Annotated in this window: 95 protein-coding genes and 1 tRNA gene (1 of these 96 only partly in view); 54 read left to right on the top strand and 42 right to left on the bottom strand. The window is 51.7% G+C overall.

Annotation, left to right across the window (positions count from 1 at the left end; genetic code table 11):
* Nucleotides 1–47: 47 nt before the first annotated feature.
* The 5 genes from J3P34_RS16255 to J3P34_RS16235 all read right to left on the bottom strand — a co-directional run bounded on the left by J3P34_RS16255 (nucleotide 48) and on the right by J3P34_RS16235 (nucleotide 4,863).
* Entirely contained in the window at nucleotides 48–518 is a 471-nt protein-coding gene (locus tag J3P34_RS16255) for a hypothetical protein (protein WP_210489696.1), read from the bottom strand.
* Between the two features lie 120 nt (nucleotides 519–638).
* The gene (locus tag J3P34_RS16250) at nucleotides 639–1,106 is read right to left on the bottom strand and encodes a hypothetical protein (protein WP_210462346.1); all 468 of its coding nucleotides are present in this window, start codon (nucleotides 1,104–1,106) and stop codon (nucleotides 639–641) included.
* 432 nt (nucleotides 1,107–1,538) lie between these two features.
* Nucleotides 1,539–2,003 carry a lipocalin-like domain-containing protein gene (locus J3P34_RS16245; protein WP_210489695.1) on the bottom strand — a complete coding sequence of 155 codons (465 nt, stop codon included), beginning with the start codon at nucleotides 2,001–2,003 and terminating at the stop codon, nucleotides 1,539–1,541.
* Between the two features lie 154 nt (nucleotides 2,004–2,157).
* Entirely contained in the window at nucleotides 2,158–3,609 is a 1,452-nt protein-coding gene (locus J3P34_RS16240; RefSeq protein WP_210489694.1) for an SGNH/GDSL hydrolase family protein, read from the bottom strand.
* Between the two features lie 12 nt (nucleotides 3,610–3,621).
* Nucleotides 3,622–4,863: an OmpP1/FadL family transporter gene (locus tag J3P34_RS16235; RefSeq protein WP_210462342.1), complete on the bottom strand. Its 1,242-nt coding sequence runs from the start codon at nucleotides 4,861–4,863 to the stop codon at nucleotides 3,622–3,624.
* Nucleotides 4,864–5,279: 416 nt separating this feature from the next.
* Here J3P34_RS16235 and J3P34_RS16230 point away from each other — a divergent pair, with 416 nt between their 5' ends.
* From J3P34_RS16230 to J3P34_RS16220, 3 genes are all read left to right on the top strand, one after another.
* Nucleotides 5,280–6,173, top strand: a complete 894-nt coding sequence (locus J3P34_RS16230) for an NAD(P)/FAD-dependent oxidoreductase (RefSeq protein ID WP_210489693.1) — start codon at nucleotides 5,280–5,282, stop codon at nucleotides 6,171–6,173.
* A gap of 681 nt (nucleotides 6,174–6,854) precedes the next feature.
* Complete coding sequence (locus J3P34_RS16225; RefSeq protein ID WP_210489692.1) at nucleotides 6,855–7,649, top strand: T9SS type A sorting domain-containing protein; 795 nt, start codon at nucleotides 6,855–6,857, stop codon at nucleotides 7,647–7,649.
* Between the two features lie 350 nt (nucleotides 7,650–7,999).
* Nucleotides 8,000–9,196, top strand: a complete 1,197-nt coding sequence (locus J3P34_RS16220; RefSeq protein ID WP_210489691.1) for a T9SS type A sorting domain-containing protein — start codon at nucleotides 8,000–8,002, stop codon at nucleotides 9,194–9,196.
* Between the two features lie 85 nt (nucleotides 9,197–9,281).
* Here the strand turns inward: J3P34_RS16220 and J3P34_RS16215 are convergent, their stop codons facing one another.
* The gene (locus J3P34_RS16215; protein ID WP_210462338.1) at nucleotides 9,282–10,109 is read right to left on the bottom strand and encodes a cyanophycinase; all 828 of its coding nucleotides are present in this window, start codon (nucleotides 10,107–10,109) and stop codon (nucleotides 9,282–9,284) included.
* 220 nt (nucleotides 10,110–10,329) lie between these two features.
* Here J3P34_RS16215 and J3P34_RS16210 point away from each other — a divergent pair, with 220 nt between their 5' ends.
* The gene (locus J3P34_RS16210) at nucleotides 10,330–11,679 is read left to right on the top strand and encodes an MBL fold metallo-hydrolase (protein WP_210489689.1); all 1,350 of its coding nucleotides are present in this window, start codon (nucleotides 10,330–10,332) and stop codon (nucleotides 11,677–11,679) included.
* A 347-nt stretch (nucleotides 11,680–12,026) separates the two neighbouring features.
* On the top strand, nucleotides 12,027–12,833 hold the full coding sequence (locus J3P34_RS16205; protein ID WP_210489688.1) for a DUF481 domain-containing protein: 807 nt from the start codon (nucleotides 12,027–12,029) through the stop codon (nucleotides 12,831–12,833).
* Between the two features lie 633 nt (nucleotides 12,834–13,466).
* On the opposite strand, the gene arfB is transcribed toward J3P34_RS16205, so the two are convergent.
* The gene (arfB, locus tag J3P34_RS16200) at nucleotides 13,467–13,871 is read right to left on the bottom strand and encodes an alternative ribosome rescue aminoacyl-tRNA hydrolase ArfB (RefSeq protein WP_210489687.1); all 405 of its coding nucleotides are present in this window, start codon (nucleotides 13,869–13,871) and stop codon (nucleotides 13,467–13,469) included.
* Nucleotides 13,872–14,355: 484 nt separating this feature from the next.
* On the opposite strand from arfB, the gene J3P34_RS16195 reads away from it, so the two are divergent.
* Nucleotides 14,356–14,562 (top strand): hypothetical protein, encoded by a 207-nt coding sequence (locus J3P34_RS16195; RefSeq protein ID WP_210462331.1) that lies wholly within the window; start codon nucleotides 14,356–14,358, stop codon nucleotides 14,560–14,562.
* Between the two features lie 68 nt (nucleotides 14,563–14,630).
* Here the strand turns inward: J3P34_RS16195 and J3P34_RS16190 are convergent, their stop codons facing one another.
* A complete protein-coding gene (locus J3P34_RS16190; RefSeq protein WP_210489686.1) occupies nucleotides 14,631–15,170 on the bottom strand; it encodes a hypothetical protein in 540 nt (179 codons plus the stop codon).
* A gap of 280 nt (nucleotides 15,171–15,450) precedes the next feature.
* On the opposite strand from J3P34_RS16190, the gene J3P34_RS16185 reads away from it, so the two are divergent.
* Nucleotides 15,451–15,852, top strand: a complete 402-nt coding sequence (locus J3P34_RS16185) for a BlaI/MecI/CopY family transcriptional regulator (RefSeq protein ID WP_210462327.1) — start codon at nucleotides 15,451–15,453, stop codon at nucleotides 15,850–15,852.
* Nucleotides 15,827–17,920 (top strand): M56 family metallopeptidase, encoded by a 2,094-nt coding sequence (locus tag J3P34_RS16180; RefSeq protein WP_210489685.1) that lies wholly within the window; start codon nucleotides 15,827–15,829, stop codon nucleotides 17,918–17,920. The genes J3P34_RS16185 and J3P34_RS16180 overlap by 26 nt, the downstream gene beginning before the upstream one ends.
* Before the next feature lie 158 nt (nucleotides 17,921–18,078).
* Here the strand turns inward: J3P34_RS16180 and J3P34_RS16175 are convergent, their stop codons facing one another.
* The 3 genes from J3P34_RS16175 to J3P34_RS16165 all read right to left on the bottom strand — a co-directional run bounded on the left by J3P34_RS16175 (nucleotide 18,079) and on the right by J3P34_RS16165 (nucleotide 20,239).
* On the bottom strand, nucleotides 18,079–18,630 hold the full coding sequence (locus J3P34_RS16175; RefSeq protein ID WP_210489684.1) for a hypothetical protein: 552 nt from the start codon (nucleotides 18,628–18,630) through the stop codon (nucleotides 18,079–18,081).
* Between the two features lie 93 nt (nucleotides 18,631–18,723).
* A complete protein-coding gene (locus J3P34_RS16170) occupies nucleotides 18,724–19,296 on the bottom strand; it encodes a DUF4256 domain-containing protein (protein ID WP_428480480.1) in 573 nt (190 codons plus the stop codon).
* Between the two features lie 214 nt (nucleotides 19,297–19,510).
* Complete coding sequence (locus tag J3P34_RS16165) at nucleotides 19,511–20,239, bottom strand: DUF6966 domain-containing protein (protein ID WP_210489683.1); 729 nt, start codon at nucleotides 20,237–20,239, stop codon at nucleotides 19,511–19,513.
* A 203-nt stretch (nucleotides 20,240–20,442) separates the two neighbouring features.
* Here J3P34_RS16165 and J3P34_RS16160 point away from each other — a divergent pair, with 203 nt between their 5' ends.
* The 7 genes from J3P34_RS16160 (at nucleotide 20,443) to J3P34_RS16130 (ending at nucleotide 30,311) form a co-directional block, all read left to right on the top strand.
* Nucleotides 20,443–20,961, top strand: a complete 519-nt coding sequence (locus tag J3P34_RS16160; RefSeq protein WP_210489682.1) for a hypothetical protein — start codon at nucleotides 20,443–20,445, stop codon at nucleotides 20,959–20,961.
* Between the two features lie 205 nt (nucleotides 20,962–21,166).
* Nucleotides 21,167–22,204, top strand: coding sequence for a DUF3667 domain-containing protein (locus tag J3P34_RS16155; RefSeq protein ID WP_210489681.1), 1,038 nt, complete (start codon nucleotides 21,167–21,169; stop codon nucleotides 22,202–22,204).
* 95 nt (nucleotides 22,205–22,299) lie between these two features.
* Nucleotides 22,300–23,007, top strand: a complete 708-nt coding sequence (locus J3P34_RS16150) for a head GIN domain-containing protein (RefSeq protein ID WP_210489680.1) — start codon at nucleotides 22,300–22,302, stop codon at nucleotides 23,005–23,007.
* Between the two features lie 589 nt (nucleotides 23,008–23,596).
* On the top strand, nucleotides 23,597–26,341 hold the full coding sequence (locus J3P34_RS16145; protein WP_210489679.1) for a S8/S53 family peptidase: 2,745 nt from the start codon (nucleotides 23,597–23,599) through the stop codon (nucleotides 26,339–26,341).
* Nucleotides 26,342–26,598: 257 nt separating this feature from the next.
* On the top strand, nucleotides 26,599–28,242 hold the full coding sequence (locus J3P34_RS16140) for a TldD/PmbA family protein (protein ID WP_210489678.1): 1,644 nt from the start codon (nucleotides 26,599–26,601) through the stop codon (nucleotides 28,240–28,242).
* A 71-nt stretch (nucleotides 28,243–28,313) separates the two neighbouring features.
* The gene (locus J3P34_RS16135; protein WP_210489677.1) at nucleotides 28,314–29,630 is read left to right on the top strand and encodes a TldD/PmbA family protein; all 1,317 of its coding nucleotides are present in this window, start codon (nucleotides 28,314–28,316) and stop codon (nucleotides 29,628–29,630) included.
* A 60-nt stretch (nucleotides 29,631–29,690) separates the two neighbouring features.
* Nucleotides 29,691–30,311 carry a DUF4159 domain-containing protein gene (locus tag J3P34_RS16130; RefSeq protein ID WP_210489675.1) on the top strand — a complete coding sequence of 207 codons (621 nt, stop codon included), beginning with the start codon at nucleotides 29,691–29,693 and terminating at the stop codon, nucleotides 30,309–30,311.
* 66 nt (nucleotides 30,312–30,377) lie between these two features.
* On the opposite strand, the gene J3P34_RS16125 is transcribed toward J3P34_RS16130, so the two are convergent.
* Entirely contained in the window at nucleotides 30,378–31,091 is a 714-nt protein-coding gene (locus J3P34_RS16125) for a tetratricopeptide repeat protein (protein WP_210489674.1), read from the bottom strand.
* A gap of 297 nt (nucleotides 31,092–31,388) precedes the next feature.
* Here J3P34_RS16125 and J3P34_RS16120 point away from each other — a divergent pair, with 297 nt between their 5' ends.
* From J3P34_RS16120 to J3P34_RS16105, 4 genes are all read left to right on the top strand, one after another.
* Nucleotides 31,389–32,384 (top strand): AAA family ATPase, encoded by a 996-nt coding sequence (locus J3P34_RS16120; protein WP_210489673.1) that lies wholly within the window; start codon nucleotides 31,389–31,391, stop codon nucleotides 32,382–32,384.
* 15 nt (nucleotides 32,385–32,399) lie between these two features.
* A complete protein-coding gene (locus J3P34_RS16115; RefSeq protein WP_210489672.1) occupies nucleotides 32,400–32,951 on the top strand; it encodes a hypothetical protein in 552 nt (183 codons plus the stop codon).
* Nucleotides 32,952–33,117: 166 nt separating this feature from the next.
* Complete coding sequence (locus tag J3P34_RS16110) at nucleotides 33,118–34,002, top strand: DUF58 domain-containing protein (protein ID WP_246853754.1); 885 nt, start codon at nucleotides 33,118–33,120, stop codon at nucleotides 34,000–34,002.
* Between the two features lie 27 nt (nucleotides 34,003–34,029).
* The gene (locus tag J3P34_RS16105; protein ID WP_210489671.1) at nucleotides 34,030–34,605 is read left to right on the top strand and encodes a hypothetical protein; all 576 of its coding nucleotides are present in this window, start codon (nucleotides 34,030–34,032) and stop codon (nucleotides 34,603–34,605) included.
* Nucleotides 34,606–34,813: 208 nt separating this feature from the next.
* On the opposite strand, the gene J3P34_RS16100 is transcribed toward J3P34_RS16105, so the two are convergent.
* Nucleotides 34,814–36,883 (bottom strand): insulinase family protein, encoded by a 2,070-nt coding sequence (locus tag J3P34_RS16100; protein ID WP_210489670.1) that lies wholly within the window; start codon nucleotides 36,881–36,883, stop codon nucleotides 34,814–34,816.
* Between the two features lie 33 nt (nucleotides 36,884–36,916).
* The gene (locus tag J3P34_RS16095) at nucleotides 36,917–38,242 is read right to left on the bottom strand and encodes a M16 family metallopeptidase (protein WP_210462294.1); all 1,326 of its coding nucleotides are present in this window, start codon (nucleotides 38,240–38,242) and stop codon (nucleotides 36,917–36,919) included.
* A gap of 214 nt (nucleotides 38,243–38,456) precedes the next feature.
* Here J3P34_RS16095 and J3P34_RS16090 point away from each other — a divergent pair, with 214 nt between their 5' ends.
* The 11 genes from J3P34_RS16090 (at nucleotide 38,457) to nagA (ending at nucleotide 51,706) form a co-directional block, all read left to right on the top strand.
* A complete protein-coding gene (locus tag J3P34_RS16090) occupies nucleotides 38,457–38,894 on the top strand; it encodes a hypothetical protein (protein ID WP_210489669.1) in 438 nt (145 codons plus the stop codon).
* 525 nt (nucleotides 38,895–39,419) lie between these two features.
* The gene (locus J3P34_RS16085) at nucleotides 39,420–41,831 is read left to right on the top strand and encodes a penicillin acylase family protein (RefSeq protein WP_210489668.1); all 2,412 of its coding nucleotides are present in this window, start codon (nucleotides 39,420–39,422) and stop codon (nucleotides 41,829–41,831) included.
* 22 nt (nucleotides 41,832–41,853) lie between these two features.
* Complete coding sequence (locus J3P34_RS16080; RefSeq protein WP_210489667.1) at nucleotides 41,854–42,399, top strand: hypothetical protein; 546 nt, start codon at nucleotides 41,854–41,856, stop codon at nucleotides 42,397–42,399.
* Nucleotides 42,400–42,475: 76 nt separating this feature from the next.
* Nucleotides 42,476–42,808, top strand: coding sequence for a hypothetical protein (locus J3P34_RS16075; RefSeq protein ID WP_210489666.1), 333 nt, complete (start codon nucleotides 42,476–42,478; stop codon nucleotides 42,806–42,808).
* A gap of 89 nt (nucleotides 42,809–42,897) precedes the next feature.
* On the top strand, nucleotides 42,898–43,806 hold the full coding sequence (locus J3P34_RS16070) for a DMT family transporter (RefSeq protein ID WP_246853753.1): 909 nt from the start codon (nucleotides 42,898–42,900) through the stop codon (nucleotides 43,804–43,806).
* A gap of 215 nt (nucleotides 43,807–44,021) precedes the next feature.
* A complete protein-coding gene (locus J3P34_RS16065) occupies nucleotides 44,022–44,531 on the top strand; it encodes an RNA polymerase sigma factor (RefSeq protein WP_210489665.1) in 510 nt (169 codons plus the stop codon).
* Nucleotides 44,521–45,456, top strand: a complete 936-nt coding sequence (locus J3P34_RS16060; protein ID WP_210489663.1) for a HEAT repeat domain-containing protein — start codon at nucleotides 44,521–44,523, stop codon at nucleotides 45,454–45,456. Before J3P34_RS16065 ends, J3P34_RS16060 begins: the two co-directional genes overlap by 11 nt.
* 21 nt (nucleotides 45,457–45,477) lie before the next feature.
* On the top strand, nucleotides 45,478–46,344 hold the full coding sequence (locus J3P34_RS16055) for a DUF4097 family beta strand repeat-containing protein (protein WP_246853752.1): 867 nt from the start codon (nucleotides 45,478–45,480) through the stop codon (nucleotides 46,342–46,344).
* Nucleotides 46,345–46,376: 32 nt separating this feature from the next.
* Nucleotides 46,377–47,087 carry a DUF4097 family beta strand repeat-containing protein gene (locus J3P34_RS16050; RefSeq protein ID WP_210489662.1) on the top strand — a complete coding sequence of 237 codons (711 nt, stop codon included), beginning with the start codon at nucleotides 46,377–46,379 and terminating at the stop codon, nucleotides 47,085–47,087.
* A 723-nt stretch (nucleotides 47,088–47,810) separates the two neighbouring features.
* Nucleotides 47,811–50,246, top strand: a complete 2,436-nt coding sequence (locus tag J3P34_RS16045) for a TonB-dependent receptor (RefSeq protein ID WP_210489661.1) — start codon at nucleotides 47,811–47,813, stop codon at nucleotides 50,244–50,246.
* Nucleotides 50,247–50,554: 308 nt separating this feature from the next.
* A complete protein-coding gene (gene nagA / locus J3P34_RS16040) occupies nucleotides 50,555–51,706 on the top strand; it encodes an N-acetylglucosamine-6-phosphate deacetylase (RefSeq protein ID WP_210489660.1) in 1,152 nt (383 codons plus the stop codon).
* 67 nt (nucleotides 51,707–51,773) lie between these two features.
* On the opposite strand, the gene J3P34_RS16035 is transcribed toward nagA, so the two are convergent.
* The gene (locus tag J3P34_RS16035; RefSeq protein WP_210489659.1) at nucleotides 51,774–53,141 is read right to left on the bottom strand and encodes a T9SS type A sorting domain-containing protein; all 1,368 of its coding nucleotides are present in this window, start codon (nucleotides 53,139–53,141) and stop codon (nucleotides 51,774–51,776) included.
* Nucleotides 53,142–53,152: 11 nt separating this feature from the next.
* On the bottom strand, nucleotides 53,153–53,749 hold the full coding sequence (locus J3P34_RS16030) for an RNA polymerase sigma factor (RefSeq protein ID WP_210489658.1): 597 nt from the start codon (nucleotides 53,747–53,749) through the stop codon (nucleotides 53,153–53,155).
* Nucleotides 53,750–53,970: 221 nt separating this feature from the next.
* On the opposite strand from J3P34_RS16030, the gene J3P34_RS16025 reads away from it, so the two are divergent.
* Nucleotides 53,971–54,903, top strand: coding sequence for a 1-phosphofructokinase family hexose kinase (locus J3P34_RS16025; RefSeq protein WP_210489657.1), 933 nt, complete (start codon nucleotides 53,971–53,973; stop codon nucleotides 54,901–54,903).
* Nucleotides 54,904–55,504: 601 nt separating this feature from the next.
* On the opposite strand, the gene J3P34_RS16020 is transcribed toward J3P34_RS16025, so the two are convergent.
* The 3 genes from J3P34_RS16020 to J3P34_RS16010 all read right to left on the bottom strand — a co-directional run bounded on the left by J3P34_RS16020 (nucleotide 55,505) and on the right by J3P34_RS16010 (nucleotide 57,166).
* Complete coding sequence (locus J3P34_RS16020) at nucleotides 55,505–55,912, bottom strand: septal ring lytic transglycosylase RlpA family protein (RefSeq protein ID WP_210489656.1); 408 nt, start codon at nucleotides 55,910–55,912, stop codon at nucleotides 55,505–55,507.
* Complete coding sequence (locus tag J3P34_RS16015; RefSeq protein ID WP_210489655.1) at nucleotides 55,905–56,597, bottom strand: alpha/beta fold hydrolase; 693 nt, start codon at nucleotides 56,595–56,597, stop codon at nucleotides 55,905–55,907. Before J3P34_RS16015 ends, J3P34_RS16020 begins: the two co-directional genes overlap by 8 nt.
* Before the next feature lie 134 nt (nucleotides 56,598–56,731).
* The gene (locus J3P34_RS16010; protein WP_210489654.1) at nucleotides 56,732–57,166 is read right to left on the bottom strand and encodes a GNAT family N-acetyltransferase; all 435 of its coding nucleotides are present in this window, start codon (nucleotides 57,164–57,166) and stop codon (nucleotides 56,732–56,734) included.
* Nucleotides 57,167–57,937: 771 nt separating this feature from the next.
* Between J3P34_RS16010 and J3P34_RS16005 the strand changes: the two genes are divergently transcribed.
* Nucleotides 57,938–58,252 carry an SH3 domain-containing protein gene (locus J3P34_RS16005; RefSeq protein WP_210489653.1) on the top strand — a complete coding sequence of 105 codons (315 nt, stop codon included), beginning with the start codon at nucleotides 57,938–57,940 and terminating at the stop codon, nucleotides 58,250–58,252.
* A 107-nt stretch (nucleotides 58,253–58,359) separates the two neighbouring features.
* Here J3P34_RS16005 and J3P34_RS16000 read toward each other — a convergent pair whose 3' ends face one another.
* Complete coding sequence (locus J3P34_RS16000) at nucleotides 58,360–59,130, bottom strand: hypothetical protein (protein ID WP_210489652.1); 771 nt, start codon at nucleotides 59,128–59,130, stop codon at nucleotides 58,360–58,362.
* A gap of 160 nt (nucleotides 59,131–59,290) precedes the next feature.
* Between J3P34_RS16000 and J3P34_RS15995 the strand changes: the two genes are divergently transcribed.
* Nucleotides 59,291–59,524, top strand: coding sequence for a hypothetical protein (locus J3P34_RS15995; RefSeq protein ID WP_210462262.1), 234 nt, complete (start codon nucleotides 59,291–59,293; stop codon nucleotides 59,522–59,524).
* Between the two features lie 78 nt (nucleotides 59,525–59,602).
* Here the strand turns inward: J3P34_RS15995 and J3P34_RS15990 are convergent, their stop codons facing one another.
* Nucleotides 59,603–60,157 carry an Hsp20/alpha crystallin family protein gene (locus tag J3P34_RS15990; protein WP_246849899.1) on the bottom strand — a complete coding sequence of 185 codons (555 nt, stop codon included), beginning with the start codon at nucleotides 60,155–60,157 and terminating at the stop codon, nucleotides 59,603–59,605.
* A gap of 148 nt (nucleotides 60,158–60,305) precedes the next feature.
* Nucleotides 60,306–60,686, bottom strand: coding sequence for an Hsp20/alpha crystallin family protein (locus J3P34_RS15985; RefSeq protein ID WP_210462260.1), 381 nt, complete (start codon nucleotides 60,684–60,686; stop codon nucleotides 60,306–60,308).
* A gap of 568 nt (nucleotides 60,687–61,254) precedes the next feature.
* On the opposite strand from J3P34_RS15985, the gene J3P34_RS15980 reads away from it, so the two are divergent.
* The 4 genes from J3P34_RS15980 to J3P34_RS15965 all read left to right on the top strand — a co-directional run bounded on the left by J3P34_RS15980 (nucleotide 61,255) and on the right by J3P34_RS15965 (nucleotide 63,618).
* A complete protein-coding gene (locus J3P34_RS15980; protein ID WP_210489651.1) occupies nucleotides 61,255–61,683 on the top strand; it encodes an STAS/SEC14 domain-containing protein in 429 nt (142 codons plus the stop codon).
* Nucleotides 61,684–61,993: 310 nt separating this feature from the next.
* Nucleotides 61,994–62,410 (top strand): SpoIIAA family protein, encoded by a 417-nt coding sequence (locus tag J3P34_RS15975; RefSeq protein ID WP_210462256.1) that lies wholly within the window; start codon nucleotides 61,994–61,996, stop codon nucleotides 62,408–62,410.
* Nucleotides 62,411–62,450: 40 nt separating this feature from the next.
* Nucleotides 62,451–62,867, top strand: coding sequence for a SpoIIAA family protein (locus J3P34_RS15970; protein ID WP_210462254.1), 417 nt, complete (start codon nucleotides 62,451–62,453; stop codon nucleotides 62,865–62,867).
* Nucleotides 62,868–63,111: 244 nt separating this feature from the next.
* Complete coding sequence (locus J3P34_RS15965) at nucleotides 63,112–63,618, top strand: DUF421 domain-containing protein (protein ID WP_246849897.1); 507 nt, start codon at nucleotides 63,112–63,114, stop codon at nucleotides 63,616–63,618.
* 76 nt (nucleotides 63,619–63,694) lie between these two features.
* Here J3P34_RS15965 and J3P34_RS15960 read toward each other — a convergent pair whose 3' ends face one another.
* Entirely contained in the window at nucleotides 63,695–64,165 is a 471-nt protein-coding gene (locus tag J3P34_RS15960) for a hypothetical protein (RefSeq protein ID WP_210489650.1), read from the bottom strand.
* Between the two features lie 388 nt (nucleotides 64,166–64,553).
* On the opposite strand from J3P34_RS15960, the gene J3P34_RS15955 reads away from it, so the two are divergent.
* The 4 genes from J3P34_RS15955 to J3P34_RS15940 all read left to right on the top strand — a co-directional run bounded on the left by J3P34_RS15955 (nucleotide 64,554) and on the right by J3P34_RS15940 (nucleotide 67,814).
* Entirely contained in the window at nucleotides 64,554–65,822 is a 1,269-nt protein-coding gene (locus J3P34_RS15955; protein WP_210489649.1) for a PAS domain-containing protein, read from the top strand.
* Between the two features lie 32 nt (nucleotides 65,823–65,854).
* The gene (locus tag J3P34_RS15950; RefSeq protein WP_210462250.1) at nucleotides 65,855–66,202 is read left to right on the top strand and encodes a histidine kinase; all 348 of its coding nucleotides are present in this window, start codon (nucleotides 65,855–65,857) and stop codon (nucleotides 66,200–66,202) included.
* Between the two features lie 106 nt (nucleotides 66,203–66,308).
* The gene (locus J3P34_RS15945; RefSeq protein ID WP_210489648.1) at nucleotides 66,309–66,716 is read left to right on the top strand and encodes a SpoIIAA family protein; all 408 of its coding nucleotides are present in this window, start codon (nucleotides 66,309–66,311) and stop codon (nucleotides 66,714–66,716) included.
* Nucleotides 66,717–67,010: 294 nt separating this feature from the next.
* On the top strand, nucleotides 67,011–67,814 hold the full coding sequence (locus J3P34_RS15940; RefSeq protein ID WP_210489647.1) for a hypothetical protein: 804 nt from the start codon (nucleotides 67,011–67,013) through the stop codon (nucleotides 67,812–67,814).
* 210 nt (nucleotides 67,815–68,024) lie between these two features.
* Here J3P34_RS15940 and J3P34_RS15935 read toward each other — a convergent pair whose 3' ends face one another.
* The 4 genes from J3P34_RS15935 to J3P34_RS15920 all read right to left on the bottom strand — a co-directional run bounded on the left by J3P34_RS15935 (nucleotide 68,025) and on the right by J3P34_RS15920 (nucleotide 73,416).
* Entirely contained in the window at nucleotides 68,025–68,750 is a 726-nt protein-coding gene (locus tag J3P34_RS15935) for a hypothetical protein (RefSeq protein ID WP_210489646.1), read from the bottom strand.
* A 132-nt stretch (nucleotides 68,751–68,882) separates the two neighbouring features.
* Nucleotides 68,883–69,590 (bottom strand): hypothetical protein, encoded by a 708-nt coding sequence (locus tag J3P34_RS15930; RefSeq protein ID WP_210489645.1) that lies wholly within the window; start codon nucleotides 69,588–69,590, stop codon nucleotides 68,883–68,885.
* Nucleotides 69,591–69,887: 297 nt separating this feature from the next.
* Nucleotides 69,888–72,269 (bottom strand): ribonucleoside-diphosphate reductase subunit alpha, encoded by a 2,382-nt coding sequence (locus tag J3P34_RS15925; protein ID WP_210489644.1) that lies wholly within the window; start codon nucleotides 72,267–72,269, stop codon nucleotides 69,888–69,890.
* A gap of 187 nt (nucleotides 72,270–72,456) precedes the next feature.
* On the bottom strand, nucleotides 72,457–73,416 hold the full coding sequence (locus J3P34_RS15920) for a ribonucleoside-diphosphate reductase small subunit (RefSeq protein WP_210489643.1): 960 nt from the start codon (nucleotides 73,414–73,416) through the stop codon (nucleotides 72,457–72,459).
* A gap of 1,014 nt (nucleotides 73,417–74,430) precedes the next feature.
* On the opposite strand from J3P34_RS15920, the gene rplU reads away from it, so the two are divergent.
* Nucleotides 74,431–74,739 carry a 50S ribosomal protein L21 gene (gene rplU, locus J3P34_RS15915; RefSeq protein WP_210462237.1) on the top strand — a complete coding sequence of 103 codons (309 nt, stop codon included), beginning with the start codon at nucleotides 74,431–74,433 and terminating at the stop codon, nucleotides 74,737–74,739.
* A 70-nt stretch (nucleotides 74,740–74,809) separates the two neighbouring features.
* Entirely contained in the window at nucleotides 74,810–75,106 is a 297-nt protein-coding gene (gene rpmA / locus J3P34_RS15910) for a 50S ribosomal protein L27 (RefSeq protein ID WP_210462235.1), read from the top strand.
* A 522-nt stretch (nucleotides 75,107–75,628) separates the two neighbouring features.
* Here the strand turns inward: rpmA and J3P34_RS15905 are convergent.
* The 11 genes from J3P34_RS15905 to hemW all read right to left on the bottom strand — a co-directional run bounded on the left by J3P34_RS15905 (nucleotide 75,629) and on the right by hemW (nucleotide 85,997).
* Nucleotides 75,629–76,441: a cyclase family protein gene (locus J3P34_RS15905; RefSeq protein WP_210489642.1), complete on the bottom strand. Its 813-nt coding sequence runs from the start codon at nucleotides 76,439–76,441 to the stop codon at nucleotides 75,629–75,631.
* Nucleotides 76,442–76,504: 63 nt separating this feature from the next.
* Nucleotides 76,505–77,188: a 2'-5' RNA ligase family protein gene (locus tag J3P34_RS15900; protein WP_210489641.1), complete on the bottom strand. Its 684-nt coding sequence runs from the start codon at nucleotides 77,186–77,188 to the stop codon at nucleotides 76,505–76,507.
* 122 nt (nucleotides 77,189–77,310) lie between these two features.
* A complete protein-coding gene (locus J3P34_RS15895; protein WP_210489640.1) occupies nucleotides 77,311–78,639 on the bottom strand; it encodes a TraB/GumN family protein in 1,329 nt (442 codons plus the stop codon).
* A 132-nt stretch (nucleotides 78,640–78,771) separates the two neighbouring features.
* Nucleotides 78,772–79,635: a LytR/AlgR family response regulator transcription factor gene (locus J3P34_RS15890; RefSeq protein WP_210489639.1), complete on the bottom strand. Its 864-nt coding sequence runs from the start codon at nucleotides 79,633–79,635 to the stop codon at nucleotides 78,772–78,774.
* A gap of 95 nt (nucleotides 79,636–79,730) precedes the next feature.
* Nucleotides 79,731–80,303, bottom strand: coding sequence for a pentapeptide repeat-containing protein (locus J3P34_RS15885; RefSeq protein ID WP_210462225.1), 573 nt, complete (start codon nucleotides 80,301–80,303; stop codon nucleotides 79,731–79,733).
* Nucleotides 80,304–80,365: 62 nt separating this feature from the next.
* A complete protein-coding gene (locus J3P34_RS15880) occupies nucleotides 80,366–80,983 on the bottom strand; it encodes a hypothetical protein (protein ID WP_210462223.1) in 618 nt (205 codons plus the stop codon).
* Nucleotides 80,984–80,994: 11 nt separating this feature from the next.
* Nucleotides 80,995–82,089: an SGNH/GDSL hydrolase family protein gene (locus J3P34_RS15875; protein WP_210489638.1), complete on the bottom strand. Its 1,095-nt coding sequence runs from the start codon at nucleotides 82,087–82,089 to the stop codon at nucleotides 80,995–80,997.
* Nucleotides 82,090–82,242: 153 nt separating this feature from the next.
* Nucleotides 82,243–82,563: a hypothetical protein gene (locus J3P34_RS15870; RefSeq protein ID WP_210489637.1), complete on the bottom strand. Its 321-nt coding sequence runs from the start codon at nucleotides 82,561–82,563 to the stop codon at nucleotides 82,243–82,245.
* 138 nt (nucleotides 82,564–82,701) lie between these two features.
* Nucleotides 82,702–83,826, bottom strand: coding sequence for an MBL fold metallo-hydrolase (locus tag J3P34_RS15865; RefSeq protein ID WP_210489636.1), 1,125 nt, complete (start codon nucleotides 83,824–83,826; stop codon nucleotides 82,702–82,704).
* A gap of 175 nt (nucleotides 83,827–84,001) precedes the next feature.
* Entirely contained in the window at nucleotides 84,002–84,673 is a 672-nt protein-coding gene (locus tag J3P34_RS15860) for a hypothetical protein (RefSeq protein ID WP_210489635.1), read from the bottom strand.
* Nucleotides 84,674–84,854: 181 nt separating this feature from the next.
* Nucleotides 84,855–85,997: a radical SAM family heme chaperone HemW gene (hemW, locus tag J3P34_RS15855; protein ID WP_210489634.1), complete on the bottom strand. Its 1,143-nt coding sequence runs from the start codon at nucleotides 85,995–85,997 to the stop codon at nucleotides 84,855–84,857.
* A gap of 86 nt (nucleotides 85,998–86,083) precedes the next feature.
* Here hemW and J3P34_RS15850 point away from each other — a divergent pair, with 86 nt between their 5' ends.
* From J3P34_RS15850 to J3P34_RS15840, 3 genes are all read left to right on the top strand, one after another.
* Nucleotides 86,084–87,880, top strand: a complete 1,797-nt coding sequence (locus tag J3P34_RS15850) for a BamA/OMP85 family outer membrane protein (RefSeq protein ID WP_210489633.1) — start codon at nucleotides 86,084–86,086, stop codon at nucleotides 87,878–87,880.
* Nucleotides 87,881–87,942: 62 nt separating this feature from the next.
* A tRNA-Met gene (locus tag J3P34_RS15845) sits at nucleotides 87,943–88,015 on the top strand.
* Nucleotides 88,016–88,284: 269 nt separating this feature from the next.
* Nucleotides 88,285–89,136, top strand: coding sequence for an endonuclease/exonuclease/phosphatase family protein (locus tag J3P34_RS15840; protein ID WP_210489632.1), 852 nt, complete (start codon nucleotides 88,285–88,287; stop codon nucleotides 89,134–89,136).
* Nucleotides 89,137–89,333: 197 nt separating this feature from the next.
* Here J3P34_RS15840 and J3P34_RS15835 read toward each other — a convergent pair whose 3' ends face one another.
* A complete protein-coding gene (locus tag J3P34_RS15835; RefSeq protein ID WP_210462207.1) occupies nucleotides 89,334–89,750 on the bottom strand; it encodes an STAS/SEC14 domain-containing protein in 417 nt (138 codons plus the stop codon).
* Nucleotides 89,751–89,937: 187 nt separating this feature from the next.
* Between J3P34_RS15835 and J3P34_RS15830 the strand changes: the two genes are divergently transcribed.
* Nucleotides 89,938–90,387, top strand: coding sequence for a hypothetical protein (locus J3P34_RS15830; protein WP_210489631.1), 450 nt, complete (start codon nucleotides 89,938–89,940; stop codon nucleotides 90,385–90,387).
* Between the two features lie 30 nt (nucleotides 90,388–90,417).
* Here the strand turns inward: J3P34_RS15830 and J3P34_RS15825 are convergent, their stop codons facing one another.
* Entirely contained in the window at nucleotides 90,418–91,746 is a 1,329-nt protein-coding gene (locus J3P34_RS15825) for a M20/M25/M40 family metallo-hydrolase (protein WP_210489630.1), read from the bottom strand.
* Nucleotides 91,747–91,851: 105 nt separating this feature from the next.
* Nucleotides 91,852–93,378 (bottom strand): M20/M25/M40 family metallo-hydrolase, encoded by a 1,527-nt coding sequence (locus tag J3P34_RS15820; RefSeq protein WP_210489629.1) that lies wholly within the window; start codon nucleotides 93,376–93,378, stop codon nucleotides 91,852–91,854.
* Between the two features lie 305 nt (nucleotides 93,379–93,683).
* Here J3P34_RS15820 and J3P34_RS15815 point away from each other — a divergent pair, with 305 nt between their 5' ends.
* From J3P34_RS15815 to J3P34_RS15785, 7 genes are all read left to right on the top strand, one after another.
* Nucleotides 93,684–94,823: a threonine aldolase family protein gene (locus J3P34_RS15815; RefSeq protein WP_210489628.1), complete on the top strand. Its 1,140-nt coding sequence runs from the start codon at nucleotides 93,684–93,686 to the stop codon at nucleotides 94,821–94,823.
* Nucleotides 94,824–94,963: 140 nt separating this feature from the next.
* On the top strand, nucleotides 94,964–96,850 hold the full coding sequence (locus tag J3P34_RS15810) for a gamma-glutamyltransferase family protein (protein ID WP_210489627.1): 1,887 nt from the start codon (nucleotides 94,964–94,966) through the stop codon (nucleotides 96,848–96,850).
* A 758-nt stretch (nucleotides 96,851–97,608) separates the two neighbouring features.
* Nucleotides 97,609–104,109 (top strand): T9SS type B sorting domain-containing protein, encoded by a 6,501-nt coding sequence (locus J3P34_RS15805; RefSeq protein ID WP_210489626.1) that lies wholly within the window; start codon nucleotides 97,609–97,611, stop codon nucleotides 104,107–104,109.
* Nucleotides 104,110–104,113: 4 nt separating this feature from the next.
* Nucleotides 104,114–105,145: a PorP/SprF family type IX secretion system membrane protein gene (locus J3P34_RS15800; RefSeq protein ID WP_210489625.1), complete on the top strand. Its 1,032-nt coding sequence runs from the start codon at nucleotides 104,114–104,116 to the stop codon at nucleotides 105,143–105,145.
* Nucleotides 105,146–106,095: 950 nt separating this feature from the next.
* On the top strand, nucleotides 106,096–111,951 hold the full coding sequence (locus tag J3P34_RS15795) for an ice-binding family protein (protein ID WP_210489624.1): 5,856 nt from the start codon (nucleotides 106,096–106,098) through the stop codon (nucleotides 111,949–111,951).
* A 16-nt stretch (nucleotides 111,952–111,967) separates the two neighbouring features.
* The gene (locus J3P34_RS15790; RefSeq protein ID WP_210489623.1) at nucleotides 111,968–112,921 is read left to right on the top strand and encodes a PorP/SprF family type IX secretion system membrane protein; all 954 of its coding nucleotides are present in this window, start codon (nucleotides 111,968–111,970) and stop codon (nucleotides 112,919–112,921) included.
* A 103-nt stretch (nucleotides 112,922–113,024) separates the two neighbouring features.
* Nucleotides 113,025–115,004, top strand: a complete 1,980-nt coding sequence (locus J3P34_RS15785) for an OmpA family protein (RefSeq protein WP_345890374.1) — start codon at nucleotides 113,025–113,027, stop codon at nucleotides 115,002–115,004.
* 332 nt (nucleotides 115,005–115,336) lie between these two features.
* Here J3P34_RS15785 and J3P34_RS15780 read toward each other — a convergent pair whose 3' ends face one another.
* Nucleotides 115,337–115,343 carry the 3' end of a T9SS type A sorting domain-containing protein gene (locus tag J3P34_RS15780; RefSeq protein WP_210489622.1) on the bottom strand. 2,525 nt of this gene lie beyond the right edge of the window, so the window shows 7 of its 2,532 coding nt (coding positions 2,526–2,532); the start codon falls outside the window, past its right edge; it ends in the stop codon at nucleotides 115,337–115,339.

Genomic DNA, 115,343 nt, shown 5'->3' with positions numbered 1-115,343 from the left:
AGGGAGCTTACGGGCTCCCTTTCCTGTTTTGCAATATTCAATTTACTCTATTTTACTTTGAAGGTAATGGTTTCTTTAAAGTCTATACCTCTGGGGTCTGTTCCTTCGCCGGTTAGGGTCAGGGTGCTGCCGTTGAGTTTCACCTTAAAGTCATTGTCTTCTCCATCTGAGGCTCCATAGCTGAATGTCAATGGGTATTCCCAGTCAAGTTTGTCATCCTCCAACTGGTAATCTCCGTTTTCTTCCTCTTCACCGTCCAGGTAAATCATGTATTCTCCTTTACCGTCAAGTTTAAAGGCGATATCATCTGTACCCACGGCATTAATGAATAGATCATATACGTTCGTTGGCTCATCTTCTCCGTCAAACAGGACTTCATGGTCATCCAGAAGCCAGGTCTTCTGGGATATCTGCGCTTCAAGGGTAGGCTCCGGATCGTCTTTGTCGTCTTTGCTGCAAGAAGAGAACACCAGGGTAAATGCGGCCAGGATGGTGAGGAGGTATGACTTGTGTAACATGATGGGTAGCGGATAGATGGTTTAGATAAGAGATTAGATAAAGGATGAGGTTTGCCCATAAAAAAGCGTCACCAGGCGAACTGTGTAAGAGGTACCTGGTGACGCTTAAAGTATGGAAGATTATTGAGCCTTGAAGGTGATGTTCTCTGTCACTTTCACGCCTTGCATGGTCTCAGAGGTGGTAAGCTCAAAGGTATTGGCGTTGAGCTGCTCAATGGTGTAAGTGGCATTATCCTCTCCGTTTAACTGAGCCATTACAGAGAGCGGGAAGTTCCAGTCGATCTCATCATCGTTGACATCATAGCTGCCGTCAAACTCAGAATCGCCATCACTCTCTGTGGTAACAGAGAATTCGCCATCGCCATCAAACTTCACGAAGATGTCTCCGCCGTAGTCTTCTTCCATTACGTCATAGTCATCCTGGCCGGCGGCCTTTACAATGTGCTCAGTTACTTTCCATTCGTGCTTTTCCAGTTGGCTTACATCTACTCTTGATTTTGGCTCGTCACCGTCATCGTCTTTGCTGCAAGAAGAGAACACCAGTGTGAAAGCTGCTAAGATGGTCAGAAGATAAGATTTTTTTAACATGATAGGGAGTTGATAAAGTGAAACAAACATGATTATAGGTTAGAAATAGGGTTAGAATTCTTTCTAGCTACCGGCCTGTTCAACTCTAATTACATGCTTGCTTCTGTGTGTCTGGTGCAATTTCATGTTCTTAAAGTATAATTGCCGTTTGTAGAAATAAGACCGGGCTTCTGCAGATAACCCCTATACAGGATTTTAGAAAAAGTAGACATCCTCACCCAATCAGGATTTTTGGCGAGCGAAACCGTTGAAAGCCGACCTGAATTGGATAGTTTATTTTAGGGAAATAACTGTGAGAGTGGGGATTGTATGGCAATACCCTGGGGAAATCGCATTGTTTTCTGAAAAACGGTTTAAAAACAGAAGAGGGAGCCTGTTGCCGGGCTCCCTCTTCTGTTTTTAAGGAATATATATATTATGTACCTCTGGGGTCTACATGGTTTCCATGGTTACCGTGCCGTCAATATCAAAGCCAGAGACGTTCTGTTTGAAATCTGCGGAGAGGCTGCTAGCAGTAAGCTCTGTGATGGTCAGTTCCAGATCATTCACCGGCAGGCCAAAAGAAGCGCCTATGCCCGAAATCTGCAGCACATCTCCGTTCAAAGACCAGGTGCCTTGGGCCTCCTGCGGATCAGAATCATCACACTTGGTGGCTCCTTCGTTAACTACCAGCACGCCATTGTCCCTGAACTCAACATAGTTATCCTTCTGGCAATCTTCCAGATCGGCGTAGAAGTCTATATCACCAAACAAAGTGGAAGCCTCCAGAGCCGTTATCTGCCAGCGCTTGTCTTGCAGCATCTGCTCTTTAGAGGGTGCTTCGTCATCATCATCGCTACAGGCGGTAAAGAAAAGGGTACAGCAAAACAGGAGTAGAAGTAAAGGATAGTTTTTCATAAGCTCAGGTTTTAGATAGGGTGGTATACGAATATAAACTCTTTCGGACTGAAAACGAGGGATTTTCTAGACTAGTATAACGGGCTCACCCAGGAGGCGAATAAAAAAGGCCAGCTGGTGGGCTGGCCTTTTCCTGAAAAGTAGGTAGTTCTGGTTACGGGATAAGCACCGCCCGGAACTGGGTCACATCAATGGTAGGCACGGATGAACCGTATTTGGCATTGATGGCCTTGATCATCTCATTGGCAATAATGGCGTATCCGCGCGGCGTTGGGTGCACGCCGTCAAGCGAGAACAGGTTACCTGTGATGAACGCAGGGGAATATCCTACGCCATTCAGTGTAAAGCCGCTCTGGATAGAGTTAAAGAAGGTATACGCATCAAACACTGCTAGACTTTTAGCATTTGCCTGAGCTACAATTGCAGCATTGTAAGCGGTAGTAGCAGTAGTGATTTCGTTCTGTTCTTCCGTATCCAGTACAAAAGCGCTTGGCACCGGGTTTCTTGGGTCTAGCCCGAATGCCTTAGTGGTGTCAATCTGGAACGCGGACAAGTATCCCTGCAACTGAGCTGAAGGGTTAGAGGGGTTCTGAGAAACCGCCAATTCACGCCAGTAGCGGCCTGTAGGCTGCCCAATTAAAGGAAGGTACGCGCTAGATGTCAACGTTAGTAGAATGTTTCCACCGGAAGCATCTTTGATAGACTCTGGGGTGATAACAATACGAGCCGCAGTATTCTTAGTAAGAGCTGTTACGCCGGTTATAGGTAAACCGGCTGCTTTTGCAGCAGCCACAGCAGAGGCTAACAATGGCTTTGCGGTTGGCCCAACGGTCGTAAAGAACGGCACTGAACGCACATCCGGGATGGTGGCGACAATTCCTTCGGCGCCGTTTGCCGTCATAGCCGTGATCAATTCTGTATACAGTGACGTAAAGGTAGCAACCGGTGTAATGGACCCGGCAAAACCACCGGCAGTAGCGTAACCTAACACGTCATTGTTGCCTAACCAAGAACTGAAGAACGTGTGCTGGTTTCCGCTTACTCGCTGCAGATAAGTTGCAGGAGAGTTCTCCGGCAGAATACGTTCAAAGTAAGGGTTAAACCCAATTGGGTTGTTTAAGCCGTATCCAGCTGTTTTAATGTCTGCTAGCTTAATTCCAGGAACGCCAAAGTTCTGGATCTTATCCAGGTCAGTAAATCTGGTTAAAAGCGCAGTTTTGCCATCGGCTCCCATGCCTCTTACGGCTAGGTTGGTGGTTACCGGGGCCAGGATAGGAGCTCCGGTGGAGGAGAATCCACCTAAGCGAAGGTAACCAGAACCATTGGCTTGGGCCTGTGTGAACAGAGGCTGCACAAATTGACCGCCGCCTACAAAGCTGAACTGGTTAGCCAGAATATTTGGATAAGAGAACACCTGACCTTCCAGGTAAAGGCCGTTGTCCTGGTAACCGGCGGTAAGAGAGTTTCCTACGGATACGTACTTGCTGAAATCCAGGGGACCTTTGCTAAGGGTAATGTCCTCCTCAAACTCGGGCTCGCAACCGCTGAATAAGAAAGCGGTGGAAAGAAGAGCGGCCGCGCCTAATCTATAGAATATGTTCTTCATCTTGTCTTGAAATTAAAACTTGTAATTGATGCCAACACCCGGAATGTAGGCTACTGACTTGAAAGTACCGGCTACACCGCCAGACTTGCTTGCGTCATCGGTGCGTTCTTTCTTGTTAATGTACAGGAAGGAGGCGTCAAGGTCAACTTTATCGCTCAGGGCCAGGGTTAAACCGCCAGATACCCCTCTTGAATCAGAGTCTGGTGTCTCTGGGGTCAGGTAGCCTTCCTGTACCGGTGAGTTGTCATAGTAAGCGCCGGCTCTGACGGTGAAGATGTCAGACACCTTGTACTGGGCACCTACGCGGTAAATGAAAACGTCTTCGTAGTTGCGTGGGCTTTCAGAGAAGGTTTCTCCGCGTACCCCGGCATTGTAGTCAAAGCGCAGCGATTTGTAGGCGCTCCACTCTACGCGCTGCACATCAACGGCAAAGGTAAGGGCCTCTGTAGGTTTAAAGCCAATACCCAGGGTGATGTTGGCAGGCATAGGAAGGCTGGCGTCAAACTGAGTAGCCTGGAACTGTCCCGCCACCAACGGTGAGGTAGGTAGCATGAAGGTCACGTCGCCGTCTTTCACTTCCATCTCCACTTTAGAGCGGTAGGTAAGGCCCAGGGAGAGTTTTTCTGTAGGTTGGAAGAAAACGCCCAGGTTAAACCCGAAACCGCTCGCCGAACCGTCCAGTTCTACCCCGGCCTCATTGTAACTGGCGTCTGTCAAAGGAATGCTTCTTTGCAGGTTCACACTACCAGTAGAGTAAACAAACCCGGCTCCCACGCCCAGTTTCTCTGAGATGCGGTAGCTGATGGTAGGCTGAATGAAAATGGTTTTCAGGGTTAACTCATTCAAGCCGTAACGTCCCTGCCACTGGTTACCCCAGTTAACAGAAGAACCAAATGGCGTGTACACCCCAATACCGAAGCGGAGCGGGCTTTCTTCTTTCCCAAAGGAAGCATACACCTGGAACGGGGTGCTGATGGGATTGTCTGTGGTAGACTCTGAGAAACCTGGAGAAGGTTCTCTGTAAGCTATTTTCGCATTCAACGCACTAACCCCCAACTGGATACCATTCTGCCGAAGGTGGGCCAGCGCTCCTGGGTTAAAGAAAATGCTACTTTGGTCCAGCGCCAAACCAGTGCCTGCGTGGCCCATGCCTATCTGCTTTTGCCCCTGTAGGTTAGCTTGGAACCCTCCGGCCTGGGCAACGCCCGCCGAGAGCACAGCACTGCCCAGTAAGGCTAAAAATTTACTTTTCATGCGTTCGCTAGTTAAAAATAAGTGTATTTGGTTCTTAAGGATTTGTTAATCAAATATAGATAAATAGAACTGATATTCTGATAGTGTTATGCATATCGCCATATTTTTTATAATTATTAATTATGATTTAGTGTGTGCGGTTTTGATCAGAAATATGCTATGGTATTTTTACAGGCCATCGGGGAGAATTTTCCTGTGTACCCATACGTGTGCGAGTCTTCCGGCTTAGCCATTAAGACTCCTTCCTTAACCATAAGGGGGGCTGTAAAATAAAAGCGGTTTATGACGTTGTGGTAAGTACGGTTTCCTTCAAATAATCCATAGGAAGGCAAAAGCCCTCTAAGAAAAAAATCACGCAGAAACCATCTCTTTTTTGCCAGATGCGTTTAGCCATGACTGGTTAAGAGATTTCAAGTATGTATGATGTATTGATTGTTGGCGGAGGCCCGGCTGGTCTTAGCGCGGCGATGCTCCTGGGGCGGTGTATGCGAAAAGTGGCCCTGTTTGATTCCGGCGTGTACCGGAACTCCTATTCCCATGCCATGAATGGTTTCATATCCCGCGACGGTACCCCTCCGGCCGAGTTCCTGCGCCTGGGCCGCGAAGACCTGGCCAAGTATGAAGTGGATATCAAACAGAAACGGATTGTGCGGGTGACCAAAGAGGGTGACCTGTTCAAGGTGGAGGACGAAGAAGACCAGGTGTACCTGTCCCGGAAAGTGCTGCTGGCCACCGGTCTCTGCGACCGCTGGCCCAAAATACCCGGGGCCGAGCCCTTCTACGGTTCCAGCATCCACCATTGCCCTTACTGCGACGGGTACGAGTCAAAGAACAAGCCGCTGGCCGCCTACGGCAAAAACCGCGATGCCATTGGGCTCTCCCTTTCCCTGAAAACCTGGAGCAGTGACGTCATGCTGTTCACAGATGGCACCAACCGCCTTACCCGCGAAGACCGCGAGCTCCTGGCCCGTAACAAAGTGCAGATCAACACCGCAGCCATTGAAAGGCTGGAGGGCGAAGACGGGCATCTGCAGCGCATCGTGTTCAAGAACGGACAGGTGGAGAACCGCGAGGCTATGTTCTTCTCCACCGGCTCAGACCAGCACTCAGACCTGGCGCGGCAACTGCAGTGTGACTTCACCAGCAAAGGCGTGGTAAGAACCTACAAACACCAGCAAACCAACGTGCCCGGCCTCTACGTGGCCGGAGACGCCGCCCGTGACATGCAGTTGGTTATTGTAGCCGCCGCTGAAGGCACCAAGGCCGCCGTGGCCATCAATATGGAGCTGCAGAAAGAGTTCAGGCTGTAGCCCTAAGTACAGAAGCTTCTGATGCGCGTTTAGCGGCTGTTTTCACAAAACGGCTGCTAAACGCGCATATTATTTGTCACCAACTTAATGATTATATTCCCGTTATGTGTAGGAAATGGCGTGAATTACCAAACGCTTTTTGTAACTTAACTATGTGCAAGACAAAATCGGCAAAGGTGGTTTGCAGGATGGCTGAGTAGTAGGTGAAATTGCCTTTGGGAAATGGACGAGCGGTGCTTCCCGGCACTCTGTGTGGCTTTGTGTAAGTAATCATTGCTTGCCATGCGAACAATATACCTCTCTCTAATCTTATGTGCCCTTGCCTTCAGATCATGGGCGCAAACAACCCTCACGCTGCCTCGCTGGACAGACTATTATGAATGGTACGGAAGCCAGGAAACGGGCTCTTGGGTACTTGCTTTCAGTAATTCCCATGTGTACAACACGCGCGGCCAGGAAACAGAACGCATACTTATTCAAAGTGATGTTGAATTACACAAGACCCGCCACACATATGGCGATTTTGGGTTACTGGAAACGTTGGAGCTAATTCCTGGTTCTGGAGGCTGGGTGGAGGGCTCTAAGTCTACGTATGTGTATGATGCGCAGGGAAGGCTGATCAGTAAAACGCAACAGGCAAAGGGCCCTGACCGCTCATCATTTGTTAATACCTCCAGGGTCATGTACCAGTATACAGAAAATGACCTGAACCCTTCTGCCGTTCTGCGCCAGGATTGGGATGAGGTTAGCAATAGTTGGCTGGATGCAGAAAGGCACACCCACCAGGTCTGGTCCACAGATCAGAATAACCCCTTCAAGTTGCTTAGCCATGCCATTCAAACAGCCCCTGCACCCTTGGATGTTGATTGGGTGAATAATGAAAGACACGGCAACTCCTATGACCCTGCCACCAGAACATTAACTTATGTCCTTGACGTGCCATCCGGAGATGGCTGGGTGTCCCATTCACGTACCCTTACCAACTTTGATGCTCAAATGAACCCCACCCAAATACGGACGTACGAACAGGCCAACAATGCTTGGCGGTTCACGCTGGGGACAGAATACACGCTGACGTACAATGCTGAAAGTGTGCTTACAGAGAAGATCGCTAGAATAAGGAGAGCCGAGGGCGGAGAATTAGAGAATGGCTATAGAGATGTGTACTCAGACTTCCAGACCTTTATTGTCACTAAAGCTGCGGAGCAGTTGCCTGCGTCTTCTCTGGCGGTGTTCCCCAACCCCACTTCCGGTGACCTGAATATCACCTTAGCCGCCGCAGGCTTTAAGCAGGCCCAGGTCCAGCTTTTCAACCTGCAGGGAAAGAAATTGTATGAGGCCATGACCTCGTACCCTTCTATCAGTAAGGGGAACCACGTGGTTCCCTGTCAGCACCTGGGGGCGGGCGTGTACGTCCTGCGCATCCTCACAGACAACAATAAAGAGATTTCGCGCACGGTGGTGAAAACGAAGTAAACCAGCCTAAAGGTTTGGGAGAGAGAAAAGGTGCGTTTACGGGCTGATTTCTAAAAATCAGCCCGTAAACGCACCTTTTTTATGCAAGAGCCGGGCTGGGAAGAAGGGGTTCCGGAACCTGTTTTCAGATGAGTGTCCTAAAAAATACAAAAAAATTGGTAGTGCGGGTAGGGGTAGTCTTAAGGGTAACTGTCAAAGCTTAACAGGTTGGGTTCAAAGGTCTTAGCATAGTGCCTGGGCAGCGGAGGTAGTAGGGAGGAGAAAGTACGTGCTTTTAGAACGGAGGTCACCCAATGTCAGGAGTCTTAGCAATGAAACCTTTTATCCAGGAATCCTAAACCATAAGCCCCATGAAAACACTTTACATTCTTGCTTTACTATGCGCCTTGTGCGTGAGCGCCTTCGCGCAGACTACCACCATAACCCTACCCCGCAAAACTCAATTCTACGTCTGGGATGCTGACGCCAATCCGGCAGCCTGGCAAGCGGTAAGCTCCTATACCACTACCTATAACTCCCGCGCGCAGATCACGGAGCAGGTATTAGCCACAGACGCAATAAATATGTCCCGCACAGTCAATACCTATGACAATTTCAGATTGACCGAGGCCGTGAACCAGAGTTGGGATATGCTCACCAGCACCTGGAAAACCGACTTCAAGTCTACCTACGCGTATGATGCCCGGGGACGCACCTCTACTATTACATACCAATCCACCACCGGCGGCACCGGCCCGCTCACCAACTCTGGTAAATCCATTTACCTGTACACTGGTAATGAAACCCAACCAAACACTATTGTGCACCAGGATTGGGACGCCACCACCAACACCTGGAAAGATGATGAGCGGGACACCAACTTTATGTGGACTTCTGAAGCCAGCAACCCCTTTGGGTTCATCATGTATGAAACCCAGCAATACGACGCCGCCACCAATACCTGGGTGAACGAAGAGCGCGTGAACACGTCCTATAACGCCACCACCAGAACCCTGGTCATGACCACAGAAGAGGCATCGGGCTCCACCTGGGTAAACAGTGACCGCGAAACCATTACCTATGATGACAAAAAGAACATAACGGGGATGCTTATCCAGGAATGGGAGAACAACGCATGGGCATTTGATAGTGAGGTGCAGTACGTGCTTACCTACAACAGCAGCAACGTCTTGACCGAGAGAATCACCAGGATAAGAGAGACCGAAGGTGAAGCGTTGGAAAATTCCCTCAGAGAAGTGTTTAGCGATTTCCAGACCTTCAACATCATGAAATCTGCGGAGCAGTTGCCGGCGTCTTCTCTGGCCGTGTTCCCTAACCCTACCAACAGCAGCCTTAAAGTAGCCCTGAGCAACGTCTCTTTCCAGGAGGCCCAGGTAGAATTGTTCAACCTGCAGGGCGTGAAAGTGTACGGTGCCGCTATCTCGCAAAGATCTCTCACCAGCGGGGCGTACGTGATCCCTGCCGAGCACCTCTCTGCCGGTATGTACATTCTGCATATAAGAACCGATAACAACAAAGAGATCTCCCGCAGGGTGGTTAAGAACTAAACAGACCAGTCATAAGCAAAAAGCCCGGAGCTTCTTTGAAGGCCCCGGGCTTTTTTGTTGTGATGGAGGTTTAAGAACGCTTGATTTAAGTCTTGCTGGGCGACTTGCGCTTTTGTTGGGAGACCTTCCGGAAGACCCTGTCTGTTAAGCAGTATTCATGGCCTTCTACCAGCAGGTGCATAATGAGGTTCTCTACGGCAATGGGCTCGCCTTCCTCTACCTCCTCCAGGTTAGAGTAACGCACGTGGGAACTGTCCATGATGGTGACCACCGCATTCCCGAAAACTTCCACGTGTTGCCCGCCTTTGATGATGATGCCGGTTTCCTCCCCTAAACCAATGCCTACAAACTGCGGGCGCTTGGAGACGGCATGGGCCAGACGGCCAAAGCGGCCCCGCTCCGTGAAGTGGGTGTCAATGAACACGTTCTTGATAAAGGAGAGCCCCTCGGTGGTTTTCACCTCGCCTTTCAAAAGAGAGTAATAACCGTAGCCCTCGTAGATCATGCGGTCAGACATGGCGGCGGCCCCGGCGCTGGTTCCGGCAATGGTGATTTCCTCTTCTTTGAACCGGCGCTGCATGAGTTGGTGCAGTTGGGTGCCGGCCAGAAACTCTTTCAGGCGCAGCTGGTTGCCGCCGGTGAAAAAGATCACCTCGGCCTTGCCGATGCGCGAAAGGTACTCTGGTTTATCTGCTTCGTTGTCTTCGTCAATGTGCATGAAGCGTACGCTGCTGCAGCCCAGCTCCTCAAACGCTTCTTTGTAGGCCTGCCCAGACTCCATAGGCTCCAGGGTAGCCGTGGTAATCACTTCAATATGAGAGTCAATGCTGCAAAGCTCAGAGCGGACCAGGTTGATAAGACCGTCATCATCGCCGCCGCCCAGTGCTATTAGGGTTCCTTTGGGTACTTGCATAAGTTGGGAAATTAAATTTGGCTGGCTCTGTCAGGGCGAACCATTGTGGGGCGTGCCGTGGGCAAAACTACTAGAGGTATGAACGTAGCCTCCTGCACAAGGATGTCAAAATAGGACAGAAAATGGCAGGAAACAAGCTTTGCCAGCCTCGCCAAGGAAGGGTATGGCGGCAAACCCGCTGCTCCAACGATGTTGCCCCGGATACGTACCTGCTAGTGATATGAAGATTCAGCAATTTGAAGACAAAGGTCTGGCCCATTTCTCTTACATCGTGATGGATGATTCAGAGATTGCGGTCATTGATCCGGCACGGGACCCCAGGCCTTACGAAGAGTTTGCCATGATCCATGATGCCAAGATTGTCGCGGTTATTGAGACGCACCCGCACGCCGATTTTGTGAGCGGCCACCTGGAACTGTCAGAAGCCCGACAGGCCAGTGTTTACGTGAGCAAACGCGCCGGGGCCAGATACCTGCACAAGCCCTTTGACGAAGGAGATGAACTACGCATTGGAGGCGTGACCCTGCAGGCCCTCAATACGCCCGGCCACTCGCCAGACAGCATCTCAGTTTTGCTGCGTGATGAGCAGGGGCGGGAGCATGCCGTCTTCACCGGCGATACCCTCTTCATTGGCGATGTGGGCCGGCCAGATCTGCGGGAAAGCGCCGGTCACGAGACCGCCGACCGGGAGGAACTGGCCCGCCAGCTATACCAATCTACCCGCCAGAAACTCATGCCGCTGCCAGACCATGTGCTGGTGTATCCGGCCCACGGAGCCGGAAGTCTCTGCGGCAAAGCCATCAGCGAGGCCAAGTCCAGCACCATAGGAGACGAGAAAGGCACGAATCCCGCCCTGCAGGACATGACCGAGGACGAGTTTGTGGCCTATATCACCGCCGACCAGCCCTTTGTGCCGCATTACTTTGAGTACGATGTGCACCTGAACCAGAAAGGCGCGCCCAAGTTCCAGACCTCGGTGAAGCAGGTGCCCATCATAGAACCAGGCCATAAACTAAGCAAGGGTTGCCTCATCATTGACACGCGGCCCCAGGACCAGTTCAAGCAGGGGCATTTGCCCAAGGCAATTAACCTGCAGGAAGGCCCCAAATTTGAGACCTGGCTTGGTTCTGTGGTGAAACCCCAGGAAGGTTTTTACCTCATTGCCGAGGATGAGGAAAAGCTGCGCGAGTTGATTGGTCGTACCGCCAGTATTGGCTACGAAGCTTTTATTTCGGGTGCGCTGCCGGTGGTCCCGCCCGGTACGGTGCAGTCGCCGGTGCTGGATCTAACCCAGTTCAGGGCCAATCCAGACGCCTTCACCATTCTTGACGTCCGGAACACGAATGAGGTGCGGGAGAACAAGGTGTTTGCCAATGCCTTGGAGATACCGCTGCCTGAACTCCGCGACCGCTTAGACGAAATCCCGACAGACAAACCCATTGTGGTGCACTGCGCTGCAGGGTACCGTTCTGCCGCCGCTGCCAGCATTGTGGCCCAGGAAATCACCCAGGTACCTGTTTATGACCTTGGGGAAGCCATTACTGAATTCAACGGAGACAAAGACCAATAGCCTGTATCCAAGCGTACAAAGGACCCCTGTTTTTCGGCTGTTTCTCATAAAACAGCCGAAAAACAGGGGTTGCTTTTTCCAGCCAGAATCACCGGGGAAAGACCATGTTGGACCTTATAAAACCTGGGTTTATCATCTTTGAGATGAGCCGTAGACCTAAGTTGCCAGGGAGGGTCAAAGCTTGGTTTTAGGGGGAAGTAGCTGGGTTTTAAGCTAAAATCTATAACTTCGGGAAAGGAGCCGTGCCTGATGAGGACAATTTACCCATGGAGTAGCACCTTAACAGGGCTTCTTTTTACGTTGAAATGACTCTAGGCTTCTGCAGGCCGGGTCACCATTACTTGCTTATGCTTTCTTTTCCTCGGCTTTCGGGTCTTCTCTTTATCCTTTTCTTTTTGGTTGCCTCGGCCTCGGGCCAAATCCTGAATGTAGAAAAAGCCCGGGTGGAGAAAGATACCTCCAACTATTTCACCGGCAAGCTGGGCGTTAACCTCAACCTGTTCAACCGCGCTGTGGGCAAAGAAGGCAAAACCGACCATTTCCTGGGGCTTACCGGGAACGGCAACATCGGGTACGTGTCTGACCGCAATACGTATCTGCTGCTGGGTTCTTACAATTACGTGCGCCTTAAGGGCGAGACGCAGGTAGAGACCGGTTACGTGCACGGGCGCGTGACCTTTAACCGGCAAGACCGCTTATCTTATGAAACCTACGCCCAAGCTCAATATGACTATAACCGGGGACTGGAGTTAAGGATGCTGGCCGGCGCCGGTATCAGGTTTGCGGTAATCCGGAAAGACAACATCAGGTTCAACCTGGGCACCGGCCCCATGTACGAATATGAACGCTGGCATAATCTGGAAGAAGACCGGTACATCAACAAGAGCATCCCCAAACTCTCCAACTATGCCAGTATCCGGTTGCCTTTGAACCCGTTTCTGGAGCTGAGTACCATTCATTATTACCAGGTAGGCTATGACCGGCCGGCGGGCATGGCGCGCCACCGCTTCAGCGGCGATGTGTCCATCATCATGAAAATCAACAGCCGATTCCAACTCACCACCAACTTCTCGCACACCTACGAGAACCGCCCCATTGTGCCCATCCCTAACTACCTGTACAGCCTCACCAACGGAATTCAGGTAAGTTTCTAAGATTCCCAATAAAATGAAGGATGCCTTTGTGCCTGCGCAGGGAATAAGGTTTTACAGTTGCTCACCTGCGGCGGGCCGGGGCGAAGGCCTACAGTGAGGCCGAGACACGGTCTGCCGCACGGATGAGCAATTAAAGTGGCAGTGGCCTGCGTGTACGATGCAACAGATAGCTTTAGCCAGGTGGTATCTTAAGTGAAGCCTCACTGTCCGAGCGTCAGCGAGTTTGAGACTTCTTGATTCTTTTGGTTACTTTTCTCATCAAGGAGAAAAGTAACAAACCTTTAAACGGAGGAACAAGCGCGGGAAACAAGCAAGAAGGAAGTGAGAGGTAGCTGCACTTAGTGAATTGAAGGGTAGTAGAGGTTGTTGGTGAGAACACTAACCACGGGGATATACTACCAACTGGAACCGCTTCCAATTCGCCAATCAGGAGATTGGCTGTCCGGGAAGTGCGGAGAGCGCTGCTGCTAACTCTCCGCACAACGCAAGTGAAATCCGTGTTTGAGGCTGGCGCCTCACTGCAGTTACAAACTGCAGGCCATGGTGGGTCCAAGTCATAGACTTGAACCAGAGGAGAGGAGGATAGATGTCCATTTCAGGTCATTTTTCCTCAAAACACCTCAAAAAACAAGATCAGTCTTCTGCGCTGCCTCCGCGGCGGTTGGCTTTTTTCTGCCCCTGCTTCTGCTTGGCCAGGAGCCTTTTCTGCACAGCAGCTTTAGACGGACGGGTTTTCTTGCGGGGCTTGGGCCGGTGCAGGGCCTGTTCCAACACTTCATAGAGTTTCTGCACCACCAAATCCTTATTGGCCAATTGGCTGCGGTCTTCCTGGCTGGCCAGATGCAGAAAGCCTTCTTTGTTGAGGCGGGGCGCCAGTTTCTCTAAGAGCAGGTCTTTCTGTTCCTGGGTAAGCAAAGCGGAGTTCTCAATGGAAAACCATACCTCTACCCTGCTGGCAACTTTGTTCACGTTCTGTCCGCCGGGGCCGCTGCTGCGCGAGGTCTGGAAAGTCAATTCGGGGGTTAGATCTGGGAGCATAGAAGCAATACGTAAACGCGCCAGGTCAGATGTTTTTTCTTGCCTGGGGAGCCATTGGTGCGGGCCGAGCCATTCGGCGCTGATCTTTCAATCTTGGTTCAAGGCTTCCAAACCAAATCTCAAATTTAGGGAAACCATCTCCTAGATTAACTCCTGGGAAAACGGCTCAACTGGAGAAAAAAATGAAGTTTTCTGGCAGATAAAACCCTGGAACTGTACGGGTGAACAAAGGTTGTTCATTTCTGGACAGATTTAGTCCGCGGGCGGACAGTTATAAAAAGGGGGTGTGCTGTAAATTCATGATAATCAATTATTTACAAGTTGGCACACCTTTGGAAAAGAAAGTAATCAGAGCAGACAACCAAAAGTACAGTCACTGCATCTTTTAGTTGTAAGGGAACAGAAAAACAGAGTCCCGCGCTTCGCCAGGGAGGCCAATCCCACAAACCTAAAATGTAACTGTTAACCTTAAAAATTTAAAGCCATGAAAATCATCGTCTTATTATTCGCAATGTGTATTGGTTCTGGTTTGGCCTTGCAAGATGCTTTGAGCGGCCTTAACTACAAACAAGAAGTGATTTACATCAACCAAGCCGGAAAACGGATGCCTGGCCCTACCGCCGATGCCACTGTTCCGCAACCCAACACAGTGGCCTACGCCCCTACCGGCAAAGTGTCCTTCGGAGCGTAAAACACCGCTTTCTGTTTCAGGCCCGTTTTACTTTAAATAAGCCCGAAACAGCGCATAGGTCAATCAGGCTAGAACCAGGAGGAGGATTCTTTCTTTTTCTTCTTCTTTTTGTCTGACGGGCTGAAAATACCCTTGATGATTTGCCCCGGGGTGGGTGGCTTCTCCTTAATAATAACGTACCTGATAGAGAAGGCCCCACCCATGTTGAACCACTCCTCGTGTCGGAAATGGATGGCCGGTTTCAGATCGGCGGACAGCAGGAACGGGAGCCCGTTCACTTTATACTCCAGGCCCACAATGGCGTCTACGCCGTAGATGGCCCCGTAATCTTTGAGGCGACCGCCGTGCGCTCCGCCACCCAGATAGTAGTTGAAGCGCTGGCCCAGCATAGGAAAGTGTTGCTCGCCCAGAATGGTGGCGGTTATTTCCCGAGGAGAGGCGGTGACCAGGCCTTCAAGGGTGGTTTTTTCCAGGATCTTTTGTTGAATGGTAAACCCAAACTCATCGCTGCCAATCCTAAGGCCGGCAGCCGTCTTGTAGCGTTGGGCCATGGCCGGCAAACAGGCCAGCAGAGAAAGGCAAAGCCCTAACAGAAATACTTTCTTCATGCGGTAAAGTACGGAAGAGAAAACCAAACAGCCGCCTCAAAGGCAGACAACACTCTCCAGCAGAACGGCCTTAAGGCGGGTTTTCTTTCACGGGTCCGGAATCATTTATAGGTAGCACCGCGGGTTGAGGTTGCACTCTATTGAAAGTCAGCTTCTTTGCAAAAAGAAGCTTTTATTTTTACCTTAACTACGAAAAATTTCGTGATTAAATTTTCTTTTTACGAAAAGCTTCGTATAATTGACTACGAAATAAGTCGTAGAGTTGACCTGAAGAGAAGCTATGGAGAATACAGCCCCTTTAAAACCCACTGAAACCGAACTGGAGATCCTGCAGATCCTGTGGCAGCACGGGCCCAGCACCGTCCGGTTTGTGAACGAAGAGCAGAGCAAGACCAAGGAAACCGGGTACACCACCACTTTGAAACTGCTGCAGATCATGCACGAGAAAAATCTGGTGACGCGTGATGAGGAAAGCCGCTCGCACGTGTACCGCGCCGCTGTGACCGAGGAGGAAACCCAGCAGCACCTCTTGGGCCGCTTCCTGGATACCGCTTTCCGCGGCTCGGCCATGAAACTGGTGATGCAGGCCCTGGGCAATCACCGCACCACCCCAGATGAATTAAACCAAATCCGCCACCTTTTGAAAAAACTGGAAGATGACTCCTCAAACGCTGATTCATGAACTCATGCCCCAGGCGGTGACCAACGCGCTGGGCTGGACCCTCCTGCACTCTCTCTGGCAAGGAGCATTGATGGCCCTTCTGGTGGGCGTCTTGCTTAGGTTAATGCACCGGCACTCGGCGGCTACCCGGTACTGGGTAGCCTGGGGTGGGCTCATCGCCCTGCTGCTGGTATCTGTCATCACGTACTGTAACCTCTATAATCCTGCGGTCACCGCGCCAATCCAGGAAGTAGCCGTGGTGGAGGCCAGCGCATTGCAGGTGCAAACCGTCATTATCCAGACCGCGCCGCCTTCTTTCTGGGAGAACGCCCTGGCGCAGGGCCGGGGATATTTCAACCAGAACCTGCCGGCCGTGGTAACGCTGTGGCTCATGGGTATGCTGCTGATGGGGCTGCGCGTGCTGGGTGGCTGGGTGTATGTGCAAAGGCTGCGGTCTTACCGTACCCGGGTGGTGCCCGAGGTCTGGCAACAGAAAGCGGTGGAACTGTCCCGCAAACTGGGCATGCACCAACTGGTGAGCGTAGCCGAGTCTGCCCTGGTGCAGGTGCCTATGGTCATCGGGCACTTCAAACCTTTGATATTGCTGCCCCTGGGCGCTTTAGCCGGATTATCGACCGCGCAAGTAGAAGCCATTCTGGCCCATGAGCTGGCCCACGTACATCGCCGTGACTACCTGTTAAACCTGTTGCAAAGCATGGTGGAGACCCTGTTTTTCTTCCACCCGGCCGTGTGGTGGATCTCAGACTGCGCCCGCACCGAGCGGGAGCACGCCTGCGATGACCTGGCCCTGGCCCTCTGCGGCGATTCCCTTACCTATGCTTACGCCTTAACTAACTTAGAAGAACTGCTCATGAAAACGAAAGTATCCGCTCCGCGACTTGCCGTGGCATTCTCAGGCCGCCGCAGGTCTTTATTGGGCCGCATTACCCGGCTGGTGCAGAAATCCAGCCTCCGGCCTTCTTTCTCTGAAGGATTCCTGGCCAGCTGTGCCGTTATTGCCGGGGTGCTGGTCTTCTCGGCCAGTGCCTGGGCCAACTACAACGTGCCCGCCAAACCCATCACCGTCCAGACCCAGACTCCGGAGGAACAACCTCTTGTAGTCCAGAATGCGGAAGAGTTACCTGCTGCGCCGGAAGTGCAGCCAGAAAAGAAGCCTGTGCAGTTTCAGCAAGAGGAAGATCTGACCTTGCAGCAACTGGGAGACGGGTTAGTGATAGTGCAGAACAAGAAGGGCAAAGTGGTGGAAGTCTACGTGAATGGCCGCCGCATTCCCAAGAGCGAACTGGGCAGATACCAGTCCCGCATTGACCAGCAACTGGCCGCTGCCAAGAAAGGCAAAACCATCCGAGATGATGAAGAAGTGGAAAGCGCCATGGAAGAAGTAGAGGCCTCGCTGGACAGAATAGGCGACGATGTGAACTTCAGGGGCAGAAGAGGCCAGTTAGCGCCTATGCCGCCTATGCCACGCATGCCAAGGTCTGGGATTGCGCCAATCGCCCCAATCCCGCCCATTGCGCCTTTGTCTGGCGACCCGGAAAGCAACAAGCGCTATAAAAAGGAAATGAAGGAGTATGAGACGCGCATGAAGGAATTCCACGCCAGAATGGAGGAATTTGAGGCACGGCAACGGGAATTTGGCGCCAGAATGCAGGATCGCCAGGAAGGTCACGCCGCGGACCAGGCCCGTTTTTCTGCCGAGCATGACCGCCGCATGGCAGATCACGCCGTCCGCATGAAGGAACACGAGGAACGCATGAAAGAGCACGGCATCCGGATGAAGGAGCACGAAGAGCGCATGAAGAAACATGAGGCCATGATGAAAGAGCTCAAGGCTGCCCTGGTGTCTGATGGCCTCATCAAATCTGCGGATGATGACTACCAATTCAAGCTGGACAAAACCGGACTCTACATCAATGACAAAAAACAGTCTGATGCCCTGTTTGCCAAATACAAAAAACTCATCCAGACAACCACCGGCGAAGACGTGGACCTGATGCTGCAGAAAGACGGCTCTAATTTCGTGATCCAGTCTAATCGCAACTCCAGCAAGAACTCAACTAAAAAGTAAGCGTTCTTTCCGGTAGGTTATAAACCAGAATCCCCTTCTTCTCTGTTTAGGGCCTAATTTCTAGAAAGGCGCGTGAAACGGAGAAGAAGGGGATTTTTGTGTCTAATGGTTTAGGTAATGTCTTTTTTGAGAGCTTCACCTTGGCTTATACTGATCACTTACCGGTTGATTTTGTTCCCTTTAGCATCGTATTCGTTCAGGTGCCTTCTTTTCAATTTAAGGTAATACCTGATAGAAAGAAGGCTTTTGTTGCTTCTTGTAAAATCATCTTTTACCACCCCAATGTTGTATCCATAATTTATATCAAAGTTCTGTAAACCTATTCCAATTTCAGGCCTTAGCTTAATTGCGTATTCTTTTGCCAGGTTAGAATAATAAAGGGCAGATAAGCTGGCATTGAGAAAGTAGAAGTGGAACCGGCCTTGGACTTTTGGTGCCAGAACTACCTCATCTATGTAGGAGAGCTCCAGGCCATAATTAATGCCATAAGAGCTTACAGGGAATCCACCGGCTTCATAGACATAATGTTTAAAGTACCCTACTTCGCCATAGGCATATCTGCCATAATTCAGTCCGATGGTCAATCCATGGTCCTTCCAGTCAGAGGATACTACTTCTACTTTGGGTTTATAAGGAGGTGATTGGGCTAGCACTTCATGACTTGTAAACACAGAAAAAAGAATAATCAGGAGATAAGCAATTATTTTCATTTAGCATGAAGCGTAACGCACTTGTGTAGAATATGTGCAGAGCCTTGGTTAATCATTTATTGTTTTTTGATTCTACACATTCGCAACTTCAACTCAAACCCTTAAAGAACCCCTGAACCCTCTGGCCGCATAGTAGGAGGAGGCGCCATTGTGGTATACAAAGACTTGGCCGTAGCGGAAATCGGCGAAGATGGCACCACCTAGCTTTCTGATCTCAGCGGGTGTTTTGAGCCAACTGGAGGTTTTCGTGTCGAAGTTGCCGAGGGTTTGAAGTTGCCGGTACTGTTCTTCGGTGAGAAGGTCAATGCCCATGGCGCCGGCCATTTCTACGGCGCTATTTTCTGGTTTATGTTCTTTTCTGGAGTCCAGTGCTTCACGGTCATAGCAAACGCTTCTTCGGCCTTTTGGACTTTCTGCGGCGCAATCATAGATTAGGTATTCACCTGTATTTGCATCCTGGCCCACTACATCTGGTTCACCCCCGGTTCTTTCCATTTCATAGAGTGACCACAGCTTTTCAGGATTGACTACCAGCTTTGCTTGCACGGCAGCCCATTCAATATTTTGGTGGCGATGCCTGTTTTGCTCAAAACGGCCTTTTAACGTGGTGAGGAGTTCTTCACGTTGTTCTGGTGACAACTCCTTTTCAGCTTCTAAAGTCATCATGCGCTATTTTGGTTTGATTAGAAATTCATGTGATTAGTAAGATAGCATGTAAGGCTGAGTACTTAGTAAGCCTTGCTACCTAGTGGTCTGTGTAGAGGAAGTATGGGCTATTACTTAAAGGCTGAACTCTACAACAATCCATTGGCAGTTGATACTATATAGGATTGCTGCTTTTGCTGTGTCTCCAAGCAAAAACCACGCTGCGCCTTATTGGTTATCCAAATTTGAATAGCTTCTGCCACCATCTCTGAACGCTGCTGTTATGAGCAGGTATTACCTTCGGTCGTATTTTTAAATTTCCTTTTGATTCAACAAGTTGTGTGTATTCGTCATTGATGTGCCACCTGAAAACACAGACGTTTTTGTCTTTACACTTTGGACAGGTACACAGCCATTCGTTACCATCTGTCAAAGTGATGTTTTCGCTTTCAATTAGCTTTTCAATTTTTTGCCTTTTATCAACTACTTGCTCATAAGTAGTTATGCTTTTCATATCTAAGATATCAAGCAGCTTTTCTAGTTTGATATAATCTACAATGAGTTTGGGTATAAACTCATTTGATAAATATAGCTCAATAGCTGATTTGTTGATTCTTGAATGCCCGCAGAGAGTGCAACGCCAACCACTAAGTTCATTTGAATGGAGCCGGTAGAATTTCTCGTCAATTGGGGGTGCTGGAATTCTTCCTTTTGCCAAACTCCAGGAAAGCGTCTTTATGGAATCAAATAGTTTATTCTTCCAAACGTCAATTGTGTCTGAGCCTCCAACAGATAGGTCATTGATTGAACCCATACCACCGAATGCACTTAGATGATGATCAACCCTTTTTTGTGTTTCCCATAGATAAATATCCTTAGCAATCCAGTTTTTCCACTGTTGGTTATCTGACTCTTTCAAAAGGCGAAACAGGATGTCTAATGATATCTTGTAGTAATCTGTCACTATGTTTGGTTCTATTCAGAGTATAACAACAATAAACATACACCTTATTCCCGAATCATCAGAGAACCTTCAATCGCCTGCTATTCCTTTGGGCCAGAAACGTTCTCTATTTCAAGCCTTCTTTTCAGAAAACAGCCATGAAACACGCTGCCCGTTGAAACAGGTAAATCCGTACCTTCGCTTTTGATTAGAAACGCGTGTGTATGAGTGAGAACATCTTTCCGGAAATGCAGCATTTGCTGGGGCTGCCCTTGACCAAAACCACCCGGCTAGGGCATGTGCAGTTCTTCCACTTCGGAAAAGCGCACATCATGAACGCCACCGGCCTTATCCTGGATGTGGGCGCCTGGACCCTGGAGGTGGCTTGCCATTGGCAACTGGAGGAGGCCGGAGCATTGGCCATCAGGTTTGAGGAGGTGGAGATCCCCAAAGACACCCAGACGCTGGCAGATCCAGCCTTTGACCCGATGGTGCCCGGCAGCAACCTCAGAGACCGGAAACTGCAGGAGTTAGTGCGCGGGCAGAAAGAGCCTATGCGCGTGTGGCAGGTGACGGCCTCAGAAGAAGGGGAACTGACCATTGCCCTGGAAGGCGGTCGGCTGCTGCGTATCAGGCCCAGCGAGGGCGTGCTGGAAAACACCGGTCAGTTCTGGCGCCTCTTCAGCAATGTGCAGGACAACGGAGGGGTAGCTTTCGGGGCAGAGGGCGTAAAGCGGGCCTAGCCGGGCGCTGCTGTTTAAGGGCAGTTTTCCTAAAACCAAGGTCAAAATGGCTTGACTGGATTTTCTACTGCCTGCCAGGACGTGACCCTGTTTTAAGGATCTGCAGAAAAGCCCTTTACAGGCAATAGCGGCGGGTTTTCTTTGCTACTTGCCGCCATTTACAGTATATTGCTTCTCTAATATATAGCGTGTAGTACAAAGCTTTATGGGCAAGCATCTGCGTAAATATCCGGTCTGTACCAATTGTGATTTTGAGTTTGCCCAGGCGCAGCCAGACAACTTCTGTCCGCGCTGCGGCCAGGAGAACCATGACCTGAACGTGCCCTTCAAACACGTGGCGCTGGAATTGCTGGAAGGCACCATCCACTATGACAGCAAGTTCTGGGTTACGCTTAAGTACCTGCTTTTCTATCCTGGCAAGCTTACCAATGAGTTCCACCGGGGCCGGCGCATGGGGTATGTGCCGCCCATCAGGCTGTACGTGTTCATCTCCTTTGTCTTCTTTTTCCTGCTCTCCCTGCGGATAGGCCATGTGGAAGGCGGTGAACAAATCATAGGGAAGCAATTAAGAAAAGCCCCGATGCAGGTAGACAGCCTCATCACCCAGGCTACCCCCCAAACTCCTGATTCTATCCGGAACATTGTCCGGGAGAGGTTGGAGGAGAAAAACCTTAAGATGGACAGTCTTCTGGTGGCCGATAGCAAAGCGGAACAATACAATTTCGCCACGCTGGACAGCATTCCGCCGCATGCCTCCAATGCCCAGTTAGACTCTGCCCTTACCGCCTTTAAGGTTAAACAACACAACTGGTTTACGCGCGGGGTTCTGCAGAAATCCGCCGATTTTCAGCGGTTAACCAGAAACGAACTCATTGCCAAGGGGCTCAAATACATCTCCCTGATGATGTTTGTGCTCATGCCGGTCTTTGCGCTGCTGCTCAAGCTGGTCTTTTTCAGGGCTAGGCGCTTTTACATGGAGCATCTTATCTTCAGCATTCACCTGCACTGCTTTTACTTTGTGCTGTACATCCTGTACATGCTTACGCTGTACCTGTTCACCTCCATAGACCTGTTTGGCTGGGTTAACCTGTTGGGTTTTCTGTACCTTTTCTTTGGGTTGCGGCGGGTTTTCAAACGCGGCTACCTGCGTACTTTCTTCAACATGGCCACGCTCCTGTTCCTTTACCTCATTGCCGGGGTAACTACGCTGCTGCTAGGACTGGTGGTGAGCCTGGCGGTTTAATCTCTTTTTTGAGCAGGTCAGGCAACCATTGCCAGATTTCGGCATCTATGATAAAAAGACACAGTTACAACCTGACCTTAAATCTCCATAAACCCATGAAAAAGACATTCGCTTCCCTTTTATTGCTCTTCACCTTCATTTGCTGGGCGTCACAAGTGCAGGCTCAGTCTGTAGAAGGCAACGGCAAAATCACTACCCAGACCCGTTCTGTAGGTTCTTTCAATAAACTTAGAGTGAGCGGCGGCTTTGAGGTGGTGCTTACCCAAGGTACCTCTGAGGCACTGAAACTAGAGGCCGAGGATAACATTCTGCCTTTGATTGAATCTACGGTAGAAGATGGTATGCTCACTATTAAGACCAAACCAAACAGCATCCGGAATGCCAAGCGCCTGAAAGCGTACGTAACGGTACGTGACCTGAAAGCCCTGGAGCTGGCTGGTGGAATCAAACTCACCTCTACCAACACCATTAACGGTTCGGCTTTAAACCTTGAGTTTGCCGGCGGCATTAACGTGGTAATGGCTGTGCAGGTGAAAGAACTTACCGGTGATTTTGCCGGAGGCACCAAAGTAACCTTAAGCGGCCGCGCCGATAAAGTAAAGATGGATCTGGCCGGAGCCATCACCCTGAAAGCCCTTGACCTAAAAACCGATTACCTGACCCTGGATGCCGCTGGCGCCAGCAACGCGGAGGTCAACGTTTCTAAAGAACTGAGTGTAGAAGCCGCCGGCATTGTGAATGTCAGCTACAAAGGCTCGCCTAATGTGAAACACAGCGGCATGGGCAAGGTAAAACCTATCTAGTTTCTCTAGGATAAATATTGATCAGTTGAATGCCCCGGTAGAGCCATCTGCCGGGGCATTTCTTTTGTCTGGCTAAAAGGCTTTCGCGTTCAGGTGAGCCTCTCCGGATGGCCTTATCTAAGCGTGGTGGATGCCATATTTATATAGTCCTAAATCCCTGCCGAGGTTTCAAGAATGAGTACCCTTAAGCCTTGCTGTGTATCTGCCGGGAGTTCTCAAGTGCACTGATAAAGCAGGAGGCATGACGAGGAGGAGTAAAAAAGGTTGTTGTATTTTTTAATCATTTTAATAAAAAAGTCACTTGGTAAATAGATGTAGTTACATTGATTTTGGCTGATATAACTAGCACTAGTAAAGTATTTTATATGAAATTTTGAAAAGAAAGAGGAGGTGTGTCTTGCAAAAGTTTTATCTGTAATAGCAAGGGTGATAAAAGAGAATAAGTGGGGGTTTAAGAGAGCTGAAAACTGCTTTTATATTTTTCAAATATAGAAAAACCTACTTGACATAATATGCCGTAGGTACACTCCATAAGCCCCATTACACACTACCAAACTAACAAATGTAAAACTTTTACCCACCTTCCTTTATGAGAAGAATTCTATCCATTGTGGCTTTCTGCTTTCTGGCAGTAAGCCAGGTCTTCGCACAAGCCTTTGTAGACCCAAAACTTAAGGCAACCCTCGTTAACAGATTACTGCCCGTGCAGGTGGTAGTAACTTTCAAAGGCGATGCGGCCCCTACGTTACTGGATGTCGCTTCCCTCACCAAAATAGGTATCGTGCAAGGATTGACCCTGCGTGCCTTGCCTATTGCCGGTATTGTGGCTACCCCATCCCAGGTAGAAGCCCTGGCCAAAGACCCCAGAGTAGCCTCTCTTTACCTGAATGAATCTCTCAAGTATGAGAACGATGGTGCCCGCGCCATCACAGGAGTTGACAAACTCCGCACGGAGATGTCGTTCACTACCCAGAATGGCGGTCTGCCGGTTTCCGGGAAAGGAGTAGGCGTATTGGTAAACGACAGCGGCGTGGACGGAACGCACCCAGATCTGCAGTTTGGCAAGAACCTGAAGCAGAACGCTACTTCGGTGACCAACCTGAACTCGGTGTCTGGTATTCTGCCTTACACACCGGTAGAGAACATCCCGAACACCGATGCCACCGGCGGCCACGGAACACACGTAGCCGGTATTGTGGGCGGTATTGGCCAAGCCTCCGGAGGCAAGTACACCGGGGTAGCCCCTGGCGCTGACCTGGTAGGCTATGGTTCCGGTGCTGCCTTGTTATTGCTGGATGTGCTTTCTGGCTTTGACTATGCCATCATCAACCAGGCCCGCTACAACATCCGGGTCATCACCAACTCCTTCGGGAACACCAGTGACACTGGTTCAGACGTGAACCCTGCCGATCCTATCACGCTGGCTACCAAGCGTTGCGTTGACCGGAACATCGTGGTAGTATTCTCGGCGGGTAACTCTGGCCCTAGCTCCAGCACCATTACCGGTAACTATAAAAAAGCCCCTTGGGTGATTGCCGTGGCCGCTGGCGACAAATCGGGCCGTTTGGCTGACTTTTCTTCAAGAGGGGTTAAAAACAAAGGCGGTTCCTTCACCCTTGACGGACAAACCTTCAATTGGCAAGACCGCCCAACGGTGACTTCTCCGGGTGTGGATATCATCTCAACCCGCGTAATTGCCCCGGTATCTTCCCTGTCAATTGACAAAGATGCCACTACCCTAGAGCCTGCGCATTTGCCTTATTACACGCACATGAGCGGTACTTCTATGGCGGCTCCGCACGTGGCAGGTATCGTGGCACTGTTGCTGGATGCCAACCCTTCGTTGACTGTAGCGCAGGTAAAAGAGATACTGCAGCAGACTGCCTCTAACATTCCGGGCACTGAGTCATGGGAAGTAGGCGCCGGTTATGTGAACGCGTATGCGGCCGTTGACAGAGCCTTTAGAGCGTCTGCCATCTATGGTTCCACGGTGAACATGACCAGAACCTTCAACAGCAACGTGAACGCGAACAGTGAATCTGAGAACTTTAGCATCAACTTCAACCCGGCCACTACTGCAACCAACGTTTACAAATTCAATGTGGCTTCAGGCACTACCAGCATTGAAGCCAAAATCAAAGCCACTGGCGTAGCCGGTGAAACTGGTAACCCCGTTAGATTAACCCTCATCTCGCCAAGCGGCGTGAGAACCAGTGCTGGCATTCCGGTGACTTTCTCACTGAGTTATGACCGGGGCGTTGCCGTGGCTTCTCCGGAGGCAGGCACCTGGACCGCTGAAGTTTCCGGGCTGAACGGCGTTGCTTTCCCCGAGACCATCAACGGCGTTGTAAACAAAATGACGGCTGCTGGCACTACCGGATTAGCTGATATCGCGGGTCACCCTGCCGAGGCTTCCATCAAAATGGCCGTAGGTGCCCGCTTGGTTGATGGTTTAGCAGGTGGTGGTTTCAAGCCAGACGAGCTTCTGAAGCGCATTGACCTGGCAGATTACCTCATGATGGGCGAAGGCATCCGTCAGTTCCTGCCCATTGATGGCTCTTTCACCTTAACCGATGTGAAAGACAGAAAGCTGCTGGCTGAGTCTATCGTGGCCAAAGGCGGTGCCTTGCGTGATTTAAGCCACAAGTTCAACGGCATCATGTTACCAGTGTCTCCGGGTAAATTTGTGCCAGCCGGAAAAGTAAACCGTGCTGAGTTGTCTTACTCGCTGATACAGGCGCTGGGCTTGCAGGAATTTGCCTTGGCCCGCAACGGTAAAACCCCAACCGTGAACGTAGACGGCGTGGAGTACGCCATTGAGGATGCTGCTTCTATCCCGGCTGGTTTGGAAGGGTACGTGAGCGTGGCCCTGGAACTGAACCTGATCAACGCCTACTACTCGGTGACTCAAGGTCCTTATGACTTGAAGCCAACCTTGCATGCTACTTTCAAGCCGCTGCAAGATGTAACCCGCGGTGATTTTGCCGTGATCATTACCCGCACCCACGCTCAGTGGAATGCCGCTACCCAGCCAATTGCTGCTACCAGTACTTCTACTGCCGTAGCTGCCTCGGCTAATGATCGCGTGTACTCGTACCCTAACCCATTCTCTGGCAGAACCACCATCAGCTACGCCGTAGCGCAGGAGGGACCGGTTCAGATCAACGTGTATGACGTGATGGGTAACAATGTGCAGTCGCTGGTGGCTGAACGCAAAGCTGCCGGCAACCACACCGTGAACTTTGACGGAACCAGCTTGCCTGCCGGAACCTACATTTACAAAGTAGAGGCTGGTAACAAGGTCTTCACCAACCGTTTGGTTCTTACCAAATAGTCTGTAAACAGCTTTAAGAATACGAAAAGGCGCCATCCCACTTGGGCTGGCGCCTTTTTGTTTTGAGCCTGATTTCTCTAAAACGGGCTTAAAACGAGCAGCCTCACAGGTGGTAAACCTCAGTGCCTGTTACTAATCGCATCGGCCCTTTCCACAGTTACCGCACAACTTTCTTGCTTTCCTCCGCAACATGAAGTAAACTTAGAAGTGCAAATCTTTTTGCTCCTGAAATTCTCGCTTACCTAACAAACAAACCCTTGAAAAGACGTGATTTTATAGGACTGACCGCCATGGGTGTAGGAGGGCTTTTGCTTTCCAACATCCCAACGTTTGGTCACGAGATTGATCCGGCCCGCGCCCTGGAAACCGTGGACGTGGCCCTGAAAAAGCGCCTGGCTGATGTGGCTTTAAACGCCGCTAAAAGCAAAGGTGCCACTTACACCGATGTACGCATTGGCCGCTACCTGGCCCAGAACGTGTTTACCCGCGAGAAGCAAGTACAAGGCATCAGCACCACCGAGAGCTACGGCGTGGGGGTGCGCGTGATTGCCAACGGAACATGGGGCTTCGCGGCTACCTCAGACGTGAGCGACAAAGGCGTTGCCAAAGCCGCCGAGCAGGCCGTGGCCATTGCCAAAGCCAATTCCAAGCTGCAGAAAGAGCCGGTACAACTAGCACCGCAGCAAGGTTATGGCGAGGTTTCCTGGAAAACACCCATAAAACAGAATGCCTTCGCAGTACCTGTTTCAGAGAAAGCCGATTTGCTTCTGGCAGCCAATGCCGCGGCCTTGGCCAACGGCGCCAACTTCGTGAATTCGGCGCTGTTTCAGATAAACGAGCAGAAATACTTCGCGTCTACCGATGGCTCTTACATTGACCAGGATATCCACCGCATCTGGCCTAACTTCACAGTAACCGCCGTAGACAAAACCTCAGGCAAATTCAAGACCCGCGATGCGCTGAGTGCGCCAATGGGCATGGGCTACGAGTACTTGACTGTGAAGGCACCTACCATGAAAGGTCCGGAAGGCACCGGCCTTACCGGCTATGATAAATACTTTGACATTGTCGCTGATGCTGGTCTGGCAGCCAAACAAGCCCGCGAGAAACTGACAGCTAAATCAGTGATGGCAGGTAAATATGACTTGGTGCTAGATCCTAACCACCTCGGCCTGACCATCCACGAAAGCGTGGGTCACCCGCTGGAACTGGACCGTGTGCTGGGCTACGAGGCCAACTACGCCGGTACTTCCTTTGCTGATTTAGATAAATGGAGATCAAAGAGCTTCCCATATGGCAGCAAGCACGTGAACATCTTCGCTGATAAAGTGCAACCGGGTTCTCTGGGCGCGGTAGGCTATGACGACGAAGGCGTAAAAACCAAACGTTGGGACCTCATCAAAGACGGCGTACTGGTGAACTACCAGGCCACCCGTGATCAGGCCCACATCATTGGTGAAAAAGAATCACACGGCTGTTCTTACGCTGATAACTGGAGCTCGGTGCAGTTCCAGCGCATGCCTAACGTGTCATTGGCGCCAGGCAAACAGAAACTGAGCGTAGATGATATGATCAAAGGCGTGGACCGTGGTATCTACATCGCGGGCCGTGGTTCTTATTCTATTGACCAGCAGCGCTACAACTTCCAGTTTGGCGGCCAGCTGTTCTACGAGATCAAAGGCGGCAAGATTGTAGGTCCGCTGGAAGACGTGGCCTACCAGAGCAACACCCAGGAATTCTGGAACTCCTGCGCTGCTGTCTGCGACGAGAGCGATTACCGCATGTTCGGTTCGTTCTTCGACGGCAAAGGCCAGCCCAGCCAGGTGAGCGCCGTTTCGCACGGCTCTTCGCACACTCGTTTCAACGGCGTGAATGTCATCAACACTGGAAGAAAAATCTAACAAGGAGAAACTAGCGAGATAAGTGCGACTATATTAGTCGTGTCTTGCTACTTGATACGTGATACAGACCAATGGCAATATTAAGTAAAGATCAGGCGCAGGCGCTGCTGAAAAAGGCCCTGAGCTATTCCAAAGCCGATGAGTGCGAGGTAAACCTCAGCGGCTATAAAGGCGGTAACATTCGTTACGCCCGCAGTACCGTGTCTACCAGCGGTGAAGAGGAAAACATGTCGCTGGCCGTGGAAGCCCGTTTCGGGAAACGTTCCGGAGTGGCCACCATCAACGAGTTTGACGATGCCTCGCTGGAGAAAGTAGTGCGCCGTGCCGAAGAGGTAGCCCGCATTGCTCCGGAAAGCCCGGAGTACGTGCCCATGCTCGGCCCGCAGAATTATTTGCCCAGCAATGCCTGGTTCAAAACCACCCACGACATTGACCCTGAATATCGCGCCAACGCTGCTGCCAAAAGCATGCAACTAGCCGACAGCAAGAAACTGACGGCTGCCGGTTTCTGGGAAGACCGCAGTGGCTTCAGCGCCAAGATGAACTCCAAAGGTCTGTTCGCCTACAACCAGAGCTCAGATGTAGATTTCTCCGTGACCATGCGTACCTCAGATGGTACGGGATCGGGCTACGTAACGCGTGATGTGAGCGATGTTTCCAAGCTGGATACCGCTGCTGCCTCTGAGATTGCGGCCCAGAAAGCCCTAAGCTCAGTGAGCGCCAAAGCGGTGGAGCCTGGCAAATACACTGTAATCCTGGAGCCTACTGCGGCTGTGGATCTGCTGGAAAACATGTTCCGCAGCCTGGATGCCCGTAGTGCTGAGGAAGGCCGCTCGTTCCTGAGCAAGCCGGGTGGGAAGACCAAGTTGGGCGAGAAGATGTTTGACGAGCGCGTGACCATCACTTCAGATCCTACCAACCCCGAGATCCCTTCCTCTACCTGGTCCGGCGACGGCCGGCCGCACGAGAAAGTGACCTGGATTGACAAAGGCGTGGTGAAGAACATGACCTATTCCCAGTTCTGGGCGCAGAAGAAAGGCGTGAAAGGCTTACCCTCTCCGGGCGGTTTCATCATGGCCGGTGGTAACCAAAGTTTGGAAGACTTAATCAAAGGAACGCAGAAAGGCATTCTGGTGACACGTTTGTGGTACATCAGAGCCGTGGACCCGCAGACGCTGCTCTACACCGGCCTCACCCGCGACGGAACTTTCTACGTTGAGAACGGCAAGATCAAGCACCCTGTGAAGAACTTCCGTTTCAACGAGAGCCCGGTGATCATGCTCAACAACCTGGAGGCCTTGGGCAAACCGCAGCGCATCGGCGGCAACCTGGTGCCCCCTATGAAGATCAGAGACTTCACCTTCACCAGCTTATCAGACGCTGTTTAATCAAATGAAATCATGCTTAAAGCCGTTCTATGAACTAGAACGGCTTTATTTTGCTTTTCCATGCCCGCTCCTTTCACCTTCGTACGCCTGCAATACCGCTCCGGCAACTGGGACACCGATCAACGGATGCCCTCCAACCTGCTGCACTCGCTGGTAGAGTACACCACCGTGCCTATCGTGGAGCAGGAAAAAGTCATCAGCCTGGAAAGTGCCGAGCTGTTCCGCTATCCTTTCTGCTACCTGAGTGGCCACAAGCTGGTGCAGTTTAACGCGAAGGAAAGGGCCAATTTTGAGCGCTACGTGAAGAACGGCGGCTTCGTGTTTGTGGATGACTGCAACCATGACATAGACGGTCTCTTCGCACGGTCGTTTGAGGAGCAGATGCGCGTCTGTTTCGGGCCGAAGGCGCTGAAGAAAATTCCCAATAACCATCCTATTTACCGTTCTTTTTTCAAATTCGAGGAAGGCCCGCCTACCACCTCCTTTGAGCTCAACGGCTGGGGCGATGACCTGGTCCACGACTACCTCAAAGCCTACGAGGTAAACGGCCGCATTGCCGTGCTTTATAGCAACAAAGACTACGGCTGCGAGTGGGACTATGACTTCAGGAACAAGCGCTGGCTCGCCGAGGACAACACTAAGTTTGGCGTGAATATTCTGATGTATGCGCTTATCAGTTAAGTTCGTTTCCGGGCTTTATTCTGAAAAAGTAGCCGAAAACGCTTAATGAGTGGAGATGTTCTTTCACTAGTTTTTCACAAACTCCTTTCTAGGGTCAGGCATTTTGGCATGCAGGTCTTTTAGAAATCGCTGATCCAACCCAACTTCTCCCTTTGCTTTGGATTTGTAAAGATAATCCCAGGCGCTTGAATATTCTTTCTGCATGTACTGAACCAACGCATGGGCATAGAGCACAAATGCATTGTCAGGACTTTGCAGCAGTGCTTTCTGACTTGCAAACGCTGCGCTTTCCAAGTATTGTGCTTGACCTGACTCTTCGTATTTAGAGAAATAAGTGAAAATGATGTCGCATGATAGTTGGACATCAGAAGAATCCAAGGTATATGCCTTCTGCAAATGGACCAAGGCATCGTCATAATTTTCCAACATTCCGCAGATAAGACCAAATCCCCAATAAGATTTAGAATTGGTGGAGTCTAAAAGCCATGCCTGGTTAAATCTGAACATAGCCGTTGCAAAATCGCCTTGTTGAAAGTACTGCCAGCCACGGTCAGAGAAATACTTACTGTTTTCGGCTCTGGTTCCGCCGCCTTTATCTACAGTTGCAAGGAATTTTTTGTCCAAGGCCAGCAGATTCTTTGGCTTTGGTTTGCCGCCGTACATGGGAAGTAGATTAATCTGCTTTTCACCGCGTTTCTGCCATTCTTCCCATGCTTTTGACTGTGCCTGAACTTGAGCGAAAGCGAATAAGAACAGCATAAAACAGAGAAAGCTTCTCATGAAGTGGTGTGGTTTAAAGTTATCCTGAAGATACAGAAAATATCCTTCATGGAATTGTATGAATGGACAGGTTATTTGTACCCCGCTGGCGCGAGCCTCCGGCTCGTGTCCGCACGCATTTCAACCCATTAGCCTGTTAGCAATGTGAAGGCACGATCCTGAGGCTCACGCCAGCGAAAGAATGCCTAGTAGCTTTTTTGCCCTGATTTCCTGAAAACAAACCAAAATCAGAAAGGCAAATTCAAGAACAATCGCTTACTTACTGGTTCAAGTAGTATCGTTTAGCATCCGCCCCACGTGACCCCACAAGACGTAACCCAACTGTTAAGCAAACTGCCGGCGCTTCGGCAGGAAATAAGTAAAATCATTGTAGGCCAGCAGGAAGTGCTGGACGAGGTGCTTATCACCCTGTTAGCCGGTGGCCACGGACTCTTAGAGGGCGTGCCCGGCCTGGCGAAAACCCTGCTGGTGCGCACCCTGGCCAGTGCCGTGGATTTGCCGTTCCGCCGCATCCAGTTCACGCCAGACCTTATGCCTACCGATATTCTGGGCACCGAAGTCCTGGAGGAAGACCACACTACGGGCAAGCGTTTTTTCCAGTTCAATGAAGGTCCCATCTTCGCCAGCATCGTGCTGGCCGATGAAATCAACCGGACACCGCCCAAAACCCAAGCAGCGTTGCTAGAGGCCATGCAGGAGTTTGAAGTGACCTACGCCGGTAAAACCTACCCGCTGCCGCGCCCGTTCTTCCTGCTTGCCACGCAGAACCCCATTGAACAGAGCGGCACCTACCCGCTGCCCGAGGCGCAGTTAGACCGTTTCCTGCTGTACATCAAAATCAAGTACCCCACAGAACTGGAGGAAATCTCGGTTTTGAAAAACACCACCGGCGGCAAACGGGAGACGGTACAACCCATTCTATCCGGACCTGAAATCTTGGCATTGCAAAGTCTGGTGCGCGAAGTCACCATTTCAGATGATTTGGTCTCCTATGTTGCCCGGGTGGTCCGCGCCACCCGCCCCGCTGAAAGTCCCGTGCCTTATATACAGGAGTTCGTACGTTGGGGAGCCGGTCCGCGGGCTGGGCAAGCGCTCATTCTCACCGCCAAGGCTCGGGCTCTGTTGCAAGGCCGTTTCGCGGTAACATTGCCTGATCTGCAGACCATGGCCTATCCTGTGCTGCGGCATAGAGTGCTGGTGAACTTTACCGCTGAGGCAGACAATATCACGACAGACAAAGTAGTGGAAGAACTGCTGAAAGGCGTGGAGATGCCGAGGGAGGTTTTAAGGTAAAATAATAGCTGAGGAATGAGAAGCAGAATAAAGCAGATCCACTTTGGCTTATTGGTGTTCTTAGCGTTAAACCTTTTACTTCAGGTAATTTTCAGGATAGAAATAGACGATAGGTTCGTTTTCATCCTGAAAGTAATAGCTTACACCTCAGGCATTCTATTATTCTTCCTTACCTTAAAGAGTAAAAGCTTTTTAAAGTATTATACATCCTTATTCATTATATCACCTATTGTAGTCATCATTAGCTGTATGGCTGACGGCATATTAGGAGCAATCTTAAGTTCTGTTTTTCTTGGCATATGGGGTCCACCTGCTTCCATCACAGATACAGAGGCAACAGCTAGATATGGCAAATATGAAATCAGGAGTTCGTTCTCGGGTTTCTTAGGAGGGTGCTGCTCCTATACTCTGTATGAGAAAAAGTTCTTACTGTTTGATAGAAAAATAGTTGATTTTAGAGATAGCCATTCACCAAGCGAAATCCTGAGCTTCAGGAAATATCCTGACAGGGCCATTGTTTATTTTAAGAACGAAGCACGGGATTCTACTACAGTTCTAATTAAATAGCCAACTAACTAGCTACCAGTGGCTCTCTCCTCTTCTGTCATCCTGAAAGGAACTTGTGAGCAAGCTGTAATAGCCATAATCTAAAGCCTCTCTAGTACGCCCGCAAGATCTTTCCAAGATGACAGAAGAAGTGATTACACTACCCGTTTAACAACTAAAATAAATTATGCCTCACCGTCTCCTCAACCCGCAAACGTTTGCTGCTATCAAAGACCTGCGCCTGATTGCAAAGGCGGTGGTAGATGGCTTTATGCTGGGGCACAACCAGAGCATTAGGCGGGGAGCGGGCATAGAGTTCAGCCAGTACCGCAGCTACCAACCCGGCGATGATCTGCGGCAACTGGACTGGAAGATGTTCGCGCGCTCAGATAGGTACTACATCCGGGAATCAGAGGTGGACAGCAGCGTGGCGGTGCGGTTTGTGGTGGATGCCAGTGGTTCTATGGGGCACCAAGACGGGACGCTTAACAAACTGGACTATGCCCGCTATTTAGTGGCCTCGCTCGCGTACCTGGCGGTGCAGCAAGGCGATGCTGTGGGGCTGTTTGTGTTACAGGAAGAGCAATTGCTGCAGCTGGCGCCACAGCAGTCCAGCCAGCATTTGCAGCGGTTCTTTCATCAGTTAGAGCAGGTGAAACCTAATGGAGCATTCCCGGCACCGGACCGTTTAGCGCCTGTTTTCGCGAAAAAGCGCCAGAAGGAGATTACCGTGCTGGTCACCGATATGTACGAGCAGACCTCTGAGATTTCTGAAACGTTGCGCAAGATTGGAGCCTTAGAGAAGGACACGTTGCTATTCCATCTCATGGGCAAGAATGAGCTGGAGTTCACGTACCAAGGCCAGCTCGCGTTTCAGGATCTGGAGACAGGCCAGACTGTGCAGGTGAGTACTGAGGGCCAACGCGCCGATTACCTCCAACGTCTGCAGGAGTGGCTTCGCTCTCTGGAAACCGATACCCGTAAAAAGCAGATCCACTACGAGCGCTTCCACCTGCATGAGCCGCTGGACCAAGCCCTACGCGCATTCCTGATCAACCGGGCAAGAGTGTAAGGGGAGTTCTTGACGCTAATCGAAATAATGGGAAAGTGTTTAGTAACGAATCTGCATAAAATAGTTTCAGGGTTAATAATCCTTGCACTCCTGATAGGAATTTATTTCCCGCTTGGATACATCGGATTTCATGACCATGAACCTAGAAGCAGTTTTGTCATCGCTCTTGACCAAGGAGCTTTGTTTTGGGGTACTTTAACCTTTGTCCTCACTTTTGCCTTTTATGCACTCTTCAAAACCAGGAAGTATCTTAAAGTAGTATTAGTAGCGCTTGTTTGGGCAGTTTCTGTAATCATATTTTACATGTCTTTAAGCGACTTAAGGCCATCTCATATGGATATAGCCATTTATGAGAATGAAAGGCAGGAGCATCTTATAATTCAGTACTATGAAACCGGTGTAACAGGTAACCCAAGGAGTAGATTGATAAAAACAAGGAACATAAACTCCCCAATCCGCCAATATGAGGAGATATTCAATGCTTCACTTCTAGATTCTCTTCGTCTTTTTGATAATAATTTTGAAGAGAGGTTACCAAAAGTTTATACCACTGAATCGGAAACGTATTATTTGATAAAGATTCATAATCCATGGAAGAACTGAAATGGATGAAAGAGGTAATAGGGATTCAAAAGACCATAATAAAAACGTTCTGAAGTAAGAAATTGCCCACAATGTTTACTGCCTACTTTCCTGAAAAAAGCTAAAAACGAACTAGCAAGTACTTACTAAACAGTTCGTCCCCGTTTAGAGGCTCTTTTCATCAAAAGAGCCTCTAAACGGGGACGAACTGTGAAATAACTGAAGAACCTTATTTCAGCTTGAAGACATCGTCTTTGAGGTTCTTGTTGATCTCCACGCTGTTCACGGTGGAGGAGATTACCTGGCTGCCGATGTGCAGGTCAATCTGGTGCGGGAACTTGATGCCGTTCACCTCGCGGTAATCTTTCAGATCGGTGGTTTGGTTTGCGGTGCCCACGGAGGTTTGCTCCGTCACCACTTCGCGTACTTTCAGGCCGGTTTCCTTGTCAAAGTAGTGGAAAGACTTCTTTCCGCTGGGCAGGGTAAGCTCCAGTTTGTAGGCATCGCGGCCTTCTACTTTCTCTATCTGGTTAAGGGCCAGTTTCACGCCCAGTTGGTCGTAGTTCAGGAAGCTCAGCCAGTTGTCCAGCTTCTGGTCCTGCAACTCAATCGGGGTCATCTCTTTCATCTGGCCCTGCGTGATGATGGCGCCCCTGGTGCCGTTAATGGCCACGCGGTTGATCTCGTTAGGGCCGAAGTTCACGGTAAGCAATGACCTGTCCACGCCTTTTTGCTGACTAGTGACCGACAGCTGCGCGCCAGGCACTTTCATGGTGCGTTTGATGGTGAGGTCTTTCACTTTCTCCACGTTGGCTTTGCCCCCGATGGCGTTGATGTACGAGGCCAACACGGTCTGTACGGTTACCCCGGCCGGAAGCGAGGCCATAGGCGCATCGGTCTTCTCGCCGAAGGCGTTGAAATAAGCCACCGGCTGGTTGCCGTTGAAACGCTTCAGCTTGTCGGTGATCTCGCGGGCATTGCCCACGGCTACCAGGTACGCTTTCTCAGGCTGCAGGTACTGCTGGGCCACGCGCTGGATATCGGCAGGGGTAACGGCGGCTACATTCTTGAGGTAGTTGGCGTAGTAGTCTTTGGGCAGGTTGTAGCGCGCGGTGTTGATGGCGAACATGGCCACCGTAAGCGGATTCTCCAGCGAGCGGGCAAAAGACCCGATGATCATGTTCTTCACCTTCTGCAGTTCCTCAGCCGGTACAGGCTCTTTGCGCAGGCGGTTCATCTCGTAGGTGATCTGGGTAAAGGCACTGTCGGTTACGGTGTTCCGCACGCTGGCGAAAGCACTGAAACGGCCCATGAGGCGGTCAGACGCCAGCGAGGAGTTAGAACCGTAGGTGTAGGCGTGCTTCTCGCGCAGGTTGGCATCCAGGCGGGCGAAAGAACCACCCAGGATGTTGTTCATCAGGCTGGCCGCGATGGCATCAGGGCTGCCGGGCTTCAGGTCTACCGCGTAGGTCACCGATATGTTAGACTGCACTGAGTTGGGGCGGTCCACAATAGCCACCTGGTTGGCGGTCAAAGGCGCCGGGGCCGGATAGGTGTTCTGCTTTACCTCGGCTTTCTTCCATTTGCCAAAGTATTCTTTCACCAGTTTCTTGGCGTCTTTGGCGGTAATGTCGCCCACAATGGCCAGGTAGCCTATATTGGGTCTGAAGTAAGTGTTGTAGTACTGCTGCGCATCGGCTAAGGTGATGTTCTCCACGGTTTTCTCGGTGACTACCTCGCCGTACGGGTGATTTTTCCCGAAGAGGAGCGCCTGCTGCACGTTGGCCTCCATGGTAGCCGGATCGTCTTTGGACGAGGCCAAGCTGGAGCCCATCTGCTTCTTGAACTTATCCAGCTCTTCCTGGGTGAACTTGGGGTGCAGCACCACATCGGCGGTCAGCTCCATCAGTTTAGGGAAGTGCTTCTTCAGGCCCGAGGCTGAGAACCCGGTAGAGGTGGTGTTAAGCGAGGCACCTATGAAGTCAATCTGCTCGTCCAGCTGGTCTTTGGTACGGGTGGTGGTACCTGTGCGCATGAGGTAACCGGCAGCGCCCGTGAGGCCGGCTTTCTCGCCTTCCAGCACCGGGGCACGGTCCAGAACCAGGCTCATGGCCACGGTGGGCAGTTTGTGGTTTTCCACCACGTACACCTTCAGGCCGTTAGAAAGCGTGAAGAATTCATATTGGCCTAAGGCAATGGTAGGTGCCGGACCCGCCGGCGGTGGGGTTTGCTTTGTTTGGGCTACGCCGCCAAAAGAGACCGCCAGCGCCAAAAAGAAAATAGAAATATATTTTTTCATGGAATTCTGTGAGTAAGGAAAAGAAAACAAGGCTTATCTGGCTTGGGTTGCTTTAGGCAAATAATGCAGCACGGCCCGGTTTTCTTTGGTCAAATACTTTTTGGCTACCCGCATGAGGTCATCTTTGGTCACGGCCAGGATCTTGTCCAGCTCGGTGTTGATGAGGTTGGTGTTGCCATACAGCGCGTGGTAAGAAGCCAGTTTCTCGGTGCGGCCTTCCAGGGTAGAGATGCTACTGATGTAGTCGGTCTCCATCTGGTTGCGCAGCTTCTGGAACTCCTGGTCAGAGATGGTCTCGTTCTTCACGCGGTCAATCTCAACGTCCATGGCCCGCTCCAGGTCATGCACGTCTACACCCATGTTAGCGATGGCCAGGTTGATGAACAATCCCGGGTCTTCCAGCGGCATGGGAATGGAAGCCACGGTCACCGCTTTCTGCTGCTTGTCTACCAGCGCCTTGTTCAAACGGGAGCTAGGTCCGCCGGCCAGCAGCGTAGTAAGCATGTTGATGGCGTAGGAATCTTCAGTACCCTGCGCCGGGATGTGGTAGGCCTGCACCACCGCCGGCAACTGGATGTTGTCAAACACCACTTTGCGGCCTTCCTCAATCTGCGCGGGTTCCACCACGGTTGGGCGCGGGATGTTGTTGGTGCCTTTGGGGATATTGGCGAAATACTGCTCCACCCAGGCTTTGGTCTGGTTGATGTCCAGGTCGCCGGCAATAGTGAGGGTAGCGTTGTTGGGCACGTAGAACGTCTTGTAGAACTGCTCAAACTCTCTGGCCGAGGCCCGGTCTATGTACTGCGCAGACCCGATGGGCACCCAGCGGTACGGATGCACCGAGTACGCCGTGGCGAAGGTGTTCTCCAGCAAAGTGCCGTAGGGTTGGTTGTCAATGCGCTGCTTTTTTTCTTCTTTCACTACCTGGCGCTGCGTCTCAATGCCCTGCTGGTCAATTTTGGCGGCGCGCAATCGGTCAGCTTCCATCCAGAGGCCCAGGGCCAGCTGGTTAGACGGCAGAATCTGGTAGTAGTAGGTGCGGTCAAAGGAGGTGTTGGCGTTCACGGCCCCACCCGCGCTCTGAATCATGTTGATGTACTTGCCGCGCTCCACGTTCTCTGAGCCTTCAAACATTAAATGCTCAAAGAAATGCGCGAAACCGGTGCGGTCAGCGTTCTCGTTCTTGGAACCCACGTGGTACATCATGGTCACGGCTACCGTGGGCGTGGTTTTGTCCTGGTGCAGAATCACGTGCAGACCGTTGGGCAGGTCGTACTCCGTGAACTCAATTTTGTTACTTTGTGCGGCCGCCGTTAAGCTGGCACCCAGCAACAGGATACTCAAAATTTTACGTTTCATTCAAAAAGCGTTAAAAATAAAAAGGGTCGTTTGGGAAGTATGGCGCGTTTTTGGCTTGGTTTCCAGAAAACATCCTTAAAATTAAGGCAATTTTTTTACAAACCGTTCCATATGCCTGATTGCCTTCCAGATAGTTCATCTTTTTTGATTGACCATTAAACCAAAGGCACTCAATTGTCTCTAATCTCTTAACCAACCAAAGCGAAACTATAGTATGAAAACCCTGCAAAATTTAACCAAGCTCGCGTTTCTGTTCATCGCTCTCTTAGCCGGCACCTCGGCGTTTGCCCAGGGCACCCAGGGCAGTCAGCAAGGCCAAGGTCGTGCCAGACTAACCTCTGAGGAGCGGGCCCTGATGCAACTTCAGCGCTATGAGAAGCAACTGGAACTCACCCCAGAGCAGAGCGTCAAAATCAAAGCTATCGTGCTGTCCTCGGCCCAGGAGATGGACAAAATGCGCGCCGCCGGCGGACGCCCTGACCGTGCCGCCATGCAGGCCGAAGCCCAGAAACGCGCCCTGGAAATCAACGCCATCCTAACTCCGGAGCAACAGGAGAAATTCGCCAAGATCCTGGCTGAGCAACTGGAAAGAGGCCAGGGCGGCGGTGGCCAAGGCGCACCGCGCCGCATCAAAACCCCCGGCGACATCTAATAGATTCATCTAATGAAAGCCTAGAAGCCGGAGAAACCCTCCGGCTTTTTTGTGCCTGTTGGTATAATGCCATGGTAGAGACCAGGCATCGCCTTGTCTCCAGGTTATCAGATCCACAGTTTCTGATTCTGCGGCAATTCCTGCTGGCGCGAGCCCCGCTCGTGTCCACACATTCCTGAACATTGTCTTACTGATGGGCAAAAGAGAATCTGGTATGCGTGCGGACACGAGCGGGACGCTCGCGCCAGCGCAATAGTTTGATTCGGAAAGGGCAACTACAAGGAATTGCCTCTACAACCGCTGTTGTGCGTAGTCTTCAGACTACGTCACTCCCGGACAGCCAATCTCCTGATTGGCGTATCTTGCATTCCGTTCCTGGCGCTATGCGCATTCCGTTTCAAGCCCATTTTCCCAGAAAACACCCTTAAAACAGAACCCCTGCAAGGCACTTAACCCTCATCGGCTTGCCATTGCTTGGAGAAGAAACTATCTTACAGGAACAATCCACCGCTGCCTCCTGCCTCTATGAAATGGATCAAAGCCATTCTTGCTGTTTCCCTGACCCTCCTTGTCATCTATGGCCTCAACCGCACGTACGGCGTGGTGCCGGCCCTGGGTCCGTTCCTGAGCCCTTATGAAGGATTTTGGCGCAGCGGCACCGATGGAGATTTCGAATCTGAGGAACTGGCGCTGCAAGGCTTGCGGGCCCCGGTGCAGGTGAGGTTCGATTCTTTGCGGGTGCCGCACATCTTCGCGCAGAACGACCATGACCTGTACTATGCCCAAGGCTACCTCACGGCCAAAGACCGGCTGTGGCAGATGGAGTTCATGACGCACGCGGCGGCTGGCCGATTGTCTGAGATCATTGGGAACCGGACCCTGGAGATGGACCGCTACCAGCGCCGGATAGGCATGGTGACCGCCGCGAAGAAATCCCTGGCCAAGATGCAGGCCGATCCGCAGAGTCGGGCTGTGATGGAGGCTTATACCGCCGGGGTGAACGCCTATATCGCGCAACTGTCGCCGCATGAGTATCCCTTTGAGTACAAACTGCTGCATTACAAGCCTGAGCCCTGGACCACGCTAAAGATTGCGCTGCTGCTCAAGATGCTGGCCTATGACATGACCGGGTACTCAGATGACCTGCGCATGACGAACAACCTGCGCAAGTACGGGCCGGAAATCACCCAGGACCTTTTCCCGGATTATCCTTTCCACGAGGAACCTATTGTGCCCTTGGGCAGCAAACCAGATTTCACGCCGCTTCCCATTCCACCTACCCCCGAAGATTTCATGGCGGCCGCAGCTTCTCATACCCTGGAGCGCCAGAAGCCCGAGAACCTGGGCAGCAACAACTGGGCCGTGACTGGCGCCAAAACCGCTAACGGGTACCCGCTGCTGGCCTCAGACCCGCACCTGAACCTGAGTCTGCCCTCTATCTGGCACGTGGTGCAGTTGCACGCGCCGGGCATCAATACGTACGGGGTCATCATTCCGGGGGCACCGGGGGTGGGCATCGGGTTCAATGAGCGCATAGCCTGGGGCATGACCAACGTGGGCGCCGATGTCCTGGACTGGTACCAGATCAAGTTCAAAGACGGCAAGCGGCAGCAGTACTGGCACGATAACCAATGGAAACCGGTGCGCCGGGTAGTGGAGAGAATCAAGGTGAAAGGCGGGAAGACCATCCTGGATACGGTCCTGTACACGCACCATGGGCCAGTGGCTTATCTGCCGCATGAGAAAGCCTTTAGGGCCGGGAGCACGCCCATTGGGCACGCGCTGCGCTGGATTGCCCATGATCCGCAGAATGAACTGCGAACGCTGATTCTGGTGAATCGGGCTAAGGATTATCCGCAGTTCCGAAATGCTTTGACTACCTGGGCGGCTCCGGCCTTCAACTTCGTCTACGCCGATTCCCAGAACATCGCTATCGTCTCTAACGGGCAGTTTCCCTTGAAGTGGCCAGACCAGGGCAAGTACCTGCTGGACGGCTCCAATCCCGCGCATGACTGGCAGGGCTGGATTCCCATGGAGCAGGTGCCGCAGGTCTTTAACCCCAAGCGCGGCTTCGTGAGCTCCGCGAACCAGACGCCGGTGAGCCCCAAAGATTACCCGTATTACCTGGGCTCCAGCTTTGCCGGGTATGAACGCAGCGCCCGCATCCACCAGCGCCTCTCGGCCATGACCCAGGCCACGCCAGATTCCTTCCGGCTCATGCAGATGGACAACTACAGCTTCGTGCCGCAGAACGTGCTGCCCACCATGCTCAAACTGGTCAACCAAGACTCACTCTCGGCTACCCAGAAAAAGGCGTATCAACTGCTGGCTTCCTGGGACTACCGCTTTAACCCCGATAAGATAGCGCCCTCGCTTTTTGAGAACTGGTGGCAGACCCTGGCCCGCGCCATCTGGAGCGATGATTTTCCGCCGGAGACTTATAAAGCGCCCGCCCGCGACCGTCTGGTGCAGATGATCCAGCAGGTGCCCAGAAGCCGCTGGTACGATGACGTAAACACCCCGCAGAAAGAAACTCTGCCCATGCTGGTGAACGCCACCTTCAAAGAAGTAGCCGATAGCCTGGGCGTGGGTGGCGAACAATGGCTCTGGGGCAATGCCCGCGATTCCTACATCCGGCACATGGCCCAGTTGCCTGGTTTTGAGCACCAGCTGTTCACCGGGGGCAGCGCCAACTCCATCAACGCACTTAACGGCAGCCACGGCCCGTCCTGGCGCATGGTGGTGCAGATGGGACCGCAGATTCAGGCTTGGGGCGTGTACCCCGGCGGGCAGAGCGGCAACCCCGCCAGCCGCTTCTATGACAATCTGCTCAATGACTGGCAGGTCGGCAAACTGCATCCATTATTGTTTCTGCGCTCAGCCAATGATAGAAAGGAACAGACAAATGTGGTGTGGGTCATGAATGGGAAAAAATGATTGGCTATTCAGCTTGAAAAAAATGAAAAGAGTTATTCTGCTGTTTCTAGTCCTTTGCCCAGCCCTGTGTTATTGTCAGACTTACAGCTCCGTTATCCCTGATTCAGCAATCTTGCAGTTTGTGGATTGGGAGGTGACAAATACCCCCAAGTACAATGAGAGGTGGTTTACAGGAAGTAAAAAGATTTACAAGCGAGTCGTTAGCTGGAAGAAAGCTCAAACGAGCATGTTTGATATGGATGGTTCCTTGGAATTCAGAAAAAGGTTCGAAGAATTTTTTAAGGAGTCAAAAACCTTCAATGAAGAAGACATTGACTTTTTAGTGCAGCAATATGAATCTGAAAAGAAAGCTAAATGGGAAACCAGCTTCAAGAAAGGAATACGGATTTCCTCTAGGATGGATTCCTACCAAATGACCATTCCGCTCTTTTCTAAGGATATGAACAAAGTAATGTTCTGGAAATACTTCCTTTGTGGAAGTTTATGCGCCGAAGCATGTCTGTATGTTTATGAAAGAGAGGGAACTGTCTGGAAGTTAAAAAGTACACATGGCTGTTATTGGAGTTAACTACCAGTTTTTGCCTGTTTTCTAAAATGTAGCCCGGTAACGAAACCAACCTTTAAGGTTTAAAGAAAAACTAACCATGCTCTTCCTCCTTATTCTTCTCCTCAGCCTTGTAGCACAGTTCTTTCTGCCGTGGTGGAGCCTGGCGCTGGTTTGTTTTGCGGTGGCGTTTTGGAAGGCGCGTTACGGCGGGCAGGCTTTTCTGGCGGGCTTCGGGGCGATTGGGTTGGCCTGGCTGGGGGCGGCGCTGTTCTGGCACGTGGTCACCGATGGCCTTCTAAGTCACCGCGTGGCCGCCATGCTCACTGTGAACTCTCCCTGGATTCTGCTGGTGGTTACGGTGGTCATTGGCGGGGTGGTAGGCGGGCTCAGTGCTTTGTCTGGTTACCTGGTGCGACGGCTGTGGGCGTAAGCTTGTTCTGAGGCTGTTTTTCAAAAAAGAGGCAGAAAGAAGTACCCCCATTTGCCAGTATTCTGGTGAATTGACCTTTTATCTTTCCTTTGCAGCGTACTGAACTTGCTGCCTCGTTTACCCCCATTGATTTGACCTTTTTAGCCGTTTTACTCAGAATCCTTTCAAATCCTCTGGCCAATGTTTTCCAGAAGCAGCTCACCACGGCGGGTAGCTTGCCTTTGCTGGTCAATTTCAATACGTATTTCCTGTTGAGCCTCCTGTGTCTTTTCCCGGCTGCTGGGGTTGACTGGCTGGCCTTACCGATGGGCTTCTGGGGTTATTCGCTTCTGGTGGGGCTGTTTGGGGCGTTGGGAAATGGGTTCCTGGTGCGGGCCTTGCAAAGCGGAGACTTGTCGGTGCTGGGGCCTATCAACGCCTATAAATCGGTGATTGGTTTGCTGGCCAGCATGGTGCTGCTGCGGGAGTTCCCCAACGGCTGGGGCATTTTGGGGATTGCGCTTATTATTGGTGGCAGCTATTTCGTGCTGGACACTACCGAGGAGAAGTTCTCCTGGAGGCTTTTGCGGCAGCCCAGCATCCAGTTCCGCATCTGGGCCATGGTATTTGCGGCAGTGGAGGCGGTGTTCATCAAAAAGACTATTCTGTATTCCTCGCCTACGGTCTCCTTTATCAGCTGGTGCTGGTTTGGGGCCTTATTCTCAGCGGTGGTCACGTTATGGAGCTCTGCGCACCGGCAGGGGTTCAAGCAGGAGTTCATTAGGTCCAAGCTGAAGCGGTATGTGTTGCTGGTCTTCTGTATAGGGCTCATGCAATTCACCACCAACTATGTGTTTGAGCAGATGCCGGTGGGCTACGCGCTGTCGCTGTTCCAGTTGTCCACACTGGTGAGCATCGGGCTGGGCTATAGATTATTCCAGGAAACAGACATCCTCAAGAAAACGCTGGGCGCCGTGATCATGGTGGCGGGCTCCGTGCTGATTATCCTCTTTAAGTAGTCCTGAGTTCTAAGTCTTGAGTCCTGAGTCAATTTTTACTAATTTCAACTACTCCCTCGTCCGGCTTGATGTTTCTGCCCTGTTTTTCTCAAAATCGGCTTAAAACAGCTACTTTCCATCTAACTCAGGACTCAGAACTCAAGACTCAGAACTTTTTCAAAATTTATTTTGAAAACCCTGTAATGACTTCCTTCCTCAGTCGTCTCTGTTAATGAATGGACTTACAAGAGTTTAAAACCAAGGTACTCCCGGCTAAGCAGAAGCTGTACAGAATGGCGCTCTTCCTGTTGCAGAACAAGGAGGAGGCTGAGGATATCTTGCAGGATGTTTTCCTGAAACTCTGGTCCAACAAACACAAGCTCCACGCCTACGCCAGCATTGAGGCCTTCGCCATGAGCATCACCAAAAACCTGTGCCTTGACAAGCTTAAGGGCCGCAAAAACAAGCACATGGTAGACGTGGTGGACATGGAACTGGACTCGCTGGAAGTGAACCCCTATCAGCGCTATGAGCAAACCGATCAGGTAAACAAGGTGCTGGAACTGGTGAATCTTCTGCCAGAGCAGCAGCGCCTAATTCTGCACCTGCGCGATGTAGAGGGTTACGGCTATGATGAGATTGAACAGGTAACGGGCATCAACGTCAACGCCATCAGGGTGGCGCTGAGCAGGGCCCGCAAAAGTGTGCGAGACGGACTTTTAAAGATGGAAAACTATGCAGTTTGAGCAGGTAGAAACCTTACTGGAGAAATACTACAACGGCGACACGTCTTTAGAAGAAGAAGACCAACTGAAGGACTTCTTCCGGAAGACCAAATTGCTGCCAGACACCTTGAAGCCGCACGCCGTGCAGTTCCAGTTCTATGCCCAGGAGCAAGCCGTGCAGATGGACAGATTCCTGGCCGATGACTGGCTCTTTGAGAAAATAGAGAATCCGGCCATGGCTGCTGGTGCGGCGCCTCAAGATAAGAAAAAAGATAGCTTCTTCAGGACTTACGTTTGGCAGATAGCCGCCAGCATTAGTTTGCTCATCGTGGCTTTCTGGGCCGGAAATTACTTCAGACAGAATGATTCAATGCCGGCAAACCCTACGGAGACTGTAGCACTGCAGCCGAAAACCCAGGAGCCTCAGCAAACGGTGGAAACTTATCGGCAGGAAGAAAGCCCGATGCAGAATGATGCCGCTACAGTAAGCATCAACCCTGCGCCTGAGAGAGAAACTTACCTTCCAGCCAGGAAACAACCGGTAAGGCATGTGTTGACCGCCAGAACCTCAGCTGTCAGTTCATCGGCGAGCGATCGGCTGCAACTGGTAACCCAGGGCCTCAAAACCGAAGGGCTTACCGAGCAGGAAAGCAAGAAGATCATCAAGCTGCTGGTGAAAACCATGAACCATGACGGTAACCTCAATGTGCGGCTGGCTGCCTGCGAGGCGCTTTACCAGTTCAAAGACCACAAAGAGGTCCGGAAAGCGTTCATCCACGCCCTGGGTACCCAGACCGAACCGCTCATGCAGCTCACCCTCATTGAGATGGTGGTGAAACTGAAGGAGGCTACCGCGGTGCCCCAGCTGGAACGACTCATGCACAAAGAAGACCTTTTACCTATTGTAAAATACAAAGCACAAGAGGGCCTTGGAACCCTTATCTAGTCACGCATTAACTCTACTTCCATGAAAAAACCAATTGTACTGGCATGGGCCCTGCTCATGCTCACCGGGAACTGCCTTGTCTCAGAGAAAGCAACCGCCGCTCCTATTTCATCAAATATAATCGGAGCACAGGATGGTCCCGGCAAAGCCGAACTGCGCACCTACAAGGTGAAACTGGGCAACGGCAAAGACGCCCGTGTGCAACTTTCCATGTTCAACAGCAACGTGAAAATTGTAGGCTACTCCGGCGATGAGGTCGTGATTGAGACAAAGGATTACAGCGCCCCGCCCAAACGCGCTGAGGGCCTAAAACCGCTCTACAACCAGGTGGAGGACAACACCAAACTGGGGCTGGGGGTAAACAAAAGCGGCAACACCGTCACCATCACCAAAGCCTCCCGCATAGACGCCGAGTACGTGATCAGAATCCCTAAAAATGCCGCCGTGGTGTACAAAGAAACCAACTGGGAAGGGGGCGATATCTCCATCTCAGATGTAGACGGAGAGGTGGAACTGAAACTGAACAACTCAGAGGTCTCTTTAAACAACATCTCCGGACCCGTGGTGGCCAATAACACCAACGGCTCCATCAAAGTAGTTTTCTCCTCGCTTGCCCAGAGTAAGCCCAGCGCCATCTCTACCGTGAGCGGCGATATTGACATCACCTTGCCGGCCAAAGACAAAGCCAATTTCAAACTCAGATCCATGCAAGGCGAGATCTACACCGATTTTGACATGGATATGCAGCGGAAAAAAGGCAAAGACGGGGATGAAGATTTAGCCATCGTGGGCGGCGGCGGAGACATTGCCGGTAAAGTCAACGGCGGTGGCGTAGAAATTAGCGTGCAGTCCATTTCCAGCGACATCTTTATCCGGAAGAAAAAATAAACCTTCTAGGTACTCTAAAACCAACTCCTCTTATGAAAAATCTGTTACTTGTAGCCCTGCTGCTGTGGGGTATAGGGAACCTCCATGCCCAAAAAAAAACGGTGGAGAAGACCATGGCTATGCCCGCCTCTAACAAAGTGCACCTGAACCTCAAGTTCGGAGACGAAGTGAAGGTAACCGCCTGGGATAAAAAAGAAGCCTACGTGAAAGTGACTTACGAGATCAACGGCGGCCAACTGAATCAGGCCATGCTGCTCACCTTTACACCCGGCAAAGACCAGCTCAACGTCACCGCTGATCTGGACGAGAAACTCATGGAGAACAGCACCTTCGCCGGTGATTGCCCTGAAGGATCGTCTGCCACCTTCGGGAATTACTCTAAGGGGGTGCTGAAAAACAAAGCTTGCACCCGCATTGACTACGAGATCTTCCTGCCCCGCGACGCCAACCTCACCCTGGAAACCATCAACGGCGACCTGGAACTCCGCGGCCTGCGGGGCACCGTGAACGCCAAATCCATCAGCGGTTTCGTAGACATGGACTGGCCCACCCAACAGGGCGCCGCCGTCTCCCTCAAAACCATCACCGGCGAGGTGTACTCAGACCTGGACATTGCCCTGGCCAACAAGAAGCAGGAAGCACCCATAGTAGGCTACCAGCTTCAAGGCAAAGTGAAAGACGGAGGCGCCAACATCAAGCTGGAGTCCATCAGCAACAACGTCTACTTCCGCCGGAAAAATTAACTCCCGTTTAGGGGCCGTTTCCCAGAAATCAGCTCCTAAACAAAAATTTCTACTATCGCCAATTCTCTCCTTGAGGATTGCCCAAACGGGAGTTTGAGGCAGCGAGCGCAGCTCTGGAGAGGAGTGTTTTCATCTACCGATTTGTAGGGGCAATCCCTTGTGGTTGCCCTTAACGCTGGCAGAGCCGTAGTCCTGGTTGTTATTGATAACACCAAAAACGGCTGAGAACAGCTGAGGTCAACTAAGAGATAGATGCGCTACCCGGATGTCCCCCTTTGAAGGGGGTAGGGGGATGATTGCTCGTGCGGGTCATGGCATTCCCGAGAATGATTATGAATCGTTTCATGGCTGGTGCAGATGGTTCTTTTCACGGTCTTGTCATCCCCTACCCCCTTCAAAGGGGGACGATCAGGAATCGTATTTAAAAGGTTAACAACCTGAATTGCGATGGCAAAAGCAAGGGTAACCACAAGGGATTGCCCCTACATTAACTAGCAGGAGAATCATTCCAAGTCGCCACAAGAACATCCTGCTTCCCGCTTAAGCAACTCAGTTTTAGCCCCATTTCCTGGAAAACAGCCCTGAAACGTTCTTCTGAATCAAATACCAATCACTCCGTTTCCGCCTTTTCCGTTCTCTGGCGGGTCTGATCTGATACCAAACCGCGGTTGCTCACTCAGCGCACCACTTCCTTTCTATCCTCCCATTTTATCCAATATTGCTATGAAAAAAAGAGCCCTCTTTTTGATGGGACTGCTATGCCTTTGCCTCAACTGCACCATGGTTGGCTGGGCTCAGAATGCCTCCCTAGCTCTCTCCAGTACTCACGCTAAAGGCATCGGTAAAATCTCTGGCGTACTAATAGATTCTGTATCAGGGAAGCCGGTGGAATACGCCACGGTAGCGCTGTTGCGTAAAGACAGCAACGTGTCTGTAGACGGCACCTTAACCGATGAACGGGGCCGATTCTCATTCAGCAAAGTGCCCGCGGGAGTGTATCAGCTTACGTTCAGTTTTGTCGGGTACCAGGTCAAAAGCATCAGGGAGGTTTCTGTGACAGATGAAGAGGTGGAAGTGGGGCGCGTGATGCTGAGTCCGGCAGTGAACAAGCTGCAGGAGGTAACGGTGGTGGGGCAGAAGCCGCTGGTGGAAGATAAGGTGGACCGCCTGGTGTACAACGCTGACCAGGATATCACGAACACGGGTGGAAACGCCGCCGATGTACTCAAGAAAGTGCCCTCGCTCTCAGTGGATGTGGACGGCAACGTGCAGTTGCGGGGCTCCGCCAATGTGCGGGTGCTCATCAACAACAAAGCCTCTACCATTATGGCTACCAGCCTCGCTGATGCCCTCAAACAGATTCCGGCTGAGATGATCAAAAGCGTGGAGGTGATTACCAGTCCATCGGCGAAATACGATGCCGAGGGCACGGCTGGTATCATCAACATCATCACCAAAAAGAACGCGATGCCCGGCCTGAATGGCAGCGCGGGTTTTACGGTGGGCACCCAGAACAGCAGCGCTTTCACCAATCTGAGCGCGCGGCGGGGCAAAGTTGGCTTAAACCTGAACCTGGGCAGTTTCAAGTACTCGGTGCCCAAAGGCTACGGCATGTACCGCCGCGAGGTGGCTGAGGGTGGCGACATCATTACCATTCAGACCGGTGATGGACGGGTGCACGGCGGCGGCGGTTCCCTGCAGTTGGGCCTGGACTATGACCTGGATTCCATGAACCTGTTCTCCGTGGGCCTGCAAATGAATACCGGGCGTTACCAGGGCAACAGCGCGCAGGAAACCACCACAGATCAGCCGGGCGCGTTGCCGTACATCCGCAACACCAATGATTACCAGTTCATACCCTTGGGCACCGATGTCAACCTGGACTACACGCACATTTTCAAGCCGCAGCAGGAACTCACGCTTTTGGCGCAGTTCAGCCAGTCAAACCACGACAACTTCGTGAACCAGGATCGCTTCAACAGTGAGGACCAGCTATTCTACCTGCAGCGCAACACTAACCAGAACAGCAATCGCGAGCTTACCTTCCAGGCAGATTACAGCCATCCGTTCTCAAACAAATCCACGCTGGAGGCAGGAGTTAAAACCATCCTCCGCCGCGCCGAGAGCAATGCCCGGTATGATATCCGGTACCCGCTGGAGAACCAGGCCGCGCCCGAGGAGAACATGTTCAATTACCATCAGGATGTGGTAGCCGGTTATCTTTCCTATGGTCTTACGCTGGGCAAGTATTCTCTGAAAACCGGTGCCCGCTATGAGCAGACCCGCCTCAAAGGCGATTTTACCAGTACCAACACCTTTCTGGATGAAACCTACGGCAACCTCATTCCCAACGTCACGCTGTCACGCACGCTGAAGGAAAACCACACGCTTAAGGTTAGCTACACGCAGCGCATCCAGCGGCCGCATATTTTCCTGCTGAATCCCTACCGCGATAACCGAGACCCTAAGAGCATCTTTTTCGGCAATCCCAAACTAGACCCTGAACTGACGCACTTGTATGAACTGGGTTACAGCACGTTTTTCAAGACCAGTTCCGTGACCACCGCTTTGTACCTGCGGAAGGTAGACAACGCCATTCAGCAGGTGACTTTGGGCATAGACCAGGGTGTGGCGCAGAACACTTTTGAGAACGCCGGCAAGTTGCTGAGCTACGGACTCAACGTGTCTGGCTCCACCAAACCGGTGCCTGCCTTAAGCCTCAACGGCAACCTGAACGTGTACTACAACCGTTTGCAGGGCCTGGGCACCCAGAATACCGGCTGGCAGTACAACCTCAACGTGACTACCGGCTATGAACTGGGCAAAGGCGTAAGCGCGCAGTTTACCGGCGGCTTCAACTCGCCCCGGGTCACGCTGCAGGGCCGGGCGCTCTCGTGGCAGTACTACAACCTGGCTGTGAAGAAGGAGCTGTTCAACAAGAAGGGCAGCGTGAGCGTGGGTGTGAACAACCCGTTCACCAGGTCCATCAACTACGGCGCCGAGACCCGCACCGCCACCTTCACCCAGACCAACGAGAACCGCAACTTCAACCGCTCCGTGCGCCTCAGCTTTGACTACAAATTCGGGCAGCAGAGCGCCGGTAAAGCACCGCGCAAGAAGAAAGCCATCCGCAACGATGACGTGAAGCAGGGAGAGTGATGTTTATTGAGTGAATGAGTGGTTGAGAGAGTGAGTGAATGAGAGAATGAGTAATTGTATGAAGGTTGTGTTAAGTTGATAAGGACGTGAAAAGCGCCCCACGCATGTCATCCTGGAAGGATCTTGTGGGGGCAGCCTTTGCTGAGCGCGGCAGCCCTTCGTGGCCAGTATTCTTCTTGCCGCAGGAAAGCTGTGGCTTAACCTCCATTTTGAGGCTTATTTTCAGGAAAGAGGCGAAAAACAGAGGATGGCTGCAATGTTTTCGGGCTGTTTTCCTGAAATTTGCCCTAAAATAGAAATTCAGGCTCATGCGCTTCGCTCTTACCAACGGCACCATTTACTCGGGGCACACCATTTTCCAGCACCAGGCGGTTTTGTTTGAAGACGGTCATATCATTGGCCTGGTGCCCGATGATCAGCTTCCTGGTGACATTACCGTGCTGGATGCCAAAGGCGGCATTATTTGCCCGGGCTTCGTGGATTTGCAGGTGAACGGAGGTGGCGGAGTGTACTTTACCCAGTATCCCACGCTGGAGAGCCTGAACACCATCCGGGACGCGCATCTGCAGTTTGGCACTACCAGCCTCCTGCCCACGGTGATCTCGGCGTTCCAGGACAAGATTCTGGAAACCATCACGGCCGTACGCGAGGCTATGCAGCAGAGCCCCAGCACCTTTCTGGGCATGCATCTGGAGGGACCGTTCTTTAATCTGGAGAAAGCCGGTGCTCATGACACCGCCTGCATCCGGGAGGCCACTCACCAGGAACTGGACGTGCTGCTGGAAGCGGGTAAAGACGTGATCACTTACCTGACCTTAGCCCCTGAGTGCGTGGAAGAAAGCGTGTTGCAGCGGCTGGTGGAAAGCGGGATCGTGCTCTCGGCGGGGCACAGCCTGGCTACCTATGATCAGGCCATGCAGTTCTTCCAGAACGGGGTGACCGCGGTGACCCACCTCTACAACGCCATGAGCGGGATAGACACTAAACAGCCCGGGCTGGCGGCGGCCACGCTGGACTATGGTCAGGCCTGGACCGGCATCATTGTGGACGGCGAGCACTGTCACCCCTACGCCGTGCGCCTGGCCAAAAAGATGCTGGGCGAGAAACTCCTTCTCATCTCTGACTGCGCCGCCTGCGTGGGCTCAGATATCCCCTTCACCGATTTCGGAAACTTCAAAGCCTATTACCGCAACGGTCGCTGCGAAACCGAGGATGGCCGACTGGCCGGCTCTGCCCTGACCATGCTGCAGGCCGTGCAGAATACGGTGAACATGGTAGGTCTGCCCTTGGATGAGGCCCTGCGCATGGCTACGCTTTACCCGGCCCAGGTCCTGAAACTGGAGCACAAAGTAGGCCAGTTGCTTCCCGGGTCGGCTGCCAATCTGGTGGTGCTGGACAAGAATCTGCAGTTGCAACAGGTATGGGTAGATGGGCAGGAGGTAACCTTAGCCCAAAAGTAAGCATAGAGTTTAGAGGCTGATTTCTATAAAACAGCCCCTAAACGATTTGTCAATTCTAACTAATCTGTTACTCAATGATGATGCGCTGGGTGTGTTTATGCCCGGATTTGGTCTCGGCTAGGAGCAGGTACAAGCCGCGGGGCGTGCCCTTGATCAGGAATTTCTCGGTAACGGAGCCCGCCGCATAGCGCTTGTACGGAGAGAGGGTTTTTACCAGGCTACCGTTGATGTCTACCAGGCTCACGCGCATCTCTTCCTCCCGCTTCAGGCTCATGGATAGGTTCAGCCATTCAGAGACCGGATTGGGGAATACCACCGCATATTGGATAGAAGACAAACTGCCGGGCTTTGATTCAAAGTACTTGAGCTGGGTAGCTGTGCCCACTTTAGCCATGGAGGATTCTTCGGCTTGTTTCTGGTCCTCCAGCAGCTGGTATTCCTGCGCGATGGCTTGGTGCAAAGGTTTAGGCAACTGGGCCAGGAAATCTGGGGTGGCTGAGAACCAGAAAATGGCTTCATCTTTGGCTTTGTTATTGGCCTTCACCAACACCGGGATCAGTGTGTTCACGATCTCGTTGAAGTACTCGGGTTCAAACTTGCGCTCGTCCTCGCTATCGGTGCGGTACATGACCCGGCGTTCCCCTTTTCGGTTAGAGATATACATCGGCACGAATTTGGTCACCGGTAAATAAAGCCTGCTGCTGTCTCTCACAAACTTTCCGTCTCTCAATACCAGGGTAGGATCGCCTAAGCCAACGGAGTGTTCCCCTCCATAGACGGTGACTTCCAGCCGGATCATACCTTCCGCGGGGTCGTTGAACAGCCTTTCATACCTGATGCCTTGGTCATTGATCTGAATGCCCAATTTCTGCTCTGTCTCCTGCGGCAATTCCAGCAAAGTAATCCGGTCAAATACCTTTTCGCCGGGTTTGGTGATCATGCTTCCGGGCTTGGCAGATACTTTCGCGCTGGTCTGGTTGTTCGCTACAGTTTCTCGGGGCTCAATCTTGGTGCCGCCGGTGGCGATGGCATTTGCGTTGCTCCCGGCTGCGGAAACCAGTCTCTTTATAGAACTGGCCTTGGCAGTGAAACGAGCAGAATCAATATTCTGCGCTTGAATTGGCTCAAGGCTTGCCATCTGCTTCTCATCCAGCTGGGTTTCCGTGGCTGTGCTTTCTTTGACAACAGGCGGCTGTACCGCTTCAGGTTCCTGGGACAGCATGTTCCAGAGCAAAGCTAGGGCTGCTACAATGCTCAAGCTGCCGGCGGTCCAGAAAGCAGTGGTTTTCCCGGCTCCCGCCGATGTTTGCTTCCCGATGGTAGAGCTGGCCGGCAGTTGGTTTAAAGTTTCCTGAAGTTCCTCCAGAGGCATCACCGGCTCCTGCGCTTTGGCGGCCTCAAAATACTGGTTCAGGTTTTTATGTGATGGTGACATGGGCGTTCTGGTTAGAAAGTTAAACTTACCTGCGTTCTGGGGCTGATTTTCTCAAACTGGGCTTCCTCGGTGGGTTCGCTTTCCAGCAGTCGGAGGGTTTCCTGGTCGTTGAGCAGGCGCGCCAGCCGTTTCTTGCCCCGCACCACGCGTGATTTCACCGCCGAGAGGCTGCATCCCTGGATTTCCTGCACTTCCTTCAGGGCGAAGCCTGAGATCTCAAACAGGATAATGGCTTCGCGTTGCTCCTCGGGAAGTTTGGCCAGGGCCTCGTAGAGTAGCCGGACATCGGTGTCCAGTTCCGCATTGTCGGAGACGGTCTGTTTTTCCTCGGCCTCCTCGCTGTTGAAGATGCCCCAGAACTTGCGTCGGCGGCTTTTGTTCCTGAGCAGTCGGCTCGCTATCCCGAAGAGGAAATGCAGAAACGCCTCTTTGTGCCGAAGCGAATCAAAATGCTCATAGGCCTGTAGCACCGTCTCGCTGATGAGGTCTTTGGCGTCTGCGCTGTGGAATACCCGTGCCTGGCAGAACCGGGCAAAGGGCGCATGCACCGGCTCATAGAGCGCCAGAAACGCCTGCTGTTTACTTTTGGGATCTTGCGGTTGAGACATAAGACTATTCTCTGGTTTGGCAGTAAGTGGCACCGGAGGTCAGAAAAGTCGCAGGGGCGGCAATCTTTTTTTACTTTCTTTCTAAAGATAACCGTAAAGCTGGTGTAAAAGACGTTTAGAACCTGTTTTTCAAGAATGGGGACCAAAACAGTGTGGCGTTTGCCTTTGCACAGACTGCCGCTCTGGAAAGGGTCCCATGCCAAACCTCCATCTACCACACTATGAAAATCATCACCATTACCCTGAACCCGGCCATAGACAAAAGCACCCGGGTAGAGTCTGTGGCCCCCGAGAAAAAACTGCGCTGCGAGAAACCCGTTTTTGAGCCGGGCGGCGGCGGTATCAACGTTTCCCGGGCCATCAAAAAACTGGGCGGGGAATCCTGCGCCTGGTTTCTGGCCGGCGGACATACGGGCGAAAAACTGGGTGAGCTTCTCCATCACGAAGGGGTGTCTTTCAGGAGGTTCAACTGCCAGGAGTCTACCCGCGAGAACCTGGTGGTCTTTGAGGTTTCCTCGCGGCAGGAGTACCGGTTTGGCATGCCCGGCCCGCAGGTCACCGAGCCTGAGTGGCGGCAACTGCTTCAGGCGCTGGAGGACTTGGAAGAGATGCCTGAGTTTGTGATTGCCAGCGGCAGTAACCCACCCGGTGTGCCCGATGACTTCTATGCCCGCGTTGCCGATCTGGCCTACAAAAAAGGCTTCAAACTGATAGTGGATACCTCGGGCGCCGCCCTGATGAAAGCGGCGGGTAAAGGCATTTACCTGCTCAAACCCAACCTGAACGAACTGGCCGCGCTAGCCAGCAAAGAAGTGATTTCCTCTCAGGAGCAGGAAGATCTGGCTACCCAGGTGTTGAACGAGGGCAAGAGCCAGGTACTGGTGGTGTCTTTGGGCCCCCGGGGCGCCATGCTGGCCTCTAAGGAAGGATTTGAGTACGTGGTGCCGCCCACCGTAAAACAGGAAAGCGCCGTAGGTGCCGGCGACAGCATGGTAGGGGCCATGGTGCTTAAATTGCAGGAAGGCTGGCCCCTGTCTGACGTGATTCGCTACGGCGTAGCCGCCGGAACCGCCGCCACCATGACCCCCGGCTCAGAACTCTGCCGCAAACCCGATGTAGACAGCATCTACGAATGGCTGAAGGCCCGGCGGTAATTCCGATCTTGACCGCTTGGCTTTATGGCCGTTTTGCATAAATCAGCCATAATACGATGTTTATAGGCTAAATAGAACGCTAAGAAATGTTGCAGGAAAGATTCTCAGGTATGCGTGCGGACACGAGCTGGAAGCTCGCGCCGGCGGAATACGTGGCAGGGACAACTTGAGGCTTTCGCCTCAGGGCAGTTACAAACTGCCCGCATGATGGGTCCAAGTCACAGACTTGAACCATGCTAAATATAGAAGACCTCACAGGTTTTCTGTATTGTGAGGTCTGTTGCGTTCCTGCCAGGGCATTCCCAATTCCAGCCTTTCGGTGGAGCGCCTTGTCAGGTTCCGGTGCCGGAGGCATTGCGACCGCCAGGGAGCAAAGGAAGCTGGCGCAGCGCGAGGCCGGAAGGCGGGGCCTCGCGGCCGTGAGCGCACGGAGCCCAGCGATGAAACAATAATGTTTATGCATCCACGCAAACTGCGGAGCCACACCAGCACCAGCGGACTACGACAACAAAAAATTTAAGCAATAGAACAGTAGGTAAGCCAACTTACCACAGCGCAGTTAGCACCAAGCATATGCAACACTGCGTCAGCAGCAAAAGAATTACCTCTTCCCTTCCTTCACTACCTCCATCTGCACCGACACAATGCCACTTTTCTCCATATCCAACTTACGGGCCGCCGATTTTGACAGGTCTATGATGCGGCCGGGTGCAAACGGGCCGCGGTCGGTGATGCGTACTTTCACGGAGCGACCGTTCTGCGGATTAGTCACTTTTACCTTGGTCCCGAAGGGTAGTTTCTTGTGGGCTGCCGTGCGTTTGCCGGGTTTGTAGCGGTCGCCGTTGGCCATTTTGTTTCCCCGGAGTTTATCTGAATAATAAGACGCTTTGCCTTTCTCAGTGTAGCCCCGCTCCCCGAAGGCTGGGGCTTTGGTGGTGCAGCTGGTGGCGAGCAGAGCCAGTAAAAGCAAGATGCAGAGGTGGTGGAATAAATGGGTAAGCTTACGCATAAGAGAAGAAATGTTGTAAAGCACTGGCTAACAACGGCCAGTTAAGTTGTTCCATCGGATGTTTGGTGTTGGGTAAAACGTGCAGCTGCCCCTTGGGCAACTGCCGGTATGCGGCCAGGGATTCTTCTACGGAAACCATCTGGTCTTTGTCGCCTACAGCTATGCAAACTGGAACGTTGATCTGGGCTAATTCTTGCACAGAGAGCATAGGAGTTTGGCCCAGGCCTAGCATCAGGTCTGCGGTGTGGCGCACCAGTTGCGCCCAATCCTGGGGAGCGTGGCGCTGCTGCAGGGTCTGGGCAAAAGCCGGTACTTTCTCTGAGATGACCTCGGGGCGGAGTTTGGCAGTTTCACCCTGGGCAATTTCCGGCGTCCAGTTGAATTTGGTGGCTAGGGTGAAGATCCTGGAGAAGCGTTCTGGTTTCTGCCGAGCCGCCTCCAGGGCCACGTAGCCGCCCATGCTGTAGCCAAACACCTGAACGGGAGGCAAGTTGTGTTCCTCCAGCCAGGTAAGCAGTTGCTGGGCGAAGTACTCAATGGTAAAAGGACCATTAGGGAAGGGTTCTCCGCCGTGACCGGGCAAGTTCAAAGCGTATACCGGCACCTGCGCGGGAAGCAGAGGCAGCAGCGGGTCAAACTGGCTTCTGGCCCCCAAGGCGCCGTGTAATAAAAGCAGTGGTTCCATACTGTAAGGTAAGTGTTCTTAGAGATTCTGACCAAACATTACTGTTTCACCGTCCATTTTGTAAAAATACCCGCTAAACGATTCCTATGGTTTGGGGCCCAGGTTACTTCTTCCTGGGGATAAATCCTTCGGGATTAGGCCAGCCTCTTAAGGAAGTGGAAACCTTTGATCACGAAGCCCTCGCGGAGATAGAATTTATGGGCGGCGTTGTTCACTACGTAGGCATCCAGCATCATGGTCTCGCACTGGTTTTTGGAGGCCTCATCGGTTAGCCAGTCTACCAGCATTTTGCCAATGCCTTTGGAACGGTACTGTTCATCCACCACAAAATTGTCTATCTCCAGGTACTTGCCGCTGTATAGTTTGGTGCCCATCCAGTATCCCGAGAGGCCCAGGCAGGTATCTCCCTCAAAGACGCCCACCATACGGTACTGCTGGGGCAGCATGAGCCGCAACAGGGTTTCATAGCGTTCCGGCTCCATGTTGGGGTTCAGGTACTGGATCAAGGGGAACTGCTGCAGCATCGCAGCCAACTCTGTTATTTCCCTTATCTGCAAAGGTGTAGCCATGGGGTATCAAATAAGGGGCAAAAATAGGAAGCACGTACCAGCGGTGAAACAAATGCTAACAAAATGTTAAAGAATTCACCTTTAATTCCAATAAAGTTAAATATCTGTTAATTAGTATTTGTGCCCTGGTTTTTAGGGAATACCCCTTCTATATTTGATCCGTTGATAGCCAGAAATGATGAGATAATTGTTCTGAATTAAGCAGGTAATTAGAGGCGCTGGTCTTTATGTTTGTATATGTAGATACACGGTTTTTCCCTGCGCTATGAATACTTACAAAGTAAAATTTGTCTGCATGCAGACTTTCTGAATTAACCGGGAAAAATATTTCTTCAGTTATTCTGGAAAGATTGAATTGGCAAAGTGTACGATTTCAAATAGTGTTGTGTCCGGCATCGCACATGTTGAATGGTGTTAAGTGTGTAAATAGTTGTAAATCAGCTGTTTTATTTAATGGCACGCAACTTGTAAAATCAGAACATGAACAAATGATCGGCCAATAGGCTAAGGGATTTCAGGACTTGTGAGAGAATGATTTGAAGCTTAAATAAAAAAGAAAAAAATTAGCTATCCGCAAGCAACCTTCTTTTAGAATCTGCATCTATTAGAATATAACACAAATACATAGGAAACATACATTAACAAAATAGGCATTTTTTATGCCCTGGATCTGTACGTCCTTTTTTCTGATAAAAGGTGTTTGTTTAAGTCAAAAAATGAAAAATAGAAAGATTTGTTTTTAACAGTTTAACTCACTTAAAAGAAATAATTATGAAACGTTTATTATTCATTATCGCCCTCGTTTGCATGCAAGTAGTATCATCTTTCGCCCAGGGTCCTACCAGCCGGGTGAATACAGAGAAAGTTAAAATGTACCGTCAGCCTGGCATAGGCGGAGAGGTAATGCGCCTGCTGGGCCCTGAAGACGAGATCATTGTGATGCGGAAACAAAACCATGAGTGGTCTCTGGTGCAGATTGACGGGGAAGCAGGCTACGTGCTGAATTCCTATCTCAAAGCCAAAAAGGCCAAAAAAGCCACTGCCGCTAAAACACCTGTCGCCCCCAATAAAAGCGCCAAGCTCTAAGCCGCAGAAATGATGGCTGGGGCAGCTTCCGCCTCTATATCATACAAAAAGCAGCGGGCCCACTCAGTCTTGAGTGGGCCCGCTGCTTTTTGGACAAACCTTAGTCTCTATTCTTTGGGAGTATAGTTGTAGATGTCAATGGCCTCGCCAAGCTGGTCTTTTTTCACCAGCCGCAGGATCTGCGGAATAAGCGAAACGCCCGCGCCAATGAGCAGTAGCGGAGAGATCTTGCCGCTGGTACTGCCGCCTCTGAACTGCTGCGTAATGCCGGCCACCATTAAGCCCGCACCCGCCACGTACATACCCGTCTGGATGTTCTGCCCGCGTTTGTAGTCCTGCAGGCTTTCCATGCTGCCCGGGTTGTCAGAAAGGGCAGTGCGCAGGTTCTTGTAGGTGAGGGGCTGCAGCGGGCCATTCTCCTTTTGGAAATAGTACACGCGGCGCTGCGTTGGGTAACCGTAGCCTCCCATTCCGTAGCCACCCATGCCGTAACCTCCGTAGCCGCCATAGCCTACGCCAATACCTGGGCCATAGGAGTTGTAATCTGTGCGGTACACAAAGTAAGTAGACACGCGCCCGGCCTGTTCCCGCTGGGCGAAGTTACTGAAGCGTCGCCCAGCGTCTACGCGGGCAAAGAAGCCTTCCTGGCTCTGGAAATACTTCACCGTTTCCGGGGCATATTTGAGAGAATCATCCAGAAGGAAGAAGTTCTGTTTGAAGATGGGGCTCTTGAACTGGAGCCGGCTCGCGTACACGCGTTGCCCGTTGTGCAATTCTATAAAGTAAGGTTGCCCCGAGGTGGTGCTGTTGATCTGGGCCCAACTACTTTGTGCCCCCATCCAGCAAAGGAAAACCAGGAAATATAATTTTTTTATCATAGCAAAAAGTAAACGAAAAAAGTGGACACTGTATGATAAAGCTAAATAAAAAAAGACAATAAGCCCCTGTCAATTGCAATAAGCAGCCGGTAAGCGCAACAGCAGGCAGAAAACTAAGTAAAAGAGAGAAGCCTTATGTTTTACTTAACCTGATTCTACTATGTTCATTGCATTGTGTATTTTATTGATTATCGCTTTGTTCATTACCGTGTATTACGTGCGGGCGAACAAGGCAGGCGCTGCCGCACAGGGAACCACTACCCGTATCTCGGGCGGCGGACCTAACGCCCCCGCTACGCCGGGCCAGACTTCCAGAAGTACCTTCAACCCGGGCAGTATCCCAGATAGCGCCGGCAACGGCAATGCCGCTATGAGCTCCGGCAAGCAGGGCTAACCTGTTTGCACCAGATAAATAAACAGAAAGGCACCACAATTGTGGTGCCTTTCTGTTTAGAGGCTTTACATAGCCTTCTTATTTGTTGCCGTTCTCGTTCATGGATGTCTGCTTCTTGCGGGAAGAAGTATTTCCCTTGGCGTCAGATCCCTGGTTCTCGGCGTTTTGCTCTATCTGGATAGGCTGGTTGCTGCCTTCGCGTACCTCAATGCGGTGACGGGCAGTTTTCTGCTCATCTTTAGGCACCCGCACGTGCAGGACACCGTTTTCAAACACCGCCTCAATGTTCTCTGGTTTCACATTGTCTGGGAACTGGAAAGACCGGCTGAAAGAACCGTACTGGCTTTCTACCAGGTGGTAGCGTTTGTCTTTCTGCTCCCTGTTGAAACGCCGCTCACCAGAGATGGTAAGACGACCTTGATGGAAGTCAAGGTGAATGTCTTCTTTCTTCAGGCCAGGAAGGGACATTTCCACTTCATACCCTTTCTCGGTTTCACAGGTGTCTACCTGCGGGCTGAAACTATTCAGCCGCTCGCGGCTATTCACAGAATCATTAAAGAATCGGTCCAGCATGCTGCTGAAGGTCTGCGGCATCATGTCGTCAAAGCCGCTTCCAAAACGTTGAATGGCCATAGCTTTAAGTTCTTTAAATTGTGAAACATTTGGCAGACCCAGGCTGCCTTTTGTAATAGCTTCAATCAGTTCACAAGGGCCGTTTTAGGCCGGGTTTGAGAAAAGGAGCCCCCAAACGGTAATGGGTTCTCCTTTTTATATGACTAGGTTAACGTTGCTCAATCTCCAGTAATCTAGGTCCCTGTGGCAGGTACGGGATATGCACCCGTAGTTTTTTGCCCTCGTGTACCACCTGCAGATTGTTGAAATCTACATAAGGCGGCAACAGGAACTGCTGGTGAAACAGCGGCATCTGCATGGCTGGGTGCTGCTCGCTCTGGTGCAGGGCCATCACGGTGAGTTGGTTTTTGTCCAGGACTACCTGGAATTGCTCGGCAGAGACGCCAGGCAACAACACCTGCAAAACTGCCTCTTTCTTGTGCTTCACCATTTTCACCTGCGGCTGCACCGTGCCTCCGCCCAGCGTGTTGGTTAAGTCTATATAATGCGCTACGTTCTGTAAGAACTTTTTATCTTTAATCAGTTTCATGATGTTTCTCCTCCTCCGGTCGCTGTTTTCTAGGTGGCATATTGCAAACGGCATACCAATGCCCCCAGAGGCCTTTTAAACGTGGTGTTAAGACATAATGGCAATGGGTGAAATGCCAATGGTGTAATTTTGGCAGGTTTTTTACGCCGGCTGAAAGGTAGAAAAGGGAGGTTGCTTCTAAAAGCCGGCTGCCGGCCGGCAGAAAAGTAAAAAATGTGCCCTAAACGCAAGAAAACACCGTATTTTCCTGTCTAAAGGGTGTATATCTACGTACAGGATTTTATAGCATTTGCCAGACCGCAACGCTGTTGAAAACAGAACCGGACTAGCGAAGGAGAACCAGTATGGTGCAAAGCTGCTGCTCTGGGCAGCCAACCCGGCAGGAAAAGCCCGGCAGCAAGACACTATGGTATGGGGTCCTGTGAAATGGAGGTGTTCAGGAGAATGCCCAGGTGCAGGTGTCAATAAGAAGACTGATAGGTATATTTCACCAGATAGCCAGAAAGGAAGCAAGGCAAAGGTAACCGGAGTTGCCTTGCTTGAAAGAGGCTGTGCTATGTAAGGCGCAATGCGAAAGATTTATTATCAAACCACCGGACTTACCTTGAGTTATGACGAAGACCATGCCACGGCCTACGCCGTGTGGAATGGCTTCTTGGCCAGCCCCGAGCTTAGGGAGGCTGTTTTGCAGTGCCTGGAACTGATGGAGTCAAAAGGCATCACCCGCTGGCTTGCCGACAACCGGAAGATGAAAGCCATCAGGCAGGCAGACCAGCAGTGGTTTTTAAGCAATGTCATCCCACGCATGCTGCAGAGTTCCCTGCGCCGCATGGCTACCCTGGTGTCTGAGGATATGTTCAACAAGATGGCGGTAGAGCAGTTGCTGCAACGCGCCGGCAACCTTGACCACCTGGCCATGCGTGATTTCAACGATGAAAAAGAAGCCCTGCAGTGGCTTATGGCCCCTTTTTCTGTGTCTTCGCAAGTAAAGTCATAGTGATAGAAACAAAATTGGGTAAAGATTTAAGGTCCTCTGTCATTTGTAAAGCAGTTTCCGGCTTACCTTTGCGGCCAAGGTAAAGGAAGGAGAAGTCTGCAGAAGGAAAAGCCTTTGGCGAGCTTGCCAGATAAAATAGTGCCCTGTTTATTATATTTTAAAAACCTTTCCTGAAAATCTGCCCGGAAATCTGCAAGTATTCTCCCCGCGTCTTGCTGCCGGGCACCCTAATATTTTATACTTTAATTAACCAATAGACTAGTCCAAAAGAGACTGCTTTCCCCCGTACGCAGCTGTAGTCTTTTATTTTATGTTTTTAACCTTACCCTCTGTCTATTATGAAAGTGAGGCCTTTTCTGTGCGTTATGACCAGGCGCGTTCCCTGGGTATGGCCGTCTGGAAAGGCAGATTGACCGGTGCAGACCTGCAGGAGGCTTTACTCATTTGTGCCTATGTCATGGAAAAATACGGCCTTACCCGCTGGCTCGCCGATGACCGTAAAATGAAAGCCTTTTCTGAGGAAGACACCCAATGGATTTCTGAGCACGTGGTGCCTTCTTATCTGAGTGGTCCCCTGCGCCGCATGGCTTTCCTGCCCTCAGAAGACCAGGGCCAGGTAGAAGCCATTGAGCATCTCATCCAGCGGGCAGGTGATTTGGATGACCTGGTGCTTAAGAGCTTCCAGACTGAGGAAGAGGCCCTTCACTGGCTTATGCAAGAGTTCTAGAATTGCCCGGCTCCCGAGGGAGTCATTTTGATATAATCACATGCTTCAACAATTACCCTCCGTCTATTACCAGAGTAATGCCTTCACCGTGCAGTATGACCAGAACCGCTCACTTGGCCAGTCTGTCTGGCAGGGAAAAATGAGTAGTGAGGATCTGAAGGAGGCTTTCCTGCTTTGCTCCCACGTGATGGAGAAATATAAGCTAACCCGCTGGTTAGCGCATGACCGCAACATGAAGGCCTTCTCAGAAGAAGACACCCACTGGATTTTTGAGAACATAGTGCCTTCCATGCTGGCTGGTCCCTTACGGCGTATGGCCATCATTCCCTCAGAAGACAAGGAACAGGTAGCCTCGGTAGACTTTCTTATTGAACGCGCCGGTGATCTGGGCGACCTGGAAGTCAAACATTTTGAGGATGAAAACAAGGCTTTGGATTGGCTTATGGAGGAGTTCTAGGCTGTCTCCCATGTGCGAGACCCACAGCCCTTGGTAGGCTCGCCGTTCCTGTTGGCTTTAGCATCCAAGTAATGCTCCAGACCCCGCATGTGTTTAGGGCCTGTTTTATGGATTCAGGCTCCAAAAAGTAGGCAGAATTGCTGGGAGGTATACCCTTATAAATCCCATTTCTGCTTTTTTGAGAAATAAAAGAAGTGCTTTTTCTGGCCGTAACCCTCTCTTCTTTCCCTCGTTTGGGGAGGAGATGGAAACACTGGAATACATTCTGGGAATAGGAGACGAGCACCTTAACTGGTGGCAGATGTCTGTCAGGGCGGTGATTGTTTTCTTTGTCTCCCTGACTTACATAAGATTGGCCAACAAGCGCATTTTTGGGCAGCAGAGCACTTTTGACATTGTCCTGAGCATTATGTACGGGTCCATCATGAGCCGGGCCATTACGGGTACCTCCCCTTTCTTTCCTACGCTGGCCGCTGGCATAGTGCTTATTCTCCTGCACCGCATGTTGGCATCCGTGGCCTTTCAGTTTGGGCATGGACACGGCATCAGCAATTTCCTCAAAGGCAAAACCGTATCCCTGGTGAAAGACGGGAAGGTGCTGGAAGACCAGATGCGGGCGCATAGCATCACAGAAAACGATATCATAGAGGTATTGCGCACCAAGGGAGGCCCGGTGGATATTGCCAAAATAGAGACGGCCTGCCTGGAGCGCAGCGGAAGCATTAGTGTGGTCTATAAAGACGACAAATGAGCAACAGAGAACAGTTCCCATGTTTCTTGCGTGTTCCGCAAAACCAGTCCTGTTGGGCAATGAGAACGTCTCTGGTTTACTTTATTCTGCTTAGCTTCATCCCTACTTTCCCGTAGTTGGTAGTGGGCCAGTTGCCAGCAGCTAAGGGAACACATACGTCTAGAATAAGCGTGTCTCTGGTGAGTTGTACAATGGTGTGTTCCCGTCCTCCTATGATAAGTTTGTTTCCCTGCCGCTCATAGGCAGTGGTGACAGATGCAGGCTCGTTGGCGCTGCAACTGCGGGTGCCATGCTCAATAACTAACTCTGTTGAACTGCTGAAGTCATAGACATCATCATCCTGGCAGGTGGCATTGGTAGGCTTGAAAGCCATGTCTGAGGGTTTGGTGCTGTAGGCACACGCTTCATTTCCCCCTAGTGCCAGCACTTTATTTGAATACATCTGCCACCGGGTGTTCAAGGTCACGGCAGGTGCATCTGCGTCATCTGAGTCGCAGCTGCTTAAAACACATGCCCAGAAAAGAAGCGCAAGACAAGTTTTTCTCATAGTGCAGCAGGTTTTGTACAGGTCTAATATTACAAAAAAATGTGGTTTATAGATGCCTGCCTGGGTTGGAGCAAAGGCTTGGCTAAAGGTGCTTTTCTTGAAAGGGGCTTCTTCATTGTCCGGGCTTTGGGGTGCATGAAGATGCTTTCTACCGCATGGGCTTCTGCCTGGCGGTAGGCCTGAAATGTTTGACCTGTGATCGCCTTGTGGCCCCACCCTGGCTTTGCTCAACCTTCCCTCTAATGATCTGAATTCCTAAAGGCTTGATCTGGTTAGGCTTAGCTTCATCAGCTTTGAGGTCATGGCCCAAGTTTACGTGGCGTCAAAAACAATTGGGCATTCAGTTAAGTTATTGCGTTTATTTACACTCCCGTAACCCGTTTGTGAGATGGATTTTTCAAATTTATTCCAGCATGTGCCAGACAACCTGGTGGTGTTTACCCCAGATTTTAAGATCATAGCCGCCACAGATGCCTACCTGCAGACCACTATGCGCAAACAGGAGGACATTCTGGGGCTTCACCTTTTACTGGAGGCTTTTCCAGACATACATTATTCTTTTGAGGAAAACCCGGTACGCAAGTCCATTGCCAAGGTAATAGAAACCAAACGGGTAGATTTCATGGACCTGGTGCGGTACAACATAGCGCGGCCCGCCTCTGAGGGCGGCGGGTTCTACGAGAGCATTTGGGAGGCCTCGCACACGCCTGTTCTGGACCAGGAAGGCAATGTGGAGTACATCATCCAGAAAACCATGGACGTGACGGAGCGGGAGCAAGCCAAACTGGCCCACCAGGAAAGCGAGAACAAGTTCAGGATCATGACCGATACGGTGCCCCAGTTGATATACACCGTGAGCCCCGAGGGGAAGGTGACGTACGTGAATGAGCGTTTTGTGAAATACACCGGCATTTCTGCCCAAGACATCATGGCTTCTGCCACCGGATTCTTGGACGTGATGCACCCAGATGACCAAGGTCCCTTTATAGCCCGGGCCCAGGAGAGTTTTCAGAAGCAGGTAGAGTTCCAGGCCGAGATAAGGATGCGGGACCGCGATGGCAATTACCGCTGGTTTGTGAAAAAGTGCTCGCCCGTGGTGCTGGGTAACCAGAACAAGGTTTCTTTGTGGGTAGGCAGTGCCACAGACATCCATGCCACCAAGCAGATGGTACAGGAACTGCTGGAAAGCAATGAGCAGATGGCGCTACTCTCAGACCAGGTGCACTCGGCCTTAGAGAAAGCCCAATTTGAGCGCAAGACCCTGGAGAACATGATCATGAACGCCCCGGCTATTTTCTGTACCTTGAAGGGGCCGGAGCATCGGTTTGAGCTGATCAACCCGTATTACCAGGGACTTTTCCCTGATCGGGAGCTGCAGGATAAAACCGTAGCCGAGGCGGTGCCCGAAGCCAAGGAACAGGGTTTTGTGGATCTGCTGGACAAAGTGTACCAAACCGGCGAGGCCTTCTCTGCCAAGGAAGTCTATTTCCAACGGAAACGGCAAGACATCAACACATCAGAAGATGTTTACCTTACGCTCAATTACCAGCCTATCTTTGGCGAGGGGATGAAGATCATCGGGATTCTGGTTTTCGGATATGAGATTACGGAACATGTGAAGCTGCGGGAAAGCCTCCAGAAAGAAGGCAAAGCATAGAAGCCCATGAGTTTACCAGTTACTAGCTTTACATGAACGCTGCCCAAAGTGACCTTCAGCAACTCAGGATAAAGCTGATTTTATTTAAGTCTAAAGTACGCTCTGCGGTGTACGGCGGCACTCCAGACCAGGAGTTCTTTTCTTCCAGCGGTCCCTTGGGCCAGTGGTTCAGGACCATTGGTGCCGTACGCTATAGCAACCTACCCGAGTTCAGCACCATGTCAAGGCTGTACAAAGAGTTGCTTACCACCGCCATGCATCTGATAAGCCAGTACCGCTCCGGAAAGATAGAAGAAGCCCACGAGGGCCTCCAAGACATTGACAAGCTTTCTGAGCAATTGACCAGTCTTATCTCCGCGCTGGAGACCCGGCTGGCCTAAGTTCTAAGATTAGCTCAAGCCAGGCAAGGTGGCCTGGGTCAATACGTTTACTGCAGAGATTTTTACAAAACCCAGAACCGTTACATCACATCGCTTAAAACCTGTTATGGTAACCACTTATTTTCAGAGTAAGGCCTTTACCCTTTTGTATGACCACACTAACCAGCTGGGCGTAGCTGAGGCGATTGGTTTCCTGAGCAGCGAAGAGTTTAGAGAAGCCGTTACCATGTGCGTGCGTCTGCTGGAGGAACACAAGCCCCTGCGCTGGCTCGCCGATAACCGCCAGATGAAGGCCATCAGGCAGGCAGATCAGGCTTGGTACGCTGAGTTCGCCTTCCCAAAGCTAAGAGACAGCAGCATCCGGCGGAACGCCACCGTGGTTTCTGAAGACATTTTCAACAAAATGGCCGTAGAACAGCTCATGAAGCGCGCGCCAGATTTAGGCGATATGGCCCTCAAGGATTTTGAATTCCGCGAAGAAGCCCTGGCTTGGGTGCTTCAGCCCGTGAAATAGGAGTCTTAAGCCTACTCAGCAACATATACCAGGAAAGGGAGCCGCAGCAGGCTTCCTTTTTTGTTTTGCGCTGTTTCTGGTACAATAGGCGGAAAACGGATGGAGCATTTAGGGCCTGTTCTTGTGAGATCGGGCTTGAAACGGGTAGAGACTTCCTGGGCTGGGCTCTTGCGGAGTTGGGGGAATGAAGGCCAATTGGCACCCTGGCAATTTTCCAGGGGCGTGCAACCTTCTGGGCGGTAAGTGGCTCTTCTGTATAGATCTTCTACCTTAATGTTTACATGCCCTTTAGAAATGAAAAACTACTTAAGTAAGCTCACCTTGGTCTTTTTCACCACCCTGTTCCTGGCCGGCTGTGACCTGGAAGACCCGGAACCCTCTACCCAATCCTCGCCCGTTTTCCTCACCAAGATCAACACCTCCCAAGGAGATAGCCGGGAGTTCCAGTATTCGGCCTCAGGTTGGCTTACCCGAGTGGTGGGCAAAGGTTCCCTGGCCCTGAACGAGAACGCCCAGTCTACAAGCGAGGTTGTGTATGATAACCTGGGCCGCTTTGCCTACGTGCTCACCGATGGCCCCACCGTAGACACGGAGAATGCCTACTACTACACCTCAGAGAACCAGCTCTACAAACTGGATGAACTCATTGACGACAAACTGCAGAGTTACCACACCTTTGAATACAACGTGAACGGCCGGCTGACTGCCCGCTACGACTTTTACAAAGACGTGACCACCGCCACCACGCCCCGGGAAACCAACAAGGTCACCTACACCTATGACGCCAACGGCAACGTGAGTGAAATTGCGCTATACACTAGGCCTACCACCGGCGCAGCCTGGGAACTGGTGCAAAAGAGCAAGTACGAGAACTATGACACCAAAAAAGGCGTGCAGCACCTGGCAGATGCCCTCTTCACGCCAAACATTCTGCTGTTCCGTAACAACCCCGGCAAAGTGACCACCACGCTGGCCAGCGGAGAGGTACGCGTAGCCACCTTTACCTACGAATACAACGCTCAGAACCTACCCGTAAGAAAAACCACCTCCCCAGAAAACGGCACCCCCTTCGTAACGGACTATACTTACCAGATGTAAGGTTGATTAGTGTTCAAAAAGAGAACTCCCGCTTAGGGCCTGTTTTTTATGAAAATAGGCCCTAAGCGGGAGTTAGCGTTTAAAGGGAACGTAGCAATTTATACTGTTGCCCTTGCAGGTGTTATCACCTGCAAACTGCGTTGAGTTACTGAGAGGAATTGCAGGTTGGAATGTTGGTGATAAAACTATTATCCCAAACTGCATGGAAGATTACTCTTGAAGTATAGTTTGCACAGAAATAGCCTTTAGAATTTCCTGTTCTTTGCAGTAGTAATGCAGAAATTCACCTTTCTTAGGAACTGGATTTATTCTTACTAGGCAGGTCTTGTTTGTTACAAGTAGAAGTCCGAAATTATTAGCTCTGCATAGCTTTTCAAGCGTGTCAAGGTTGTTTCTCCTCTTTAGAAAAGGACTTTTTAAAAGAAGATTGTCGGTGTGTTTCGAATATGCTATCCATTGTTCATTTGCAGGATATTGTTTTAGTTGATTTATCACATTTGTCACCTTGTGTCTATCTAAGTCTAATACCTCAAAAATTGCTGCTGCTAAAATAAGAAGTACTACAAAAGCGGCAAGTGTAATAGGTGTGATAAAATACCATCTTAAACTTGTAAATGAAATAAGAGCCAGGATTGTTATCGAAGTCATGATACATGACACAATCAAACAATGTAAACCAAATTTCTTGTCATTGGAATAAGAGATTAGAGCGCCTAATGTCTTATGTGACTTGGCTTCTAAAGAAATTGTATAGGGTTTTCCTTCTTTTTCAAAGCATATCAGTCCATCTGCTCTTTTCCCTCCTCTTTCCTTTTTTGTCCATCTCTCATCTGTAGAATCAATTCTTGTTAATGCGATAGAAAACTTATCAGAATAGTACGCCTTTAAATATTCAAGGGCTTTAAGTTGGATGGTGCGTTCTTTGGGCTTGCTCATGAGAGAGTTTAGTTTATCATATAGGTTACAATCCTTTTGCTATTTCCTCAATAATGTAGGTGTTAATTAATATAGTATTATTTTGTTATAAAGTAAAAAGGAGGCTAGAAACAGCCTCCTTTTTATACTAGATTAAAATTGAACAAACTTCCACTGGTTTGATATTTCTGTACAAGCTGCTTCGATATCCTGCAACCTCTTTATGTATGCCTTAGGAGCAGTATATATCGTCTTATTGAATATGTCAATCACAAAGCAGTTTCTTGCCTTGATAGGCTTCTGGTATTCTTGCTCCAAATACTTCATTAGAAGTGTACCAATGTACTCTGAAGAAGTTTTAGATAAAGGAAAGCTTTTAGAGAAGTATAGCTTAACTCCTCCAGAAATCTCTTTCTTATCATGAATCAATATTTCGGGACGTATACTGATTTTCACTCCTGAGATTGTCATTGATGCAGATTTACTAATTCCATCAAAGAAACCCCTATCATCTTCAAGCAAATCTGAATCACCTATAAACTTAAGGAATTCCGTTAAAGCCTCTATACAAGAATAAATCACCTCGTGCTGATGCTTATTGGTAGGCTTTTGTTTGCTTAGTTGATCAATGGCTTGAAGGATCAACTGACTATCCTTATTCTCATTAAGGAAAAAGTCTTTTATAGCTGTTTCAGCTTTGGAGTATCTTGTTGTAATAAAATCTTTAGGATACTTCGCATCATAGATTATTCTAGCTCTTCTAGCTGCGAAAGCGCATAAGTACTCTCCCATTTTGTTAACTGTAATTCTCGGAGATGTACGTTCAATTTGAGAAGCGAATTTTGTTCTAGTTTTTTGCATTTATAAATTTTGGGTTAAAAACTAGTAGCAAGAGCCTTCGTACTTGTAGATTGATTGATTAATCTACACATTTGCATGACTTCAAGGATAACTGTATTAGGGTGAAGAGCCCTAATTGCTCGCCAAAGCTTTTTATCCTGTTAAGGGGAGCGCTGCTACTGTGGCGCCCCCCTTTTTTATTTGTGATTCTTCTTCTTTTATTCCTTTCTAAAGTTTTTAGTTAAAATATTAAAAACACTATATTAAAAGAAAAGGTAAAAAAAAGAGGAGGCGATTAGGCCTCCTCTTTTTTAGTTCTTAGCTACCGCAAGCTTCGCAAGCGTCTGGGTTGTCCAAGCTACACGCCATGTCGCTCATGTTTTGTTCAACCTGGTTGTACATCGGCGCCAGAGTTTCGGCGGCTTGTTTTTCAACGGTGAACTTGATGGCATCGGCGGCGGCTTTGGTGCGCAGGTAGTACATACCGGTTTTCAAGCCTTTCTTCCAAGAGTGGAAGTGCATAGAGGTCAGTTTCCCGAAGTTCACGTTAGACACGTGCAGGTTCAGGCTTTGGCTCTGGCAGATGTAGGCGCCACGGTCGGCAGACATGTCAATGATGGTCCGCTGGCTGATTTCCCATACCGTTTTGTACAGGTCTTTGATGTTCTGCGGAATGTTGGAGATGCCCTGCACCGAGCCGTTGGCAGCGATGATGGCATTCTTCATCTGGTCGTTCCACAGACCCAGCGCGATCAGGTCGTTCAGGAGGTGTTTGTTTACTACCATGAACTCCCCGCTCAACACGCGGCGTACGTAGATGTTAGAGGTGTAAGGCTCAAACCCTTCGTTGTTGCCCAGGATCTGCGAGGTAGAAGCGGTTGGCATTGGCGCTACCAACAGAGAGTTGCGTACGCCGTGCTCTACCACTTCCTGACGAAGCGCTTCCCAGTCCCAACGGCCGCTTTCCGGCGTCACGCCCCACATATCAAACTGGAAGATACCCCGGCTGATAGGCGAGCCTTCAAACGTCTCGTACGGACCGTGTTTCTTGGCCAGATCCTTAGAAGCCGTCATGGCCGCGAAGTAAATGGTCTCAAAGATCTCCTTGTTCAGGCGGGCGGCTTCGGCGCTCTCAAACGGCATACGCAGTTGTAGGAACGCATCAGCTAAGCCCTGTACCCCCAACCCGATAGGGCGGTGACGCATGTTTGATTTCTTCGCCTCTGGAACCGGGTAGTAGTTGATGTCAATTACCTTGTTCAGGTTCTTGGTAACGGTATAGGTTACCTCGTAGAGTTTCTGGTGGTCAAAGGTCTTAACCCCTTTCTCTTCTTTGATGTAACGCGGCAGGGCCAGAGACGCTAGGTTACATACGGCAATCTCGTCTTTGTCTGTGTACTCAATGATCTCGGTGCACAGGTTAGAGCTCTTGATGGTACCCAGGTTCTGCTGGTTAGACTTGCCGTTGGCGTGGTCCTTGAACAGCATGTAAGGGGTGCCGGTCTCGGTCTGGGCCTCTAAGATGGCAAACCACAGTTCCTGCGCTTTGATAGTCTTACGGGCTTTGCCTTCTTTCTCGTATTTCTCATATAAACGCTCAAAGTCTTTGCCCCAGGTCTCAGACAAGCCCGGGCACTCGTTAGGGCACATCAGGCTCCAGTCGTCGTTGGCTTCTACGCGCTTCATGAACAAGTCTGGCGTCCAGAGGGCCAGGAACAAGTCGCGGGTCCGCATTTCTTCCTTGCCGTGGTTCTTGCGCAGATCCAGGAACTCGAAGATGTCAGCGTGCCATGGTTCCAGGTAAATCGCGAAAGCGCCTTTCCGCTTTCCACCGCCCTGGTCTACGTAACGGGCCGTGTCGTTGAACACTTTCAGCATCGGCACTAAGCCGTTAGACGTACCGTTGGTGCCTTTGATGTAAGAACCAGTAGCCCGGATGTTATGCGCCGCCAGACCAATACCACCCGCACTCTGCGAGATCAAAGCGCAGTTCTTCAAAGTATCATAGATACCCGGAATGCTGTCTTCTTTCATGGTTAACAGGAAGCACGAAGACAACTGCGGCTTAGGCGTACCAGCGTTGAACAGGGTTGGCGTAGCGTGCGTGAACCACTTCTCAGACATGAGGTTGTAGGTCTCAATGGCTGCGTCAATGTCGTTCTTATGGATACCCACGGCCACGCGCATGAGCATGTGCTGCGGACGCTCCACCACTTTGCCATTTACGCGCAGCAGGTAAGAGCGCTCCAGGGTTTTGTACCCGAAGTAGTCATAGTTGTAGTCGCGGTCATAGATGATGCTGGAGTCCAGCACGGCCGCGTGTTTCTTGATCACGTCAAACACGTCCTTCGCAATCAGAGAAGCATTCTCACCTGTCTTGGGATCCTCGTAGGTGTAGAGCTGCTTCATGGTGTTGAAGAACGACTTCTGCGTCACCTTGTGCAGGCTGGAGATGGCAATGCGCGCCGCCAGAATGGCGTAGTCGGGGTGCTTGGTCGTAAGGGAGGCAGCGGTTTCGGCGGCCAGGTTATCCAGTTCCACGGTGGTCACGCCATCGTAGATCCCGTCAATCACCTTCTTGGCTACCTCAATCGGGCTCACAAACGTCATGTTCAGGCCGTAGCACAGTTTCTCTATGCGGGCCGTGATTTTATCAAATTTGACCGATTCCCTGCGGCCGTCTCTTTTTACAACTAACATACGCTTACACTAATAGGTGACGGATGACGTACCATCCAGATATTTCTCTCCCATGCGCTTTTGCGCCGGAGCATATTTTTGGCTTGATTTTACTTGAGAGCCCCACCTCCAACCGATTGCCGGATGCTTTGAGCCCGTTTTTAGAGAAACAACCCCAAAGCGCTTTAGGGCTGTCTGGGGTGATAGATTAAAAGTCCTCGTCCAGAGAGAACACGTTGGCGTCACGGTCGCTCATCACGCCTGATTTCTGGTACTCGCCCACACGTTTCTCAAAGAAGTTGGTTTTGCCTTGCAGGGAGATCATCTCCATGAAGTCAAATGGATTGGCTGAATTGTAGATTTTGCCGCAACCTAACGCTACCAGCAGGCGGTCGGCCACAAACTCGATGTATTGGTTCATCAGTTTTGCATTCATCCCTATGAGGTCTACGGGCAGCGCATCGGTCACAAATTCCTGCTCAATGCTCACTGCGTCGCGGATGATGGTTTGTACGCGCTCTTCGGGTAACTTGTTCACTAACATAGAGTATAGCAGGCAAGCAAAGTCGCAGTGCAGCCCCTCGTCACGGGAGATCAATTCATTGGAGAAGGTCAACCCTGGCATCAAACCACGTTTCTTCATCCAGAAGATAGAGCAGAAAGAACCAGAGAAGAAAATGCCTTCTACGGCCGCAAACGCAATCAGACGCTCAGTGAAGTTCTCAGAGTTGATCCATTTTAGGGCCCACTCGCCTTTCTTCTTCACGCAGTCAACGGTCTCCAGGGCGTTGAACAACCGATCTTTCTCCTGCGGGTCTTTAATATAAGTATCAATGAGCAGGGAGTAGGTCTCAGAATGGATGTTCTCCATCATGATCTGGAACCCATAGAAGCAACGCGCCTCTGGCATCTGCACCTCTTGCATGAAGTTGATGGCCAGGTTCTCGTTCACAATTCCGTCTGAGGCCGCGAAGAAGGCCAGCACGTGGGAGATGAAGTGGCGCTCGCCATCATTGAGCTTCTCCCAGTCTTTCAAGTCCGGCGAGAGGTCAATCTCCTCGGCGGTCCAAAAGCTAGCCTCCGCTTTCTTGTACATCTGCCAAACGGCATCGTTCTGGATGGGGAAAAGGACAAAGCGATTAGGGTTTTCTTGTAATATGGGCTCCATAGACTAAAACGGTTTGTTGCTCTAAAATAATTAACGAGACGCCGCCGCAACGGCGCTTCTCCCCGGCCAGGGCAGCTTCTGAACCATTGGGTTTAGGAGCAGTTGTACCGGCTTGAGATTTCAAATATAGGGACAAATACGTGGTTTGCCCGATTAGAACAGTTGAATTTATCCATTTCTTATACAGCGGTTATCCACATTGTAATGCACTTCCAACATGTTGCAAATCAGCGTGTTCTAATTTTATAAAAATTAGAAACCTTAAATATAGGCTTTATTATATGGGTTGGTAAGCGGTATCTTAAAGGATAGTAACTGATTTTGGAAGGGAAACGGGCAAGGTCATTATTAGTGGCTAGAAGTACCTTTTAAGCAGGGTTTTCTGGGTTCTAGTCAGGCTGTGAGTCGCTCTAAAACGAAGAGAAAAAGTGCTGATGAATGCAAGGGTTTGTTCTTGCTGCTTTCTGCCCGGTGATGTGGTGTGACTAAGATTTGAGGAAGGAATACCTTAATGATAGAAGCGTGAAAGCTGGAGGGTGCTTGCAGATTGCGTAGTTGCTTAGGCGCTGAGAGCCTTCTTTGTGCAACATTGGGAAGCAAATGTAATGGCTAAAACAGCGGCAATTGAAAAGAGAATTGGGCTGAAAGGCTGGAGAGGCTGTGTGGGAAAACAAACCTGTTGTTTCTCTTGATATTAGCCCAGAAGTTTTTTACTTTCATCTATGCTTCAGGGCCAGGAGTTCGTCCACTTTTACTAGCCAGAAGTACCTCAATCTAGCCGTCTTTTCTGGGTGGCCAACATTTTTCTTGTCTTTATCCACTCGTAACTCATTGAGTATCATTATACATTATGTTTATCCACTAAAGTTATCCACATCTTGGTGCATAACTCACAACCTCCTATAAACCAGCGAAGTATCAGTAAAAATCAGGCTGAAATAATAGGGGCTTGTTTGGATATTAGCTTGACTGTCCGTACTTTTGCGGTTCAATTTTTAAAAATATCGTAAGCTGATGTACGCAATTGTAGAAATCGCTGGTATCCAGACGAAAGTAGAGAGCGGTAAGTTCTTCTACACTAACAAGCTTTCCGGCAATGAAGGTGACGCCGTAGAGTTCGCCAATGTTCTTTTAACTGATGACAACGGAACTTTAACTGTTGGTGCTCCTTTTGTAGACGGAGTAAAGGTAACTGGAACCATCCAGGGCCACGCCAAAGGTGACAAAGTAATCGTCTTCAAGAAGAAAAGAAGAAAAGGCTACAAGAAGAAAAACGGTCACCGCCAACAGTACACCAAAGTGTTGATCAACACCATTGGTTAATTTTTGAGGTAGAGAATAATTATTGTAGAACCTATTCTGGGGTTTTTCCCCGGATTAAAATAGACTAGAAATGGCTCACAAAAAAGGTGTCGGTAGTTCTAACAACGGCCGCGAATCACATTCCAAACGCTTAGGCGTGAAAATCTTTGGTGGTCAAACCATCAACGCTGGTAACATCATCGTGCGTCAGCGCGGTACAGCTCACCACCCAGGTGCAAACGTAGGTATCGGTAAAGACCACACCCTGTTCGCCCTGACCGATGGTATCGTACAATTCAAAAAAGGCGTTAAGAACCGTTCTTTCGTATCAGTTCTTCCAGTAGACGCTCCAGTTGCTACTGCAACTTCAGAAGAAGTAACTGCCTAAGCATACCCCTAGCCTTACGGCTGGTACAGATCACAAAAAAGGCTGCCCACAAGGCAGCCTTTTTCTTTTTCAAGTGTTTTAGAGAAAATATGCTGAAATCTTGTATTTGAAAATATGATGGTAGCCGCTGGGAATTGAGGCTTTCGCCTCACGGCAGTTGCAAACTGCCGGTCATAGTAGGTCCAAGTCACAGACTTGAACCATGTCATAGTATTTAGAAACCTCACAGGTTTTCAAAACCTGTGAGGTCTGGGGCGTTCCTGCTAGCGCATTCCCATTTCCAGCCTTTCGGGTGAGCGCCTTGTCAGGTTCCGGTGCCGCAAGGCATTGCGACCGCCAGGGAGCAAAGTAAGCTGGCGCAGCGCGAGGCCGGAAGGCGGGGCCTCGCGGCCGTGAGCGCACGGAGAGATGCAATGCAACAATCAAGCTTATAAACCCAAGCAAACTGCAGCGCCACGCCAGCAATAGCGGACTACGCAAACACAAATTTTCAAGCAATCAACAAAGGCAAAGGAGTAAAGGCTAATGCGGCGCCTCCGCAAAAGAAACACTCCCTCCCAAAGAAGAAACCACCGGCAATAACGCATACAACACCGGCTTACTCGGACTAGCATCCAACACCAAACTGGTGACTTGCAGATTCAACAGGTACCATCCATCCTCTACCGCATCCGGCACGAAAATCAACTCCGTAATTGTCGCCTGGATGCGCGTATTCTTTGGGTACTGCCAGAAGGCATGATGCGCAAGCAAAGCCCCGCCGTCTTCCTCTCGGTCCACTGAAGGCAAATCCAGCAGAAGATGCTGGATGCCGTGCTGCGCCAGATATTCAGCCAAGGTTGGTTCCAGGTAAGTGGGATTGGTGCCCGAGTATTGCGCAGTGCGTTTGCTCTCCAAATTAGGCAGGGTGCGCAAGACCAAAGCCTCGGGTAAATTACCTTCATCCAACCAGGCTACCACATCTTCCGCCATCACCATAAGGTCTCCATTTTCTAATACCCGCGGCTGAACGGAGACCAGTTGCGCCACAAACAAAAAGCGGTTGAGGCATTTGTCCAACGTGGCGGTTGGGTCTGGCGAGATGTGGCCGAAGCACTCGGTGTGGGTGCCGTTGCCGTGGGGCGTAAGGTGGACGCGCTGGTAATTGGTGGAGCCGCCCTGGGCCACGCTTCCTACAAAGTCTCCCACAATAATGGTGTCTACCTGCACTGGTTCGGCCCAGAAGCAGTTGACGTTCTCCGGACCCGACGCCAGTGGCAGCGAAATATCCAGTGGTTGTTTAGGGTTGTACCCGTAGGTGCGGTCCCGGAAGGTGATGGTGGCAGAAGAAAGCATGGGCGGCGTTTTGGACCTGTTTTCCCTAAAATACGCGGAAAACGGAAAGCGGCCGAAAAGAAATTACTTCAGCGTAAAAGTGCCCAGGGTTTGGGTGGTGCTTTCGCGTTGGTACCAGTCATTGTAGACCAGTTCCAGGGAGTGGATGGGAGAGGTCCCGAATTTGCGGTGGCGGCATTCTCGGAGCTTCTGCAGAAATAAAGCAGGCTGGGCCAGGGGCTTTCTGAACCGCACCACGGTGCTGTGGGCGGTCTGGATGGTGTAGCGCTGGTCAATGGACTCCTGCAGCCCCGAGGCCCGGAAAGCCTCCCGTACGTCGTTCCGTAAACGCTCTAGTTCATCGGTTTTGGGAAAGCCCTGCACCAGCACGCATGAGGGGGAGGCGGTGAGCCCTGCATAAAGGATGTCGAATTTTGAATGGGGCTTCAGTGCCTTTTCCAGCAGGTCAACGTACGCCTCTGGTTGGATGTGGTCTAGTGTGAAATCAGGGTAGCAGGAGATGATGGACAGGACGGTGAGGTGAATGTCTGCAGGCGGGTAGTAGTACTGGTCTGGCTCTACCTGCGCTAAATGCTGCAGCAAATCCTGCATTTCATTTACCACCTCCTGGCTGGGGCGAGCCAGCAAAGTGAGTCCTCGTCTGGTGTCCTCAGGCGAGTCAATCTGGGTGTCCAGGTCAAAATCACCGGCGGCAAATCTGGCCTCGGCACTTTCCCATAGTTGGGTGTAATGGTCCTGTAAGTTCATGAGTTGGGGGGCTCATTCCTTCCTTTTAGCCTTGTTTCGCTAAAATAAGGCTAAAACCGGATAAAGGTGCAGGTCTGCAGCTTTATCCGGTTAATTTGGGTAGTTATCCACCATTTCAGTAATTACAACAGCGGTAAAGGTGTAAGAGCCGGGGAGTTGCGCACCAGACACACATACTGGAAAACCTGGGTAATGCGTGGGTTCTCCCCGGCGAAATCTATGCTCTGGTTAGGGAACAGTACCTTGATGCTGGCCAGTCTTGAAGAAGCGCGGTAAGGCGAATCAGGGGCATCGGTTTTGAACAGGGTGATTGAGTTCTCACGGCTGGCGACCCGCAGGTCTTTGATGCCGTTCACAAACACCATAGGGCCATCGTTATTAGCCATGGTGCTGTTCACGTAGCGCTGGCCTTTGCTCAGGAAGGCGGGCAGAGAGGCCGCGGGCATCATGTTCTCGCTGTCCAGGGTGTACACGCCAATGGAGACTGTCTTGCCTCTGAACGGAGAGTTCTTGCCCTGCAGGTAATAGGCAAACGGCACCCCGCGCTGCAACTCCACCGGTAAGGTATGGAACAGGCCCCACATGCCGTACAGCTTCGCGTGCTCCAGGTGCTGCGCTTTCACCACCGAATTCAGGTTGAGGTACATGACGCTGTCGCGGCGGGTTTTGACATCTACATACGCGATGTTCTGCAAGGTGTGCTGTAAGTCAAACTTTGCAGCGGTTGGTAAGGCAAGAGCCGAGGAATCATTGGTCAAGGATGGCAGCATTTGCGCAGCCTGGGAAGACAAAGCTTCCGTGTCCAGGGTGTCGGCGGATACGACTTGGCGGAGCTTCGTGAGGGCGGAGTCTTGAAGGGTTCTTTGCGGTAATTGGGCCAGGGTTTGTTTCAGAAACAAGTGGGTGGTTTCCAGGTCCTGCAGTTTGTCTACGCCCAGAATCTGGATGCGCTGGGTCTCGGGCAGGGTTCCGTTCAGGGCTCTTATCTTTTTGATCTTGTCATAGAAGTTCTGGTTGCCCCATTGCGCGTTGTTTTTCGCCCAGAACTGAAACACGGTCTGCAGGTGGCGCTCCTCGCCGGTACGCAGGTATTGGTTCAGGAAATAAGCCTGACTGTAGTCTACCTCGGCCATGTAATGGCGCAGGCCCACGCGTTGGTTCAGGTGTTGGAGTAAGGCGAAGTCCAGCGCCTGAGGAGCGGCAGTGCCGTGGGCCTCGCCCAGGAAGAAAATCTGCTTTTGGTAAAAGGCACTGTCAAAGATAGGGAATGCAGGCGCGGCGGCTTGCAGGTTTACTTCCTGTTTGTGCTGCTGCAGGTACGCCTGGTGTGGGGTACTCTCGCCACCCACGGCCAGCAAAGCGTAAATGCCATACGCACTAGAAACCAAAACCAGCAATACCACCGGGGTGAGCAACACAAACAGGGCAATTCTTTTCAGGATCTTTTTCATGACGAAGGAGGTATGAATCGTTTCGTCAAAAGTAGAAGGCCCGGAAATACGCCGCTGGAGGATGGGGCGAAATGCCGCTTATTTGGGGCTGCAGGTGGGTTTTGGGGTGAATGGTGAAGGCGCCTGGGGCGATCAGGCAGCCACAAACGTCTCCCGCACCAGCCCCGAGTACGACCTTGCCACCGGTACCACCTGGTCTGTGCCGGCGAAATGGAGTTTGTACCCCTGGGCGTTGCCTGATACCGTTTGCACCTGCTCCAGATTCACCAAGTAAGACCGATGGCACCGCGAAATGCCTGGCCAGGTAATCTGGCTTTCTAACCGACTCAGGCTGCTGCGGAGTAAGGTTTTGGTCAGTTTTCCGGATTCCAGGTGAAAAACGGTGCAGTAGTTGTCGCTGGCTTCTATGAACAGCAGGTTCAGGGCGGAGACCCGGAAGGTGTCTTTCCCGTTCTCGGCCACCAGTACCAAATCCTCTTCCTGGGTTGAAGGAGCTGCCGGGGCGGGCGTTTCCTTTTTCTCCATCGGTTCAAGGGGGCGGTACTTCTGTAGTAGGTACACGTAGTTGATCATCACCAGGAGCACCGCCGGCACCAAGCCCATCAGGAAGGCCACCATTGACATGTAGAGGATCTGGTTCAGGGTGAAAGGCATCACACCCATGAGTGAGCCGTACACGGTGCATAGAAATCCGCCGGTGCCAAAGTGCAGCAGGTTCCAGATGATTTCCTTGCCCACGCTCCAGTTCGCCTCGGTAAAGAGCCGGGGCAGCATTTTCCGGAAAGCATAGAAGTTCAGGAAAACGGAGACCGCCGCTACCACGCCGTAGCCTGCCAGAATTGGGTTCTTTGACGGATGATGCCAGTTATAAGAGCCAAACGGCTGAAACACGATAAGCGAGAAGGCAATGATAAACCCAAACAGCAGCGAATGGAAGACGGATTTGGAAAGCGTGAGCTCGCTCAGCGGATACGGCTGCCGTAGAAAAGAAAGCATAAGGTTAGCAAACGGTAAAGACCTGTTCTGGAGAAAATGCCGGTACTAAATGTACACAAAATTTCTTTTTCCCCGTGGAACAGTCTCAGCCGCTGTTACTTCACGTCAATGTCGTACTTGGCCAGCAGGCCCAATGCGCCCTGTACCGAGAACTTTGCTTTTTTGATGCGGTTCAACTCGGGGTCCAGGGTGTAGTTGTAGGCCGTCCTGAAATCTGCCTTCTCCAGGTTGCTGCGCTGGAAAACGGTTCTTGCCAGGTCACAGTCCAGGAAGGCGGCTTGGGTTAAATCCGTATCCGTAAAGTTAGCTTCCTTGATGCTGCAGTTCTCAAAGACGGTCTTTTTGAGGCTCTTTTTGGCAAAGTAGGTATAATCCAGGGAACAGCCTTTGAACCGTACGGCAAACAGAAAATCGTGGCACACGCTGAAATCTACGCCCACCAGTTTGCAGTTGGTGAAGGTGACATCGTGCAGCTTGGAGTGGCTTAACTGCACATTGCTCAGGTTGCAGTTCTCAAAGACGCAATCTGTGAAGCTGTTGTTGGAGAGGTTGGTGCCGGTGAAATCGCAGTTGGTAAAGGTGCATTCCTCAAACTCGCGGCCCGCCACGCCTTTGCCGGTGTAGTTAAGCTGGTCAAAGGTCTTGTTCTGGTGCAGGGTCTCTTGCATGGGAGTAGTTTCTGGAAATGGCTTTTCCGCCTGTTTTTGGGAAAACAGCCTTAAATCAGCAGCTAGTTAAGCTCTTTGTAGAGCTGGTTCAAATCCAAAGGACGGTCATACTCTTTTACTGTCTTGGCCATTTGAGTAAGTAACTCAAGAGATTTCTCAAAATCCTTTTCACTCCTGACTGGTATGTTCAAGCTCAAAGTCTGGTTGAAGCAAATGCCCGAGATGTAGATTTGCTTTCTTATATTATCATTCTTAGGCATGGAGAACGTCCAAACCACGAATGGTTTTCCTCCAAACAAACCCTGATACACCTCTAAGTCTCTATGATTGATGTTTAAGTCTTTCTTGAAGTATTCCATCTCGTAAGCAACGTAGGCCTGGAGGATTTCAAACTGCCTTTTATCTGTGAGACTATCCTTATAGAGTCCGGCTGGAACAGGGACAAGGCCAGCCTGAACAATCATTCCGTTTACGTATACAATTCCTGGTGTATCAGAAGGCCTGACGCTATCGGCGTCCATCGTGATGGTGAAAGCGTGTTCTTGCCCGTTGTAGGTGAGCAAGGCGCCGGTTTTGCTGGGCAGCAGATTGGCTTTGAATTTCTCAGTTGCCCCACGGCTTTGCCCGTAGCTTACCAGGGAAAGTAAGGTGAAGAGCAGGGTTATTCCGGTTGTTTTCATAAGAGCCCGCATTACCAGTTCAGCTTCTCCTGCATGAACTTGATGAGCTGGTTGGCCATGGCCTGTTGCTCTTCTACTCGCGGGTGGCCGGGAGTGTCTTTGTAAGGCGCAAACAGGGTGTAGATTTTCTGATCTTGTAAGCCGGCCACGGCTTTCTCCACGTAGCCCGGCCACGGAGAGCCAGCCCGCGTGATGTCCATGTTGCCCAGCATGGCGATGATGTGGGCGTTGGGGTATTTGCTCCGGATGCTTTTCACGAAATTCTGGTAAGCCGTAACCAGGAACTCTTCGGTGGGTTTGCTGCTCCCGAACCGGCGCTTGAACTGGGCATTCTCCGGTAGGTTTACAATCCAGGAATCGTTCTGAAAGAGGTTGATGATAACGACATCGGGCTGGATCTGCGAGAAGTTCCACTTGCTGCCGGGGTCAGACGGATTCAGGCGGTCGTAGATATCGGGCATGATGTTGGGTTCCCAGCTCACCGTAATCCCGATGCCGCTTTTGCAGATACAGGTGTGATCGGCGTCAAAGAACCGCGCGGTAATGCCGGCGTAGCTCACGTAATGGTTCGTGTTCATGCCTTCGGGGTTGTCCTTACCCGAGAAATCTTCCACGGCGTATCCGGCGGTAATGGAGTTGCCGTAGAACTCAATCCTGCGGGTCTTAGGCGCCGCAGCCGGCAGTACTTTGCCGCCTTCGCCCAGCTCAAAACCATAGAAAGTGGTGGTGCCTTTGTCCCACTCGGTGCGTTTGAACAGTTCTACCGTGTGCTTGCCTTTCGGTAGCCCGGTGGCCAGCGTGAAGAACCTGGCGGCGGTATCTGGCTTGATCACCGTAATGCTGTCACCATCCAGGATAACGTTGTAGTAGCTTCTGCCAGTGTTGTCTTTCAGGCGCGCTTTCACGGAAGTACCCTCAAAATTCAGCTTCACCGAGGTGCCCGACCAGTACAGTTCCGTTGCCTCCGGCGATGGTTTCCCCACCCGGCCCATGTAGGCCACCTGTTCGTTTTTAGGTGCAACCGTGATACTTTTCTGCGTGGCGCAGCCTGACCAAACCAGAATAGAAAGAAAAGCCGAGAAGCGAAGAAGGGCACTGGACCGCATGGAGCCAAAAGGTTTGAAGGGTGGAAATTGGTATGGGTAAAGATGCTGAGAACCGTGTTTGTTTCAAAGCGCATCTTTGAAGAAAACCTGCTTTCCACCCTTCAGCCTTTTGGGTAAATCAATCCCTAGGAACGTCCTTGATCTCAGTAGACGCTACCTGAAAATCAAAGGTGCGGCATTTGTGGGTTGCCCCAGCAGCGGGGCAAACATAGCATGACTGGCCAGGTTGGCGGTGGTTCCAACGGAAGAGCCAGTAACCGCGGCATCAATTTTTATCTCCTGCGCCGCAGGCAAATCCTCCACCGGTTGAGTAGATGTCACCTCTGGGGAGGAGAAGTCGGTTAGACGGGTGAAGTACAGCACGCCGGCCAGGAACAAGACCAAAAAACCGGCGAAAACAACACCGAAGAAAGAATGCCGGCCCTGCCCACCCGGAGCAGGCGCATAGCGATTGTGATTGGTTAGCGTTTCCATAGTCAGAAAAGTTAGTTTCTATTAAGATGCGTTTGGGGCCTGTTTTTCATAATTCAAGCCTGAAACGAACACTTCTCTTGCAATGAAATTCCTACAAACTTTTTACGACCTGCAATCCTGGGATGTTGCCTGGGCTTTTTACTCCACGCCTTTCCACCACTGCGTCTGAGGCAGTTCGGCTTGCAAACTCCAGCGCTGGCCAATCAGCGGCGTCACCAGCTGGATGTTGTGCTGCTGCGAGGCCTTTGACAGGCGCTCAATAGGTTCTTTCCAGTGGTGCAGGGCCAGGGAGAAAGCGCCCCAGTGGGTAGACATAAGGGTTTTGCCTTTCAGGTCCAGGTGGGCCTGTGCGGTCTGCTCCGGCATCATATGGATGAAGCGCCAGGCCTCGTTATACTGGCCGCATTCCAGCATGGTGAGGTCAAAGGGGCCGTACTTCTCGCCAATCTGTTTGAAGTGCGTGTCATAGCCAGAGTCTCCCCCGAAGAAGATGGACTGGTCACCGCTTTTGAGCACCCAGGAGCACCACAGCGTCTGGTCACGGTCCTTGAGGCCGCGGCCCGAGAAGTGGCGGGCGGGCGTGGAAGCCAGGAAGAGACCCTGGTACTGGGCGGTTTCCCACCAGTCCAACTCCGTGATTTTGCTGGCTTCCACACCCCAGCGTACCAGGTGCGCGGCCACGCCCAGCGGCACGAAGAAGTGTTTGGTCTTGGCTTTCAGTTTCAGGATGGAGCCATGGTCCAGGTGGTCATAATGGTCATGCGAGAGCAGCACCACATCCAGCGGCGGCAAATCTTCTATGGCGATGGGCAGTTTATCGCTGAACCGCTTGCTCCCGATAAACGACACCGGTGAGGCCCGTTTCCCCAGCATCGGATCAGCGAAGATGCGCAAACCGTTCACCTCCAGCAGCACCGCCGAGTGCCCGAACCAGGTCACCTTCACGCCCTCGGCCGGAGGACTCGTAAAATCCCCAGGCTTCAGAGAAACCATAGGTAATTCATCGGAAGGTGTGGCGCCTTCGGTACCGCCAATGAACTTGGCGAAGATCTTTACCTTGTCCAGGAACGGCGACTCATCCATCATGGGCGTGGGCGAAAGGTTCTGGAACTTGCCATCGCGGTAATTCTTTGACTTCTCAATGCGCTCCCGGCTCTGCCCGTGGGCCGAGGCCCCGAACTGCGGCGCAAACGCCAGAAACATAGTGCCCCCTATGGCCAGGGTAGCGATAAGGGAGAGCAGGATATACATAAACTTCTTCATTGGCTGGTAAGCAACTAAGGCAGATACCTTTACGGGGCCAAAAGGTTGTGACAGCACTGTTTCCCCCAGGAAAGCACCCGCCATAAAAATATCCTCTGTTTTAAGGTATCTTTTGCGAAGATAGCCCTAAAACAGAGGATAATAGAAGCATGCCAGGTAAGTGGCTGGATTAACTTTAGTTTAGTTTCAGGCCTCTCAAGGCTTTAGACATAGAAAAGAAAGACTTGGGTGCTTTCCTCATTTCTGCGGTGGCAGGATCATCATCGTCATCATCTATGGTGATGGGAGTAACTACGCCAGAGTATTGGGCCAGTAACCCTTTGTTGTTCTCAAGGGTGACATCGCACTCTATGTTGTAATTCCCCGCTGTGCCAGACAGTTTAATGGTGCCGGCCTTGATCATAAACGTTTCCGTGTTTTCGTCCATTTCCTCATCGCCGTTTAGGTCAATCAGGAGGGCAGAATCAAAAAAGAAGTTTTTGTCTTTGTATTTCGTTTCTGCATCTGCCTGTTCAACATCTGCGAACTCAAATGTGCCTGAGCCAAAAGAAGCAGCGCCCTTGGAAAACATATACAGCTGCAGAATAATTTTTGGGGCTGCGGTGCCGGTGGCCACGTAGTCAGAAAGCAGGAAGGCCTGACCGTAGTGGGTCTCGGTGGTGGAGAAGCCGGCCGCACCCAGGTCAACGGATAACACGGTGGCCAGGTCGTACTTTACATCATTGTACTCCAGTTGGTTTTCAAGGGGCGGGATCACTTCCTCGTCATCGTCTTTGGAGCAGGAGGTGACCAGAAAACTACAGAAAAGCAGGATCAGCAGCCTGAAAGTTTGGGTAGAATTTTTCATGAAGGGATGTTTTAGTGAAGGAATAGGAACAATTTAAGGATTTATTCCTCTTAGGCAAGCATTAGCAGTACGTAATTTCAAGGCGAATGGCCAAAATCTGCTGCCTTGTGCCTGGTGATCCCGTAATAAAGCTCTGTTTGGGGGCTGCTTTTTCCAAAACAGCCTCCAAACAACTAATGCGCTACGCCTCTTCTTCCTGGAGTAAAAACAGATCCAGCGCTATCTCATCAGCCAAGAGTTTGCCGGCTTCGGTTAAGATCAGGACACTGCCTTCGCGGCGTAGTAATCTTTGGGCTTCAATCTTCTGCAGGTACGCCGTGTGGAGGGTCACCAGGTCAACGCCCCATTTCTCCCGGATGTAAGCCGTGTCGCAGCCCCAGCTCGTGCGCAGCGTGGTCATGACGTACTCGTTTACCCGGTCTTCTACGGAGAGTTCCTCTACGGTGCAGGGCAGTTGCCCGGCTTCCAGGGCCTGCACGTATTTAGGGTTGTGCGCGATGTTGAACTGGCGGCTCACGCCGTTGAAGGAGTGGGCGCTGGGACCCAGGCCCAGGTACGGCACCTGTTTCCAGTAGCTGCTGTTGTGCTTGCTCTCAAAACCCGGCTGACAGAAGTTAGAGATCTCGTAGTGCAGGAACCCGTGCCGGGCGGCCTGATCCATGAGCAGTTCAAACTGGCGGGCCACGCGCTCTTCATCGGCGGGCGAGAACTTGCCTTTCTGTACCCGACTCCCGAAGACGGTGTTGGGTTCAATGGTGAGCGCGTAGCAGGAAAGGTGCTGCACGTTCAGGGCGAAAGCTTTGGCCAGGTCTTCTTCCCAGAGCGCCGCGTCCTCGGCGGGAATGCCGTAGATCAAATCCAGCGAGATGTTGTCAAAGCCCAGTTCCTGCGCTAGTATGATGCAGTCCGCAGCCTCAGCGGCGGTATGCGGACGGTTCATGAGCTGCAGATGCGGATCATGGAAAGACTGCACGCCAATGCTCAGACGGTTAATACGGGTCTGCCGTAGGGCCTGCAGTTTCTCTGGCGTGAGGTCATCGGGGTTGGCTTCCAGGGTGATCTCGGCGTTCGGGTTTACCGTATGTTTCGCGTAAATCGCCTCCAAAAGACCGTTCAATTCGTCTACTGATAAGATGGATGGCGTACCGCCCCCGAAGTAGATGGTATTGATAACCTCGCCATTGAGGTAGTTCTGCTGAAGGTCTAGTTCGCGGTGCATGGCCTGCAGAACTTGCTCTTTCAAGCCCATAGACGTACTGAAATGGAAATCGCAGTAGTGACAGGCTTGTTTGCAGAAAGGGATATGAAGATAAATTCCGGCCAAAGTATGGTTAGGCTAGCGAAAGCGTTTAGAGTAAATGAAAACGGCGGTGCGATAATTTGTCGGCGCAAGCCGTACCTTTAGAAACAATGAAGAGGAGGTCTAGTTCCCGTCTGTACCAAAAGAATGTCCTGCAAAGATACGCATTTCTGGGGCTGCTCCTGGGTTTGCTGCTTTTGGGCCGTGTGGCGCAGGCGCAGGACAAGAAAGTGGTGGTGGAGGTATCGTCGGTAGACCCCGATGCCGTAAAGATCTGGCAGCGCCTGCAACCCAAACTCTCTGTCAATGATTCCCTGAAGCTGCAGCAGGACCTGCGCGGCTGGCTGGCCCGGGTGCAGGAAGAAGGCTACCTCACGGCCTCCATTGACAGCCTGCACCGCCGCAATGACTCCCTCTGGCTGCACGTGTACGTGGGCCGACCCTACAGTTGGGCCTCGCTCAAGAACGGGAACGTTGGCGAGGGTTTGCTGGAGAAAGTGGGCTTTAGGGAGAAGCTCTACAGTGGTCAGCCTTTCCGGCCCGCCGAGTTTGCCCAACTGCAGCAGAGTTTGCTGCGCGAAGCCGAGAACAGCGGTTTTCCTTACGCCGCCGTGCAGATTGATTCGCTACGCCTCTACAATGATTCTTTGAGCGGTGTGCTGCGCGTAGTACGCGGACCTCTCATGCTCATTGATTCGGTGCAGATTGTGGGCTCCAGCCGTATGCAGTTGCGCACGCTCTACCGCTATACCCAGATCGCTCCGGGTCAGCCGTATTCTCTTCAGCGCATAGAAGCCGCCATGCGTGCGCTCCGGCAGTTGCCGTTTGTGCGCATCACCGGCGAGCCCCAAGTTTTGTTCGCGAAAAACCAGGCCCGCGTGTACTTCTTCCTGGATGAGAAAAAAGCAAACCAGTTTGATGGCATCATTGGGTTTCTGCCTGATCCCAATTCATCGGCGGCCAAGCTGTTGATTACCGGCGAGGTGAACTTGCAGGTGCGCAACCTGCGCGGCAGCGGAAAACAGATTGGCCTGCACTGGCGCAAAGTGGAACGCAACTCGCAGCTCCTGGATGTGGCGTACCGGCACCCGCACTTCTTTAACTCGCCGTTTGAGGTGGCAGGTCTGTTCCATCTCTACAAACAGGACACTTCCTTTCTGAACCTTCGGCCGAGGCTGGAGATTGCCTATCCGCTTTCCACTACCAGCCGGGTGACGTTCTTTGCCGAGGTAGTGAGTTCGCAGCTGCTCTCGCCCGAAGCCCTGCGGCAGCGCACCTCAGATTCCTCGGCCATTGACGCCAACTTCACTTCCTACGGCTTGGCCTACGCCTGGGGCAACCTGGATGATCTGTTCTTCCCGCGCCGGGGAACCCAGGTGTTTTTCCAGGGGGCTGTGGGCAACAAGCGGGTACAGCGGAACGCCCGGGTAGAAGCCAGCTACTATGACACGCTGCAGATGAAGACCTCCCAAATCTCTCTATCCGGGCGGGTGGAGCGGTACTGGCCCGTGTCCAAAAACGGGGTGGTGCTCACGCGTCTTCGGGCCGAGGGACTGGTGAACCAGCGCCTGTACCTGAACGAGCTGTTCAGGTTGGGTGGGCTGGGTTCGCTCCGCGGCTTTGATGATTATGCGTTTTACGCCTCCTCTTACGCCGTGAGTACGCTGGAGTATAGGTTGTATACCGGGCAGGATTCGTACGTTTTTCTCCTGTATGACCAGGGATATCTGCGCCGCGACCTAAAAAATGAAAAAAATATTCAATGGGCCAGCGGCGTAGGCGGCGGCATCAGCTTTTCCACGGGAGCCGGTGTGTTTCAGCTAGTTTACTCCGTGGGGAGGACCTCGCAAGAGGGTTTTAGCCTCTCCAGAGGCAAGATTCACTTCGGGATTACGGGCCGTTTTTAGAAAAACTTTTGCAAAGGATTTGGAGCGTATAGAAAAAGCCCCTACATTTGTATTACAAACAGTGCGGGATGGAGCAGTTGGTAGCTCGTTGGGCTCATAACCCAAAGGTCACAGGTTCGAGTCCTGTTCCCGCTACCTCAGATAAAAGCCTTGTAAGGAAACTTGCAAGGCTTTTTCGTTTTTGCGCTTCTTTGGTAGGTTCCTGCCGTGTCTATGAAACGATTTCCTTATCAAACATCTTCCATACAGTTTTCCTAGGCAAATCTATTCAGCTTTGTTCCCCAGAGACTAGCTAGAAACTGCGAAGAGAAATACTACCTTTATCTCATTCCCGAAACAGCTTGTGTCAGGCAATGCCTAAGCTGAAATGGGTGAATTGTAAAACCGCGATACCTGTAAGCTTTATGAGATTTAAAAGAAGCCTCCTTTTTCTCTTGTTGATAGTAGGTGTAACTACTGCCATTCAGGCGCAGGAGTTAACAATAGGGTCGTACAATCTGCGGTATGACAGCCCAGGCGATACGGGAAACCTGTGGGTGAACCGGGCGCCTGTGGTAGCTGCCCTCATCCGGTTTCATGAATTTGATGTGCTGGGTACCCAGGAAGGATTAAAGAACCAGTTGGATGACCTGAGCAAGGCGCTTCCTGAGTACGACCGCTACGGCGCAGGCCGGGATGACGGCAAAGAGAAAGGCGAGCACTCGGCCATCTTTTTCAGGAAAGATAAATTCAAGCTGTTGAACAAAGGTGATTTCTGGTTGTCCCAGACACCCGATAAGCCCTCGTTGGGTTGGGACGCAACCTGCTGTCATCGTATCGTGTCGTGGGTGTATCTGCAAGACCTCGCCACAAGGAAGAAGCTGTATGTGTTCAACGCCCATTTTGATCATCAGGGAATGCAGGCCAGAAGAGAAAGCAGCAAGCTGATTTTGCGTAAAATCCAGGAAATAGCCGGAAAAGAGCCGGTGGTCTTAACCGGTGATTTCAACGGGGACCAAGCAAGTGAGTGGTACCTGACCATTGCTGATTCAGGGGTGCTGAAAGACACGTTCAGGCAAGTGAAATACCCTTACGCCAACAACACTTCATTCAACGGATTCAAACAGCAGTTCGACGGAAAGGAAATCATTGACCACATTTTTGTTACCAATGCCTTTGAGGTGAAGAAATGGGGAATCCTGACAGATACGTACCATGGCAAATTCCCATCTGACCATTTCCCTGTCTTGGTGAAGGTGACGTATGGTGCCAAGTGATAGGTTTAAAAGCAGGCTTTAGACCTTAGTAGTTTAAGAATAATAGGCGAAAGTTAGCGCCAGGCTAGGCTCCTGAAAATAGGCAGTTTTACGAATTTTGCCCTTAAAATGCCTTCGGTGCTGCAGATTACAGATAGGTAATCATTTATTTTCAGTATTCTCGCCAGAGAAAGATTGGGCGAAGGTAAAGGAAACGCCTAAGCGGGTGTATTAATAGGTTCTTTCAGCCAGGCCAAAGCCGTAATCTTACTAGAAAACTCCTTTGTGGTCATTTCGCCTTGGCCTTCGGCCCTTCTGTAGATCTGTTCTACCGCCGTGCGGTTAAAAAAATCTTCAGATACCAATACGGCATTGCGCCTTAAGGCAGACTGTTGCAATCGGGGCATAATGTGCTCTACAAACCACTCCTGGTCTACCGGCCGGATGGCTTTCATCTGTCTATTATCGCCGAGCCATCTTAACAACTTGCGTCCCTCTATTAACTCAATGCAGTTTGTGATAGCTTCCCGGAACTCCTGGCTGTTTAAAAAACCAGACCATACAGCCGTGCCTAGCTGCAACTCCTCCTCGAAAGTGATAGTAACTACATGGTTCTGGAAGTAAACGGTTGCCATTAATAAGAGTGTTTAAGCTTGTAAGTAACTGACAAATATAATCCTCCTTTCCCTACGGATAACGATAAGTTTAAGCTGAATCTGAAATTTTCTGCTCTTACAAGTGCCTAACCACCAGCTTTGCCCTGCCTCCGGAATGCTTAAGGCGTGGAAGTAACGCTATTCCTGAAATTCAACTAAGAATCAAATGAATAAACCCTACCCTCTTCCTCTCCGCGTCATGGCCTACAACAGGCAATTCAAAAACAATGAATCATTGATTTTCCTGAAAGAGGGTGCAGACCCAAATGAAGCCTCCAGCTACACCAGTTTGCTTTACCAAAGATACCTAGGCGAGGGAGCTGCGCTGGAAAGAGAGGGTGGGCTTTATCTTTTCTCCAGGAAGATAATTCACCCAGCGGGCATGCTTATAAGGGCTCTTACCTTCTTGCAGGTACTGTTCTATCTGGAATACTATGATGAGCTTAGAAAGAAGAGGCTCCTGGAGACGACTGCCCTTATTAAGAAGTATCATGAAGAGCAGAAAGCCAAAAAACTAGCCAAGGAGCAAGAGGAAACCAAAGGCTTTGAGCTGGAAGAGCGTGAGGGCGTGACCTTTATCAAGAACACCAATTTTGTGCTGAGCAAGTTGATGTAGACAGACTCTCTTCCGCTTTTTACCCAATGTCTACTTCTTCCCATTGGCCATGCCCGCTTCTGCCAGAAGCAGGAGCAGGGCGCGTTGGGTGCCCAGGTACGTGTTCTTAGGCACAAACCACTCTTCCAGTGCGTGCGCCCCTCCGCCGGTACCGCCGCTCCCGATGGTCACCGCCGGAACGCCTTTGGAGAACGGGATATTGGAGTTGGTAGAGCCTACGCGCAGGGTAGGTTCGGTGCCCAGGAGGCGGGTGGCGGCCAGGGCGCGTTGGGCTAGGGCTACGGTGGGTTCCATGCCGCCCGCCGGACGGTCGCCAATCAGTTTCACGTCTACTTTCAGGTCTGCCCCGAGGCGCTTCATCTGGTTTTCTTCTTGCAGCGCCCGCTGCACGGCGGCCTGCAGAAGCTTGTCCAGACCGGCTACCCTCTCGGGGCTCTCAGAACGCATGTCCACTTCCATCCAGGATTCAAACGGTATAGAGTTCACTGAGGTGCCTCCGCCAATCACCCCCACGTTGTAGGTAGCCCTGATGCCTTCTTTCGTGTATTTATCGGCGTCTACCGCGAAGTAGTGGATGGCCCTGCCCAGGGCATTATGCGGATTCACCAACCCGAACGCCCCGGAAGAGTGTCCGCCGGGACCTTTGAAGGTGATGCGGTAGCGGTGCGATCCCAGTCCGCGGTTGGTCACCGTTCCCAGGCCGGTGCCGTCCACAGCGATGTAGGAAGCTATGTTTTTAGGCCCTTTTTCTGAAAACAGGTGCTTAACGCCCCGCAGGTCGCCCAGGCCTTCTTCGCCCACCGTCCCGATGAACAATACATTCGCCTCGGTTTCAATGCCGGTTTTCTCCAGCGTCCTCAGTACCTGCAGCACCATGGCCAGACCCCGGGTATCATCCGCGATGCCGGGCGCCCGCAAGGTATCACCGTTCTGCCGCACCTTTACATCGGTACCCTCGGGGAAAACTGTGTCCAGGTGCGCCTCCATGACTACCGTTTTCTGCCTGTTTTTTCCTTTTCTAAGCGAAAGCACGTTGCCCACTTCATCGGTCCAGACTGAGTCTGCGCCGGCGGCCCGCAGCATCTCGGCAAACTTCCTGCCGCGTGCTTCCTCTTTGAAAGGCGGCGCCGGGATCTCCGTGAGGGTGATCAGATCCTGGTGCGTCTGTGGTTCCAGATCCATGATCACCTTGAACGCGTTCTTCACCGCCGCATTCTTGGCTAGGGCTTTTATCTCGTTCTCGTAGCGCTTGTCCACCGGGATGGGTTTCTCGGCGGTGGTGGTTTGGGCGAAGGCCGATGAAGTCAGGCAGATAGCGAGGGAGGCAGGCCGCAGCCCGCGGAGGAAAGTTCTTTTCATAATATCATCGGGCTGGCCCAAAATTCAAGGTTTGGTTGCAGCCGCACGCGCACTGCAGAGGGTAATTAAAGATACAGCGGCCGAAAGGCAAGTACAAGCGACAGGCTAGAAACGTGCGCCCATGATGGCGCCGATGGTTTCTATGCCCTCCCAGAGGTACTGGATGCGCACGTTCTCGTTCTCGGCGTGCTGGTTGTTGTCATAGTTCACGATGGGCACAGTGATGACCTTGGTGCCCAGAATCTCCTCAAAGAGGTACAGTGGCAGGCTTCCGCCCATAGACGGAATCAAGACCAACGGCTCCCTGGTGGTGGACTGCACCGCCGCCTGGATGCTCCTGGCGATGGGCAGGTCCATGGGCGTGCGCTGGGCATTGTAGCCGTGCTCCACGGTGACCTTGATGAGGTTAGGGTATTGGCGGCGGTCCTCCTCGGTGGGTTCCCGGTCGATGACCTGAAAGCCCTGGCTTTTGATGTGGGAAATCACCTTCACTGCCTGTCTCCGGTAATCGTTGCCTTTTACCAAACGCAGGTCCAAAACAGCATCGGCTTTGGTGGGAATTACGTTGCTGGCCATGGCCCCTACGTTGGCACTCTGCAGGCCGTTGATGTTGAGGGTGGGTTGCATGATGGCCTCGGCTAGGGGGCGATCTGCAACTTCTGGGGAGTGGACGCCGAGCTCTTTTTTCAGTTGGGCATCCTGGTCGGGGATCTGGGCCAGGGCTTTCTGCTCGGTGGCGGTGAGCGGCGTGACATCATCGTAAAAACCTTTCACCAGCACCTTACCTTTGTCGTCTTTCATGGAGGCCAGCAGTTGCGCCAGCTTCAGAGCTGGGTTGGGTGCCCAGTTGCCGTAGTTGCCGCTGTGCAGCGGACGTTTGGCGCCGTAGACGGTGAGGTGCATGTTTACATCACCGCGCACGCCGTACACAATGGTTTTCCGGCCGGAGACGTGTCTGGGGGCATCAATGATGATCCAGAGATCGGCCTGCAGTTTGGCTTTGTGCTGCCGGAAAATCTCGTCCAGGTGAATGGAGCCCACTTCCTCTTCGCCTTCAAACAGGAATTTGATGTTCGCGTTCAGGCGCTTGCCTGTCTTGGCCAGCGCCTCGTAGGCATTGAGGATGGCCATGACGCCGGCTTTGTCATCGGCGGAGCCGCGGCCCAGGATGCGCCAATCGGGGTTCACGGCCTCGCCAGGCTTGTATGGACCTATGATTTTGCCTCCACTTTCCAGCGGAGCGGTGATGAGCACCGGCTTGAAAGGCTCCACGCTCGCGTACCATTGTTTGGGGTTCACCGGTTGCCCGTCATAGTGCGCGTAAAACCCGATGGTCTTGGTAGCGCCGGGCGTCTTGATCTCGCCGAACACCGCCGGTGTCACGCCCGCCGTGGTGCCGTTCAGCAGTTCGGCTTGGATGCCCCGGCTACTCATCATCTCCTGGATGAATGCGGCGTTCTTCCTGATGTTAAGGGTGTCTGACGAAACGTTGGGGATGGAGAGAAACCGGATATATTCTTCCATGATCCTCCGGTCGTTCTTGACCAAGTACGCCGGGATGGTCTGCGCCTGCAGCGAAGGTGCGAGGCAAAGGAAAAGTAAACCGATGGTACTGGAGATGCTGAACTTCATGCTTGGAATCTGTTTTGCCAAATAAAGCGAAAAGGAGCCACAAAACGGTATTTGCCAGAATCTGCCTTGCTCTATTTGTGTCTAGTGTGATGACTCCAGAAAAGATTCCCTGTTTATTTCCAAGGTTTCCAGCTTTGGATGGTGGCCGAGAGCCCTGCCCCTGCTCAGTTGTAGATGTCTCACCTACCCCTGGTGCGCAAGAAATCAAACAGAGTCTTTTATATTAGGGAGGATTAAACATCCTTAGAGATTCGCTTATGGCAAAGAAAATAAAAGGGAGACGGGACTTTCTGAAAACCTCGGGCTTGGCAACGATTCCTTTCCTGCTGCCCACCAGTCTGTCCGCCTCGGGTGGGTTTGCTGATTACGCCAAAAAAGAGGAAAGTATCAACTTCGTGACGGATGGGGCCATGACCTCGCCGCTGGAGTACGCCCGGGAACTGCAGGCTATCGCCGAGAAGTACCCCGATACCTCGGACGCCTACGCCAAAGGCGGCGCGGTCTCCCGTTTAGAGGCCGAATTTGCGAAACTGACCGGAAAACAGAAAGCCATCTTCATGCCCTCGGGGACCATGGCCAACAACCTGGCCTTGCGGGTGCTGAGCGAAGGCAAGAGCAAAATCTTTGTGCAGGAAACGAGCCACCTCTACCGCGATGAGGCCGATGCCGCCCAAACCGTGCACAGCAAGCGACTGGTGCCGGTGGCGCCGGGCAAAGGGGAGTTCAGCCTGGCTGATCTGAAAGAATCCATCACCTACCACCAGAAGGGCGAAGTTTTCCAGAGCGGCATCGGGGCCATTTCCATTGAGAACCCTGTGCGCAGAGCCGATGGGCAGGTTTTCTCGCTGGAGGAGATCAGGAAGATATCGGGGTATTGCCGGGAGAACGGCATCAAGCTGCACCTGGACGGCGCAAGGCTGCACCTGGCCTCGGCGTACTCTGGGGTGCCCATCCGGGAGTATTCGTCTTATTTTGACACCGTTTATATCTCGCTTTACAAGTACTTGGGTAGTAAAGGTGGTGCCATCCTGGCCGGTGATGCCGCGGTGATTGACCAGATGCCGCACCTGATCAAGGTTTTCGGGGGCAACATCTACCAGAACTGGCCATATGCCGCCGTGGCGCTGGACAAGATCGGCAACATTGAAAGCCTGCTCCAGAAATCCCGCGCCAAAGGTGACCAGTTGATGGCCCTGATGAACGCGTCCGGGAACATGAAAATCAGCCCTGTCCAGAATGGCAGCAACGTCTTCAACCTCCAGATCACCTCGCCGGTGAATTATGAGAAGTTCGCGGCCTACCTCAAAGAGAAAGAGCAGATCCAACTCCGGATGCCCGACAGCCAAGGCGTGATCAAGTTCTTTGTGAATGAGACCATCCTGAGGAGAAGCAACGAGGCTATCCTGGCCGTGCTGAAAAAAGCGATTGGTTCGGCCATGGCTTAGGAGGTTTGCGTTTTAGCCTTGTTTTCGGGAAAAAGGGCCTAAACGGCTGGTGGCAAGGCGCACCTTCCGCAGAAAATCTCTTTTGTCCACCAGTCCCTCGGTTTTTTATGATTACCTTCCCTTATATAAACAAAACCTACATGAAACGCTTTTTTACGCTTCTTCTCTGCCTTGGGGCTGTGCTTTCTGCCTCGGCGCAGCAGACCCAAAAACCGCCTTTGCACGGCAAAAACTGGATGGCCATCACGGGTAAGCCCCTGGCGGCGACTGCCGGCTCCATGATTTTCCAGAAGGGCGGAAACGCTGTGGATGCCGCCTGCGCCATGCTGGCCGCCACCTGTACCATGTGGGACGTGCTGAGTTGGGGCGGCGAGACCCAGGCCCTCATCTATAACCCGAAGACGAAGAAAGTCATCGCCATCAATGCCATGGGCGTGGCGCCCACCGGGGCTACGGCGAAGTTCTTCAAAAGCAAAGGCTATAATTTTCCGCCGGAATATGGCCCGTTGGCCGCTACCACTCCCGGCACTCCCGGAGGTCTGTTGTACATGCTGGCCAACTACGGAACCCTGAGCCTGGAACAAGTGCTGGCGCCGGCTATGGAAATGGCAGCTGGTTACCCCATTGAGGCCCAGACCGCCAACAGCTTTGAGCGCGAGAAAGAGCGCCTGAAGCAGTGGCCTTACAGTAAGAAAGTGTTCCTGACGCACCCCGGCGAGAAAAGGGAAGCCCCTGAGGCCGGTGAGATCTTCGTGCAGAAAGACCTGCTGGCTACCCTCACCAAGATGGTGGAAGCCGAGAAAAACGCCCTCAAAAACGGGAAGAGCCGCAAAGACGCCATCATGGCCGCCTATGACCGTTTCTACACCGGTGATATTGCTAAGGAGTTTGTGCGGGGCTGTCAGGAGCAAGGCGGTCTGATCACCATGCAGGACCTGGCTAAATGGAAACCGCTGGAGGAAGAACCGCTCTCCGTCAACTACAAAGGCATTGACGTGTATAAACTGCAGCAGTGGACCCAGGGACCCATGCTGTTGCAGGCTCTGAATGTGCTGGAGAACTTCGATCTGAAGGGCATGGGTCACAATAGCGCCAAGTATATCCACACGGTGTACCAGGCCATGAACCTCACCTTCGCCGACCGGGATTTCTACTACGGCGACTCTTACTTCGCGCCGCAGGAACCCATGAAGGGCCTGCTCAGCAAAGAGTACGCGAAACAGCGGGCCTCCCTCATCCAACCCGACCGAAACAATCCCAATATCGGGCCCGGAGATCCTTACCCGTTTGAGGCAAAAGGGGCCAAAAACCCCTATCTGAAGCTTCTGAAGCAGAGGGGCTACGAACTGGATACCACCAAACGGAACTTCGCTCCTACCCATGACATCCGGAACGGCTCTTCCATGTCCGATTACCAGCAAAGGCTGTGGCTAGGCACTACTACCGTAGAGGCCGCCGATAAAGAAGGTTGGGTGGTGTCTATCACGCCGAGCGGTGGCTGGAACCCGGCTTGCATTGCCGGTAATACGGGGGTAGGCATGAGCCAGCGTATGCAAAGCTTCGTGCTGGATGCGGAGTTGAACCCATTCAACGTAGTGGAGCGGGGCAAAAGACCAAGAGTTACCTTAACGCCTTCCATGGCCCTAAAAGACGGCAAACCCTTCCTGTCCTTCGCGGTGCAGGGCGGCGATACCCAGGACCAGAACCTGCTGCAGTTCTTCCTGAACGTAGCGGAATTTGGGATGAGCGTACAGCAGGCCTCAGAGGCAGCTAACTTCAACACAAATCAACTCTGGCTGAGCCTGGGCGGCACTAAAACCGAGGACCGCAAACCCAAACCCGGCCAAATCCTCCTGCATGACAGCACCCCTGAGGCGGTGCGCGAGCAACTGAAGAAGATGGGTTACATCATGAGTTTTGATGACCGGACAAGCGGCCCTATCAATGCCATCTACTTTGACTGGAAGCACGGCAGCTTCTGGGGCGGCTCCAGCAATCATGGCGAAGATTATGGAATAGGTTGGTAAGAAGTTTACCCCTTTCAATGAAGCCTTTTAAAAGGTAAACTTACTTCGGATAAATTTTTCAGCGATGGCCCTGCGGCGCTCTCTTAGTGAAGAGCGCTGCAGGGCCATTTTTTAACATCCTCAATTTTTTGAGAGACTAAAACGCTTGTGAGCCAACTCGAATTCTTCTTTACATATGTGGTAAATAGGGCGGCTTATAACCTGAGTCTATGGCAAGCGAGTTTGTTATAGATTTCTCACCAGAAGATTAGGTTTAGTAACTATCAGCCTTCTGTTGGAGGGTGATTTTCTTCTTGCCCTATAGTGCAATTCTTTTCTATTTTATTTGATAAGGTTAATTTGTGCTTGGTAATAGTATATTTTTCAAGCTGATTTTACTATTTTTGAGAAAAATATAGATTTAATTTATGCAGCAAGATGGTGTTCTAATGCCCAGCACCCCTGCAACTCTATCATAGAAGATATTATATATTATTTAAACTATACTTATTTTAATTTTAAATATAACTTAACTGGTAAATAATAATTCGGCTTAGTATATTTAGCAAACATTGAGAGTTCTTTCTAATTCTCATCAGTAGCATACTCCCCCTTCTATACAATATTTTATTGATTCTATGGCACAATTTTACCGTAGCCTAGCTTTAGCGTGCTTTCTAATTTTGTTTTCCTGTGTTCGGGTATTGGCACAGGACTGTGAAGTCACGATTTCTCCAGTTGGGCCTGGAGCAATATGTCCTGGTAGTAGTCAGGTGGTATTGGAAGCTACCTCAACCAGTGCAGGCGCCACTTTCCAATGGCAAAAAGATGGCGCTGACCTTCCTGGTCAGACAGGTAACAGATTAACGGTCACGGCTGTAGGGGATTACACTGTGCTGGTGAAAGGCACCACGTGCTTTGAGAAAGTCTCTGTTCCTTTCAAGGTCGTGACCAGCGGCAATCCTACCCCCGACTTCACCTTCACCGATAATGTCTGCTCCGGTTCTAACGTAAGATTCACGGCCTCTCCTACAGGCCCGGGATATAAATATGAATGGGACTTTGGGGACCCTTCTTCCGGAACCGGAAATACGGGTAATCAACAGGAGGTCAACCATACCTTTGTCTCCAATGGTACTGGCATTGTGAAGTATCAGATTAAGCTCAAAGTGACCAATGAGGGCGGTTGTACCAGCGAAATCACCAAAGAGCTTACCGTAAACCAGCGGGCAGATCCGTCCCTGGAGGATGTGCTGGCCACCCAAAATTTTACCATTCCATTTACCAATTGCGCCACTGAAGCTTCTACTTACCTCCTGAAAGTCCGGAACACTTCTACTACCAAGGCTACCAACAGGGCTTACACCATTGATTGGGGGGATGGCCAAATACAGAACTTCCCTGCCTCCTTTGAAGAGGCAGAGCATACCTATACTACCCAAGGGGAGTTTAACCTGAAATTTGTGATTGCCGGACCCAATTGTACCTCAACCAGAAACATAAAGGTATTCAACGGGAGTAACCCAAGTCTTACCTTGGGTAGCCCGGGCAACACGGTAGGTTGTGCCCCAATTTCCTATACATTTCCTGTTACTGGAGTGGCTAATAATAGCCCCTCTACCATCTATACGTTCTCATTTGATGATGGAAGCCCAGCCCAATCATTTACGCAGGCAAATGTACCCACCAGTATTACCCATACTTTCAAAAAAAGCTCCTGTAACAACAACTCCACAGACTCCTTTGTTCTAACTGCCACTGCCAGTAATCCATGTGGAACGACTACTGTTTCTGTTAGCTCTATTTTTATTTCGGCTACTCCCAAAGCACGGTTTCATGTAGAGCCGAAGAGCCCCACTGGTTGTATCAACACACCCTATACCCTTAAGAATACTTCAGATCCGGGAGCAAACAGGCTTGGGGTTGGCAAGTGTGACAATAATGCCAGCTATCAGTGGTCTATAAGTCCAGCAACCGGATGGAATCTTACCACCGGCACCTTAACATCTCAAAGCCCTGTTATTAACTTTACCTCTAAAGGTGATTACAGCATCAAACTTAGTGTAAAAAACAGCTGTAACACCCATGATACAACCCTGGTCTTTTCAATCATTGACCCGCCCACTGCTGATTTTACCACCATCCTAAATCCTGCAAACGGGTGTACGAACTTGGAGGTGGCTACTGCGAACCAGTCTGTAGGCGAACAGCTGACTTACCTTTGGTCTGTTTCTCCCAATACTGGTTATACTATTACGTCTGGGTCCCTCACCAGCAAAGATCCGGTCTTTAACTTTTCCACTGCCGGAGTCTATACGCTTAAGTTAGAAACCACAAACCCCTGCGGAGTAAGTAGGGATAGCACCCAGATAAAGGTGAACTCCCAACCAACTGTCACCTTGCCGGCGCCACGGGAACTCTGCGAGCCACAGGCCATTCCGTTCACCACTGCAAATGCGCTCCATACGCCGGTCTACGAAGCCAACTTCGGTACCATCTCCGCCTATAAATGGGCTGTGAGTGGACCCAGCGGTGCTCCGTTTGTGGCGGGTTCCTCTGAAACGTCGCAGTACCCCACCATTGATTTCCCAAATCCTGGTACCTACACGGTTACTGTCACGGCTACAAATGAGTGCGGGGCCTCGGCGGCAGCTTCACAAGAGATTACCATCAGGGAGTTGCCGGTGGCTCCAACGGTGGCAAATATGACTATCTGCCAGGGAGAGACGGTCACCCTGACCGCTACCGGAGGTGCGGCAGGTACCACTTACCGGTGGTATGAGGTGGCTTCTGGAGGTAGCCCGGTGTTTTCAGGTGATGCTTTCACGCCAAGTCCAGACCTAACGGCCACTACTACTTATTATGTAGAGGCGGTTAGTGGGTTCAATTGCGTGAGTGCCACCAGGACTGCCGTAACGGTTACGGTGCTTCAGGGTGTTACCAATAATACCATAACCGCTCAATCAGGCACTACAATTTGCGAAGGGGTATTACCAGGAACCATCATTGGGTCTCAGCCATCCGGAGGAGATGGAGCACCTTATCAATATAAGTGGCAGATCAGTACGGATGGGGTGACATTCACAGATGCGCCGGGTGTAAATACCGAAAGAGATTACACTCCAGGGCTGATTTCTAGGAATACCTGGTTCAGAAGGACTATTTCCTCTCAGAGGTGCCAGGTGCATGAAAGCAATGTGGTGGCATTTACCTTTAGCCCCACGCCGGCCGCACCTGTACTTACTTTGAATGATGTAGCCATCTGCGAGGGACAACAGGCTAATATCTCAGTGAATCCATTGGCAGGATTCACTTACAGATGGTATACCGCCAATACCGGCGGTACTTTGGTGACGACGGGTGAAAAGTACACTACCCCCGTTCTGGTCCGTGACACGGTGTTTTATGTGGAGGCCATTAACGAGAACAATTGCGTTAGCACCTCCCGGGCGGAAGTACGGGTGAGGGTAGCGCCGGCCATTGCGGATAACACTATCACCGGAGGTCAGGAAATCTGTACCGGGCAGACCCCTGCCATTTTAACGGGTTCCCAGCCAACCGGGGGTAATAACTCCTTTACTTATGTATGGGAGAGCAGTACAACTTCCGGCACCTCGGGGTTTGCGCCCATTGCCAATGCTAACGCAAAAGACTATTCGCCTTCTGCCCTTACCACTACCACCTGGTTCCGGCGGGTAGTAAACTCCGCGGGTTGCGTTACCACAAGCGCCGCAGTAGAAGTGACGGTGCGGCCTGATATCACCGATAACACAGTAGCATCGGGGCAAACCATTTGTGCCGGAGGCATTCCAGCGGCCTTTACGGGATCTCAGCCGGTGGGCGGGAACAACACCTATACTTATCAATGGGAAAGCAGCGAGACTTCTGCTACCAGCGGGTTTTCTCTAATTACAGGAGCAACGGGGAAAGACTTTGCGCCTACTGCAGCGGTTACCCAGAATACCTGGTTCCGGCGGGTAGTAGAGTCGGGTACGTGCCAGAGAAATGAGAGTGCCGCCGTTTTGGTGGAAGTGCAACAGCCTATCGCCGGAAATTCTGTTTCAGCGGACCAAACCATCTGCTCTGGTGAATCTATCCAAAAGCTAGTCGGCTCAGACCCTACCGGAGGCAGCGGAACCTATACCTATGTCTGGGAACAAAGCACTACTTCGGCCACTGCCGGGTTCAGTCCGGTGGCCAACGCCAATGGACGTGATCTGGAGCCTACAACCCTAAGCGCTACGACCTGGTTCCGGCGGGTGGTGACGGGAGGCGCTTGTGAGCCAAGTATAAGCAATGTGGTGCAGGTAACGGTAAGCCCTCCCTTGTCCAATAACGTCATTATCAATGCTCAGCCACAGGCCATTTGTACTGGTTCTACCCCAAGCCCACTCCAGGGCGCGCAACCTTCCGGGGGTGATAACAACTTTACTTTCCAGTGGGAGCAAAGCACCGACGGTACAACGTACACAGACATTGCCGGAGCCACAGATATAAGCTATGCGCCAGGCGCACTCACCCAGACCACCTGGTTCAGACGGAAGGTCCTCTCCCGAACCTGTACCTCTACGAGTCCGGAGGTGAAGGTAGAAGTGCAGCAGCCTATCGCGGATAACACCATTACCGGGGAGCAAACCATTTGTGCAGGCTCGGCCTCCCAGACCCTAACCGGTTCTCAGCCAACCGGCGGTTCCGGAGCATACAAATACCAGTGGGAGGCCAGTACTGACGGTGCCACCTTTACGGCTGTGGCTGGCGCAACCCAAGCGGAGTATACGCCAACCGGGCTGAATGAAACCACTTGGTTCAGAAGGAGAGTGGAAGGCGGTGCGTGTGACGCCAGCGTGAGCAACATGGTGAAAGTGACGGTGACCGTGCCGGTAACGAACAACACCATCAGCGCGGCCCAAAGAATATGCAGTGAAACGGCGCCGCAAAAATTAACTGGCTCTGTGCCTACCAGTGGTCCGGGTGCTGTGTTCACCTATGTTTGGGAAAGTAGTACCACCTCTGCTATTGCTACAGACTTTATGCCTATTGCCGGAGCAACAGAGATGGACTATGCGCCGGGCGCGCTTACCCAGACTACGTGGTTCAGGAGAGTGGTTTCTACGGGAGGCTGTACCAGTACCTCGGCAGCGGTGCAGATCACGGTAGAGCCCTTGCCACCTGCTCCTACGGTGGCAAACCAGGTGATTTGCGAAAATAACACGGCAACCTTGGTGGTGACTGGTGCGGGAACCGACACCTATCAATGGTTTGCCGAAGCCACAGGAGGAACAGCTTTAGGGCAGGGTACCTCTTTCACTACGCCGGTGCTTACCGCTTCTACTACCTATTATGTGCAGGTGACCAATGCACTGGGCTGCGCCAGCCCTCGGGCAGCGGTTCAGGTGACGGTGAACCAGAACATCGGTAACAACATAGTTTCTTCTGACCAGGCGCTTTGCGTAGGTTCGTCGCCAAGCCTTTTAACTGGTACGGTGCCAACAGGCGGGGATGGTGTGTATACCTATCTATGGGAAAGCAGCACGGTTGGGCCTGATGCCGGATTTGCTCCGGCGCCCGGAAACAACACTGGTGATACCTATCTGCCTACCAATATCACTAAACCTACCTGGTTCAGGAGAAGGGTAACCGCCGGTCCTTGTCTGCCTAGCGTAAGTGCCCCCGTAAGAATCTCCATCAGCCCGGTGATCACGAACAACCGGATTACATTCCCGCAGTCTACCTGCTCTGGCACGCCGCCGGCGCCGCTTACCGGTACGCAGCCGCAAGGAGGTGATGGCACCTATACCTATCTCTGGGAAAGCAGTACCACTGGTTCTACCGGAGGTTTTACTCCTGCTGCCGGTAATAATGCGGAGAGCATCTACCAACCCGAGAGCCTCACCCAGACAACCTGGTTCAGACGCACTGTGTTTTCCGGCGGATGCTCGCTTACCTCAGCAGTGGTGCAGATAACAGTGGTGCCTATTATCAGTGGCAACACCATCACCGCTGACCAAACCATCTGCCGCGGAGATGCCGTGCAGCCGCTTACGGGCTCTACGCCAACCGGCGGAAATGGCACCTATGTCTACCAATGGGAAATCAGTACGGACGGGGTTGTTTTCGCGGCGGCGCCCGGTGACAATAAAAAAGCCAGCTACTCTCCAGGGGCTGTGAGAACCACCACCTGGTTCCGGCGTACGGTGACTTCTTTCCCTTGTCTGGAAAGCAAGAGCGCGCCTGTCAAAATAACGGTGATCACGCCTATCACAAACAATGTCATCCAGACAGAACAGGAGATTTGCGCCCAAATGACCCCAGCCCTGCTGCAAGGGTCAACCCCTGCCGGCGGCGGTCCGGATATGACCTACCAATGGGAAGTCAGCACCGATGGTCCAACGAGCGGCTTCACTCCTGCACCTGGCACCAATAACGGAGCTGATTATCAGCCTGGAGCACTGACCAAAACCTCCTGGTTCAGAAGGGTGGCAGTTTCTTTGCCTTGCCAAAACCAATCCAGCAATGTGGTGCGCATTAAAGTGAACCCGCTGCCTGCTGAGCCTGCGTTGGTGACGGTTAACCCAAAAGTGTGCCCTGGCGAGAGAATCAACGTCACGGTAACCAATCCTGGGTTTGGGGTAGAGTGGTATGATCAGCCGCAGGGCGGCACGCTGCTGTACACCGATGTTACCTACGCTACGCCGCCTCTCACGGCAACCACTACTTATTATGTGCAGGCCGTTTCAGCGGATGGGTGCCCCAGCAGTAAACGCACCGAAGTGAAGGTGGAGGTGGTAACGCCGTTGGCGGATGCCGGACCTGACGTTTCTATTATCACTGGGCGGTCTGCTACGCTGGTAGCCTCGGGTGGGGTGAGTTATGAATGGTCACCAGCTACGGGCTTGTCCTCGGTGAACACTGCCACTACTACAGCGACACCCAAAGAAACCACTACCTACACAGTAACCGTCAAAACGGCGGAAGGGTGCTATGCAAAAGATGAGGTAACAGTGACAGTGCTGCCAGAAATCTTCATCCCCAATGTGCTCACTTTGAACAGAGACGGTGTGAACGATGATTGGGAAATTCAGAACATTGAGAAGTACCCTAACTGCACCGTGGAGGTCTACAACCGCTGGGGGATCAAGCTCTTCTCCTCTAAAGGCTACCAAACCCGTTGGGACGGCACATACCAGGGTAAACCGCTGCCAGTGGCGGCCTACTACTATATTATTAAGTTGAGCGAGGACGAAGAGCCTATCTCAGGAAGTATCACCATCATCAATTAAGGCCATGAAAGGAAGAAGAATTGTTATTGTTGTGAGCCTGGCATTGGTTTGTTTGGCGTCCTTCCGCGCAGCGGGGCAGCAGATGCCCCAGTTCAGCCAGTACATGACCAACGGGTTAGTAATTAATCCGGCGGTGGCGGGCATAGAGAATTATATGGATATCCGGTCTTCTTTCAGGAAGCAGTGGATAGGAATAGAAGGATCCCCCACCACGGTATACACCAGCATGCACGCGTCCATAGGCAAAAGCGACCGGAACGCCCAAGGCCGTGGAAAATTCAGGAACAGGGCCCACGGAATGAAGAGCAGGGTGGATCGTAATAACCGTTTCCGGCGCGTGAACCCGCATCATGGCATTGGGGCCATTGTGCAGGTAGACCAGGCCGGGCTCCTCAGAACAAGTTCCGTTAACCTGGTATACGCCTTCCATGTGCCGCTTACCAGCACCTTGAACCTCTCGTCGGGCATTTCTGCCGGCGTGGTGAGAAACAGTTTCAACACCAGCAAGGCAAGAGCCATTAACGGATCAGATGCCGCCTTGCTGGGAGACCAGGTGAACATGTTCAAGACGGACCTGAGCGTGGGTACCTGGCTTTATACCCGTTATGCTTTTCTGGGGATCTCCGCGGCGCACCTCATCAACAGCGGCAGCGACTTCAGGACACCCCAGGATTACTCCATTTCCGGGAGGTTGGTGCCTCATTATTTTGTGACGGGCGGCTACCGTTTCCATGTCCAGGACCTCACCTTTACACCTTCTGTGTTGTACAAAAAAGCCAGCACCGGACCTGAGGCCATTGACCTGAACATGAAAGCGATGTACGATGAACGGATATGGGTGGGAGCCTCTTATCGGAACAAAGATGCCGTGGCCTTTCTCTTCGGCCTGAACGTGAACCACGTGCTGGACTTTGCCTATTCTTATGACCTCACTACCTCTGGCCAGAGTAAAACCAGTGCCGGCTCCCATGAGGTGATTGTGGGGATTAAGGTAAACAACAAACTGAAAGTGCTGTGTCCACAATGGGTTTGGTAGCTCACCGAATGGTGGTTTGCTCTTAGAACGGCTTTGCTTTCAGGCTGAACGGTGCCTTGTCTTTGGATAGCTATTGGGTCTTATGATTATACAGCAATATGACGCTTTTACGGAATTCTCAACCCATTTCAATGGGTTGAGAATTCCGTAAGTAATTCAAGGTGAGTTTGCTTGTATAGGAGCTTTTTTTATTGCTTTTCTTAAAAACAGACAATAATCAAGTGATGGAAAGGTATTATTATCTTGATGCTTGTTCTGTTTTTAAGAATGATAGAAGTCTTGGCGAATAAATAAAAACGTGTGCTGCGGTCATTGTTCAGGCCGCTTTAAGATAGCCCACCCACTTTCTTTGAGTCTCTTCAAAGAAGGTGGGTGGGCTGCTGTTTTAAGGTGCTTTCAGGGAAAACAGGCTCAAAATGCATTTAAAATTGACCTGTTGCACTGAACGCCAGCAACTGAAATCCTCAGGCAGGGTTCTTCCTTAAAATTTAAAATCAAGGTCGGCTTCCCACTGTTTTCTGTAAAATTCCTCCTCATATCCTGTAAGTGTCTTGGTTCCAAGTTGATGTCCCCGCCCCGTTTTTTAAAATATTAGAAAAAATGAATATACTTTATCCATGTGTTATTGCATTTTATTTGATAAATTTGTCCGACATAAGAATTAGGATTATAATTATTTAATAAAGGCTAGGAAGTCAAAGGTTATTTTGTATAAGTCAATAGATTTTCTAATTCTAAGGGGCCGTTTAATTGAATTCAGGTAAGTCCATAACATAATATGAATACTATTTATCATAATAAAAATCATGTGCTTGCAATTGGATTAATGCTCCAAAGAGTAGCGAGATGAATTTGGAGGTGTGTGCATGAAAATACGACTACTATTTCTCTTTATCTTTCTAGTATTTTATTCAAAGGGCTTTACGCAATCGGCTCCGGCCTTAAAGTCGTTGCAAGGAGTATCCGTGGCCGGCGGAGCCGGATTTGAAAGCAAGGGCACCAGCAAGGTAGAAAAACGCGTGCTCCGGTCCGGGGCAGCCCCGCAGGAGACCTGGGCCGAGATTGACAGAATCTACGCAGACCTGAAACGCCAACAACCTTCCGCCACCCTTAATGGTGCCGCCTTGTCTGGGACGAAGCTGTGGCCGGGCGTATACCGGATCAAAGGAAATGCCCACCTGCAGAAATCTTTGGAATTGTTGGGAAGCAAATTCCCCAACGGGGTTTTCGTGTTTCAGGTGGAAGGTGACCTGAAGGTAGACCCATCGGTGAAGGTTGACCTGCGGCAAGGAGTAAGGGCTAAGAATGTGTTCTGGCAGGTTTCCGGAAACGTGTTGATGGGTGCCCAGAGTGCTTTCAAAGGCACGGTGGTAAGCGCCGGGAATATTACGGCGGCCAGCGGAGCGGCGGTAGAGGGTAAGCTTTTGAGCAAATCTGGGAGTGTTACGCTTTCCAGCACCAATGTGTCTGAGTTAGGATCTGATAACATCTCGGATTTGGAGGTATCCCATACCGTAAGCCAGGGACCATACGGGGCGGGGACCATCGTGACGTATAACGTCACCCTCAAGAACCTGGGACCGGAAGACGAATCTAATGTAATCCTGAACTTTGAAACCACCTCGGGGCTCTCAATTCTGAGTGCCATTACCTCTACAGGGTCTTTGTTTGACCTCTTGAGGAAAGATTGGGTCATCAGCAAGTTCCCGAGTGGAGCTGTCGCTACCATGACGGTGAAAGCCACCATCATCAAAACCGAGTTCTCTACCACCATTGTAACCGTAACCGGCAACGGCACGGACCCCAATATCAAGAACAACAGCTCTGAGTTGTCAATCTGCGCCACGCCTTCCAGGCCGGGCGCTATTACCGGTAAAACTTCTCTCTGCGTGAACACGCCGGGAAACGTCTACCAAATTGAGCCCTTGGCCGGAACCCGTAAATATACCTGGACTCTGCCGGCTGGCTGGTCCATCACCTCAGGCGCGGAGACGAATGTGATCACCGTGTCGACTGGCGGTGCTGAAGTCAATGGCACCATCTCGGTAAGGGCAGTAAATGCCTGCGGGGACGGGCCCGAGTCAGTCCTGCCGGTTAGTACCGTTTCTTCGCCTCCTCCAATGCCGTCCACCATTTCCGGGCCTTTGGAAGCATGTAGAGGTCAGAAAGAACTTACCTATTCCATCAATCCGGTGGCCAGCGCTGTGTCTTATGCCTGGGAAATTCCGGTGGGCTGGACTATTGTACGGGGGCAAGGTACTGCTTCGGTGACCGTGAATGCCGGCACCTCGGGCGGAAAAGTAAAAGTAACCGCGGAGAATGGTTGCGGGAAAAGCGCCAGCAGCGAAGCCCAGGTAATCATAGCCCCTGCAGCTCCCTCGGCCCCTGGTTCTATTTCCGGCCCTGCCCAGGTCTGTGCCAATACGCAGGAAGTTACCTACCAGGTAGCGGCTGTGCCTTATGCTTCTATCTACACCTGGACGATTCCTGCCGGCTGGAGTATTGTAAGTGGGCAAGGTACCGCCACCGTGGTGGTCAAAGCCGGAACTATGGGTGGCCAGGTGACGGTAAAAGCCCAGAATAGCTGCGGTACAAGCCCGGTTACCTCCTTAGGCGTTTCTATTTTCTCTGATGTGCCCACTTTAGGCGCCATTACCGGCGAAACAGCCGTCTGCTTATCTAACTCTGAGGTCACCTATTCTGTAGAGGAAATCTCAAATGCCGCTACGTACACCTGGTCTGTTCCTGCCGATTGGCGGATTCTGTCTGGGCAAGGTTCCCGCAGGATCAACGTGAAAGTAGGTTCTACCGGCGAAGTGAAGTTAGTGGCCTCCAACCCTTGCGGAGATGGTACCTCTACCGCTCTCAAGGTGACCGTGAGCACCGGACCACCGGTCATGCCAGGCGCCATCTCTGGTTCCATTGCCCCTTGTAACGGACAGGAAGCGCTTACCTATTCCGTAGCGAATGCAGCTGACGTGACGGCCTATACCTGGACCGTGCCCCAAGGCTGGACGATTGTTTCGGGTCAGGGTACTTCATCCATCGTCGTGAAAGCGGGGGCAACTGCTGGCAACATTTCTGTATCCGGTACTAATGGTTGCGGTACCGGTCCGGCAAGAACCTTACAGGTAACGCCTGCCACTACCATCCCAACTGCGCCAGCCTCTATTGCCGGAGAAACTGCCCCTTGTATTGGTGGGCAACAGACTTATACGGTGCCTAATGCGGTAGTGGGCCTTACTTATTCCTGGGCACTGCCTGCTGGTTGGAGCATCGTTTCCGGACAGGGTACCTCTACAGTGGTGGTAAAAGCAGGAAACACTGCCGGCCAGGTGAGAGTGACCGCCAGCAACAGCTGTGGGCTAAGCGCCTCTACGGATCTTGCGGTAACTCCTTCGGCTGGGGTGCCAGCTTTAACTGCTAATATCCAAGGGGAAGGTGCGGTTTGCGCCAACACCAATGAACTTACTTACTCTATCTCCTCTACCAACGCCGCTTCTTCTTTCCAGTGGCAGGTACCGGCGGGTTGGACCATCCTCAGTGGTCAGGGAACAGGTGAGATCAAGGTAAAAGCAGGAACTAGCGGTGGAACCATCCAGGTGTCGGCTAAAAACGGTTGTGGGCAGAGCGTTACCCGTTCTTTGGCTGTCTCCATTTCTTCTGCCGTTCCGGTGACTCCTGGCAACATTGCCGGGCAAGCCAATCTCTGCGCCAACATGGGAGAGCTTACCTATACCGTTCCGGTGGTAACGGGAGCTACTACTTACACTTGGTCTGTGCCAGCCACCTGGACCATTGTTCGGGGGCAGGGCACTACTTCTTTGGTGGTGCGGGTAGGTACCGCGGCCGGGCAAGTGCAGGTAACTGCCGGCAATGCCTGCGGAACCAGCGGTGCCGCGGCGTTAAACGTGAATATGTCAACTGCAGCGCCTGCTGCCATAGGACCCATCACCGGCGATAAAGCTTTCTGTGTTTCTACGGCAACGCGCACGTACACCATCGCGGAGAACGAAGGCGCGAGAACCTTTACCTGGTCAGTTCCATCGGGGTGGGTGATCTTGTCTGGGCAGGGTACCAGATCCCTGAGCGTGAGACCTGGCACGACGGGCGGATACGTGAAAGTAGTGGCCGCTAATTACTGTGGAACCACCTCTGACTCTACGAACATCACCGTTTCTCAACCACTCACTGCCTCCCCTAAAGCTATTACAGGTCCTCAAACAGCTTGTTCCACCAATGATCCTCTGACGTACTCCGTGGAAGCTTTGGCTGGGGCCACGCAATACACCTGGACGGTTCCTGCCGGCTGGCAAATAGTAAGCGGCCAAAACACCAGAGTTATCCAGGTAAAAGCCGGCGCCGGCGCTGGGACCATCTCTTTGGTAGCTTCAAATGCTTGCGGGGCCAGTGCCGCGGTGCAGTTAGCCGTTTCTGCGCAGAGCACACCGGTGCTGCCGGCGGGTATCATAGGCGAGACCCAGCCTTGCGGCGGAGGTACCCAGCAAACCTACACGGTTAGAAATCCTGTGGCTGGCATGACTTACACCTGGACGGTGCCTGCGGAATGGCAGATTGTGTCTGGCCAGGGCACCAGTAGCCTGGTAGTGAAAGTGGGCAATACCGCCGGGGCAGTTACTGTGAAAGCATCCAACAATTGCGGCACCAGTACGGCCCAGATGTTGGTGGTTGCTCCATCAACGTTCACGCCTGCCACTGATCCAATCCAGGGAACTACCGGTGTTTGCTTTGACGCTACCCAGACCTATTCAGTGACGGCTGCCACCGGGGCAACCGATTACCAATGGCAGGTACCTACTGGCTGGACCATTGTGAGCGGGCAGGGTACAAGAGAAATCCAGGTGAAAGCCGGAACTGGTGCCGGTGAAATCTCAGTAAACACGCAGTACACCTGCGGTGCCTCCACCAGACGCGTATTGGCGGTGGCCGCTGGCGTGAACAACCTGACGGCACCGGCTGCCATCACGGGTAACAAAGCCATTTGTGCTAACCAGAACCAGATTACCTATTCTATTCAACCGGTAACCGGGGCTACTTCTTACGAGTGGAAAGTGCCTGTGGGCTGGGCCATTATTGCCGGCCAGGGAACAACTTCCATCACGGTGCAGACCGGCACTACCGGTGGGCAGGTAAGCGTAGTGGCCAAAAACGTGTGTAACACCAGCGCCGCTACCAGTCTTGCCGTAAGCGTTTCCAGCAACGTGGCCTTTAACCTAGGTGCCATCATGGGGCAGCCGGTAACTTGTGCTACCATCCGGGTAACGTACAGCGTAACCCCTGATGCCACGGTGAACACATACACTTGGACGGTGCCCGCTGGCTGGACCATTGAAGCTGGACAGGGAACTAACTCCATCACGGTAATCCCAGGTGCATCAGGCGGGGCTATGAGTGTGTCGGGTGTGAATGGCTGCGGAGTGAAATCAAATCCGAGTGCTTTGCAGGTGCAGGTACAGAAGGACCTGCCGCTCCGGCCAAATGCCATCCAGGCAGCGGCTTCGGCGCTTGCGCCATGCGTGAATCAAACCGGGCTGATTTTCAAAATTGAAGCTGTAAACGGCGCAACGTCTTATGAGTGGACGGTGCCTGCCGGCTGGAAAATAGAATCTGGCCAGGGAACTACCACCCTAACGGTGACGGCCGGAAGCCAGGCAGGCCAAATCAGCGTCATTGCCAAGAACGCCTGTGGGCAGAGTGAAGCCCGGGCAGTGGCCGTAGTGCCAAGCACGGGGTCACCGGTGATCAATGGGGAGATTGCAGGAAACGCGAATGTCTGCGCCAACGCGGCAGCGCTAACCTATAGCATCTCTGGTTCCGGTATCAGCCAATACCAATGGACAGTGCCTGCGGGTTGGACCCTGGTGTCTGGTCAGAATTCCAGCTCTATCAGCGTGATTCCGTCCTCCACGGGAGGCACCATTCGGGTGAAAGCCTTGAACGGCTGCGGTGTGGCGGTAGAGAAAAGCCTGACGGTAACCTCAAGTGCAGCCGGAACCTTGAAACCAGGCGTGATCAATGGCCCAATCGCTTTCTGCGCCTCCCCTGAGCAGCGGGTGTACCAGGTAACAACGGTGACTGGCGCGGTTTCTTACGAGTGGAGTGTGCCGGCCGGCTGGCAGATCATCAGCGGGCAGGGAACCACCAGCATCACCGTTACTGCCCAGCCAGGTGCTGGGGTAGTGAGCGCGAAAGCGGTGAATGGTTGCGGCGCCACCGCCGAGGCTAGTTTGTCAGTGACCGTGGCAACTGGTTTGGGTGTGGCACCGGTGATCATTGATGAGAGCTCGCCTTGTGTGGGCAACCAGTTCTCCGTGCCGGCTGCTGCAGGCGTGTCTTACAAGTGGAGCATTGTTTCAGATATCCCGGGCTGGTCCATCACCTCTGGGCAGGGTTCTAACCGGGTAACCGTGCAAGGACCTGCCAATGCACCAGTGGCCTCGGCGAGGATCTCCGTGGAAGCCCACAACGGTACCTGTTCCAACACTTCTGCTAGCCTTGACATCATGCCTAAATACCTGGCCCCGGAACTGCACGTGCCTAACGTTTTCTCGCCTAACAATGACGGGAAGAATGATACCTGGGAAGTGGCCAACCTGCTGGAGTACCCAGAGAACGAGTTGGTGATTCTGAACCGCTGGGGCAGTGAGGTGTACCGCATGAAGAAATACCGCAACAACTGGAACGGCGGCGGCTTAGCCGAAGGAACTTACTATTACGTGCTGCGGGTACGCCTCTGCGAAGGCCAGGAAGTAACCCGCAAAGGCTATATAACCATCATGCGCTAAGAAGGAGATGAGGAGAATGAAAAAAGCGTTTATTTTGGTGCTGGTATGGGTGGCCTTTGTAGGAATGCCGCGCCTGAGTTTTGCCCAACAAGACCCGCAGTTCACGCAGTACATGTTCAATGGGTTGTTGTTGAATCCGGCGTATGCCGGGAGTAAAGGTTTCACCAGTCTCAGCGGATCGCATAGAAGCCAGTGGACTGGTCTGGAGGGCGCACCTATCAGCCAGACGCTGAGCGTAGACGGGAACCTGAACCGAAAACTGGCCGGGGGCTTCATCATCACCAATGACCGGTTGGGCGCCCAGCGCTTCACGGAGGTGTCGTTCAACTCGGCGGTCCGGATTTCCTTGAACGCGAATACCAGATTGGCCGTGGGCCTTTCTTTAGGCATGACCCAGCAGACCCTGGACGGCACCAAGCTGGACCCTGCTGAGCGGGACGATATGGCCATCCCGATGGGGATAGAGCGGGCGGTGAAACCTAATGCCCGGGCGGGGGCTTACCTGTACAGCAACCGGTTTTACACCGGCCTCTCGGTAGGGAACGTGGTCTTTTTCCAGGATGGTTTGCCCACAGACCCCAAGCCGCACGTGTTCCTGACCTCGGGCGGGGTGTTTGATTTGGGCCGCAAGATGAAGTTCAGACCCAGCATGCTGCTGAAAGAGGATTTCAACGGACCGGCGGCGCTGGACCTGAACACGTTCCTGTTGTTCAATGAGCAGATCTGGCTGGGTACCTCCTTTAGAACCACGCTGAACATCTTCAACAACCGGGAGTTCGCCTCGGCTACCCGCCTGGGCAACGCGCTAGCTGTTTTGCTGGAGCTGCACCCCTCCCCACTTATGCGGATTGGTTATTCCTATGACTTCTCGCTTACGCAGCTGCGCAACTATTCCAGCCATGAGATTTCTTTAGGTTTTAATTTTTTGAAGAAGAAGTATGGCCGGATGTTAACTCCGCGTTATTTTTGATTTGTCTCATGTAGTGACATGGAATTTCTGATTTCAGGCCGATTTTTGGAAAACAGCCTGAAATCTAAATCATTTACCCACCAACTGGTGCAAAACTGGAATTGTGAAGATCTTTTACCTCTTACTGCTGCTTTGCCTTACCCATTGCTTAAGTCCTTCCCTTACCCAGGCCCAGGCAAACCAGAGCAGGGCAGACAAGCATTTCAATAACTTTGATTACGCCCTGGCGCTGGAAGAGTACCAGAAGCTTCTGGAAAAGGAGCAGCCCACCCTTCACCTCACCGAGCGCATTGCCCACTGTTATCGACTCATCAATCAGCCCGGCGCCGCCGAGTTCTGGTACCGGCAGGCCCTGGGTTTTCCAGGCTCAGCGCCTATTAACCTTTTCTACTACGCCAATGCCTGCCGCCAGAACGGGGAGTACACTATTGCCAAAAAGAACTACCTGCGGTTTGCCGAGCTGGACCAGAGCCGACGTGAAGAGGCTTTGCAGTTAGCCAAGGCTTGTGACCTGGCCATGAGTTGGATAAACCGTCCGCTGGGCATTGACGTGATCCCAGACAGCACCCTCAACACCACCTTCGCCGATTTCAGCCCTGTTTTTTACCGTGAGGGCCTGGTGTTCTCCTCTGACCGGGGGCGCAACAACGGGTCTGACCAGAAGTACGGCTGGACCGGCACGCCCTACCTGCAACTTTACTACGCTGAGCGGAAAGGCCCAGCCAGTTGGGGTGACATCAAGCCCATGGAGAAGGCCATCAACACCCAGTTCCACAACGCCATCGCCACGTTCTCGCCAGATTTCAACGAGGTGTTCTTTACCCGTACCAAGCGCGTGAAAAACCGCGTACTGCCGGAGGAACTGCGCACTGAGAGCAACTGGCAGCGCTACTCTAAAAGCGAGGAGTTCATTAACCGGTTGGAGATTTACAGCGCCACCTTCTCCAAAGGGAAGTGGCAGGACGTGAAAGCTTTCCCCTTCAACCAGGGCGAGAACTATTCGGTGGGCCACCCTGCCCTCTCACCCGATGGCCAGATTCTGTACTTTGTCTCTGACATGCCAGGCGGCCACGGCCAAACCGATATCTATTTCAGTGAGCGCCAGAAAGACGGCTCCTGGTCTACGCCCGTCAATGCCGGACCCACCATCAACACCTCGGGTAAAGAGGTTTTCCCGGTGGTGCACCCAGACGGAACCCTCTACTTCTCCTCAGATGGGCACATAGGCATGGGCGGTCTGGACCTGTTCTCTGCCGAGGGGAGCCGCACCACCTGGGGACCCGTGGAGAACCTGTACTATCCATTCAACTCGCCGCGCGATGATTTCGGGCTGATTTATGAAAAAGACGGCAAAAGCGGCTACCTGTCCTCTAACCGCGAAGGCGATGCCGGCTCAGACAACATCTACCGGTTCAAACCCACCGAAATCCCCTGCCAGTTGGCAGGCGTGACCTACGCCCGGGTGCCCAACCGTAACGGACGCGCCCGCCAGGTACCCGTGGGCGGCGTGAAATTGGAAGTCACTGTGAACGGGAACACCTCCAGCCCGATGGAGTTTGAGTCTGATGAGAATGGCCGCTTCCTGTTTGCCGTGAACGCCAACCAGACCTACACCATCAGGGGCAGCAAGAAAGGCTATCTCACCCGCACGTTCCACGTGATGCCAGATTGCCGCAAAGTCACCGATACCGTGCAGATTGAGATGGTGCTGGACCGCGACACGCCCAACCGTCCTATTGTGCTGGAAAACATCTACTATGACCTTGACAAGCACAATCTTCGGCCCGAGGCCATTGCGGAGCTAGACAAAGTAGTAGGCATGCTGCGCGATAACCCTACCATTAGAATTGAGCTGAGCTCCCACACAGACAGCCGCGAGTCAAACAAATACAACCTCATGCTCTCGCAGCTACGCGCCAACACCGCCGTGAAATACATCATCTCTCAAGGCATTGACCCCAAACGGGTGGTAGACAAAGGCTACGGCGAAACCAAACTGCTCAACCGCTGCAAAGACGGCGTCTCCTGCTCAGAGGAAGAACACCAGCTCAACCGTCGCACTGAGTTCAAGATCATTAAGTAAGAAACTGTCTGGTTTTTCAGGCAGGGGTTTCTCAATAAATAGGGAAAGTATGCCTGAGCCTTTTTGAGCTTGTTTTAAGATAAACGCCTGTAAAATAGAAAAGCTTTTCCTGACGCCATGTGCAGGCTGGATTAGTGAAAGAGAACCTGGTCCTTAGGAGGTTGTGACTAGTTTGAGAAGACTTCCGCAGATTTACTTAAGCTAAAGGCAACTGTGTTTTGGGCCTTGTTTTCTGAAATTGGCAGAGGAACGGAATCTCTTTTTAACTAAAAGGACAAACAAAAAGGCCCGACTTCTGCCGGGCCTTTTTGTTTGTCCTTTTAGGGATGCTATTAATGA

Source organism: Rufibacter aurantiacus (genome assembly GCF_017916345.1).
GTDB classification, from domain to species: Bacteria; Bacteroidota; Bacteroidia; order Cytophagales; family Hymenobacteraceae; genus Nibribacter; species Nibribacter roseolus.
Note: the sequence above shows the minus strand (reverse complement) of the source record. Positions and strands in the feature narration are given on the sequence as shown.

What these genes read in the sequence shown, in the direction of transcription:
- J3P34_RS16045 (WP_210489661.1), top strand. Translation starts at nt 47,811, where the DNA reads ATGAAAAAAAGAGCCCTCTTTTTGATGGGACTGCTATGCCTTTGCCTC.
- J3P34_RS16115 (WP_210489672.1), top strand. Translation starts at nt 32,400, where the DNA reads ATGAGAAGCAGAATAAAGCAGATCCACTTTGGCTTATTGGTGTTCTTA.
- J3P34_RS16055 (WP_246853752.1), top strand. Translation starts at nt 45,478, where the DNA reads ATGAAAAAACCAATTGTACTGGCATGGGCCCTGCTCATGCTCACCGGG.
- J3P34_RS16210 (WP_210489689.1), top strand. Translation starts at nt 10,330, where the DNA reads ATGAAGATTCAGCAATTTGAAGACAAAGGTCTGGCCCATTTCTCTTAC.
- J3P34_RS16230 (WP_210489693.1), top strand. Translation starts at nt 5,280, where the DNA reads ATGTATGATGTATTGATTGTTGGCGGAGGCCCGGCTGGTCTTAGCGCG.
- J3P34_RS16240 (WP_210489694.1), bottom strand. Translation starts at nt 3,609, where the DNA reads ATGAAGAACATATTCTATAGATTAGGCGCGGCCGCTCTTCTTTCCACC.
- J3P34_RS15905 (WP_210489642.1), bottom strand. Translation starts at nt 76,441, where the DNA reads ATGCTTTCTTCTGCCACCATCACCTTCCGGGACCGCACCTACGGGTAC.
- J3P34_RS15950 (WP_210462250.1), top strand. Translation starts at nt 65,855, where the DNA reads ATGAACGCTGCCCAAAGTGACCTTCAGCAACTCAGGATAAAGCTGATT.
- J3P34_RS16000 (WP_210489652.1), bottom strand. Translation starts at nt 59,130, where the DNA reads ATGATAAAAAAATTATATTTCCTGGTTTTCCTTTGCTGGATGGGGGCA.
- J3P34_RS15870 (WP_210489637.1), bottom strand. Translation starts at nt 82,563, where the DNA reads ATGGAAACGCTAACCAATCACAATCGCTATGCGCCTGCTCCGGGTGGG.
- J3P34_RS16220 (WP_210489691.1), top strand. Translation starts at nt 8,000, where the DNA reads ATGAAAACACTTTACATTCTTGCTTTACTATGCGCCTTGTGCGTGAGC.
- J3P34_RS16015 (WP_210489655.1), bottom strand. Translation starts at nt 56,597, where the DNA reads ATGGAACCACTGCTTTTATTACACGGCGCCTTGGGGGCCAGAAGCCAG.
- J3P34_RS15820 (WP_210489629.1), bottom strand. Translation starts at nt 93,378, where the DNA reads ATGAAGTTCAGCATCTCCAGTACCATCGGTTTACTTTTCCTTTGCCTC.
- J3P34_RS15975 (WP_210462256.1), top strand. Translation starts at nt 61,994, where the DNA reads ATGTTTTTAACCTTACCCTCTGTCTATTATGAAAGTGAGGCCTTTTCT.
- nagA (WP_210489660.1), top strand. Translation starts at nt 50,555, where the DNA reads ATGCGCTTCGCTCTTACCAACGGCACCATTTACTCGGGGCACACCATT.
- J3P34_RS15860 (WP_210489635.1), bottom strand. Translation starts at nt 84,673, where the DNA reads ATGAAAAATTCTACCCAAACTTTCAGGCTGCTGATCCTGCTTTTCTGT.
- J3P34_RS16145 (WP_210489679.1), top strand. Translation starts at nt 23,597, where the DNA reads ATGAGAAGAATTCTATCCATTGTGGCTTTCTGCTTTCTGGCAGTAAGC.
- J3P34_RS16255 (WP_210489696.1), bottom strand. Translation starts at nt 518, where the DNA reads ATGTTACACAAGTCATACCTCCTCACCATCCTGGCCGCATTTACCCTG.
- J3P34_RS16020 (WP_210489656.1), bottom strand. Translation starts at nt 55,912, where the DNA reads ATGCGTAAGCTTACCCATTTATTCCACCACCTCTGCATCTTGCTTTTA.
- J3P34_RS16135 (WP_210489677.1), top strand. Translation starts at nt 28,314, where the DNA reads ATGGCAATATTAAGTAAAGATCAGGCGCAGGCGCTGCTGAAAAAGGCC.
- J3P34_RS15830 (WP_210489631.1), top strand. Translation starts at nt 89,938, where the DNA reads ATGAATAAACCCTACCCTCTTCCTCTCCGCGTCATGGCCTACAACAGG.
- J3P34_RS16205 (WP_210489688.1), top strand. Translation starts at nt 12,027, where the DNA reads ATGCTTTCTTTTCCTCGGCTTTCGGGTCTTCTCTTTATCCTTTTCTTT.
- J3P34_RS16110 (WP_246853754.1), top strand. Translation starts at nt 33,118, where the DNA reads ATGCCTCACCGTCTCCTCAACCCGCAAACGTTTGCTGCTATCAAAGAC.
- J3P34_RS16065 (WP_210489665.1), top strand. Translation starts at nt 44,022, where the DNA reads ATGGACTTACAAGAGTTTAAAACCAAGGTACTCCCGGCTAAGCAGAAG.
- J3P34_RS16075 (WP_210489666.1), top strand. Translation starts at nt 42,476, where the DNA reads ATGCTCTTCCTCCTTATTCTTCTCCTCAGCCTTGTAGCACAGTTCTTT.
- J3P34_RS16005 (WP_210489653.1), top strand. Translation starts at nt 57,938, where the DNA reads ATGAAACGTTTATTATTCATTATCGCCCTCGTTTGCATGCAAGTAGTA.
- J3P34_RS16195 (WP_210462331.1), top strand. Translation starts at nt 14,356, where the DNA reads ATGAAAATCATCGTCTTATTATTCGCAATGTGTATTGGTTCTGGTTTG.
- J3P34_RS15840 (WP_210489632.1), top strand. Translation starts at nt 88,285, where the DNA reads ATGAGATTTAAAAGAAGCCTCCTTTTTCTCTTGTTGATAGTAGGTGTA.
- J3P34_RS16030 (WP_210489658.1), bottom strand. Translation starts at nt 53,749, where the DNA reads ATGTCTCAACCGCAAGATCCCAAAAGTAAACAGCAGGCGTTTCTGGCG.
- J3P34_RS16130 (WP_210489675.1), top strand. Translation starts at nt 29,691, where the DNA reads ATGCCCGCTCCTTTCACCTTCGTACGCCTGCAATACCGCTCCGGCAAC.
- J3P34_RS15995 (WP_210462262.1), top strand. Translation starts at nt 59,291, where the DNA reads ATGTTCATTGCATTGTGTATTTTATTGATTATCGCTTTGTTCATTACC.
- J3P34_RS15985 (WP_210462260.1), bottom strand. Translation starts at nt 60,686, where the DNA reads ATGAAACTGATTAAAGATAAAAAGTTCTTACAGAACGTAGCGCATTAT.
- J3P34_RS15930 (WP_210489645.1), bottom strand. Translation starts at nt 69,590, where the DNA reads ATGCAAAAAACTAGAACAAAATTCGCTTCTCAAATTGAACGTACATCT.
- J3P34_RS15835 (WP_210462207.1), bottom strand. Translation starts at nt 89,750, where the DNA reads ATGGCAACCGTTTACTTCCAGAACCATGTAGTTACTATCACTTTCGAG.
- J3P34_RS16095 (WP_210462294.1), bottom strand. Translation starts at nt 38,242, where the DNA reads ATGAAACGTAAAATTTTGAGTATCCTGTTGCTGGGTGCCAGCTTAACG.
- J3P34_RS16025 (WP_210489657.1), top strand. Translation starts at nt 53,971, where the DNA reads ATGAAAATCATCACCATTACCCTGAACCCGGCCATAGACAAAAGCACC.
- J3P34_RS15790 (WP_210489623.1), top strand. Translation starts at nt 111,968, where the DNA reads ATGAAAAAAGCGTTTATTTTGGTGCTGGTATGGGTGGCCTTTGTAGGA.
- J3P34_RS16245 (WP_210489695.1), bottom strand. Translation starts at nt 2,003, where the DNA reads ATGAAAAACTATCCTTTACTTCTACTCCTGTTTTGCTGTACCCTTTTC.
- J3P34_RS16215 (WP_210462338.1), bottom strand. Translation starts at nt 10,109, where the DNA reads ATGCAAGTACCCAAAGGAACCCTAATAGCACTGGGCGGCGGCGATGAT.
- J3P34_RS15925 (WP_210489644.1), bottom strand. Translation starts at nt 72,269, where the DNA reads ATGTTAGTTGTAAAAAGAGACGGCCGCAGGGAATCGGTCAAATTTGAT.
- J3P34_RS16105 (WP_210489671.1), top strand. Translation starts at nt 34,030, where the DNA reads ATGGGAAAGTGTTTAGTAACGAATCTGCATAAAATAGTTTCAGGGTTA.
- J3P34_RS16085 (WP_210489668.1), top strand. Translation starts at nt 39,420, where the DNA reads ATGAAATGGATCAAAGCCATTCTTGCTGTTTCCCTGACCCTCCTTGTC.
- J3P34_RS15965 (WP_246849897.1), top strand. Translation starts at nt 63,112, where the DNA reads ATGGAAACACTGGAATACATTCTGGGAATAGGAGACGAGCACCTTAAC.
- J3P34_RS16175 (WP_210489684.1), bottom strand. Translation starts at nt 18,630, where the DNA reads ATGAAAATAATTGCTTATCTCCTGATTATTCTTTTTTCTGTGTTTACA.
- J3P34_RS16050 (WP_210489662.1), top strand. Translation starts at nt 46,377, where the DNA reads ATGAAAAATCTGTTACTTGTAGCCCTGCTGCTGTGGGGTATAGGGAAC.
- J3P34_RS15920 (WP_210489643.1), bottom strand. Translation starts at nt 73,416, where the DNA reads ATGGAGCCCATATTACAAGAAAACCCTAATCGCTTTGTCCTTTTCCCC.
- J3P34_RS15885 (WP_210462225.1), bottom strand. Translation starts at nt 80,303, where the DNA reads ATGCAAGAGACCCTGCACCAGAACAAGACCTTTGACCAGCTTAACTAC.
- J3P34_RS15850 (WP_210489633.1), top strand. Translation starts at nt 86,084, where the DNA reads ATGAAGAGGAGGTCTAGTTCCCGTCTGTACCAAAAGAATGTCCTGCAA.
- arfB (WP_210489687.1), bottom strand. Translation starts at nt 13,871, where the DNA reads ATGCTCCCAGATCTAACCCCCGAATTGACTTTCCAGACCTCGCGCAGC.
- J3P34_RS16155 (WP_210489681.1), top strand. Translation starts at nt 21,167, where the DNA reads ATGGGCAAGCATCTGCGTAAATATCCGGTCTGTACCAATTGTGATTTT.
- J3P34_RS16250 (WP_210462346.1), bottom strand. Translation starts at nt 1,106, where the DNA reads ATGTTAAAAAAATCTTATCTTCTGACCATCTTAGCAGCTTTCACACTG.
- J3P34_RS15825 (WP_210489630.1), bottom strand. Translation starts at nt 91,746, where the DNA reads ATGAAAAGAACTTTCCTCCGCGGGCTGCGGCCTGCCTCCCTCGCTATC.
- J3P34_RS16150 (WP_210489680.1), top strand. Translation starts at nt 22,300, where the DNA reads ATGAAAAAGACATTCGCTTCCCTTTTATTGCTCTTCACCTTCATTTGC.
- J3P34_RS16100 (WP_210489670.1), bottom strand. Translation starts at nt 36,883, where the DNA reads ATGAAAAAATATATTTCTATTTTCTTTTTGGCGCTGGCGGTCTCTTTT.
- J3P34_RS16125 (WP_210489674.1), bottom strand. Translation starts at nt 31,091, where the DNA reads ATGAGAAGCTTTCTCTGTTTTATGCTGTTCTTATTCGCTTTCGCTCAA.
- J3P34_RS15980 (WP_210489651.1), top strand. Translation starts at nt 61,255, where the DNA reads ATGCGAAAGATTTATTATCAAACCACCGGACTTACCTTGAGTTATGAC.
- J3P34_RS16090 (WP_210489669.1), top strand. Translation starts at nt 38,457, where the DNA reads ATGAAAACCCTGCAAAATTTAACCAAGCTCGCGTTTCTGTTCATCGCT.
- J3P34_RS16035 (WP_210489659.1), bottom strand. Translation starts at nt 53,141, where the DNA reads ATGTCACCATCACATAAAAACCTGAACCAGTATTTTGAGGCCGCCAAA.
- J3P34_RS15900 (WP_210489641.1), bottom strand. Translation starts at nt 77,188, where the DNA reads ATGAACTTACAGGACCATTACACCCAACTATGGGAAAGTGCCGAGGCC.
- J3P34_RS15800 (WP_210489625.1), top strand. Translation starts at nt 104,114, where the DNA reads ATGAAAGGAAGAAGAATTGTTATTGTTGTGAGCCTGGCATTGGTTTGT.
- J3P34_RS15935 (WP_210489646.1), bottom strand. Translation starts at nt 68,750, where the DNA reads ATGAGCAAGCCCAAAGAACGCACCATCCAACTTAAAGCCCTTGAATAT.
- J3P34_RS15895 (WP_210489640.1), bottom strand. Translation starts at nt 78,639, where the DNA reads ATGAAAAAGATCCTGAAAAGAATTGCCCTGTTTGTGTTGCTCACCCCG.
- J3P34_RS16235 (WP_210462342.1), bottom strand. Translation starts at nt 4,863, where the DNA reads ATGAAAAGTAAATTTTTAGCCTTACTGGGCAGTGCTGTGCTCTCGGCG.
- rpmA (WP_210462235.1), top strand. Translation starts at nt 74,810, where the DNA reads ATGGCTCACAAAAAAGGTGTCGGTAGTTCTAACAACGGCCGCGAATCA.
- J3P34_RS15875 (WP_210489638.1), bottom strand. Translation starts at nt 82,089, where the DNA reads ATGCGGTCCAGTGCCCTTCTTCGCTTCTCGGCTTTTCTTTCTATTCTG.
- J3P34_RS15865 (WP_210489636.1), bottom strand. Translation starts at nt 83,826, where the DNA reads ATGAAGAAGTTTATGTATATCCTGCTCTCCCTTATCGCTACCCTGGCC.
- J3P34_RS15955 (WP_210489649.1), top strand. Translation starts at nt 64,554, where the DNA reads ATGGATTTTTCAAATTTATTCCAGCATGTGCCAGACAACCTGGTGGTG.
- J3P34_RS16010 (WP_210489654.1), bottom strand. Translation starts at nt 57,166, where the DNA reads ATGGCTACACCTTTGCAGATAAGGGAAATAACAGAGTTGGCTGCGATG.
- J3P34_RS16190 (WP_210489686.1), bottom strand. Translation starts at nt 15,170, where the DNA reads ATGAAGAAAGTATTTCTGTTAGGGCTTTGCCTTTCTCTGCTGGCCTGT.
- J3P34_RS15945 (WP_210489648.1), top strand. Translation starts at nt 66,309, where the DNA reads ATGGTAACCACTTATTTTCAGAGTAAGGCCTTTACCCTTTTGTATGAC.
- J3P34_RS15990 (WP_246849899.1), bottom strand. Translation starts at nt 60,157, where the DNA reads ATGGCCATTCAACGTTTTGGAAGCGGCTTTGACGACATGATGCCGCAG.
- J3P34_RS15940 (WP_210489647.1), top strand. Translation starts at nt 67,011, where the DNA reads ATGAAAAACTACTTAAGTAAGCTCACCTTGGTCTTTTTCACCACCCTG.
- J3P34_RS15960 (WP_210489650.1), bottom strand. Translation starts at nt 64,165, where the DNA reads ATGAGAAAAACTTGTCTTGCGCTTCTTTTCTGGGCATGTGTTTTAAGC.
- J3P34_RS16225 (WP_210489692.1), top strand. Translation starts at nt 6,855, where the DNA reads ATGTACCAGTATACAGAAAATGACCTGAACCCTTCTGCCGTTCTGCGC.
- J3P34_RS15890 (WP_210489639.1), bottom strand. Translation starts at nt 79,635, where the DNA reads ATGCTTTCTTTTCTACGGCAGCCGTATCCGCTGAGCGAGCTCACGCTT.
- J3P34_RS15880 (WP_210462223.1), bottom strand. Translation starts at nt 80,983, where the DNA reads ATGAAAACAACCGGAATAACCCTGCTCTTCACCTTACTTTCCCTGGTA.
- J3P34_RS16160 (WP_210489682.1), top strand. Translation starts at nt 20,443, where the DNA reads ATGAGTGAGAACATCTTTCCGGAAATGCAGCATTTGCTGGGGCTGCCC.
- J3P34_RS16185 (WP_210462327.1), top strand. Translation starts at nt 15,451, where the DNA reads ATGGAGAATACAGCCCCTTTAAAACCCACTGAAACCGAACTGGAGATC.
- J3P34_RS15970 (WP_210462254.1), top strand. Translation starts at nt 62,451, where the DNA reads ATGCTTCAACAATTACCCTCCGTCTATTACCAGAGTAATGCCTTCACC.
- J3P34_RS16060 (WP_210489663.1), top strand. Translation starts at nt 44,521, where the DNA reads ATGCAGTTTGAGCAGGTAGAAACCTTACTGGAGAAATACTACAACGGC.
- J3P34_RS16080 (WP_210489667.1), top strand. Translation starts at nt 41,854, where the DNA reads ATGAAAAGAGTTATTCTGCTGTTTCTAGTCCTTTGCCCAGCCCTGTGT.
- rplU (WP_210462237.1), top strand. Translation starts at nt 74,431, where the DNA reads ATGTACGCAATTGTAGAAATCGCTGGTATCCAGACGAAAGTAGAGAGC.
- J3P34_RS16170 (WP_428480480.1), bottom strand. Translation starts at nt 19,296, where the DNA reads ATGATGACTTTAGAAGCTGAAAAGGAGTTGTCACCAGAACAACGTGAA.
- J3P34_RS16180 (WP_210489685.1), top strand. Translation starts at nt 15,827, where the DNA reads ATGACTCCTCAAACGCTGATTCATGAACTCATGCCCCAGGCGGTGACC.
- J3P34_RS15810 (WP_210489627.1), top strand. Translation starts at nt 94,964, where the DNA reads ATGAAACGCTTTTTTACGCTTCTTCTCTGCCTTGGGGCTGTGCTTTCT.